The organism is Paracoccus stylophorae (genome assembly GCF_028553765.1).
GTDB lineage: Bacteria > Pseudomonadota > Alphaproteobacteria > Rhodobacterales > Rhodobacteraceae > Paracoccus > Paracoccus stylophorae.
Genome location: NZ_CP067134.1, coordinates 212,942 through 327,199 on the forward strand (window position 1 = coordinate 212,942; position 114,258 = coordinate 327,199).

Consider the following 114,258-nt stretch of genomic DNA (forward strand, 5'->3'; position numbering starts at 1 on the left):
CCACCGGGTCGTCGCCCGCCGAAATCCGCGGGTCGAGCCAGTAGAGCTTGTCCTGCTCGCGCTCGTCCGAGGCGAAATCCGCCAGAGGCCGCCAGAACGGGCCGGCATCGAAGGCGACGACGGAAAACCCCGCCTCGGCCAGTTTCGCCGCCAGCACGCCGCCGCCGCAGCCGGTGCCGACGATGGCGAAATCCACCGCGTCGCGGTCGGAAAACTGGCGCATCGGCACGGTGCCGGCCGTGCTGAAAACATCCGGCGCCCGACCGTCCACGGCGCGGGGGGCAGGATCGGCCCAACCGTTCACGGCGTCTCCTCCCACTGGCCCGGCGGCGCTTCCCAGGCGTCTGCGCGATTGGGTTGCAGGCGGACATAGCCGCGCGGGCTGGCCGGGCCGCCGAAACCGATCTCGCTTTGTCCCGTCGGGTGGGAATAGTAGATCGCCACGATCTCGGCCAGAACCAGATTGCGGAAGAATCGTCGCGCCGGCAGTCGCTGCCAATCGGTGCGCAGCCGTCCTGCGTCCACGTCATGCAGCAGCGCGCCGCGCGCGTCGGGCATAAGCGATGCGAAATCCGCCGCGCCGCGTGCCCGCGCCTCGGCATCAAGTGCGGCCAGCCCCTGCCGCCATGCCCTGGGCGGGGCGGGCATGTCGGCGTGGCGCGTGCCGCTGCCGCGCTCCTCGTGCAGCGCGGCGTCGATCCAGTTGGCAAGCGGAACAGGGTCGGCATTGTGGTTCTGTGGCAGCACCGTGTCGCACAGGGCCTGAAGCGTCGGCCACTCTTTTCGCGTGAAAAAACGCCGCTTTGGCACCTCTTCCAGCCGCTTGCGCAGCACTGCGCGGGTGACGTCGTTGAACGAGGGGCTGTCCCATTTGTCCAGCACGTTCCAGCCGGGGTAGGGGGGATGAAATCTTCCGGTCATGGCGCATCCTCGATCAGGTCCAGCGCCGCGTCCCCCGCCAGCGCCAGCGCGCAGAAGCTTGACGGCGCGGGCACCGGGGGGCCTGCGAACGCCGTCTGTCGCCAATTGCCCCAGCCGCCCATGTTGCGGCTTACGCCGTAGATATGGAAACCGGTGCCGACGACGCCCATCGCCGCCATCAGTCGCAGCGCGCCGCGGGTCAGCCGCCGAACGGCCGGGCGCGGCCACAGCGCCTGGTCCAGCAGCAGCGCGGCGGCGACGGGTGGCAGGGTGACGGGCGTGAACATCGCCGGATTGTGCCATGCGCCGCGATAATGCAGCAGCGCCACTTCGGCGGTTTCCGCCAGCGTGGCCAACGCGACGAACCCCGCCAGCAGGCGTCCGTGCCCGCGCGTGGTCGCGCGCTGGGCCAGCGCCAGCGCCCCGGTCACGGCCAGCCCGCCGGGCGCACCGATGGGGGCCGCATAGAACAGGTTGTTCCAGCTGACGCCCCCCGGACGTTTCACGATGTTGTAGGCGTGAAAGGACAACCCGGCCGCGCCGGTCGCGATGGCCGCGACGTGCAGAGGTCGGCCTGCCTGCGTCCGCGCCAGCGTGCCCGCGGTGGACAGCGTTGCCAAAGCCGGTGCGGCATACATTGCCGGATTATGAAATCCGCCGCGCAGATGCTGCATCGCGCTGTCGGCCACGATGCTTGCCCCCATGGTCTGCGCCGCCAGTTGCACCTTCCTTTGCGGAGCCAGCCTTGCCTTGCGGCGCGCAAGGATTGCCGTACCGCCCAGCAGGGCCAGCGCACCCACACCGATCAGCGCAGCCTGAACGTCGGGACGGCGGGTGTTCCGGGCAAGCTTTTGCATGGATCTGCCTTGCGCAAAAAGTCGAACCTCAAGAAATGCAACGGGCTGTCAGGCTTTATCGTTCCCGATCACACCGGAAGTTGATGCGGATGATCGCGGAACAAAGGCGTGGGCAAGGCGTTTCAAAGGTGAGCCGCGTTCAGTCCGGGGGCTTCCCATGAAGATGCAGAAGCTTGAGAGCGATCGGGAAAAAACCTGGGTCGTGGCGCTGGATGACGGTGATGAAGCTGTGAAATCCCTGCTGACGTTCGCCCGCCAGAATGATGTGACCGCGGCCCGCTTCACGGCCTTGGGCGCATTCTCCAGCGTCACCTTGGGATTTTTCGATTTCGGTCGAAAGGATTACCAGCGCATCCCCATCAACGAGCAGGTCGAGGTCGCGAGTTTGATCGGAGATTTCGCCGTGGCGCATGACGGGGTGAAGCTGCATGCGCATGTCGTGGTCGCCAAGAAGGATGGGACGGCGCATGGCGGCCATCTTCTGGAAGGTCACGTCCATCCCACGCTGGAGGTGTTGCTGACCGAGTCGCCGGACCACCTTCGCCGCCGCACCGATCCCGACACCGGGCTTGCCCTGTTGGCGTTGGCAAAGACATAGGAGAAGAACCGTGCCAGGTCCCATTGGACATCACCGCTGGGCGATCGCAGAGGGTTATATTCCCAAGGCGAGCAACGGCCCCGAACCCGAGATGACCAGCCATGAGACGGTCTGCATCCTGAACGCGGGGGATACGGACGCGCAGGTGACGCTGACGATCTATTTCTCGGACCGCGAGCCGATTGGACCCTATCGGCTGACGGTCGGGGCCCGGCGCACATTGCATCAACGCTTCAACGATCTTGACAAGCCGGCGGCAGTGCCGCGCGGGACCGATTACGCCTGCATCATCGAATCCGATCAGCCTGTCGTCGTGCAGCATACGCGGCTGGATTCTCGACAATCCGAAAATGCGCTGCTGACCACGATGGCATATCCGGGCTGAGCGAAGAAACGAACGGAGCAACGACATGGCTGATACCGTAGGTGATTTCATCCTCAAGCGCCTGCATGAATGGGGTGTGCGGCGCATCTATGGCTATCCGGGCGACGGCATCAACGGGCTGGTCGGCGCGCTGGGGCGCGACGAGACCATCGACTTTATCCAGACCCGGCACGAGGAAGAAGCGGCCTTCATGGCCTGCGCCCACGCCAAGTGGACCGGCGAGGTGGGCGTCTGCATGGCGACGTCGGGTCCCGGCGCAATCCACCTGCTGAACGGGCTTTACGATGGGAAGCTGGATCACCAGCCGGTGCTGGCGATCGTCGGACAGCAGGCGCGTGCGGCTTTGGGAGGCAACTATCAGCAGGAGGTGGACCTTCAGGTGTTGTTCAAGGACGTCGCCAAGGACTATGTCCACACCTGCATGGTGCCCGCGCAGGCGCGTCATCTGATCGACCGGGGCATGCGCATCGCCATGGCCAAACGGCTGCCCACGGCGATCATCTTTCCCAACGACGTGCAAGAGGCCGACGCGGTCGAGACGCCGCCGCGGGCGCATGGCACGGTGCATTCGGGCATCGGCTTTGCTGCGCCGCGGGTGGTGCCGGAACAGGCCGACATCACCCGCGCCGCCGAGGTGCTGAACGCCGGCAAGAAGGTCGCGATCCTGGCCGGGGCCGGCGCGCTGGATGCGGCCGAAGAGCTGGTGCAGGTGGCGGATCTTCTGGGCGCGGGCGTGGCCAAGGCGCTTCTGGGCAAGGCGGTGCTGCCCGACGACCTGCCCTTCGTGACCGGCCAGATGGGCCTTCTGGGCACCCAGCCGTCCGACTGGATGATGCGCCATTGCGACACGCTGCTGATGGTCGGCTCGCGCTTTCCCTATTCCGAGTTCCTGCCGAAAGAGGGCAAGGCGCGCGGGGTGCAGATCGACATCGACCCGGCGATGGAATCGATCCGCTATCCGATGGAGGTGAACCTTGTCGGCGATGCGGCGGCGACGCTGCGCGCGCTGATCCCGCACCTGAAGGCACGCGAAGACGACCGCTGGCGGAACGACATCGAAAAGCGCGTCGCGAAATGGTGGGATGGCGCCGAGGATCGCGCCCATCAGAAGGCCGATCCGATCAACCCCGAACTGCTGTTCTGGGAGGCTTCGCCGCGCCTGCCCGATAACGCGATCATCTCGGCCGATTCCGGGTCGTCCGCCAACTGGTTCGCGCGCGCGATCAGGATTCGGCGCGGCATGAAGGCATCGCTGTCGGGGACGCTGGCGACGATGTGTCCGGGTGTGCCCTATTCCACGGCGGCCAAGTTCTGCCATCCCGACCGGGTCGCGGTCGGCTTCGTCGGCGATGGCGCGATGCAGATGCTGGGGATCAACGGGTTGATCACCATAGCGAAATACTGGCGCGAATGGGCCGATCCGCGCCTGGTGATCGCGGTGCTGAACAACAACGACCTCAATCAGGTGACATGGGAATTGCGCGCGATGGGCGACAGCCCCCGCGTGCCGGAAACCCAGGATGTGCCGCCGTTCAACTATGCGGATTATGCGACGTCGCTGGGTCTGAACGGCATCCGCGTCGAAACCCCCGATCAGGTGGGGCCCGCATGGGACGCGGCCTTTGCCGCCGACCGTCCCACGGTGATCGACGCACTGACCGATCCCGATGTGCCGACCCTGCCGCCGCATATCACGCTGTCCCAGGCGAAAAGCTATGCCAAGGCGTTGGCGCAGGGCGACCCGGATGCGGGCGGCATCCTGTGGCAGACCTTCAAACGCCTGACGGGGTAGGGCGATGCGCGACGTGCCGAAACTGACGGCACCGCGCGTCACGGTGGCGCGAGTCCCGACCGACGCGCCGGAATCCGACGGCACATTGCAATGGGATGCAACGACCCTCGTCCTGGCCGAGATCGAGGCGGGCGGCTGCACCGGACTTGGCTATACCTATAGCGATCCCGCCATTGGCGCCTATATCCGCGATACGCTGGCGCAGGCGATTGCCGGCACCAGCGCCTTCGACATTCCTGCGGCACACCGCGCGATGCAGCAGGCGCTGCGCAACGATGGTCGCGCCGGGATCGCCTCGATGGCGGTTTCGGCGGTGGACAACGCGCTTTGGGATCTGAAGGCGCGACTGCTGGATCTGTCGGTGGCGCAGCTTCTTGGGCAGGCGCAGGACAGCGTGGCGCTGTATGGTTCGGGCGGGTTCACCTCGTATGACGACGACCGGCTTGCGCGGCAACTGGGCGGCTGGGCCGATGACGGGTTCGCCTTCGTCAAGATGAAGGTGGGCCGCGATCCGGCGCGCGACCCGGAACGGCTGCGGGTGGCCCGCGAGGCGATCGGGACGGATTGCCAATTGTTCGTCGATGCCAACGGCGCCTTCACCCGCAAACAGGCGCTGGCGATGGCCGAACACTTTGCTCACCATAACGTGCGCTGGTTTGAGGAGCCGGTCTCGTCCGACGATCTGGCGGGGTTGCGCCTGCTGCGCGACCGCGCGCCGCCCGGTATGGCAATTACGGCGGGTGAATACGGATACGATCCGTGGTATTTCCGCCGGATGCTTCAGGCAGGCGCGGTCGATGTGATTCAGGCTGATGCCACACGCTGCTGCGGCATCACCGGTTTTCTGAAGGCGGCACGTCTGGCCGAGGCGTTTCATGTGCCGATTTCAGCACATTGCGCCCCTGCGCTGCACCTGCATGTCTGCGCGGCCTTGCCGGATGCCCTGCATCTCGAATGGTTTCACGACCATGTGCGCATCGAACACATGCTGTTCGACGGCGCCCCCAAGCCGTCCGGCGGCAGGGCCGTTCCCGATCCCGCGCGACCGGGTTTCGGATTGGAGCCGCGACGCAGCGAGATTGCCCGCCATGCCGTCTGATCCTCATGTCTGAGGGCGCTGGGGACGACGGCCATATGGGTCAGGATTTGCAGCGGGCCTGCTGAAGCGGGCCCTGCCATCAGGGTTTCCGAAAAGCGCGTGTATCACGCTTGATTGACAAGAACGACGGGAACCTCCGTCTCGGGCGCGACGTTTCGCGATGGTTGAAATTCAGCCGGAGGAGGAAACAATCATGGCACCCAAAATCACGATCGCAGCCAGCACCGCCATCTGTGCCCTGTCGGCCAGCATGGCAATCGCGCAATCCGGATCTGCAAGCGACAATGGCACCGCGAACGAGCGCAGCCCCGACACGGTGACCTGCGCGGACATCACCGCGATGGAGACGGCGCTGGTGCCGGGCACCTTGTATTACATCGCCGGATACAAGGAAGGCAGCGGTTCGGGAACGTCGATGGGCGAAAGCAGCGCGCCGACGGAGTCTGCAGAGGCTTCAGAGGCTGCATCCGGGGACGCAGCGGCGACGACTGCGGCAGATGGAAGCACGGTGACAAGCGACGCCAACACCTCTGCCGACAGCGACACCGATGAGACTGCCGCCGACGCGATGACATCCGCAGACGGCAGCCAGATCACCTCGGACGCAAACACATCGGCATCCACGACCGGTGAAGGAGAGTCGGACAGCAGTCAGGCGGCGGATACTGCCGGCGATCAGTCCGGGACCCCGGACGGAGACGTCACGATCGTGCGCGTCAGTGGAATGTTCGAAATCCCCGTCGAAGAGGTGATCACCGTCTGCACCGACAGCCCGGAGATGACGGCGTCCGACGCGATCGAGCAGAAACGCAGCGAGAGCAACGCAGGCTCGACCTCGAACTGACCCTTGCGGGCGTCACAGCCGATGTCGCGCAGAAGGCCGCCGTGCCACGCGAAGAGGATTTGTGATGCCCGCATGCTGCCAGGCTGCGCGGTGGCAGCGTTGGCATACTGAAAAGTAGAGGGGCGGAACCGCCGCCGCCCCGCAATGCGGGACCGCTGCGCTATCCAAGGTAGCCTGGTTCTCAACCTTGTTATTGCTTCCGGCATGGCTATCCGATCCCGCCATATCATTCTCTTTCCGAATTTCTCGCCGACGCGCTATCGCTGACGGCATGGCGAATTTTCGGGTTTTTCTTGCGCCTGCAAATGCCGGCGACCTTCTTCAGAAGCTTCAAGGGGAACCAGACACAATCGTAAGAGGTTGATGTGGACCCACTCGGTATTTTTCTGGAAGTCAGCAGGAGGGTAGCGCCATGACCGATCACTCGCATTCGGATCGCAGCCCTCCTGACGCCATGACCCCGCATCCCCTGGCCCCGCATCCGGGCGCGCTGAGCCGCCGTGGTTTCATCGGCGCGGCGCTTGGGGGCAGTGCCCTGGCCGGTCTGCCGGCGTTTTCCCAGACACAGGACGCGCCATCGCTGAACGAGGTGGAGCGGCAGTTTTTCGGCGCGACCGAATGGCAGCAACTCAACGCGCTTTGCGATGCGCTGATCCCTGCCGGCGGTGACGGACCCGGCGCCTTGGAGACGCGGGTGCCAGTCTTCATCGACCGCCAGCTTGCCGGCGATTTCGGCAAGGCCGCGACATGGTACATGGAGGGCCATTCGAGCCTGACGCCGATCCCAATCTCGGGTTCCAGTCCCCTTTAAGTCCGGCACAGATCTACCGCGAGGGGCTGGCCTGGTTCGACGACTGGTGCAGCAGGACCGAGGGCGGCGCGTTCACGGATCTGAACGCCGAGGCGCGTGACCGCGCGGTCAGCGCTCTGATGGACGACAAGGTCGATTTCCCCCCCAAGCTGCGCGATTTCCCCGATTTCCTGCTGAAGCAGACGAAAGAAGGCTATCTGGCCGATCCGCGCCATGGCGGGAATGCCGGGATGGCTGCCTGGACCTATATCGGGTTTCCGGGCGCGCGGGGCAGCTTTCTGCCCTGGACCGATGAATCGAGAGACGATGCGGAATATCCGCTTGGGCCGGTATCGATCAGCGGGGAGCGCGCGTGATGGCCACGGACATGCCGAAAAAGGATGTCGTCATCGTCGGATTGGGCTGGACCGGGTCGATCCTGGCGATGGAACTGGCGCAGGACGGGCTGGACATCGTGGCGCTTGAACGCGGGCCGATGCGGCGCACGGTGCCGGATTTCAAGTATCCGGATGTTCTGGACGAATTGACATACTCGCACCGCTTCGAATTGATGCAGCGCCCGCGCGAGTCGACGCTGACCTTGCGGCACACGCCGAACGGCACGGCCCGCCCCTATCGTCGGCTGGGATCGTTCCTGCCGGGTCACGGCGTCGGCGGTGCCGGCACCCACTGGAACGGCCAGACCTGGCGCCCCCAGGCCGCCGAGTTGCGCCTGAACAGCTATGTGACCGAAACATTCGGCGCCGATGTGATGCCCGAAGGCATGCAGATCCAGGACTGGGGCGTCACCTATGACGAGCTTGAGCCGCATTTCGACCGGTTCGAGCGGTTGATCGGCTGCACGGGCCTTGCCGGCAACCTGAACGGCGAGATCCGTGAGGGCGGCAACCCGTTCGAGGCCCCGCGCAGCGCCGAATACCCGCTGCCGCCGCTGCCGCAGACCAGTGCGGGACGGCGCTTCAAGGAGACCGCCGAAAGCCTTGGCCTGCACCCGTTCCCAAGGCCGGGCGGCAACGCGTCGCGCGCCTACAAGAACGAATACGGGATGCAGCTTGGGCCGTGCAGCTATTGCGGGTTCTGCGAATGGTATGGCTGCTACAACTATTCCAAGGCCACACCGCATACCTGCGTGCTTGACGCGCTGTATCGGCAGAAGAACGTCGAGATCCGCACCGGCGCGAACGTCATGAAGGTCGAACTTGCCGAAGACGGCAAGACGGCGACCGGCGTCACCTATCTGACCGACGATGGCGAAGAACATTTCCAGCCGGCTGATCTTGTGCTGATCTGCGCCTATTCCCTGCATTCCGTTCATCTGATGCTGCTGTCAGGGATCGGTCAGCCCTACGACCCCACCACGGGCGAAGGGGTCACGGGCCGCAACTATTCCTATCAGATGATGGGCAGCACCAGCGTGTTCTTCGAGGACGCCGATTTCAAGCCCTATGTCGGGGCCGGCATCGATGGCTATTCGATCCTCGATTACGGGATCGAACAGATCGATTTCGCCCGGGAAGGCTTTGTCGGCGGCAGCTATATCACCGTCGGCCACACCAACGGTCAACCGATCAAGTCAATGAGCCTGCCCGAAGGGACACCGAAATGGGGCGCAGGCTGGAAGCAGGCGATCGGCAAATGGTATGGCAAATCGCTGTCAATCGGCAGCCACGGCTCGAACATGAGCTATCGCGACTGCTATCTGGACCTCGATCCGACCTACAGGGACCCGTTTGGACGCCCGCTTCTGCGGATGACCTTCGACTGGAAGCCGAACGACATCGCGATGACGCAATTCATGAAGCGTCAGACCGAAAGGATCGCCCGCGCCATGAACGGATCAAGCTGGAACTCCAGCTACAAGGACGCAGACAGCCATTACGACATCCGCCCCTATCAGACGACGCATAACGTCGGCGGCGCGCCGATGGGCGACGATCCGAAAACCAGCGCCGTCAACCGGTATCTGCAAAGCTGGGACGTGCATAACGTCTTCGTGTCGGGGGCGTCGGCGTTTCCGCAGAACATCCAGTTCAACCCGACCGGAACCGTCGGCGCGCTGACCTATTGGATGGCCGAGGCGATCCGCAAGGATTACCTGCCGAACCCGCGGCCCTTAATGCAGGGAGTCTGAGCCATGAGACTGTTCTTGCGGATTGTCGCGGGTCTGGTCCTTCTGGGTCTTCTGGTCGTGGTGGCGCTGATCCTCTGGCCGCTTCGCCTGACCGCGCCGGAGCGGCTGACCGTCGCAGACGACGCGATGGCCTGGCCTGCGGTCGAAAAGGAAGATTATCCCCGCCTCGCGGTCGTTGCCGCCGACTGCGCGGCCTGCCACACCGCGGATGATGGCGCGCGGTTCGCGGGCGGACGGGCATTTCCCACCCCGATGGGCACGATCTATTCGTCCAATATCACGCCCGACGACGAAACCGGCATCGGCGGGTACACGCTGGACGAATTTCGCGCGGCGTTGGTGGACGGGGTGCGCGGCGACGGTGCCCATCTTTACCCCGCCATGCCCTACACCAATTACCGCAAGCTGGCGGAAAGGGATGTCGCGGCGATCTATGATTACATGATGAACCAGGTCGAGCCGGTGCGGAACACGCCGCCGGAAGACGAGATGACCTTTCCCTTCAACCTGCGCTTTGGCATCAGGGCATGGAAATGGGTGTCGCTGCCCCGGCCCGGCTTTACAGCCGCCAGCGATGATCCGGTGCTGGCCCGGGGTGCCTATCTGGTCGAGGGGCCAGAGCATTGCGGCGCCTGCCACAGCCCGCGCAATGCCCTGTTCGTCCAGTCAGGCTATGATGCCTCGGACCCCGATTTCCTGTCGGGCGGAGAGCTGAACGGATGGCCCGTCCCCTCGCTTCGAGGCGAGGACGGCGCACCGGCAACCTGGTCGGAACAGGCGCTGACCGACTATCTGCGCACCGGGCGCAACGCCGCATCCGGGGTCGGAGGCGAGATGACCCTGGTTGTTGAACACTCGCTGCAGGAACTGCCCGACAGCGACGTCGCGGCCATCGTGGCCTATCTGCGGGCGCTGGCCCCGAACGGCGGCGGCAGCGACGATGGGCTGCTGGTGACTGCGGACGGCACCCGGGCCGGGGCGCTGCGGGATGCGCAGGACAGCACGGGAACCATCGCCATGCTCAGCGCCGCCGATCCCGATGAGATGGAGCTTGGTGCGCGGCTTTACCTGGACAATTGCAGCGGCTGTCACTTCTCGGACGGGGATGGCAGCGACAGCGTTGTACCGCGACTTGACGGGAACCGCATCGTGAACGCCGACTCGCCCGTGGGCCTGATCAAGACCATCCTGGACGGTGCCGAATTGCCCTCGACGCATCTCGCCCCCTACGCGTTGGCGATGCCGGGATTCGCCGACCGGCTGGACGATGCCGAGGTGGCCGAGCTGGCAAGTTTCGTGCGCCGCGCCTGGTCGAACGACGCCCCGCCGGTCGAGGCCGATGCGATCGGTCAGTATCGGGAGTGACGCGCCGGTCAGATTTCCAAGACGCTTGACCGCGTCAATTCCGCCGAGGAAGGATGAGCAGGAGGACACGAGATCCGGTTACCACTTGCGAGGCAGGGTTCAGCGGATATCGCGGTTTGATTGTCGGAGGTTTGGGGACGAGGAACAAGCAGAGGTGATAAAATCCGCGCGCGATTGCCGTTTTGCAACGGCGATCCGGCGGGTTTCCTTGAATGGCGACGGACTGGAATATGGCGCAGATATTCCGCAAATCAGGCGACACGTTTCTTCGGCTTGGGCTGGCTGCTTTGATCGGCATTCCCCTGATCGCCGCGATGCTGGGCATGGTTCTTGTCCGGTCGGAATATGTGACCGGACAGGATCGTACGCCGACCCAGCCTGTGCCCTTCAGCCATGCGCATCACACCGCCGAGATCGGGATCGACTGCCGCTATTGCCATATCGGTGTCGAAACCTCTGCACGCGCAGGCATTCCCCCGACATCGACCTGCATGACCTGCCACAGCCAGTTGTGGACCGAGGCCGACATGCTGGCGCCGGTGCGCGAAACCTATGTCAGCGGCGCGCGGCTGGAATGGGCGCCGGTGAACACGTTGCCGGATTACGTCTATTTCGATCACTCGATCCATGTCGCCAAGGGCGTCGCGTGCACCACCTGTCACGGCCCCGTCGGCGACATGAAGCTGATGCGTCAGCACGCGCCGCTTACAATGGGTTGGTGCCTTGATTGTCATCGCGCGCCGGGGCCGAACCTGTCACCGCGCGCTGCGTTATTCTCGCCGATCCCTGCCGAAACCGCGACAGCCGACATCGCGGCGCTGCTGGCGGAATACCATGTCAGCGACAGCGGGCTGACCGATTGCTCGGTGTGCCACCGATGAAGGGCGCAGGAACCTCACGGCGCGATGCGCTCAAGCTTTTTTCCGGCGGTGCTGCGGCGCTGATCGCGGGGTGCCGCCCCGCCGGCGCGGGAATCGTGCCCTATCGCGACATGCCCGAAGGCATGGTACCGGGCAAGCCGCTGTTCTTCGCCACCTCGCTGCCGCTGGCGGGGGCGGGGCGCGGTGTGCTGATCGAAAGCCACGAGGGCCGCCCGGCCAAGGTGCATGGCAACCCTGCCCACCCCGGCAGTCTGGGCGGCACCGACGTGTTTGCCGAGGCTGCGGTGCTGGATCTGTTCGATCCCTCCCGGTCCACCGCGCCGCTGCGTGAGGGGCGCCCGACCGGCTGGGGCGCGCTGGCGGCGGAACTGGCGCGCCTGTCCGGGACTGATGGCGCGGTGCTGCTGACCGGGCCGGTCGGTTCGCCGACGATGGCGCGCCAGATCGCCCGGCTGCTGACGGCGCGGCCCGGGCTGCGCCACGTGTCCTACAGAACCGCCGCCCCTGCGCTGTGCAGCGATACCCACCAGCTTTGGCCGGATTGGGGCGCGCTCGATGCCGTGGTCAGTGTTGGCGCCGACCCGCTGGGGCCGGGACCGACTCAGATCGCCTTTGCCAAGGGCTGGGCGCAGGCCAGACGCGACCGGCGCGGCGTGTTCCGTTCCCATGTGTTCGAGGCAGGCCCGAGCCTGACCGGCGCGCATGCCGACCGTCGCACTGCTCTGCGCCCCTCGCAGATGTCCGCAGTGGCGCAGGCGCTGCAGGCCGCGCTTGACGGGGGCGCGGTCGAAACCCCGGCGGTCGCCGCCGCGGCGCGGGCGCTGCAACGCGCCGACGGTCGCGCCGCGGTGTTGCCCGGTCCGGATCTGTCCGGCGCTGCAAGGGCGGCGGTGGACCGGATCAATGCCCGCATCGGCGCGCCGCTGCGCCGCCTGCGCCCGTTCGATGTCTGGGACGATCTTGCGCCCGAACCGGTGGAAACGCTGCTGCAGGACATGCAGTCGGGCCAGGTTCCCGCGCTGATCGTTCTGGGGGCGAACCCGGTCTATGATCTGGGTGCGGGGTTCGCCGCCGCAATTTCGCGCGTTCCGCAGCGGCTGCATTTCGGTCGGCACGTGGATGAGACCGCGAATGCCTGCATCTGGCACGGCCCGCTGCATGATCCGCTGGAAGACTGGTCCGATCTGCGCGGCCCCGACGGCACGGTCGGGCTGGTGCAGCCCTTGATCGCGCCGCTGCATGACAGCCGCTCGGCCCACGAGGTTCTGGCGATGATGCAGGGACCTGCTGCGGCGTCCCCCCATGCCATCCTGCGCGAGACATGGGCAGAGGCTTGGGGCATGGACGGGTTCGAGGATCGCTGGATGCGCGCCCTGCATGACGGTGTGGTCGCAGGCACCGGCCCGGAGGAGGTCGCGGCGGCCGCATCTGCCGGCCCGGCCCGGCCCGCCGCCGCCCCCGCAGGCACGCTTGAAACAACGCGCTGCCCGTCGCCTTCGGTGCTGGACGGCAGCTTTGCCGCCAACGCCTGGCTTCAGGAATGTCCCGATCCCTTCACCAAGCAGGTTTGGGGCAACGCGGTCTGGCTTTCCCCCCAGGATGCGGGCGACATCGCCGATGGCGATCTTGTGGAACTGTCGTCGGACGGCGACCGCGTGATCCTGCCCGCGATCGTGGTCAAGGGGCAGGCGCAGGGCTGCGTGACGCTGCATATCGGATATGGCCGCGACGCCGCCGGCCCGATCGGCAGCGGCATCGGGGCGCGGGTGCAGGATCTTGGCCCCTTCGTCACGCTGCGCCCGACGGGCGAACGCGCGGCACTGGCGCGGGTGCAGAGCGATTTCGGCCAGCACGGGCGCGAGATCCTGAAACTGGCACACAGCGTCCCGTCCGAACCGCCTGCGCAAAGGCCGTCGTTCTACGCCCCCCGCGAAAGCGAGGGCCATGCCTGGGGCATGGTGATCGACACCGACGCCTGCATCGGTTGCAACGCCTGCATGATCGCCTGCCAGTCCGAGAACAACATCCCCGTCGTCGGTCCCGACGAGATCGGCCGCGGGCGCAACATGCAGTGGATGCGGGTGGACCGCTATGACCTCGACACCGGCGGCAGCGGGTTTCAGCCCGTGCCGTGCATGCATTGCGAACAGGCCCCGTGCGAGCCTGTCTGCCCGGTCGAGGCGTCGGTGCATGACAGCGAAGGGCTGAACGTGCAGGTCTATAACCGCTGCATCGGCACGCGGTTCTGTCAGGCCAACTGCCCCTACAAGGTGCGGCATTTCAACTTCTACGACTATGCCGACAAGCAGGCATTCGAGAATCAGGGCGCCGACCTGCTGCAAGCGCTGCGCAACCCCGATGTCAGCGTGCGCGCGCGCGGTGTGATGGAGAAATGCACCTATTGCGTGCAGCGCATCTCGGCCGCCCGCCGCGAGGCGAAGAAGGAGAACCGCGACATCGCCGATGGAGAGGTCGTGACCGCCTGCCAGGCCGCCTGTCCGGCGGAGGCGATCCGCTTTGGCGACCTGAACGATCCCGGCGCCGCGGTCACCGCCGCCAAGGCCGATCCGCGCCATTATACGCTGCTGGACGAACTCGGCACGCGGCCGCGCACCACCTATCTGGCCCGCGTGGTGCCGGGGGACGAGGGATGAGCCGCTATCTGCCCGATCTGTCCCGGGCCAAGATCACCGACTCGGTGGCCACACCGCTGCTGGAACAGCATTTCGGGCGCGGCTGGTGGACGGGCTTCCTGGTCTCGCTGGCGCTGACGGTCGTGATGGGGGTCAGCATCGTGTGGCTGCTGTTGCAGGGGGTCGGCATCTGGGGCGTGAACACCGCCAATGTGTGGGGCTTTGCGCTGGCGAACTATGTCTGGTGGATCGGCATCGGCAACGCGGGCACGCTGATTTCCTCGATGCTGCTGCTGACGCGGCAACGCTGGCGCGCAAGCGTCAGCCGCTTTGCCGAAGGCATGACGCTGTTTGCCGCCGCCATCGCCGGGCTTTTCCCGATCTTTCACCTTGGGCGGCCATGGCTGTTCTATTGGCTGGTGCCCTATCCCGACACGATGGGCGTCTATCCGCAGTGGCGCAGCCCGCTGGTCTGGGATTTCTTCGCCATCGCCAGCTATCTGCTGTTCTCGCTGATGTTCTGGTATACCGGCGCGCTGCCCGATTTCGCGACGATGCGCGACCGGGCAAGAACGCGCGGGCGGCAGGTGTTCTTCGGCGTGCTGGCGATGGGCTGGCGCAATTCGGCACGTCACTGGAAGATCTATCAAAGCTATTACACCGCGATGGCCGCGCTTGGCGTGCCGCTGGTCGTGTCGGTGCATTCGGTCGTCGGTCTCGATTTCGCGGCCGGGCTGATGCCCGGCTGGCAAGAGACGATCTTTCCGCCCTATTTCGTCGTCGGCGCGATGTATTCGGGTTTTGCGATGGTGGTGGTGCTTGCCGCCGCGATCCGCCGGGCGCTGGGGCTTCAGGCGCTGATCACAACCGCGCATTTCGATGTCATGGGCAAGGTGCTGCTGTTCGGCGCGCTGGTGTTGTCGCTGTCCTATGCCAGCGAATGGTTCTTTGCCTGGTACGGGCAGGAAAAGGCCGACATCTATGTGGTCTGGTGGCAGTTCTTTGGCACCTACGGCCCGATCTACATCGCCATGCTGGTCTGCAACTGCCTGATCCCGCAGCTGTTCTGGTTCCCGCTGTTCCGCCGCTCGCTGCCCTGGATCGTGGGTATCTCGATCCTGATCAATGTCGGCATGTGGCTGGAGCGAATCCTGATCGTCGCTGTCACGCCTGCGCGCGGTCACCTGCCGGCGCAATGGTCGATCTATTGGCCGACGATCTGGGACTGGCTGCTGCTGGCGGGCTCGCTGGGGTTCTTTTCGCTGATGTTCTTCCTGTTCGTGCGGCTGGTTCCGGTCGCCTCGATGCACGAGGTCAAGGCCCGCATCCATCAGGAGGCCGCGCGATGACCCGTCTGCTGCTGGTCTTCGACGATCCTGCGGCGCTGGTCGCGGCGGCGCGGCAGTTGCGCGGGAATGGCGTCGCCGACATGGACGCGCATGTGCCGTTTCACATGCCGGAACTGGACGCGGTGCTGGACCTGACCGAGCCGCCGGTGCGGGCGATCATGCTGGGCGCCGCGCTGATCGTGGGCGCGCTGACATGGGGGCTGCAATGGTGGACGGCGACCCGGTGGTATTCGATCAATTCCGGCGGGCGGCCCGACAATTCCTGGCAGATCTTCACCTTCGCAGTGTTCGAGATGGGCGTGCTGGCCGCGGCCTTTGCCGGGCTGATCGCCATGTTCGCCTGCTGCGGTCTGCCGCGCCTGCATCACCCGTTCTTTGCTACGGCGACGACCGAGCGGGCCAGCGACGATCTGTTCTATCTCAGCCTGCCGGATGACGACACGGTGCCCGACCGCATCGCGCTGTCGCGCCTTTCCGGCCTGCGCCAGATCGTCGAGGTGGCGTCATGATCCGCCGTGCCGCGATTCTGCTGGCCCTTGCCGCCCTTGCCGCCTGCAGGGAGGACATGGTCGAGCAGCCGAAATTCACCTATCTGGACCCGTCGGAGATCTGGGCCGATGGCGCCTCGGCCCGCCCGCTGGTGGCAGGCACGGTGGCGCGCGGTGCAGTGGCGGCGCAAGACGCGCTGTCAGGCCCGCCCGCGATCACGGCCGATCTCCTGACGCGCGGGCGCGAGCGTTACGATATCTTCTGCGCGCCCTGTCACGGTCTGACCGGGGCGGGCGACGGGCGGGTGGTCCGACGCGGCTTTCCGGCGCCGCCATCCTATATGACCGCGCGGCTGCGGGCGGCGCCGGCGCGGCATTTCGTTCAGGTGATGACGCATGGTTACGGGGTGATGTATCCCTATGCGGATCGTGTGCCGCCGCCGGATCGTTGGGCGATCGCGGCCTATATCCGCGCCCTGCAACACGCCGCCCCCGAGGTGCCGCCCGAGGCACCGGCGCGCGGCGCGGTCCCGATCGGAGGGCAGGATGATCGCTGAGATGCACCATGACCGAAGATCCCCGGTATGGGTCTGGACGCTGGCCGCGTCGGTGGCCGCAATCCTTGCGGGGGTGCTGGTGCTTGATGCCGGCGCGCTGGCGCGCGGGGCGCTGACGGGCTGGCTGTTCTGCCTGTCGGTCTGCACCGGCGCGGCGGTCTGGCTGCTGATCGGGTCGCTGACCGGCGGCCAGTGGCTGGCCCTTGCAGCGCCGGTACTGACCACATTGGCGCGCTGGACATGGGCGGTGGCGCTGTGCGGGGTGGCGTTCGTCGCATTCGGGCCGGTGCTGTTTCCGTGGTGGCAGGGTGGAACCGAACCGGCGCTGTGGTTCGACACAACCTTCTTTGCGCTGCGCGGCGCGGGGGTTTTGATCCTGTGGGCCGTTCTGGGATTCGTTGCCGCTCGCCCGCTGCCCCCGCCCGTCGCGGCGCTGGCGCTGACCCTGCACGGGCTGGCGGTATCGGTGGCGGGCACGGATTGGGTCCTGTCGCTTGATCCCGGCTTTGTCTCGACCGCATTCGGCGCGCATCTGGCGGTGCTGCAACTGGCGCTGGCGCTGGCGGCGGTGGCGGCGCTGTCGGGCGGGAATGGCGATATCGGCGGGCTGCTGCTGGCCTGCGTCCTGGGGGTCTTTTATCTTGGCGCCATGGAATACGTCGTCAGCTGGTCCGGCAATCTGCCGCACAAGGCGGCGTGGTATCTGGCGCGGCAGGATGGCTGGGGGCTGGCCTGGCTGTGGCTGTCCTTTCTTGTCGGTGTCGCCTTGCCGTTCGCGGCGCTGCTGTCCACCCGCATCCGCCACGACCCGGCGGCGCTGCGCATGATCGGCAGTGCCATGATGGTCGGCGGATTGGCTCATCTGATCTGGCTGGTCGGGCCGCAGGGCGGCATGATCGGACTGATGGCGGTCGCGACCACCGGCGCGGCCCTGTCACTGGCCTTTCTGATCGCCGGAGGGCGCCATGCGCGATGAGCCCGGAGTCGAGCCGAACCTGTTTCCCGCGCGCTGGACCGTGGCGGTGATCCTGGGCATCGCGGGGTTCGCGGCGCTTTGCGTGACGCTGATCTGGCTGTTCTATCCGGCTGCCCGCGACATGCAGGCCAAGACGCCGACGGGTTTTGCGCCGCCGGGGCTGGAAACCTATCCGGTCGATGCGTTTCGCGCCTATGAGGCGGCCGAGCAGGCCCGCCTTGCCGGGGCCGAGGGACGGCTTCCCATCGAAGACGCCATGGCCGCGGTCGTGCAACGCGGCACGCTGGATGGCGCGCCATGATCCGCGCGTTCCTGCTGTTGCTGATGCTGGCCGGTCCGGCGATGGCGGGGCTGACGCAGCAGCAGCTTGACCGCGTGCGCGTCGATCTGCCGCAAGATGCGGCGCTGGATCTGGCGCCCGGCCTTCCGGCGGTTCTGATCTTTGCCGATTTCGATTGCATCCATCTCTGCGACGCGGTGCTTGCCCAGACGGCGGGGCTGCTTGCGGAAACCGGGCTTGCACCCGCAGAGGATTACACGCTGATCGTTGTCGGCCTGGACCCGCGCGACGATGCCGCGATGGCGCAGGATTTCGTCGCGCGCCAGACACCCGCCCCCCTGCGGTCTGCCATTCGCGTCATGCAGCCCGACCGGCCCGCGCTGAAGCGGATGACCGCCGCGCTTGGCTATGGCTTTGTGTTCGATGCGGAGACGGGCCAGTTCGCCCATCCCGCCGCGCGCTTCGTCCTGACCAAGGATGGCCGGGTCAGCGCGGTCCTGCCCGCCTTCGATGCCGCGCCCGAGGATTTGCGCGGTGCGATCCTGGGCGCGCGCCACGGCACAGGTGCCATCGCGACCCGGCTGATCCTGCTTTGCTATGGCTTCGATCCGGTCACGGGGCGCTATTCGCTGGTGATATGGCGGCTGCTGACGGTGCTCAGCGCGCTGACGCTGCTGATCCTTGGCGCGTGGCTGGGCATCGCCATCTGGCGCGAAAGGGGGACGGCATGAGCGATGCGATCTGGTCCCGGGCCGGAGCCCATGCCGAAAGCTTCGATCGGCTGTTCACCGTGCTGACCGGATTTTCGGTGCTGATCCTGCTGCTGGTCGCGGGTTTGATCGTCGGCTTCTCGATCCGCTTTCGCAGCGGCAGCAAGGTCACGCGCCACAAGGTGTCGCGTCTGATCCATCGCGAAATCGAGATCGGCTGGATCGCCGCCACCGCCATCGTCGCGCTGTTCTTTTTCTGGTGGACAACCTCGGCCAACCTGCAACAGGCCGCCGCACCTGCCGGCGCGATGGAAATCCACATCGAGGCCAAGCAGTGGATGTGGAAGGCCAGCCACCCTGACGGCACGCGCGAGATATCCACGCTGCACGTGCCGGCGGGGCAGCCGGTGCGGCTGTATCTGAACAGCCAGGACGTGATCCATTCCTTCTTCGTCCCGGCCTTCCGGCTGAAACAGGACGTGGTCCCGGGACGCACGGCGACGATGTGGTTCCGCGCCGACCGCGCCGGCACCTATCCGCTGCTGTGCGCGGAATATTGCGGCACCGGTCATTCGCGCATGCTGGGCGAGATCGTGGTGATGGAACCGGCGGATTTCGCCGCATGGCTGGACAGCCGCCCCCAGGGCGGGGGCATGATCGCGGCGGGACGGATGCTGTTCACCTCGGTCGGCTGTTCGGGGTGCCACGCCCCAGGCTCAACGGTTCACGCGCCGGATCTTGACGGGCTTTACGGGCGGCAGGTGCCGCTGGCGGACGGGCGGGTGGTGACGGCGGATGCGGCCTATATCCAGGACTCCATCCTGCTGCCGCGCCGCGACATCGTTGCGGGCTATGCGCCGATCATGCCCGATTTCGCGGATCTTCTGGACGAGGACGAGGTCGCGGCGCTGGTCGCCTATATCCGCAGCCTGAAAGGGGACGCCTCATGACCGATGCCGCCCGGCCCGGAACCCCCGATCGCGGCTATTCGCTGCCGCCCAGCTATCTGAATGCCGGAACGACGCTGAAATCCTGGCTGCTGACCACGGATCACAAGCGGATCGGGCTGCTGTATCTGGCCTCGATCACGGTCTTTTTCATGATCGGCGGCATCGCCGCTGCGGTGATGCGGACCGAGCTGATGACACCGGCGGGCGATCTGGTGTCGGCCGATACGTATAACCGGCTGTTCACGCTGCACGGCGTCATCATGGTGTGGTTCTTCCTGATCCCGGCGGTGCCGACGACGCTGGGCAATTTCGTGCTGCCGCTGGCCATCGGGGCGCGCGACGTGGCCTTTCCGCGGCTGAACCTGTTCAGCTGGTATCTCAACATCGCCGGCGGCAGCCTGGCGCTGAGCGCGCTTCTGCTGGGCGGCGTCGATACCGGCTGGACCTTCTACACGCCCTATTCGACGCTGTATTCGAACAGCTATGTCACGCTCGCCGCCGCAGGGGTGTTCGTGGCCGGGTTCTCCTCGATCGCGACGGGGCTGAACTTCATCGTCACCGTCCACACGCAGCGCACCGAGGGGATGGGCTGGATGCGGCTGCCGCTGTTCGTATGGTCGATCTATGCCACCTCGATCATCCTGGTGCTGGCCACGCCCGCGCTGGCCATCGTGCTGGCCATGATCGTGGGCGAGCGGGTGTTCGATCTGGGCCTGTTCGACCCGCGCCGGGGCGGCGATCCGATCCTGTTCCAGCACATCTTCTGGTTCTATTCGCACCCGGCGGTCTACATCATGATCCTGCCCGGCATGGGCGTCGTGACCGAGGTGCTGACCTGTTTCTCGCGCCGCAAGGTGTTCGGCTATGAGGCGATGGTGTTCGCGATCCTGGGCATCGCCATCTTCGGCTTCTTCGTCTGGGGCCACCACATGTTCGTGTCGGGGCAATCGACCTTTGCCAGCCTGATCTTCTCGCTTCTCAGCTTCGTCATCGCCGTTCCCTCGGCGATCAAGGTGTTCAACTGGTCGGCCACGCTTTACGGCGGACATATCACCTTCGAGGCGTCGATGCTGTATGCTCTGGGCTTCGTCGGCCTGTTCACCATGGGCGGGCTGACGGGGCTGTTTCTGGCGTCGATCCCCATCGACGTGCATGTGACGGACACCTATTTCATCGTCGCGCATTTCCATTACATCATGGTCGGCGGCATGGTCTCGGCCTTCTTTGCGGGGCTGCATTTCTGGTGGCCCAAGATCACGGGGCGGATGTATTCCGAAGGCTTTGCGCGCGCCGCGGCGCTGCTGATGTTCGTGGGCTTCAACGTCACCTTCTTTCCGCAGTTCATCCTGGGCTTCATGGGGATGCCGCGCCGTTACTGGAGCTATCCGCCCGAATTCCAGATCCTGAACCTGATGTCGTCCTTCGGCGCGATGATCCTGACGCTGGCCTATGCGCTGCCGATGATCTACTTCGCATTGTCGCTGTGGCGCGGGCGGATGGCGGGCGACAACCCCTGGCGCGCGACGGGGCTGGAATGGGCCACGGCCTCGCCGCCCCCGCGCGAGAATTTCGTGCAGCGCCCGGTGGTGGACAGGGCCCCCTATGACTATCACCCCGCCCACGGGGAGCCGACCGAGCGCGAGGATGATCCGGACCGCGAAAAGCGCGACGACAGGCCGGAGGACCCGGCATGAGCAACCTGCACGAACCGTTCCAGACGCTTGCGCGACAACGCAACGCCGCCGAATTCGGCATCTGGATCTTTCTTGCGTCCGAACTGGTGTTCTTCGGCGGGCTGTTCACCTGCTATTCCGTCTACCGGCTTCTTTATCCGCAAGGCTTCCTTGCCGCGGGCGCCGAGACGAACCTGATCATCGGCACCGCGAACACCGCGATCCTGCTGACGTCCAGCGCGACGATGGCCGTCGCCGTCTGGGCCGGGCGCGCAGGGCTGCGCCGGCACGTCCTGTGGGGGCTGTGCCTGACCGCGATGCTGGGCGTCGGGTTCATGGTGCTGAAGGCCGTGGAATATGCCGAGGATATCCGCAAGGGCCTTGTGCCCGGCGCAGGTTTCGCCATGTCCGAACGCGGCGCCGAGATCTTCTTTTCCTTTTACTGGATCATGACCGCGATCCATGCGGTTCACCTGACCATCGGCGTGGGCGCGGTCTCGCTTGCGGCGTGGCGTCTGTGGCGTGGCGCGCTGGACTGGCGCGGCACCGCGTTCCTGCACGTTGTGGGGCTTTACTGGCACCTGATCGACCTGATCTGGATTTTCCTGTTTCCGCTGCTTTACCTTCTGGGGAGGGGCGGATGACCGACAAAACGCATCCTGTGCGGCTGTGGCGCAATGCGGCCCTGGTCTGGGTGGCCCTCAGCCTTGCACTGGCCGCGACGGTCGCGGGAGCCTACCTTGACATCGGGATCTGGAAACTGCCGCTGGCACTGGCGATCGCCGCGATCAAGGCGGCACTGGTGGCCGCGATCTTCATGGAACTGACAGGCGCGGGCGCCGGATCGCGCATCGCAGCCCTGGTCGGCCTGCTGTGGCTTGCCCTGATGATGTCGCTGACATTTGCGGATGAGACAACGCGGACCAGGGCGCCCGACGGGTTCAGCCAGAACACGGAATGATCCTGGCTTTCCGCCCCATTCCACGAACCGCATCGCGAAATCACACGGCGGTCATGTCGCTTCTTCGCGTCAGGGCAGCACGACCCCGGCTGCTTCGGCAAGAAACGGACCGCTCAGCAGACCCGCGGCCACCAGAGCCGTCGCCCCAAGCATCGCAACCGCGCCGCTTGCCCGGCCAAGCGTGGCGGGCGCATCGTCCGGCGGGGCGGCGAAATACATCGGTGCGATGACCCGCGCGTAATAGAACAGCGAGATGACCGTGTTTACCACCGCCGCCAGCGCCAGCCACGCATAGCCGCCATTGATCGTCGCGATGAACAACCCCAGCTTGCCCACGAACCCGATCAGCGGCGGGATGCCGACCAGCGACAGGAACGCCACGATCAGCGCCGCCGCCATTGCAGGCCGGATGCGCGCAAGACCAGTATAATCGCTCAGATCGGTGCGCCCGCGCAGATGGGCGATGATGGCGAACGCGGTCAGGTTGGCCAGTGCATAGGCCGCGAGGAACCAGATCAGCGAGGGCAGAGCGCGCGGGGCGAGATCGGCCACCGCCACCGCCATCAGCGCATAGCCCGATTGCGACACCGACGACCAGCCGATCAGCCGCCGCACATCGGTTTGCCAAAGGGCGGCGAGGTTGCCCAGGGTCATCGTCAGAACCGACAGCACGGCGATCAGCGGGCGCAGCATGTCGGCATCGGGGAACAGATGCACCAGCCGGTAAAGCGCCAGCCCCGCGCCGATCTTGGGCACCACGGTCAGAAACGCCGCCGCCGGCACCGGCGCACCTTCGGCCACGTCGGGCATCCACGCATGGCCCGGCACCGCCCCCAGCTTGAAGGCAAGGCCGCTGACGATCAGCGCAAGTCCCGTCAGCGCCAGCGGCGACGAAAGATCCGCGCCCTTCAGCGTTGCATAATCGCTGGTGCCAGCCATGCCCATCACCAGGATCACCCCGATCACCAGCAAAGCGTTGGCCAGCGCGCCGATCAGGAAATATTTCATCCCCGCCTCGACCGACAGCGCCCAGTCGCGGTGCCAAGCGGCCAGCACATAGCCGGTGACCGAGGACAGCAGCACCGCCATGACAAGCTGCATCAGGTCCGCCGCGCCTGCCATGGCGATGGCGCCGAGCGCGGAAAACAGCGTCATGGTGTAGAACTCGCCATGCCGCCGATCCTGTTCGAACCAGCGCGGCGCGAGGATCAGGCACAGCGCCGTCGCGACCGCGATCATCCCCCGCGCCCAGAGGGTCACGCCATCCAGCGCCCAGGTGCCCGAGAAGGTCAGCCGTGCGGCGTCCGCCTGCGCGAAGGCCCAGAGCGCAGCCACCGCCAGCGCGACAAGGGCAGGGGCCAGGCACCAGCCCAACCGCCGCTGCGGCAGCACCATCGCGCAGAGCAGCGCCGCGATGGCCCCCGCGATCAATGCGATCTCGGGGCCAAGATCGGCGACGGGCATCTCAGCCGCCCCCGAAGGTCAGCGCCGCGTCCGCCCCGATCATGTCCAGCAGCCAGGCCGGCCAGACCCCGATCAGCACGACAAGTGCCAGAAGGGCTGCGAGAATGCAGATTTCCGCGCGCGTCAGGTCGGTAAAGCCGTCGAGCAAAGGCGGCCTGTCGCCGAAGAAGATCCGTTGCAGCATGCCAAGGAACAAGGCCGCCGTGACAATCAGGCCCAGCAGCGCCAGCGCCGCCAGCCACGGCCAGACGGCAAAGGCGCCGATGAAGATCTGCACCTCGGCCACGAAACCGGCCAGCCCCGGCAGGCCGAGCGAGGCGAAGCTCGCCAGCCCCATCGCCGCCATCATGCGCGGTGCATTGCCCGCCAGCCCGCCGTAATGGCCGAGGTCATACTCTTGCGTGCGCGCCCAGAACGCCCCCGCGATCAGGAACAGCGCACCGGTGATCAGGCCGTGTGCCACCATCTCGACCATGGCGCCGGTCAGCGCCAGATCGCGCGCGGCCTCGTGCCCGGTGACGGCCGAGCCTGCGACGGCGATGCCCAGCACCGCATAGCCCATGTGGTTCACGGAGGTATAGGCGATGCGCCGCTTCAGGTTCTCCTGCGCGAAGGCGACGATGCTGCCCCACAGGATCGAGATGAGCGCGACGATGCCGATGGCCAGCGCATACGTCGCAAAGGTCTCGCGCATCATCTGCATGGCGATGCGCACAAGGCCATAGGTGCCCATCTTCAGCAGCACCCCCGCAAGGATCGCCGAGGCCGGTCCCGGCGCGTCCACATGCGCCGGCGGCAGCCAGGTGTGCACCGGAAAGAGTGGCGTCTTGATGGCGAAGCCGATGACGAAGCCCAGAAGGATCAGGCCCGCGCGCAGATCCATCCCCGCCACCGGCTGCAACGCGATCAGATCGCGCATGTCGAAGGTCAGCGGATCGGTCATCAGCACCAGCGCGATGATCGCCAGCAGGATCAGCAGCGATCCGGCCAGCGTGTAGAGAAAGAATTTCAGCGCCGCGCGCTGCGCATCGCCATGCCCCCAGCGGCCGATCAGGAAATACATCCCCACCAGGCTGAGATCGAAGAACACGTAAAAAAGCAGCAGATCGAGCGTCAGGAACAGTCCCAGCGAGGCGCCTTCCAGAAACAGGAACCACGCGTAATATTGCCGTGCGTTCACCTCGCGCTCCATCGGCCAGGCGATGGCGGCGACGAACAAAAGCCCGCTCATCAGCGCCAGCGGCAGCGAGATGCCATCGACGCCGACGCGCCAGGCGACGCCGAGAGCCGGAATCCACGGCGCTTCCTGCACCGCCTGAAACCCGCCGCCCTGAGTGAAGCCTGCCCAGACCACGACCAGCGCCAGCAGCGCCAGCGCCGCCGTGGCGATGGCGATGGCGCGTGACACACGCGCCGAAAGGGGCGCAAACGCCAGCAGAGTGGCGGCGGCGAAAGGCAACACGATGGCGAAAGTCAGCATGTCAGAGCTTTCCCAGAATCAGCATCAGAATGGCCAGCAGCGCACCGATCCCGAATATCGCGTAATAATGATGCGACAGTCCGTTTTGCAGCCGCCGCGCATCCGCGCCGCTGCGCGCGGCGAGGCGCGCGGCGCCTTCTGGCAGACCGTCGCTCAGCCTCTCGCCGGGGCCCCCGCTCAACCGTGCAAGCGCGCGCGTCATGGCGGTAATTTGCCATACGGCCGCATTGATCAGTCTTTGATCGGCCTGCATCGCGCCCCAGGCCCGCTGTCCGCCGCGCGCGACACTTCGCGCGCCCCAGGCCGCGCCGCGCGGGATCGCGTCCAGCACAGTGTCGTCCAGATATGCGGAAAGGGCCGCGAGACGCTCGAATGGCTGCACGATGCGGTGTCCGATCAGCGCAGGCAGGCCCAGCCAATCGGCGGCTTGCGGTTCTGGCGCAGTCTCGCGCCGCGCCAGCGTCAGCCCCGCCAGCAGGCCCACGGCAAGCAGCGCCAGCGAGGCGGCAATCTCCAGCGCTCCCCCCTCGGGCAGGCGCATCGGCAAAGAGGCCTGCACCGGATCAAGCCACAGCAGGCCCAGCGCGGCGCAGGTCAGCGCCAGCGCACCCAGCGCGGCAATCTCGGGCCAGTGCGGTCGTGCCTTGGGCTCCGCGTCTCCCGGTCCATAGGCCAGAAACCAGAACCGCACGGCATAGGCGGCCGACAGCGCGCCCGCGACCATCACCGCAAGCCCCAGCCAGAGGCTGTGATGGCTGGCGGCGGCGGTGATCTGCTCCTTGCTCCACGCCGCACCCAAGGGCGGCACGGCAGCCAGCGCCAAAGCGGCCAGCGCAGTCAGCCCGGCTGTCCAGGGCAGGGCGCGCATATATCCCATCTCGTGCAGCCGATAGGTTCCGGCCGCCTCTCCGGCGATGCCAGCCGACAGGAACAGCGGCGCCTTGAACGCGGCATGGGTCACCAGATGCGCCACCGCAACGCCCGGATAACCCGCGCCGACCGCCACGAATATCAGCCCCAGCTGCGCCGAAGTCGACCCCGCCAGCAGCTTTTTCGCGTGCCCCTGCATCACCGCCACAGCACCACCCGTCAGCGCGGTGAGCAGGCCAAGCGCGATCACCGCGCCGCTCCAACCCGGTGCCGGGGCCAGCCACGGATGCAGCCGCGCCAGCAGGTAGGCCCCTGCCGCAACCATCGTCGCCGCATGCAGCAGCGCCGAGACCGAAGACGGGCCGTCCATCGCGCGGAACAGCCACGGCGCGAACGGCCCTTGCCCCGCCTTCGCCCCGGCGGCGATCAGAATTCCGAACGCGGCCAGTGCCAGCGGGACACCATCCAGCCGGCCGAGCGCGGCATAGTCCAGCGCGCCGGCCCCGCTCCATGTCGCCATCAGCGCCAGGAACAGGCCCAGATCGCCCAGCCGCGTCGTCACAAACGCATAGCGTCCCGAGGCCATGTTCGCGCCATCGCGCCACTGGTGCCCGATCAGCGCCCAGGAACAGAAACCCATGACCTCCCATCCGATCAGCAGGGTCAGCAGGTCGGCGGCGACGACCGCCAGTTCCATCGCGCCGATGAATATCAACATCAGGCCCAGCAGCCGCGCCAGCCCGCGCGCCTCCTCATGCGCGGCGGCGAAAACCAGCACCGCCAGCGCCACCGCCGGGACGGTGATCGCGACCGCCCCCGAAAGCGGCGTCAGCGCAAGGTGCAACTCCAGCCCCGCGCCCCAGGCGAAACCGCCCTGCCAGCCCTGCGCGGCGGCCAGCACCGCCAGCAACAGCGTCGCCGCCGCCGCCCCACCGGCCACCAGGCCGAGGCGCAGGCGGCTGCCATCGCCCAAGGACCAGAGCGCCAGCCCGGCCAGCGCCGGAAAGAGGGGGAGCGCCCACAGCATCAATGCCTCATGGTCCTCAGGCTTTCGGTCATGTCCGCCTGCCGCTTGCGATAGACGGCAACGACCAGCGCAAAGCCCACCGCCATCTCGACCGCCATCACCGCCATGACGATGATCGCCAGCAACTGCCCCTCGGGCGCGCCGCCAAGCGAGAACGACCAGAACCCGATCACCGCCAGGATCGCGCCGTTCAGCATCAGCTCCAGCCCCATCATCAGCATGACAAAGCTTTGCTGCGACAGCGCGCCGTAAAGCCCGATACCGATCAGCGCGGCGGCGACGATCAGGACCGACACCAGCGTCATCTCAATGCCCTCCGTGGTGATGATGGCCGCCGCCGTCATCGGGCTTGCGCCCTGCCGGTTCGCCGCCCGGGGTCAGGCCGGGCGGCACCGATCCGGTATCGGATGCGCCATAGCGTCCCGAATGCGCCGACAGCACCACCGCACCGATCATGGTGGCCAGCAGCGTCACGCCCGCCGTCTCGAAGATCAGCATCGACGGGCCCAGCAATTCGTGGCCCAGATTGCGCACGACATCGACACCTTCGGGCACCCGGTGCGACGGCAGGTCCGACAGCAGCACCGCCGCCGACAGCCCGGCAAAGGCGACGATCCCGGCGGCGATGGAAAATCGGTGCTGATGCACCATCACCATCGGGTTCAGCCCGGCGGGGTTCATCATGAACATGACCATGAACAGCGCCATGACCATCATCTCGACCGCCATCATGAAGATCGTGGCGATGCCGATATAAGGCGCGGCCAGCAGCACCGCGATCAGGCCGACGGCGATGAAGGATACCATCAGCTGGAACGAAGCGCGCACCATTGAATCGACGCGGAACACCCGCCAGCCCGACCAGATCGCCAGTGCCGACAGCGCGAGGAAGAGCGCGTCTGTCATGGCAGCACCTCCACCCCCACCAGCGCCAGATTGGCGAAGGACAGGGGCAGCAGCACGACCCAGAGGAAGGTCAGCATCCGCGCGGGGGGCATCCGCGCGAAGAAGCGGCCGGCGGCCACCGTTGCGGCCATCACCGCCAGCGTCTTCAGAAGCAACCAGAGCGGCCCCGGCAGCACCGGACCCAGATGGCCGCCGAGGAAGGCCGTGGCCGCCATGGCCGAGAACGCCACCAGCATCGCGGCGCGCGCGAAGTGCCACAGCGCCAGCGCCGGTCCGCTTTCCTCGGCCGAGGTGCCGCCGGCCAGTTCCGCGCCGTCCGCGTAATCGAACGGCCCGCGCAGGGTGATCGCCAGCCCCAGCGCCATGAACAGCGGCAGGCCCAGCGGCTGGCGGATGACGTTCCAGATCTCGCGCTGCGCCTCGACCACCTCGACCACCGACAGCGATCGTGCCGGCAGCGCCGCGCCGATCAGCACGAACATTGACAGCAGCATCGCCGGCAGGGCGATGGCGACATAGCGATAGGCGCCGATCAGCGGCAGCGGCGCGTTCGGCGACCAGCCGTGCAGGAAGACGACCACCACCGTCAGCGCCTCGCAGGCCCCCCACAGGACGAGGCCGGTCGACAGATTGCTGCCCACCACGCCCGGCGCCAGCGGCACCACCGACAGGCCAACCAGCGCCAGCGCCAGATACCAGCCCGGCGCCAGCAGACGGTTCAGCCGATCGGGTGCCTCGGTGGGCGTGTTCGGACGCAGCAGCAGCGCCGCGCCGTTTCGCAGCGGGCCGATCAGGATTGCGCCGCGACCGGTGCCGATCCGGTCGAACATCGCGGCCATCCAGACCAGCGGCGGCAGCGCCAGCAGCAAGGCAAGCGTGGCGACAATCATGCGGCATGCCTTTCCACGCAGGCGGCGCGCAGGCGCGAAGGCGGGAAACTGGCCAGCCACAGCACGGCCTCGGCCCATTCCAGACCGGGCAGCGCCTCGGACAACGTCCCGGGCGTTTCGGCAACCGCCTCGCCGCGCAGCCATGCCGCAAGCCGCCGCCGCATCCCCGAACCCTTGGGCAGGGCCAGCAGCGCGCCGCGTGCCCGCGCCGCGCGCGGCCCGATCCCCAACAGCCGCAGCATCCGCGCGGCGCAAAGACCGGGCGCATCGCCCTGCACCCCCTGCTCGAAAGGCGGCGAGACCACAGAGGCCGAAACGATCACGTCGCCCTGCAAGGCAAGATCCAGCACAAGCCCGGGCGGCAGCATCGGCAGGAACGGGCCGAACCGCGCGGTATAGGCATCCAGCGCCAATCCGTCGCGGATGTCGTCGGCCGTCATCGCCATCGGGCGGCCATAGGGATCGCCCCCCACCATGCCGCGCCCGCCTTGGCCGTGCGGCCCCAGCCCCTGCCACGGATGCGGCGGCACGTTGGGGCGCTGGTCGGGATCGCTTGCCTCTGCCGCAGCCCGGATTGCGGGCAGGGGATCGTCGCCCGCCACGGCCTCGCCGCGCGCAAACAGCGGCGCGGCCTGCCACCAGACGGTGCCGCGCGGGCGCGGAAGCTGCGCGTGCAACCGCTCCAGCGCCGTCTTGTGGGCCGCATCGACCGCGCCGGCGACCAGCAGGACGCGGGCGTGGCGGGGGCTGTCCACCAGCCGCAGGCCGGGCCGGCCCCGCAGCCCTTCCACTGGCGCCAGACCATGCGCGCCAACCGCAGCAAATACCGGTATCTCGGCGCCGCGGGCCAGGGCGGAAAGCCAGTTCATTGCCACCTGAACACCCCCTCGCGCCAACCATAGAGGATGCCCACGGACAGAATCCCCAGAAACATGACCATCTCGACCAATGCCGTCAGCCCGGTCTCGACGTAGACCACCGCCCACGGATACATGAACATCATCTCCATCTCGAACGCGATGAAGAGCAGCGTCATGGGGTAATAGCGGACATGAAACCGCTGCCAGGCATGGGTCTCGGGCAGACCGCCCCCAAGGAAGGGCGCACGCTGTGGCCAGGACGCTTCGCTCTGCACGCCGATACGCTGCATCGCGACTGCAAAAGAGACGGCAAGCAGGACAAGGATCAGCGGCACCGCGATGGCGATCATTGCCCGCCTCCGTTCACGTTACGCCTGCGGCGTTCCGGGTGCTTCACCACGCTCCAAATGACGCCGCGCACAAAAGGGTATCACACTCGACTGCATTCTTGTCAAACCCGCCCGCGGCACCGTGGTCCGACTCCACGAAGGCATTGTCGGTCGGGTTGCCCGGCCATGAGAAGCCGAGCGTGACGATGCCTTGCGAACGGAGGCGATGGATGCCCTACCGCTACGACCAGCATGTTGGCGATCGACTTGGCAAAAAAGGCAGACTTAAAGTCTGCGCGATCGCTGCGGATGGGACGGTCCTATACAGATGGGTGATGTCCCGAATCCGTCTTGCGGCGCTCCTGGCGGAGCAACCCGCTTGCGTGGTGGCGACGGAAGCCGGAAAGGCCAAGTTTTCTGGAATGGCGGTGTCGGAGGCCAAACGGCTGAAGGCCCTTTCCGGGCCGTCAGAGCGGCGCGCGTGCCAGATAGCCGGAACTGACCGGAAGACGGTCCTGCTCAATTGCAGCGTGCACCGGATACAGTCCCCGGTTCAGGCCGGCGCTGGCGTCCATCTGGAAGGCCGCATCGCGCCAGTCGCCGGCCAGATTGCGCAGAGCGATCGCGGATGCCTTGCGACAGCAGTAATCGATCCTCGTCCTGAACATCGCCGCGCCGGTCAGCCCGTCACGACGCGTGCGGATCACCTTCGCCAGCATCGGCATCCTCCATCATCTGGCGCAGGAACGCCGCGACCGCGCGCGCCCGATCCCGCGCCCGCGCGGCATCCGCGCCGCGACCTGCCGCCGAAAGCGCCTGTTCCGCCTCGGCGAGCCAGCCGCCCACCATCCCCAGAAACCCCACCGACCGCGCCCGGTTGGGCGGGATCGTATCCTCATCCATCCCCGTCTGGCGCAGGAACGCCGCGGCCGATCCATGGCCCAGCCGCCGTGCAGTTCTCTCGATCCGTGCATGCTCGGCCAAGCAAGACTGAACTGGCCAAGCCCTCTACGCTGATGATGGCGGCGCAGACGAAATGGCGCAACCTCGACGGCCAGATCCGCGTTCTCGACGTCATCGCAGGTGTTGAGTTCCGCGATGGCCTCCGCCAGCTTCGAACCACCGCCTGATCGGGCGTCACCAACGTCCCCGCGCTTATCTCGCCGTCCTGCCGATCGTATCAACAACATGGTTCACCCAGGGCTAAGATCGTCTTTGATTCGATCAGGAGAAGCGCATGACCGGAATTCCCGAACGGATGGCGGGCGTCCTGTTGAAGGGCCATGGCGGCCTCGATCGGCTGGAATACAGGACCGATATTCCCGTGCCGATGCCCGGAGAGGGCGAGGTTCTGGTGCGTGTGACGGCCACCGCCAAGAACAACACCGACCGCAAGGTGCGCGAGGGGCTCTATTCGACCGAACGCGACGACCATGTCACCTCCTTTCAGTTGGGCGAAGAGCCGACACTGCGTTTCCCCCGCATTCAGGGAGCCGACGTGGTGGGCCGCGTTGCGGCGACGGGCGCCGGCGTCGATTCCGCGCGCATGGGTGATCGTGGGCTTCTGGACTTCAACATCTACGCCGATGCGCGCGAGCATCTGAACCTCGTGCCCGATTATGTCGGACACGGGCGGGATGGCGGCTTCGCCGACTATGTCGTCGTGCCATCGGCGCAGTTCCACACCATCGCGCGCCCCGACCTGGCCGATGCGGAGCTGGCGACCCTCGGCATGTGCTCTTACCAGACGGCGTTCCGGATGCTGAACGCGGCCCGTATTGCGGCGGGAGAGCATGTCTTGGTGACCGGCGCAAGCGGCGGTGTCGGAACGGCGCTGATCCAGCTGTGCCGCCTGCTTGGCGCCGTGCCGCATGCGGTGTCGAGTCCGGGCAAGGATGAGGCGCTCGTCGCGCTCGGCGCCGAGACCGTGATCGACAGAAGTCGCGTCACCGACTGGCCGAAAGCTGTCGACAAGGCCACCGGAGGGGTCGTGATCGACGCGGTGATGGACCTGGTGGGCGGAGCGTTGACCAACCCGCTTGTCGACGTGATGACCCGGCGCATGAGTGCAAGGACCAGCTATCCACGGCTGTCGATCGCCGGCGCAAGCGCGGGCAATGTGACCGAGATCCTGTGGACGAAGATCTACCTGAACCAGGTGCAGATCTTCGGCGTCTCGCATGGCACACGCGCCGAGGCCGACCGGCTTGTCGGCTGGATCCGCGCGGGGGCTTTGCAGCCGGTCCTGCACCGGACATTCAGACTGTCCGACATCCACGCGGCCGAGCGCTGTTTCATGGATCGCGACAGCGATTTCATCGGCAAGATCGTCCTCGTGCCCGACGGAGAATGGCAGCAGCATGGCGCGCCGTTCGCGGATACGGGGGGTGGGCGATGAAGGTCAGGCAGCGCGGGGAAGAGCGGCATTCGGCTTCGGAACGGGCCGCGCCGCGGCTGGCGGGGCTGCGGGCGGTCGCCCCCGGCGCCCCTTGTCGATGAATGCGCGGCATTCACGATCTGATGACCGGCCGCGGCCGCAAGGGCCGGATCATGAACCGCGCAAAGCGTCACGTCCTGCGCCGCCGCGCTGCCGCCAACCCGCATCCATCAGGCCAGCTGGTGCGGCTGCGCCTCGGTCGGGCTGGCCGATACTCAGCCAGAGCACAAGATCGCGGCCGACGGGATGAGCCGGTCGTTCCCGTCGCCACGCGCGAGGCGCTGGCTGGGTAGCTCTCCGGTCTGACGCGCAAGGACTGGACGCGCCGCCGAGCCAGCGTAGAGCAATTAATTGATAAGACGCATGGGACATAGTTGCTTGCACCCCGCGAATGGGGATGAACTGGCCCCCCTTTCGACCGGACACTCGGGCATAACCATCGAGGCTTAGGGAATATCCCTAAGCACGTGCTTGTGTCTGACTATGAGATCATCACCGATGGGGGCCGCAGGCGCCGCTGGTCGTCATCCGATAAGCTACGGATTGTCGAGGAGACGCTGGACGAGACCGCCAGCATCTCGGTCGTTGCGCGCCGCAATGGCGTAGCACCAAACCTGCTGTATCGTTGGCGTCGTCTGATGCTGGAGGGAGGGGCCGTGGCCGTATCTGGGGACGATGACGTCACAAGCAATCGGGCCGTGCGACAGATGGAGGACCGCATCCGCGAGCTGGAGCGCCAGCTTGGGCGCAAGACGCTGGAAGTCGAGATCCTGAAGGAAGCCCTCGACAAGTCACGCTCAAAAAAACTGACGTGGCATGTGCAGTCGCAGCCGAAGGACGGTTCCCAATGAGCGTCGTGGCCGAGACCCTGGGCGTCTCCAGATTGAACCTGCACGCCCGAGTGACGGGAAGCGCGAAGCCGCGTCGGCGCTACTATAAAGCGCAAGATGCGGCGGTGGTGCCGCTGATCACCAAGCTCGTGGCAGCGCGACCGACCTATGGCTATCGCCGCATAACGGCCATCCTGAACCGGCAATTACGGGCGTAAGACGCAGCGCCTGTTAACCACAAACGCGTCTACCGGATCATGCAGGCCCAGAATTTGCTCTTGGCGCGGCCATACACCGAGCGAACCGACCGCGCCCACAACGGCAAGGTCGTGACGCTACGCTCGAACCAGCGCTGGTGCAGTGATGGCTTCGAGGTCACTTGCTGGACTCGGACGTGCGCGACATGACGCTGGCGGCGGTCGAGGCGCGGTTCGGCGGCTATCGCGCGCCGCACCAGGTCGAGATGCTCACCGACGACGGCTCGCCCTACATCGCCAAGGGCACCCGCATCTTCGCCCGGCAGCTCGGCTTGAAGCCCTGCTACACGCCGGTAAAGAGCCCGCAGAGCAATGGTCTCTCAAAGGCTTTCGTCAACACGTTGAAGCGGGATTACGTGAACGTCACGCCGCTGCCAGACGCCGCCACCGTCCTTGAATTGATCGCCGGTTGGCTCGAGGACTATAACGACAATCACCCGCACTCAGGGCCGAAGATGCGCTCACCACGCGAGTTCATCGCAGCTCAAACCGCAACCGCCTGAGTGTCCGGTGAAACGGGGGCAAGATCATATCGCGCTGGCCCATCTTCGACGTCCGCCCGAGCCGCTCCTTGCCGCCGCTCGAATATTGTCTCGGCGTGAGGCCGACCCAGGCCGCGAAGTCGCGCCCTTTCGAAAAGGTCTCCATGGGTAGCGCGAAGGTGGTGATTGCCGCGGCGGTGATCGGCCCCACGCCGGGAATCGTCGTAAGCCGGCGCGCGGTTTCGTTGGTGCCTGCGCATCGGCGCAGCTCGATATCCAGGCTCGCAATCTTCCCGCTCAAATCCGCGATCTGGCCGAGCAGTAACCGCGACAGGTCTCGGACCCCCACAGGCAAAGCGCCTACGTCGCCGTCAACGACCGCGGCGAGGCGGCCGACATGGGCAGGACCAACGGGGGCGAGGATGCCTTTCGGCCAAATGGGCCCGAAGGGCGTTGATCTTCTGCGTGCGCTGCCGGACCAGGAGATCGCGGGTGCGGTAGACCATCGCCGCCGATTGCTGCTCTTAGCTCTTCACGGCCATGAACCGCATTGTCGGGCGGGACGCGGCCTCAGCGATCGCCTCCGCATCGGCCATGTCGTTCTTCTGGCGTTTCACGAACGGCTTCACGTAGGCCGGCGGGATCAGCCGGACATCATGACCGAGTTCACCAATCGCCCGACCCCAGTGGTGGGCGCTCGCGCAGGCTTCCGTTGCCACCACGCAAGGCGGGTGCTCACCGAGAAACTTCAGCAACTGCGCTCGTGATAACTTGCGCCGGAACAAGACCGCCCCGTCGGCTGCGGCAGCATGTGCCTGGAACACGTTCTTGGCCAGATCCAGGCCAATGATGCTAACCTCGTTCATGGACGCTCCTCGTAGCGGTGCTTCAACACCCGCTACCTTGGCACATTCGATGCCGCCGGGGCGTCCACCCCATCGCTTACGAGCCAACCGCCAATTCAGCCAAAGCCACCGCGCGCCTGCTAATAAGTGCCGCGTGACACCAAGCTCGCAAAGCGAAGGGGCGGGAGCGGTTCACCAGAACCCCGCTCCCGCCCCACCGTTGTACGCCGGAGCCGCCATGCCGCTTTCGGGCGACACGGCCAGCATGCCATTGCGGATCGCCGGACGCAGCCCTCAATCGGGCAGGATGCGGATGTCCAGAAGGGCGCATCGCCGCTCGGTCCGCACGACCTTCAGGGCTTCGGCAATCGCCTCTTCCAGGTCCGCCGCCAGTTCCACCCGACGGGAAAAGGCACGGCTGGCCTGGGCCGTCAGGCTGAAGTCCGGGCTGGGATGCAAGGCCGTCAACGGCATCCGATTGGCCCGCGACGCCTCGCCCTTTGGATAGAGCCCGGTCACCGATGCCCGGACGGCGCCCCATTCCTCGTTGTTCAGGACCAGCACCAGAACCGGCAACTCCAGCGCCTCTGCGATCTGATGGCAGGCCGTCGGATTGGAGAACATGTAGGACCCGTCCCCCATGGTCGCCACGACCACCCGGTCGGGATCCGCCAGTTGGGCGCCAAGCGCGGCCGGGAAGCCCCATCCAAGCCCACCCGAATGCGGCTCCTGAAACCAAGAATTGCGGTCCTGCCGCTCCAGCGGGCCCAGCGGGCATCCAAGCTCTGAAAACACGCTGCTTTTCAGACCTTTGAGCGCATTGCTGAGGGCGCGGCCCACACGCGCCTTGGTCAGCCCCTCGTGCATCGCGTGTGTCGACAGCGCATCGATCCCGCGCCGCATCGCCGCAGAGGCCTCGGCCAGCGTGGCACGGCGCCGCTCCAGCATCTCGTGATCACGCGGAAGCGCCTCCATGGCGGCGATCAGCGCCGGGACGGTCGTCGCGCTTTCACCGACAATGGATAGGTCCGAGCGGAAATTGCGCACTGGATAGCGCGAGAATAGCGGATCGCGGCCGATGTGGATGATCCGGGCATCGGGGTTGGGCGGATGATTGTCCGGCCACCACGGTGCAAGGCAATCCAGCACGACCACCACATCCGCTTATGATGATCGCGTTTTCCGTTGGGATAATCCGCCGGAAGGTGGTCATCCAGGCGAAGAACACAATTGCCGCTGCCATGCCGAACCCATTCGGCCCGGCGTCCAGAGCAATGTGGTACTTGCTGATTTTGCACCCACTGCAGGTGGTTCCCCTGCTCTTGACCCAGCTGATGCAATACGTGGCTTGCGCGCTCTGACTGGCGTTGGCGCGGCTCTTCTCGCGTCTGATGCGCTGCAAGACTGGACGGACGCCATGCGGTATCGACGCGTGGATGAGGCAGGCGCAAAACTAGGAGTGGATGTCACAACTGTCGAAGGTCGCTTGGCCGCAACAGCCTATGCCTTCGTGCAGGAAGGGATCAGTAGCGGCGGATACCCCGTTCTGCCCAAGAACTCTGAATTTGCGCGCATCGGCGCTGAAGCCGCTGCGCTTTACGAGTTGTTGAACCCCGGCACCATTCTGGAAACAGACGCAGGCGGCGATCCTGTCAAACAGCGCGCCTTGCAGGATTTCATCGAAGCCGCCGGAGAAGCGTTCGCACGCGGGGATTTGCAGCTTCAGGAAGGTGAACTGGCGCGAGGCTGGGTCGAGGTCTTCCCAGAACTGACGGAGGATCAGCGCCGCTTGGGAGAGTTGCCCGGCTTCACCCCGGCACGGATCGAGCAGTGGCTAGAGGCCTATCCTATCGAAGAACTGGGCCTGCCAAACAACACCGGGTCCCCCATTCCCGGCGACCCGACCGACAACATCATTTTGAACCGCTCCGGGTTTGCCGGAGGCTCCAACTCCTGAGTAGGATGGAGCATCATGAGCAAGACGACGAACAAGTTTTCCCCTGAAGTGCGCGAGCGGGCGGTCCGGCTGGTCCTCGATAACGAGGGTCAGCATGGCTCGCGTTGGCAGGCGATCATGTCGATTTCAGCGAAGATCGGCTGTTCTGGGCACACCCTGAACGAGTGGGTCAAGAAGGCCGAGGTCGACAGCGGCAAGCGAGCGGGCGTTTCCAGCGAGATGGCCGAACGGATGAAGGCTTTGGAACGCGAGAACCGCGAACTGCGCCAGGCGAACGAGATCCTTCGCAAGGCCAGCGCGTATTTTGCGATGGCGGAGCTCGACCGCCGGTCGAAGTGATGGTGGATTTCATCGATGCGCATCGGAATGCGCACGGGGTCGAGCCGATCTGCTCAGTGCTGCCGATCGCCCCGTCCACCTATTACGATCATCTGGCCAGGCGGACCGACCCGGCGCGGTTGTCGGATCGGGCGCGCCGGGACGAGGTTCTGCGTCCTGAGATCCGTCGGGTCTTCGAAGAGAACTGGCAGGTCTACGGCGCTCGCAAGATCTGGCGGCAATTGCGCCGGGAAGACTTCGACGTGGCCCGTTGCACGGTGGCCAGGCTGATGAGGGTCATGGGTATTCAAGGTGTTATCCGGGGCAAGCCACACCGGACGACGATCCCTGACAAGAAGCTGCCTTGCCCACTGGACCGCGTGAACCGCCAGTTCCGCGTGCCCGCACCGAACATGCTGTGGGTGTCGGATTTCACCTATGTCGCAACCTGGAAAGGGTTCGCCTATGTGGCTTTCGTTATCGACGCCTACGCCCGCAGGATTGTCGGCTGGCGCGTCAGCACCTCTCCTCATGCCGGGTTCGTTCTGGATGCCCTCGAACAGGCCGTCCACGAACGCCGGCCCACCAAGGGCATGGGTCTGGTCCACCATTCGGACCGTGGATCGCAATACCTGTCCATCAAATACACCGAACGGCTGGCCGAAGCAGGCATCGAACCCTCGGTCGGCAGCGTTGGCGACAGTTATGACAACGCCTTGGCTGAGACGATCAACGGGCTCTTCAAGGCCGAGGTCATCCATCGTCGCGGCCCATGGCGCAGCTTCGAGGCCGTCGAATATGCAACCCTCGAATGGGTCGACTGGTTCAACAACCGACGCCTCCTCGAGCCCATCGGGAACGTCCCACCCGCAGAAGCCGAAGCCAACTTCTACGCGGCTCTGGAAACTGAACCCATGGCCGCCTAACTAAGATCAATCAGCCTCCGGCAAACCCGGAGCGGTTCATTTCGACCCCAATCCCGGAAGAGGCTGGGCCGAACATAGTCGCGGTGGAGAACCCGCATTCCATCGACAGCGTATCTATCCCCGAAGACAGGGCGCGGCATATTTTGGACGGTGAAGGTAGGAGCGGCGGCCATCGCTTCGGCACAGGTACCCCAGGAAAGACAGAGTTTCCGGAAAGCTGGTCGGATGATGATATATTGGATGCCATCAAACAGGTTGCCGGGACTGGACTTGTAGACCGCCCCGCTCACCGTGAAGGTGACTTGGTCATCGTTGGCGAGGTAAATGGAGTTACCATTGAGGTCGTCGTAACGCCCAACGGCGAAGTGCGAACCGGGTATCCGTTGAGCGGCGAAGGCGTACGAAGAAATTAGGAGCGAGAATGGACGACAAAGAGGCTATTGATCTTCTCGAGAAGCAGATCGTGACCCTGGAAAAGGCAGGGATTGATATGTCTGGGGATCGCAAATTCTTCTACGTAGGTGAATGGGATTTGGCACTGGAAGGCGTCTACGTCGCTTACAAAAAGCATCCCGGCATACTCGACGCAGCCGAAGTCATGGCACTTGTCGAAGATTTCAGGATGGACACTTCCGAGTTCGACCGCCGCTACTGACGAGATCATTTCGGCGCGAGTCGCAGCGCGCGGCTATGTATCCGATTTGGCCATAACTCGTACGTTTCTGTCACCGGCAAAAACAACCGTTTAAGTCACTCTAGCCCTGGCCAAATTTCAATCGCCAACTCGGCAAGCGCAGTGCCTCGCTCTTCAATCTCAGCTTCTGTCCACTGATCGCGCTTCTCGAACCATTTGTTCAAAAGCAGTCCTGTGTGTTCCTCGAATTTTTTCTTCTTCTTTTTGAAGCTCTTGTTCCCTGACGAAATATTCAACCCTCCCGAGAGAAGCGTCAGGTTGCCCAAGGTATGAAGCTTGGCGTTTCGCGCGATTGTCTCTTGTTCCAAGGAGGCCGGATCAGCCGTGTCGCCGTCAGCTAAAGGCCATTCCTCACCCCATGACTGCGGAAGCACGTGTTCAACCCACAGCCCTTCTGGCCGTTCACCGTGCTCTGCCAGCTTTGTGCGACTTGCGACTTCAAGCTCCCAGAGGATGTCCACCATCCGCCTTTGCAAGCCACGGACCGGGGTGCGCACCGACATGACAGGGGTGATCGGTCGGGATGGCCAAGTGGGTCGCCCACCAGGAACTGACGGCAATGCCCCAGTCTTCGGCCCAGCGGGAAAAGGCGGCAAAGCTTGCCTCGTCGCCGGCACCGCGCTGCGCGATGACAAGCGGCGCCTTGGCGTCGGCCAGCAGCCGCGCCGCTTCCGACAGCGCCGCGGCATCAGGGGCCGCAATGGCCGGGGCCATCGAACTGGGAGCCTCGAGACCCTCGGCTTTGGTCGTTTCGCACAGCACCTCGCGCGGGATCGACAGGTAGACCGGCCCCCGGGGGGTCGAGTTCGAGATGGCATAAGCACGGTCGAGCAGGCCGCAGATCTGCTCGGGGTATTTCAGCTCGTAGTCCCATTTGCAGGACTCGCGCACCAGCGCGGTCTGGTCCCGCATTTCCTGCCCCCACCCGATCGGGACCGTCCGCGCCCCGAACCGCTCTCCCTCTGTCACCGGGGTGCGGCCCGACATCAGGATCATCGGCACATGTTCGCAGGCCGCGTTGATCGCGCCTGTGGCGCCGTTCGACAGGCCCACATTGGTGTGCAGCATCACGGATTGCGCTTTGCCCGACACCAGCCAATAACCATGCGCCATGCTGACAGCGGCATGTTCGTGGGGAATAACCAGCGCTTTCGGCAGGTCGACCCCGCTGGCCTCGGCCTCTGCCAGCCCCTCGATGATCGGCGGAAAGTCGGTGCCGGAATTGGCAAAGACATAGTCGATGCCAAGCGCCTTCAGCCGGGGAAAGATCGCCCCGCCCGCATTGATGACCGGCACCTTGTCGCGCCGGTCGGTGTCGGGATGCCCGATCCCGGTCTCGTTTTCAGACATCAGAACGGATATCCCTGCTGCGGATCTTCCATCGTGACCCAGCGCAGTTCGGTAAAGGAGGCGATCCCCGCCTTGCCACCGAACCGGCCATAGCCGGAGTCTCCGACACCGCCAAAGGGCATCTGGGCCTCATCCTGAACGGTTGCGCCGTTGATATGGCAGATCCCGGCCCGGATGCGCCGGGCAACCGACATTGCGCGGATCATCTCGGTGCCGAAGACCGAAGAAGACAGGCCATAAGCCGTATCGTTCGCCAGTTCGACCGCATGGTCGGTGTCGCGCGCCCGGACGACGCAGACCACAGGGCCGAAGCTCTCTTCGCGGAACAGGTCCATCTGCGGGGTGACGCCATCCACGACCGTTGCGGGCATGACGGTGCCCTCTGCCGGGGCGCCGCCCGCGCGCACCGTCGCGCCCTTGGCGACGGCGTCGTCGATCAGCGCGGAGACACGGTCGACGGTCGAACGGCCGATCACCGACCCAAGCACCACCTGTCCGCGCGGGTCGCCATGGGACAGAGCGGCGGCCCGTTCGGCGAACCGCGCGGCAAAGGCCTCGGCAATCTTCTCATCGACGATGACGCGTTCGGTCGACATGCAGATCTGGCCCTGGTTCATGAAGGCGCCGAAGATGGCGGCATTGACCGCGCCTTCAATGTCCGCGTCATCCAGCACGACAAAGGGAGCCTTGCCGCCTAGTTCCAGCAGCACCGGTTTGAGATGGCGCGCAGCGGTCTCGGCAATGATCCGGCCAACCCGGGTGGACCCGGTAAAGTTGATGTGCCGGACGCTGGGATGCTCGACCAGCGCTGTGACGACTTCGGGGGCGTCTTCCTTGGCATGAGAGACGATATTCAGGACGCCCGCTGGCAGCCCGGCCTCGCTCAGCACCTCGCCGATGGCGGCATGAAGATGCGGGCACATTTCCGAGGCCTTCAGGACCACCGTGTTGCCGCAGGCAATCGGCATCGCAACCGCACGCACGCCGAGGATCATCGGGGCGTTCCAAGGCGCCATGCCCACCACCACGCCGATCGGCTCGCGCATGCTCATGGCAAGGTTTCCCGGCTTGTCCGAGGGAATGACCTCGCCGGTCAGGAAGGTGGTAGACGAAGCGGCCTCGCGCAGGACCTTGGCAGCGAACATAACGTTGAAGCCAAGCCAGCCCCCGGTCGCGCCGGTTTCCGCGATGCCGATGGCAACCAGCTCTTCGGACCGCGCCTCAAGCAGTTCCGCCGCTTTCCACAGAATGGCGCGCCGGGCCGAGGGGCCGGTTGCCGACCAGCCGGGAAAGGCGGCGGCGGCGGCTTCGACGGCCAGATCGACATCGGCTTTCCGACCGGCTGCCGCAACGGTGGCAACTGCGCCGGTGAAGGGGTCGCAGCGCTCGAAGGACGCGCCGTCAACGGCTGCGCGCCGCTCGCCATTGATGAAGATACCGTAGGGTTCAGACATGATTTTGCCTCCTGTCATATGTGAAGATCCTGCCCCTTAGGGGCCTTGAAAACTGTTTCCGCGGGTCCGGCCAGATCCGGGTCCAGCAGGCGCACCGCGCCCCAGATGCCCGCCTCGGCGCTGCTGACCACCGGCACACCCGTGTGGCGGCGCAGCGGATCGCCGACGCCCGCCATCCGCAGGCCGCCGCAGGAAATCAGGATGCCATCCGCATCCTCCGCGTCCTCCCACAGCGTCCTAGCCTCGCTCAGCAAGCGCTTGGGGCCAAGGTCCTTGACCTCGGCGATCTGGCGGATGCCCAAAGAGCGCAGGCCGACAATCGCGACACCCGCGCTGCTCAGGTAGTCCTCGAGCATCTGGTTGACGTCGTCGCGATAGGCGGTGAGCACCGCAACGCGCGCCATGCCAAGGGCCTGCAGCGCGTCGATCACGGATTGGGTCATGGTCGCGACCGGCACCCCGCTGCACGCGGCAATCGTCTCGATCAGCCGGGCGTTGAACTCCGGGCCGCGAAAGAAGCTGAGCGACGTTCCCATGAGCGAAACCGCCCGGGCCCCGGCTGCGGCAAGCGTCGCCGCGCGCTCCGCGACCGCGTCAATGACGCCGGAATAGCCCGCATCCGACATCTCGCGCAGCCCCAGACCGGCGGCGGTGAACCGGCAATCCGGGTACATCTGCGCGGCCTCCGGCGGCACCGCCCCGTCCGCCGGAGGAACGACGAGTCCAAGATGGCTCATGGCGCCGGGGCCGTGCGGGCCTTTGCCTCGCTTGTCAGCGCCCAGACGATCGAGACCGCCGCGATGGCAAGGAAGACCGCCGGAACCGGCCGGGTGAGCAGGGGTAGGAAGCTGCCGTCGTAGATCACAAGGCCAGACCGCAGGTTTTCTTCTGCCATCGGCGTCAGGATATAGGCGATGATGAAGGGCCCCGTCGGGATCCGTGCCCGGTTCATGAGAAAGCCGATAAGGGCAAAGACCAGCATCACCCCGACATCGAAGTAGCGGCTGGAGACCGAGAAGGCTCCGATAACGCAGAACACCACGATCGGCGGCAGAAGCCAAGCCTTGTTCACATACATGAGCTTGGCCAGCATGGGCGTCGCGACCCGCATGACCACCAGCATCACCAAGTTGGCCACAAGGGTGCCACCGATCACCGTATAGGCGATAAAGGCATTCTGCGAGAACAGCAGGGGTCCGGGGCTGGCCGCGCCCCGGCCGCACGCTGCGCGATCTCAGGAACGGCTTTGCGCTGCCCCTGAAGCTTGGACCCCGCCTTGCCTTCGACCTGCTGCGCCATCCCGGCTGGGCCCTGCGGACCGCCCGCCACGGAGCCCCCCGATTCGCTAACTTCGAACCCTATGCGGAACGGGGCAGCAGCACCCAGTCGCTGGCGCAGCTCATGGCCGGGCAAAGCTCGGGCCGTCTGGATTGGGCGCTTCTGCGCGAGATCCGCGATTGCTGGCCCGGTCAGATCATACTCAAGGGTGTCAGCGCTTCACAGGATGCGGTGAAGGCCGCCGAGACCGGTATCGACGCCGTCTGGGTGTCCAACCATGGCGGGAGGCAGCTCTCCTCGGCACCCGCCCCGCTGGACGCGATCCCCGAGATCAGACGCGCCCTGCCCCCGAGCTTCCCGCTGGCGCTGGACGGGGGCATTCGCAGCGGCGAGGACATGATCAAGGCCCTGGCCGCCGGGGCGGATTTCGTCTTTGCCGGGCGTCCGTTCCTTTATGCCATAGCCGCGCTTGGCCCGAGTGGCGCGTCGCGGCTGATCACGCAATTCGCCTATGAGCTGGAGAACCCAATGGCCCAAATCGGGTGGAGCGATCTCGACCTAAAGGATGGCGCAGGCTAGGACTGGACATGACCTTTGCGAATTCGGAATTTTCGACCATGGTAGTATCAGAGCAGACCGATTCGGCGCCGCGGAAAACCCGGGAGGGCGACCGCACGTTGAATTATGGCTTTCTCCAGAATTTTGTCGGTCATTACCTGCGGCTGGCCTACGAGGCGTCCTATGACGATTTCGCAAAGCGATTGGGCGAGGATCAGCTGAAACCCGGCTACTTCAGCATGCTCGTCATCATCCGCAACAATCGCGGCATCACGCAATGCGAATTGGGCGAGAGCATCGGCAGGGACAAGTCCAGCGTTGCCAAGGCGCTGCGCAACCTGGAGGACCGCGGCCTGATCTACCGCGAGCGGGACGAGAACGACCGGCGGAACTACACCAGCTTCCTGACGGACAAGGGGCTTGAAACCAACGAGCGGATGGAGGTCAAAGCGCTGGAACACACGAAGCATCTGGATGCGGTCATCGAGCCGGAACGCCGCGACGCGGTCTTCGGCGCCCTGAGCGACCTTATCAACCTGCAACACGGCTCAAACGACAGCTAGCCGCATCGACCTGACCCTGGGCCCGGCGCGACCGCGACAAAGCAGTAAGCTCCGCAGGAGCCAGCGCGGTCAGAAAGGCGTCGGCGCGGCATCCACCGCCGTTGCCCGGATGTGCTGGCAAGTGGGCAAACCTGAATGGGTGCGCAAGTGGTTGCAGACATACTCTCCGCCGCCCTTGTATCGGGCATACATCTTACGCCAGGCACCCACATCCGCTGTAGCTGAACAGGTCTGCGTTCCTGCCATCAGGGTATGATAGTGTCCAAAAGGAAGGCTATGATGGCTATCCACATCGCCGCGGGGCGCGCGAAGGCGGCCAGGCAAGTCGGAAACGACCAGAACCTCGACCTGCCGGGTTGGATTTTCGAGCAGCCGATCCCAACGCGCCATGGCGATGATCTCGTCGAGACGGTTCGGATTTGCGTGTCGGCCAGACTGACCGGCAGCCTTGGCCGCGCGCTGCGCTGCGCCGGCGACTTCGCGCGCGGCCTGTTGCACTGAACTTGCCCCATCTAAGCAACTCTTAGACCTGACTGAGAGAAGCACACAAACAACCTGACGAATGAGGATGCTCAGAGGCCGAAACATTGTCCAAATCCTACCCCCGCAACAAAAATCTTCCGCGTTTACAAAAGCCTACGCGCCGCCCGCCGGGGTGGCGTTTGCGTTTGTGACCACCGTGGAAGCACTGTGGAAGCAAGAGGGGCCGATGTCCTTCGTGCTTCCGCATGAGCAGTTGAGCTCAGCGCTCCTCGATGAAGACACTGCACTCCTTCGAGTGTGACATCAGATTGTCGATTCCCGCGGTCACGTCCCATCTCAGGTTTACCCTCGGCCCGTCATCTACGGTCTGAATCGTCACAACGCGGTCGTGGAAATGGCGACTGCGTGCAGAACGGTGATGAAGTTCGGGTGTAACCGTTACGCCGGCAGAACGCAGGTCGGCGCGCAACGCGCTCGATTGCGATTGCGGCGTATCCGGCTCGCCATGATCGGGATTCCACACGACTGCGAGGCGCTCGATGTCGACGCCCGCTGACCTAGCGGCAGCGACAAAGCTCGCTAGGCGGCGACGGTTATGTGGCCGAACGCCGCACCAGGGGTCCTCGATTTCGATCGCGACACGGCGCCCTGCTACGCCTTGAAAGAGCGGTTTGAGCGCTCGGGCGGTGCCCGGTCGGAAGCGGAAGACGCGCAAGCGTTCTGTGAGCCCGGCCAACGGACCCGGCAGCGTTCGGACGCTTTCCTGCACCGACGCAAGCCAGCTGTCGCCTGCTGAGCATGAAAAAAGGTGACTGACCCCCTCTAGTGGCCCGGCAAGAGCCGCCGCCGCGTCCTGCGATGCGTAGAACGCATCCACAGAGGCCTCTGCCCCGAAACCCTTCAAAACAGACAGGCGAGGCGCATTCGCCACGGCCGAACCGTCAAGCGTGCCAAAGCGAAGTTGACCGGATCGCTCGTATGGCGCCAACGCATAGGCGATCTCACGATCGAGGCCGGTCGGTGTACCCGCATCAACCGCACCCGGTGGAAGTAGATACAGGGCACGCCTGTTCGAGGCTTCATCGAGCCAGTTTCGCAATGCCCGCGCACTTGTGAGGGCCTCGGACCGATCTTCGGCTCCCCAGAGATCTGGCGAAGAAAAGGCCACCAGCCCCGCTCCCTCAAGACGCACCCGCAGCGTCGCCGCCGAAGTCTGCGCTACCGGGACCGCAGCGTCGGGGGCATGAGCGGGCCGCGGTGTCGACTCCGCAAGTAGGCTGCGCAACCAGCCAAACGCAGGATGACGATCAAACTGATCCCAATAGACCTGGTTGGAGTAGTCATTCAGGCACCGCGAGCAGCTCGTCTCGCACGCTGCGCCACGAGGGCAATCCAGGACCGCGATCGCTCGACCCAGCAGCACGCGGGCCGAAAAGCGAGAATCGTCGAGCAATCGACGGCAGTAGCCGGCACCGCCTGGGACTGAGTCCGATAGGATGACCAGTGGGGCCGCACCGAGAAGCTCAACGGTCGCGCGAAGGTCTCTTGGGTCGGTTTCAAGAATGTCCGCTGCCGCAAGTCTCAGTGCCTCTGCCAGCGTTCTAAGGAAGCCATCCCGGGCCGCCCGCCGTTCAGTTTCCGTGGGGCGATCAGAAAAGTCTGGGACCGGCTGATCGATGCGGATCCCCCGAAGATCCGTCTCGAAAACATGTGCGAGGTCCACAGGCCAGCGGAGGGTTTCAACCCGGCACCGATCTCCGGTCCGCGGGTTCTCATGCACTGCCCGGATCTCGGCTCCGCCAGGCGCCTCTTGGGGCGCTGGTCTCGCGTACTCGCAGGACGGGCACCAAAGATAGCCCGCCCCCAGCGGCCCGCGGTTCAAGACGAGCATCCGACCAGGCTGACACTCTTCTGGTGCGATAGCCGGCGCAAAGAAATGCGTGACGCGTGCTAGGTCTGAAACCTGGAAGTCTTCAGGGCGGGCTCGCGTTAGGAGGCGCGCTTCGTCGACGGGTCGAACTCTCAAGCGTGTCGCGCCGGGGTCTCTACCCTGCCGGTCGGCATATGATGTCAGGAACCCGACCGGTTCAACGAAGGCGCGGCGAGGGCCACTGGCCCGTGCGCCGCACTGAGGGCAGTTCTCCCCAAAATCATCCCGCTTGTGATGTGTTTCTGCATGCTGGCACGTCGGACAAACGCGATGGAAACCACGTTCCATCCAAGCATCGCCGGTGCCTACCGTGGCTCTCCGTGCGATGCCCGCGGACGTCCAAATTCGGCCACCGGCCACGACTTCGGCCCCCGGCGCATACTCAGCGATAGCCATTGCTGCGTCCCGATAGAGCTGCAACGCTCGATCATCCGAGGCGGTGCGAGCGCCTCGTTCCGTGACAATCTCTAGGTGAATCGAGTGAACCGGGAAGCTGTAAGTCGGTATGACGGCAGCACGCGACAGAGCCTCAACCAGGAATCGATCAAGATACCGACGCATGTCGCCCAAACGGCCATTCATGCGACCGGCAGCGCGGGAGCGGGCTTGCTCGTTCGCTTCCGGATCATCGAGCGCGGCACGTGCCGTTTCGTAGGCGTCATTGAGCTCGCGCCAGCGAGCGCAAGTAGCCCGGATCCAGCGCGTTATCTCTGCGCGCGCGTGCTCAGTCAGTTCGCCCGCGACAAGGCCTACATGATCAAGTCTTGCCGGGAGAGAAGACGCCATGCGCTCAGCAACCGCGCGTGCGGCAACACCAGCCTCCGAAGCGAGCCATGCTGAAAGGTCTGCCAAAAGAGTTGTCTCAGTAGCCTCGTCCAAGCGCTCGCCCAGCACATCACGCAGACGCGGAGCTCCGGTGCGCTCGTGGCCTGCCAAGCGATGATTTAGCCAACCTGCCAACAGGCATGAGACCTGGTGCCGTCGGAAGAAGCTTGGATTGTCCAATGTCAGATATGGCGCGGGGGGGAGCGCCTCGAGATAGCCACGCAGATCGTTGAATTGTGCTTGGTCGTATCGGCCGGACCTCGCCATCATCAATGCAACGGGCGCAGCCTGCGCGCGGCGGCCAGCGCGACCGGCGCGCTGCTGATAGTTCGCAATGCCTGGCGGGACGTTCCGGCAGAAAACTGCTTCCAGCTCGCCCAGATCGACACCCATTTCCATTGTCGTGGTGCAGCTGAGCAAGTTGATCTCACCCTGCCGGAACCGCTCCTCGATCTCGGATCGTTCCGTCGTCGATATGGCGGCGGTGTGCTCCCGAGCAATTCCGCTCAGCGGCTGCCCTTCATAACGAACGAGGTAATGGTTGCGCCTGCGCATCTCGTCACGTTCTTCGGCTGAAACAGGAACTGTGCGTCCAGTACAGCGCCAGGCGGTACACACACCCCCGAGATCGATCTGGCTGGACGCACCGCAACTTTCACAGCGGCGCAGTTCTCCTTCCGGAGTCGCAGCGAAACGCATGGCCGCCAAGTTTAGCACATGACCGTGTCCGCCGGGCAGCAGGAGACGGTGGCGGGGCCGCGTCGCCTCCTCCCAGAAAGCCGAGAGAATGTCTCTCGCTTGGCCGTCTGGGATTCCAAGCCTGTCGATCAGCACCCACAGTGGCCGATTGGGCCGTCCCGGTTCTGAGAGCAACGTTCGCAGTCGGCGGCTCTGGTGCGTCCGCGACAACGACCACGAAATGTCCGCGCTCGCCAACCCCTCTCCCCAAATGGACTCATCTGTTAGGTCAATGTTCTCAAGCGTGTTGATCGCTCGCGATTGCCGAATGAGGTCGAGCAGAAAGCGAACCAGGGCCGGCACCATGCCCCGATACTCAGGCGGAACCCTTTCGGTGAGTCGCTGAGCAATCCTCGCATCTCCCTCATATTGCACGGTAATTAGGCCGAGGGATTCGAGTGATAGCCGCAAAGGCCCGCCACAGAGTTCAGCTGTGATCAGGGCCATCAGGCGGTCTTTCGCGGCGCTGCTGCTCAGAGGTTCTGGATTGCGGCGATCATATAGCTTGAAGCCGGATCGCCTGAGCTGCGTCCAGACACCATCGCGCAGCCCCATAAGATCCAAAGCTTCGTTGGTCTCTCGGCGCAACGCCTGGACCATGGCTGCACGAAGTGCTTGATCGCGAGCCGTACGCTCGAAGAAAGGGGCGAAAAACGCCGCGTCCTGCCGGTTGTCCGCAAAGACGAGAAGGTTCCGCCCTTGCATCGGTGCTTCCGATGACCGCCCCTGCAGCGGAGGCAAGGCCTCAAGCAGCGACTGCGCCGTTACCGACGCGAGCGCATCGTCACCTGGATGGATCGGAGTAACAGGCTCAGCGAAGCGTCCGCCGGTCGCTCCGCAAGAGAGGCATTTCCGGACGTAGCTGCGCCGTTCCTCGGCATCGTCGCGCATCGGTGCTTCGGCAAGGGAAAGGACGCCCTCCTCAGGGCCGTCGGCCAACTCGCCAGTGTCGGCGAAGAATTCGAAAGGAGGCTCCTCCTCGGGTTCCTCGTCCAGTTCGTCAGGGTCTATCTCAGTCGCGGCTTCTCCCGCCCTGATCAACCTCAAGACCCGGCGCCTCGCTCCGGGACTGATCTCGGGACGCGGGTGAAGTATTGTTCCATCGTCCCAGCCCTCGACGTAGGGCTCGCCGCAGTTGCGGCAGACGAGAAGGGGATAGGCCGGGGCACTAGTGATATGCATTCCATTGCGCGAAAGCCGAAAGTCCGACCAATTCTCGGCGTCGCTTGCGGAAAGCTTCAGCGCGACACCCTCCACGCCTGAGGCGGCGAGATGAAAGCGTGCCGGGAGAAGTGGAAACGCGCCTGGGACGGAAGGTCGAGCCAGAACGCCCAGTGAGATCAGAGCCGTAAGAGCTGTCCGCGCCGTCTCTCCAGACTCTGACGCAAAAACCCGCGCCGCGAGATCGGCGAATGGCAAAGCTCGCTCCTTGAGCGCACTGGCTACGTCGCGAACTTGTTTGATTTCGGCTAGCCGCGCAATAAGCGCTTCTCCGAACGGTTGCGCAGGGTCGAGGAGTAGCGCATCGAGGCCAGCTTCCTGCATCGCCTCGTTCCAGTCCTCGGTCAAATAGTCGACATTTTCAGCTGCGAGGCACCCTTGCTCTCGTAGCTCCGAGAGTATTTGCCCCGCCCTAACCCAATCGGCCGCGGAGAGTTCTTGTGGTTCCACGCCGTCGGTGAGGGCTGGATGCAGTCGTCGTTCGGCGGTGATGACCGCGCCGTCTCCGCTTGGGAACGGTTCCCCGAAAAGGCCTTCTGCGAAGCGTGCGAGTTCTTCGCGCTTCGCTGGATCGAGGCTTGCGGATGTCCCGACACAACGGATCTGCCCTTGGGGTATGCCGAGCCGCGCCTTCAGCTTTCGCAGGAGGAAGGCGACTTCAATGGCTTGAGCCCCCGTATAGGTATGGACCTCGTCGAGGACGAGCCAACGGACGTCCGCCCCGGCAAGCAATGCTCGGTTTCGCGGCAAGAGCAGGATGTGCTCGAGCATGGCGTAATTGGTGACGAGGATGTGCGGCGGGGTCTGTAGCATCTCACCCCTGGCGAGAAGCCAGTTGCGTGGAGCGTGGCGCGCATCGGGGAAATCGGCCTGAAAGGTGGGCGTGCTGGTCAGCCGTCCTTCTTCGTCTGATCTTGTGGCATCAGAGCGCACCTGTCCGGTAAAGCGCCCGAGCGTGATTCCGGGGTCTCCAAGATCCCGAAACAGTAGTCGGGCGATACGATGCATCTGGTCGTTTGCGAGGGCGTTGAGAGGATAGACCAGAATTGCGCGGACACCGGGCCGCTCCAGATCTCCCTGACGCAGGAGATCGTCGATCAATGGGAAGAGAAAAGACTCTGTCTTGCCCGAGCCGGTGCCCGTTGCGACCAGGTAATTCTCGTCGCGACCTATTGCTGCGGACTGGTGTAGGTGAAGCCGCCGACGCCAGAGGGATTGCCCCTCTTCGCTTTCGGAGAGTGCCGACCAAGCACCGTGCAGTGCCCCATTGCTCACCAGTTCTTCAATGCTGCCGCCCTTCTCGAAGTCTGGCAGGCTCTCGACGAATGGGCCGCGCACCAATGCCGCGCGTGCGCATGCGTCTGCCACGGCTCGTGACAGACGGGGCGCCCGCGCTGATGACACTGCAGCGGCAGTTGTGATGTACCGCGCCAGCGTCGCACCGAGGTTGTCCTTGAAACGGATTGGGTCGAGTTCGGTCATGGACGTTCCTTGGCAATTTGCCAGAGCAATAAGTGGAAGGCGAAAAGCTCAGGGGTGAGGCGCAACATGAAGGCGATGCTGGTGAGAGCTTGTGCTTGCGGCATGCCAGCCCGAGTGGAGACGGTATCAACATACTGAGCCACCTCATTCAGGCGGCTTGCCCGTGCAAAGCTAGAAAGCAGCGCCGAGCCCCATAGATCGACCTGAGCCGGTTCCTCAGACTCCTGACTGCGGCGCGGCGCAGGTGGACGAAGCTTTTCGGGTGCCAGGCTCCAGGCGGCGTGCATCAACCGTTGCAGGGATCCTTGGCGGCGGCTGTTCGGTCCCTCTTCGGCCGTGTCATCGAGGAAGAGGCCGGCTGCGTCGAGCCGCTCGACCAGCCGGAGATGTGCAGCGCGCCAATGGTCGGGCCCTAGCAAAGGCGTACCACGCCAGAACCATCCCGCCGATGGGTCCCTATCGAAGTTCCTAAGAAACTGGAAATAGCGACTTGGACTGAACCTTTCCAAACGAGCACCCGTTTTGCTAGCCTGCTTCCAATTTTCGAAGCCAGGGAAGACAGCCGCATGGAGGTGAGACAGCTCGCGTAGGCGCGCTGTATTGAGTGTGGCAAGTGCGGCCATCTCGGCGACACCCGGATCAACGGACGCCGCCAGAGCGACGAATGCCTGCGGCGCTGCAGCGTATAGATCCGGAGCGAATTGCAGAGGGTGGAGGATCGGCACCCAGCCGGGTGCCGCATGGTCGGGAGGCGGCAAGCAGGCCGCTCGCATAACGGCTCCATCGCCACCACGAAGTTCTCGCAGCCGACAGCCGAGTTCCTGCCAGCGTGGCACCAACGTGCGCTCCAGCGTTGGCCAGCATTCTGCTGCGTAGCAATCCGACAGCCAGCGGCTGAGAGCCTCGAACCGACGCTGAAGCTCTCCGTCCAGCACGAATCCGTCTGCCGCCGAGTTGGCAATGGCGACGGCGAAACTGTCGCCTCGCGAATTGCGCAGCGGTCGCCATCCATCGCGTCCTTCGGGCCGGATCAGGAGCCGTGCCAGACAGGGACCGTCATCAAGCCAATCGGTATCGAGGGTCAGTTCGAGGCCGTGTGCGTCGTTGTCGCTCACCTCGGCATGGAACCAGTCTGGCCGACGCGTTGCCACCGGCCGATGCCGAAGGGCGGCTTCGGCGAAAACGACTGCGCCCGTTTCGTCCTCGACCTCAACAGCCACTGCATCGACCGGCTCTCCGAATTTCAGCTGCAGTCGGATCGCGTTGCGAGCGGGAAGGAGGTTGATTGCCTGCGGCGCCAGTGCTGCGACCAGTTCGAATAGCAGGACTTCCGAACCGTTTCCGCGCTGAAGAAGCACCCGTTCATCGGAGGCGGGAGCCAGAAGGTCCCGAACAGCAAGGCTGCGTGTCAGCCCCCCATAGAATGGCCGTTCTTCGCGTCTTCCACGAATGATCAGCTGTGCCTTCTGGTCAGGGCATCGGATGCTGATCGTATCGAAGCGGTCGTCTTCACCAACCGAGAGGCGCGTGCCAAGCAGAAGCGGGGCCACACTTCCCTCAGCACGGCGCCTTGATACGGTGACATCGGGCCAAGGCAGATCGAAAGGAACATGTACGCCTTCGATCTCGAATACGACCCGTGCGACGCTGTATCCGCCGCCGGGCTCAAGGCATAGACGCCCTTGGTCGTCACGACCGACGTGGAGGCATTCATCCTGGACGAGGTTGCGGACTTGGCGTTCGCTGTGGAACACGATGCCATCTGAGCCGCAGAAGCCAGGCCACACCCATGCGGCAAGCGCGATCCCGGACCCATGAGCGGCGGCACCATCGGCGCTTGGCGCCATAAGTTCCATTCGGAGGCGCACCGGGTCTGCTGCCTCAGCCTCTGCGAAGCCGGCGAGCACCTCGTCCATCCCGACATCACCAAAACCGTCATCTGAAATCGATACCTCGATGAGGCGCGACTGCACACCGAGTGTGACCCGTACCGCGCGTGTCTCAGAGCGTCCCAAGCCAGTTTCGATCCGAAGGCGTGCAGAACGCCTATGAAGTGCGCCCCTTGGTCCGCTTGCGATTTCGTCTCCTGCCAAGGAAAGGCGTCTTCTCGGACGGGCCTTGAGGCCCGTTTGCAAGCCGTCAAGGTCGAGCACTAAGGGGCGCGGCCCGAGTACTGCGAAACCGACAAAACTATCGGCTTCCGGTTCAAGAGCGGGTTCGACTGCTATTGAGAATGGCGTCCGCGCCAGGAGAGCGATGTCCGTTGAGTCTAGTTCGATATCGACCGAACCCCGTGGGATCTCGCGCAGATAGTGACTGGTGATCCTGTCGAACGCGGCACATCCCCCTTGAGTGAGGAGCTCGAGTTGCCCGGTCTGGCCAGAAATTTCCCAACATATCTCGCGGGGCCAGGGCTGAGGTAGTGTCCAGTCCTCACCTCCGCGCAAACGGAGCGGTCTTTGCGCGCCATCGAGCCAGAGGCGAATTCGCCCCTCGCTTCGAGGCAATCTCAATACAAGCCCACCAGATTGCCAGTGAAGCCGCGGTCTCGGTGCCGGCGCCTTGCTTCCTCCTCGGCTCGATATGGGCCGCGTTTCTTTCAGTCTCTGATCAAAGACGTCCTTGAAAGATCTCTCGAACTCGATTGCAGGGACGAAGGCCTCCGGGTCTTGGCGTATCCGCGCAAACAGGGCGGCATGCCAAGCAGTCTCGTCCCAGAGGATCGCACGGCGAAGCACGTTGACCGCAGGAGGGAGAAAATACAGTGCATCGTCTTCCCAGCGGTTGAGCAGAACGGTCGTTTCGACAGGCGGCGGACCAAATGCTGCTTCCTGTCTCAGAAACGCGTCGATCAAATGGGGAAGCTGCGCCTGGCTTACTCCGGCGTGAAGAAGGTAGACGTCGACATCGCGATCAAACCCTCGAGTAGGTAAGCCGAACCGGTCGCAGACGCCACAGAATGAGCTGAACAGCACCTTGCGATGCTGCTGGTTATCAAGCGGAACGCGAAGAGTATCGGCAATATGCGGGTACACCGCATGGCCGGTGTCTCCATATCCTTCGCTAAGAGAGTGAGTGACGAGCCATGCTGCGAGGCTTGGAAACTGGCGGAACAACACTTTCAGCCTGTCCGGCCGGCCGTCCAGAAACTGTCGCGTGCGCTCAATGGCTCGCACTCGCGCGGCTTCGTCCAGGGGGATAAGGCCAATGAAGGGCGGCGCCCCTGCTTCTTGGCGGCGTCTGTTGATCAAGAAGTCTGCGGTCCTGCAACCCAAAGCACACCCTTTCGTCTACAGTGCCCGCTGGCCGCGAGTCCGCTTCGCTGTTGATACTCTTCGGGATAAGGAGTAACAACTCGCCAATCCGCGAACAAGCGGATTGACAGGGAGAGCAAGCGATGAACCGGCCATGTCCGCCGACGGTGTGACCTTCGGCCAGGCGATTTCGAAAGCCCGCAAGGACCTCGGTCTCAGCCAGAAGGAGCTCGCAGCGCGCGTGATGAAGGAAGAGGGCGGCGGGTCGATATCCCCGCAGTATCTCAACGACATCGAGCACGATCGACGCAGCCCCAGCTCGGGGCACCTGATCCGCCAGTTCTCCGGAATCCTGAACATCCCGGAGGACTACCTATACGCGCTCGCTGGCCGGCTACCGGATGATCTGCGGCCGGACGCGTCCACCCCGGACAAGGTCGTCGAGGCCTTTGCCAATTTCAGGAAGACGTTGAAGGAGTAAGGAGGTTGGCATGGTGAAGATGATCCGTGACAACACGGGCCGCTTTGCCGAGCGACCCTTCTACGAGGCGCGGGATCTCGACAATGAATGCGAGAGACTGATCGGGGACCTTCTGCTGAAGCGCCGCGGGACGGTCGACTACCCCGTGGCGACCGACGACCTGACCGTGCTGATCGAGATGCACGATGCGGACCTCGACCCTTACGCCGACCTGTCCGCATAAGGGCCCGATGTGGAAGGGGTCACCGAGTTCTTCCCCCACCGGGGGCCCAAGGTGTCCATTTCGGAACGCATCGCGGCCGACGAGCGGCGCGAGAATCGCTTCCGCACCACGCTCACCCATGAGTTCGGGCACGTGAAGTTCCACGGGCCGCTCTGGGCGCAGAAGTTCGCCAACGGCGACCTGCTCGAGCGCGGGATGAATGCGAACAAGGTGATCTCCAAGCGCGACAACATCCTGGACGCCCCGCAGTCCGACTGGATGGAATGGCAGGCCGGCTATATCAGCGGCGCGCTGCTGATGCCGGCCACGCCGGTCCGTCGCCTCGTTTCCGACTACTGCGGCCCACGCGAGCTGCATGGCGATGTCCACGTTTCGACGGAGCATGCCGCGCGGCTGATCGAGATGGTCATGGAGCGGTTCGCGGTCTCCGAAGAGGCCGCCCGCATCAGGCTGCTGAAGCTGAACCTGATTACTTCGACACACGGACAGCCCTCGCTCTTCGGCCGCTGATCGCGAATCCGCGGAAGTGCGTATTTTTTCGATTGACTCCGCTCTGGCGCGATATACGCTGATTAGCAGATCAGCCGATACATGGAATCACCAGAAAGGAGATCACGGTGACTGCACTGTCCGCCTTCCTTCGCAAGACGCCCGGCGAGGCGCTGCGCGAATACTTCGACCGGCCGGAAATCGGCTTGCCCACCGAGTTCGACTGGAGCGTGCCGGAGGCCGAGCTGTCGAGGCCGCTTCTCGGCGCCATCGAGAAGATGTCCCGCGTTCAGCGTGACCGCATCTCGAACGACGCCGAGCGTGTCCATGCCCTGTCCGACGAGCCGGGCCAGGCCGCGATCTACAGCGTCGCGGAGGACCCCGCCTTCCTCGACGGGCTCGCGAACCCGCATGCGCGCTCGCTCTGGATGTTCCTGAATGCGCAGGACCGGTTCCGCCATGCCGAGGAAGTTCACTTCACCGAGGACCGCAGGCGCGGCCGGATGTGGGCGGGCTACATGACCGACGCGGGCTGCGGCTTCGGCAAGGGCTACGCCGAGGCGCTGACCATCTGGCGCGAATATCTCGACAGGCTGAACGCGCTCCGCGACCGGAAGGGCATGGCGGTCATCCAGATCGCCCATACCGACATCAAGCGTTTCGACAGCCCCAAGCACGAACCCTATGACCGTTACGTCATCAAGCTGCAGGCCCGCGCCTCGGCGCTGCTGCAGGAGCACTCGGACGTGGTGCTCTTCGCCAACTACCGGATCTCGGTGAGCAAGTCCGACGTCGGCTTAAACAAGAAGGTGACCCGGGCGCTCGGGTCCGGTGCGCGCGTCATGCACACCGAGGAGCGCCCCGCCTTCCTCGCCAAGAACCGCTACGGCCTGCCGGAAACCCTCCCGCTCGAGTGGTCGGAGTTCCTGGCCGCCATGCCCCAATCCGCCTGATTGCGACTGAAAGGAGAGAACGATGGCACGTTTCGACACCGCCTTTGACGCCGCAGGCATCGAGCCCACCACCGCCTACGAGATCCTGCCCGCGGGCAAGTATCGCGCCCAGATCGTCGAGAGCGAGATGCGCGTCACGAAGAACGGGATGGGGAAGTATCTCTGGCTGATGCTCGACATCCTCGAGGGGCCGCAGCAGGGGCGCAAGGTTTTCGACCAGCTGAACCTGGTGAACGCCAACCCGACCACGGTCGAGATCGCACAGCGCACGCTGTCGGCGATCTGCCACGCCACGGGCAAGCTGCAGGTGAACGACAGCGAGGAGCTGCACCTGATCCCGATGACGATCCAGGTCGGCGTGAAGCCCCCGAAGGACGGCTACGGCGAGCGCAACACGATCCGCTACCTGGTGCCGGAGGCCCCGGCGCAGGCGACCCCGCCGAAGCATGCCGCCAAGCACCCGCCTCGAGCGGAACAAGAAAGACCGTGCCGGTAAAAGGGCCCTCTGCCAGCATCGACTGCGCAAGCGCTGCCAATTAATCGTACCCCTTACTGAAGTCCACCGGCTTCGTCGCCATCAGGATCCGCATTCCCTGCGACGGCATCAGCACGGCGCTGCTCCGAGGGTCCGGACGAACTCGGCCAGCCGGACGGCGCGCGTGTCCGCGGCCAGCTCGAGCCTCACTTCGTCAATCAGCATCCGGACCTGCCCTTCAGATGGCGCCCATGGCAGAAGGGGGGGAACGGGCGCCGGGTCTCGAACTACCAGCGGGCAAAAGACAGGCTCGTCGGTCGGTGCGGATCGCAGCACCTACTTGCCTTGCTTCACCAACCGTGGCCACGGGGACATCTGCATCGGTTGCAAATCACATCCACCCGCAACCGCATTCACCGTGCACCCGGCTCGAGCGCATCGGCGATTCGTGTTCACCTGTCCTTGGCATTATCGTATTGCAGGAGCCATCGTCGCAGGCGACGCAGATGTCGCGACACTGCTGATGCGACGCCACATCGCCGACAGTTGGGCGGCGCTTGAGGCACAGTTGCGAGACGAGGTAACGTCATGACACAAGTCAGCTATCCCGCCGCCTTCATCCGGGGCGGCACTTCGAATGCGGTCGTTTTTCGCGCCACTGACCTGCCGCAGGACCGCGCGGCTTGGCCAGCACTGTTTGCGGCAGTCATGGGCAGCCCTGATCCTGCCATGCGGCAGTTGAACGGCATGGGCGGCGGCAATTCGTCGCTCAGCAAGGTCTGTGTCGTCGGACCACCGACGCGGTCCGACGCCGATGTCGATTATACCTTTGCGCAGGTCTCGATCACGCAGGCCACAATCGACTTATCGGGCAACTGCGGTAACATGAGTTCCGCAATCGGTCCTTTTGCATACGACGAAGGCATGGTCACCGCTCCGGACGGAATGGCGACCGTGCGCATCCACAACACCAATTCAGGCAAGATCATCGTGGCACGTTTCGTTGTGAAAGCTGGCCGTGCAGTCGTCACAGGAGATACCGCAATCCCGGGTGTCGCAGGCAGCGGTGCGCCTGTCGAACTGGCCTTCCTCGATCCTGGCGATACATTGGGACGCGGCACCCTACCCGCGGGGGCTGCTGTGGAAACGCTGACACTTCTCGACGGCACCACTCTGCGCGCGACGATGATTGATGCTGCGATGCCATCCGTCTTCGTCGCGGCATCCGACATCGGCGGCAACGCGGCCGCCCATCCCGATGCCATCGACAGGAATGCTGCCCTGATGGCACGCTTGGAAGAAGTGCGCGTCTGGGCATCGCAGGCGATGGGCATCACCTCGGATGCCAAGTCTGCTGCTGCGCGTATTGCCATACCCAAAGTAGCGATGATCGCGCCGCCTGCCCCTTTTCGCGACCTGTCCGGCAGCATGGTCTCCACCGCCGCCCATGACATTGCGATCCGGATGATATCGGTCGGTCAGGCTCATCGGGCGGTTCCGGTCACAGGTGCGCTGGCTCTGGCCTGTGCCGCCGCTGTTGAGGGGTCGATAGTGGCGGAGATGCTAGAATCGGATGCCAGCCAGATACGCATCGGTACGCCGAGCGGTGTCGTCGTTGTTGGCGCGACCCCCGATCCAGGCACCGGAAAGATCGCAAGCGCCCATATCGTCCGCACACAGAGACGGTTGATGGACGGCCACGTCTATGCTCCAGCGCCACCTCTCTGACCGCTCATCTCTCTTGGAACCTCAAGGAAAGCTCGATGCTGAACCATGAAATCAACCGTTCGTTCAAGAATCGTCTGACCGAAGGCGGCGCCCTTCTGATGCCGGGGGCTGCTAATGCTCTGGCTGCCCGAGTGATCGCCGATCTGGGCTTCGAGGCAGTCTATCTGTCGGGTGCAGGCCTTACGAACACATACCTCGGCATGCCCGATATGGGGTTCATCAGCCTGACCGAGATTGCCCAGCACACCGCGACGATCCGCGACACGACCAATCTGCCGATCGTTGTTGATGCCGACAACGGCTTTGGCAATGCCCTGAATGTGCGCCACACCGTCCGAACCCTCGAACGTGCAGGAGCAAGCGCCATCCAGCTGGAAGATCAGGTGACTCCCAAGCGATGTGGGCATTTCGACGGAAAGGATGTGGTGAGCCTGTCCGAGGCGCGCGCCCGTATTCGCGCCGCGGTGGATGCCCGGCAGGACGAAAACACACTTATCGTCGCCCGCACCGACGCTCGCGCCACAGAAGGGTATCAAGCAGCGCTGGACCGTGCAGCGGCGTTTATCGAGGAAGGCGCCGACATCACCTTCGTCGAGGCGCCGAGTTCCGTCGACGAAGTGCGTGGTATCCCTTCTGCGCTCAGGGGAACGCCACAGCTTGTTAATCTGGTGGTTGGCGGGAAGACCCCGATCCTGGACCTGGCGAGCCTGGATGAAATGGGCTTTTCGCTGGTGCTTTATGCCAACGTTGCCTTGCAGGGTGCATTACATGGTATGCAGGCTGCGCTTGGTCATCTGAAAGAATCGACAAGAATGGATGAGACTGGGCCGGTGGCCAGTTTTGTCGAACGCCAGCGCATTGTTGGCAAGGCAATGTTTGACGAGCTGGAAAAACGGTATTCCAGCTAATACGCCAGCATATCTTTGGCGGGCGGCAGGCTGGGCGACGGATCGGGGCGGCTAGTAATCGACGATGGCACGCCGACGGGCTCTCTGCGCGCGGTCTCGGCAGGCGTTCATGCGCCCTTGGCGCGATCGGAGACCGGGACTATGGTGGACGATTTGCCTACACGCGGGAGAATCAGAGGCGCTGTCGACACGTGCTATGCCTCGGCGATCAGCTTGGCTGACATGTCGCCGCAGACCGCTGCGGTCTGCTCGACAGATTTGATTCCGAACCAAATATCCTGACTTCCTGCACCTGCTCTCGTTACCCGCCTCAGCGTCTTGCGCCGCATGCCAAAGCCGCCCATTGGATCGGCGCGCCTTGGCAAACACCTCATGAAGCACCAGCAAAGACTGCCGAAGCTGCGTCTTTAGCCGAGTTGCCCGCGTCCCTGAGCGGAGGCGCATGGTCCCAAGTGACCGTTGCTGACCCGACCACCAGAACAACATCCTATCTTTTCGGGGTATCGCGCAAGATACTGGACATGTGAGAGGAATCACCAGAGGTTCGTGGACGGGCGACGCTTGCAGCAAGCAGGCAAACGCAGGGGGTTGTCATAGCCATCTGATCGCATGACAGTTACGGATATATCTGCCCGCACAGGCACTCAGTAATCGACTTTCAAGGGAGGAAACTCGAATGACCCATGTTCGTTTCTGCGGCGCGTTTATCGTGGCTGCGTGTCTTGCTGTCCCGGCCTTTGCCGCGGTTGACCGTCCAGAATGTGTCGCGCCTGCACAGCCGGGCGGCGGCTTCGATTTGACCTGTCGCGTTGCGCAGTCCGGCCTTGCATCGCAGTTCGACAAGCCCGTTCAGGTGACGTTCATGCCCGGCGGAATCGGTGCGGTGGCCTTCAACCTGTTCAACACCACCCGCACCGATGACGGCAACGCCATCGTCGCCTTCTCAACCGGGTCACTCCTGAACATCGTCACCGGTAAATACGGCTCGTCCACAGAAGACGACATCCGTTTTGTCGCTACTGCCGGAGCCGATTTCGGTGCCGTGGTGGTACGGGCCGACAGCGAATATGAGACGCTCGGACAGTTGATGGAGGATCTGGGCTCCGATCCGGGCAGCGTCGTTGTTGGCGCAGGTGGTTCGGTGGGGTCACAGGACTGGATGAAGGGAGTGCTTTTGATCCGCGAGACCGGCGCTTCGCCTCGCGACATGCGCTATGTCGCCTTCGATGGCGGCGGCGATGCTATCGCGGCGCTGCTGGGGGGCTCGATCGCGGTCTATACCGGCGATGTTGGCGAGATGGTCCCTCATCTCGAGGCAGGTACCATGCGCATTTTGGCGGTGATGTCGCCGGAGCGGCTAGATGAGCCGTTCGCAGACATTCCAACTGCGATCGAGCAGGGCTTTGACGTTGAATGGACGATCCTGCGTGGATTCTACATGGGAGGTGAAGTGTCAGATGCCGATTACAACACGTGGGTCGAGGCCTTCCAGGCAGCGTACGAGACCGAGGAATGGGCCACCGTCCAGCATGAAAAGGGTCTGTTGCCGCTGAACCTGGCCGGTGACGAGCTACAACAATCGATCAAGGCACGCATGGACAGTCTGCGTGAGATCGCGACGGAAGCCGGCCTGATCAATTAGGGTTTGATCTGGAATTCGGGGAGGGCGGCACGGAATGTCGCCCGCTCTGCTTCTCTTACCCCAGGTGGGAGCCAATCCTATGGCTGACCGTATTTTCGCCGGAATCCTGCTGGTCGTGACGCTGGCCTATGGCTTCATCGCCTTTACCGCCATCAGTGCGCCGTTTCAGTATGATCCGCTTGGGCCGGAAAGCTGGCCGCAACTCCTTTCGGTCATAGCGACGCTATGCATCCTGAAAATCCTCTGGAAGCCGGACACCAGAGGGATGGGTGTGGCGCGGAGCACGTGGTTCCGTCTGGTCGGGATGGTCATCCTGCTGATGATCTATGCGGAACTTTACGAATTTCTGGGCTTCATCGTCATGACCATGGTGTTCAGCACGGCAGTGGCGCTGATGCTGGGCGCCCAGACTTGGCGGGCCGTTGCGTTCGGGGTTTCCACGGGTGTTTTCGGTTATCTTCTTTGCGTGACTTTGCTGGACCTCAATCTGCCCTCGGGCGAGATATTTGAGAACATCCTTGTACAGACCGAAGGAACAAATTGATGGGCGACGTTCTCTCTGGTTTGGCGACGGGTTTTTCGGTCGCATTGGTACCCTTTAACCTGATGCTGGTGCTGATGGGTTGTTTTGCAGGCACGCTGATCGGTGCGTTGCCCGGCCTTGGCCCTATCAATGGTGTAGCAATCTTGCTGCCCATTGCCTACGGGCTTGGGTTTCCCCCCGAAAGCGCGCTTATCCTGCTGGCGGGCATCTACTATGGCGCGGAATACGGCGGGCGGATTTCTTCGATCCTGCTTAACGTGCCAGGCGACGCGGGCGCGGTGATGACCACCCTTGATGGCCATCCTATGGCGCGGAACGGCGAAGCCGGGCGGGCTTTGTCGCTGTCGGCTGTAGCGAGCTTCGTCGGGGGCACCATCGCGGTGGTCCTCATGTCGCTGTTTGGCCCGCTGCTGGCAGCCTTCGCTGTTACGTTCTCGCCTGCAAACTATGTGGCGCTCATGGTATTCGCCTTTGCATCGCTTGCTTCATTGGTGGGCAAGAGCGCGGTAAAGACGCTGCTCGGGTCGCTCATCGGGTTGATGCTCGCCACCATCGGGATCGATGCCAATACCGGCGTTCCACGTTTTACCTTCGGGGTGCCGGATATTCTTGCCGGGATCGATTTTCTGATCGTGGTTGTCGGACTGTTTGGGATGGCTGAACTGCTGCACCTCGTGGAACAGCAGGTCGCGGGCAAGATCAAAACGCTGCCGGTGGATAACAGCTTCGTCCGTCTAGCCGACCTTGCAGCCACGAAATGGACCGTCCTTCGCTGTTCACTGATCGGATTTTTCATCGGCGTGTTGCCGGGAACCGGGGCCTCTGTAGCGTCGGCTGTCGCCTACGGCACCGAAAAGCGGATCGCCGGAGAAAGCGGCAAGACATTTGGCACTGGCGACGTACGCGGCCTTGCTGCACCTGAGGCCGCCAACAACGCCGCCGCTGGTGGTGCAATGGTGCCAATGCTGACACTGGGCATTCCCGGGTCCGGGACGACCGCCATTCTGCTGGGCGCACTTCTCATGTTCAACATCCAGCCAGGGCCCCTTATGTTCACGCAACGCCCCGAGATTGCCTGGGGTCTTATTGCCTCGATGTATATCGGTAACGTCGCACTCTTGATCATCAATCTACCGCTTGTCGGCTTGTTCGCCCGGATGCTTACGATCCCGCAGCATTATCTGACACCGTTAATCGCGGTTTTGGCCTTTGTGGGGATTTATTCGATTGTCGGCAATCCATTCGACCTGTTCATGATCACTTGGCTGGGAATTTTTGGCTGGTTCCTGCGCAAGATGGACTTCTCGCTCGCGCCGGTTATCCTGGGCTTTGTGCTGGGCGGACTGTTCGAGAACAATCTGCGGCGGGCACTCTCAATCTCGGACGGCGACTGGCTGATTCTCGTAGAAAACTGGAAGAGCGTGATGCTCTACTTGCTCGCGGTTCTAATCGTGGTGCTGCCAATCTGGGCCGCACGCCGGGCGCGCGGTATGGCCGAGGGGGATGTCTAGCTGTTGATGCGACGCCAGCGACCACTCTGCAAGCCGACCTTGAGGGTTCGGTAAATCGGATGATGCAACTGACTCGGCGCGAACGCGTGGGCTGTTAGGCACCGCTTTTCTTGCCGTCATTCGTCTGGAATACGTATCATTGCCAGCCAAATGGTTGATCGCCGGCCTAGTCCCATAGACCGTCCTTATGTCATGACTTTTCTTTATCCTCTGGTGATCGCAGTTTTCGGTGCGGTTGGCGCGACTTGGCTCGGCCTGCCGGCGGCGGCGCTGTTAGGTAGTACGCTCAGCGTGTCGATTGCGGCGATCTTGCGCATGCCTGGATCGGTGCCTGGGCCGCTGCGCCACCTGGCCTTTACAGCCATCGGTGTGACACTCGGAAGCGGTGTGACGCCCACGATAGTTCAGGAGATGGTGCAATGGACCGGGAGTCTTGCCGCACTGTTTCTGACGGTGATCCTGACCATGGGGGCGTCGAGCCTCATTCTCGTGCGGGCGTTTCGCCAGCGCTGGTCAACCGCTCTCATGTCTACCTCGCCGGGTGCGCTGACCGTTGCTGTCAACCTTGCCGCCGATACCGATGATGACGTGCGCGCCGTCATCACCCTTCAGAGCGTCCGCCTGCTGGCCGTCACGCTGATGCTGCCCCCTGTCATCGGTCTGATCGAGCCGGACATGGTCGGTCGCATGGCAGCAACGACCACAGCCGTGGGATATGGTGCGGGCTTTGCGCTGATGCTGGGGGCCGCCGTGCTGGGCCTGGCTTTGACGCAGCTTCGCATGCCCGCGGCCTTCTTGATCGCAGGCATGATCCTCAGCGGAGCGGCGCATTATGCTGGGTGGGTTGAAGGCCGGCTGCCTACTGCCATGAATCTGGTCGGCTTCGCCGTGGCGGGTGCGGTGATCGGGACACGTTTCCGTAGTATCACATTGGCCGAATTCAGGCGTTCCGGCGCTGCGGCCGCCACCGTCTCGGCCATCGGGATTGGATTTAGCGCTGTGATATCCTGGGGGGTGGCGACAACTCTTGGCATGCCCTTCGGACAGGTCTGGGTCGCCTTCGCGCCTGGCGGAGTCGAGGCGATGGCCTCGATGGCACTCTCTTTCGGATACGATCCAATCTATGTCGCATCGCACCACATCTTCCGTCTGCTCGTCCTGCTTCTCGGCCTGCCTATCGCGATCCGGTTGGTGCTACGGTTGCAGGATCGAGGGTGAAAGTCGCCTCGACTTTCTGCCGGTGTAGGGTCGAGGCTCTTCCTCTCTAGTCCTCAGATCAACCCCCCCGAGTCTGCGAGCGGGCCTTCCGTGAAAACTTGCGCTTGAAGTTGCGCGGGCGCTTGACCGACGTCCCGGAGGGCTCTTGCCGAAATGTAGTGGCGTGACTGAGCGGGACGGCTTCATTGCGCTCTGGCAGGTCTTCGGCGGCAATGAAGTGGGGAATTTCGAAAGCTTCGCCGGAAAGCTTGTCCAGATCCTGAATGTTCATCCTGTCAGGGTGGCGGATCCCGAAGGACAGAACAACGACTACCGGTTCGCGCGTCCCGTCACGTTCACCCGTTCCGGACAAAAGAGGCGCGGCCGCATCCGCCTCTGTCGCCGCGGCTGCTTCGTGCCGGCAGCAAGGGCGCGCCTCCTCCCATGCGCGCCCTGCGTTTCTCTCCGATCAGAAAGGGCTGTCGGGGTAATAGAACTGCTCGGCGTTCTCGGGCGTGATCAACTGGCTGCCGATGATATAGCGACCTGCCATCGGCGCGTTCGAGACGAAGTGCAGCGCCGTCATCTCGATCGCGGATGAGATCAGGGCCGGCGGGTAGGTGACGTTGACGGGCAATTGCGGGTCGTTCTCCATGATCCGCTTGACGATGTCCTTCATGCCGGCACCGCCGACCACGACCATCTCGCCCTCGCGGCCGGCCTGCGCGATCGCTTCCAGAACGCCCACCGCCATATCGTCATCGGCCGCCCATACGGCGTCGATCTGCGGATATTTGGCCAGATAATCCTGCATCACCTTGAAGGCGTCGTCGCGATTCCAGTTGCCGTGCTGCATGTCGAGGATTTCCTTGTCGGACCCCTCCATCGCCGCCTGGAACGCCTCGACCCGCTCATTGTCGAGCGTCGTCGGGATGCCGCGCAGCACCACGATCTTGGCGCCGGGTTCCAGGTTGTCGCGGAAATACTCGCCCGCCACACGGCCGAAGGCGGTATTGTCGCCGGCGACGTAAAGATCCTCGATCCCCTCTTCCGACAGGCCACGGTCGACGACCGTCACGAATTTCCCGGCGGCCTTCACCTGCTTGACCGGATCGGTCAGCGGCTCGGATTCGAAGGGCAGGACCACGAGGGCGTCGATGTTGCGCGTCGCCAGCATGTCCTCGATATCGGACACCTGCTTTGCGGCCTCGCCCGAGGTCGACAGCACGAATTCGAGGTTCGGATAGACCTTGCCCAGCCGATCGATGGTGTCGCGCGCGTGCCAGTTCAGCCCGCCCATGAAGCCATGCGTCGCGGTGGGGATGGCGACGCCGATGATCTTCCTTTCGGCGTCCTGAGCCGTCGCCACGCTTGCGGCCAGCGACAGCGCCACTGCGGCCAGCGGCAGTTTCATCAGGTTTCGACGTTTCATTCCTGTTCCTCCCTTGTCACCGCTCATCGGCGGTGCGTTTCTCTCGCTGCAGAACGACGGCGAGCACGATGATGACGCCCTGGATCGCCCCGTTCAGATAGGGGCTGACCAGATCCGCCAGATTCAGGATGTTGTCGATCAGCGACAGGATCAGCACGCCGACGACCGTGCCCCAGACGCGGCCGGTACCGCCCTTCAGGGCGGTTCCGCCGATGATGACGGCGGCGATGGCCTCAAGCTCCCACAGCACGCCGGTCGAGCCCGAGGCCGATCCCAGACGCGGCACGTAGAGGATGGTCGCCAGCCCGACCAGCGCGCCCAGAAGCACATAGGTTTGCAGCCGGACCCGCGCCACGTCGACGGCCGAATAGCGCGCCACACGGTCGTTTGATCCCGTCGCTTCGACATGGCGGCCAAAGCGGGTGTGGCGCATCGTCCATTCGCCCAGAACGGCGACGATGGCAAAGACGATGATCGGCCAGGTGATCCAGCCGATCCCTCCGAAATAGACCGGGCGATACAGGGTCCGCAGCCCGGAATCGAGGCTGAGTGTCCCGCCGTCGGCAAGCCATGTGACCAGGCTGCGAAAGATCCCCATCGTGCCGAGCGTCACGATGAACGCCTCGATCCGCGCCTTGGTGACCAGTGCACCGTTCACGTAGCCCGCAAGCGCACCCCCCGCCAGCGCCACCCCCATGCCCAGCAGGATCGTCCCCCAGTTCGCCCCGGTGATCGGCGCCAGCGCGTTCATCGCCATGATGGTGATGCCCGCAATGAAGGCGGCCATCGACCCCACCGACAGGTCGATCCCGCCCTGCGTGATCACGAATGTCATGCCGACCGCGATCAACCCGATGAAGGCCGAGCGGGCCAGAACATTCGACAGGTTCGCCGGCGCAAGAAAGGCGGGGTTCAGCAGCGCCCCCAGGATGAACAGACCGATCAGTGCGATCAGCGGTCCCAGCAGGTGCAGGTCGATGCGTTTCATGCAGGCTCCATCCGGGCGTCCAGGCCCATGGCGAGGCGGACAATGGCCTCTTCGGTGATGTCCGCGCCCGAAACCTCGCCCGCGATGCGGCCCTGACGCATGACCAGCATGCGGTCGGCCAGACCCATCACCTCGGGAAGTTCGGACGAAATCACGATGACCCCGCGCCCCTGACGCGCAAGCTGGCGGACGAATTGATAGATCTGCTGCTTGGTGCCGACATCGATGCCACGGGTCGGCTCGTCGATCAGCACGATCCGAGGCTCGGTCAGCATGGTCTTGGCCAGAAGCAGTTTTTGCTGATTGCCGCCCGACAGTGCGCCGGCAGGCATGTCGGGCGAGGCCGCGCGAATGTCAAACTCGCGCGTCGCGTCCTTCATCGCCTGCGCCTCGCGCGCCCGGTCGATGCGAAAGCCGAAGCGGTCAAGCGCGGACAGCGTCAGGTTCTGGGTCAGCGGCTTGGTCAGCAGCAGCCCGGCTTCCTTGCGATCCTCGGTCAGATAGGCAATCCCCGCGGCCGCCGCAGCCCGGGTGCTGCCGATCCGGATCTGCTGCCCGCTGACCGCGATCCGGCCCCTCGCCGGGCGCAGCCCCGCAATCGCCTCGGCCAACTCGGTCCGCCCCGAACCCACCAGCCCGGCGATGCCCAGCACCTCGCCCCCGGCAAGGCGAAGGCTGGCGTCATGGACGGCACCCGGCACCGTCAGTCCCTGCACGGAAAGCAGTTCATCGCTGGTGACGGTATCCTTGGGGGGAAAGATATCGGTCAGCTCACGACCGACCATGGCGGTCGCCATGCTGTCCTCGGTCAGCTCTCCCCGGTCCGCGCGACGAACCACCGCGCCGTCGCGCAGCACCGTGATCCGGTCGGCAAGCCGCACCACCTCGTCCAGCCGGTGCGAACAGAACATCAGCGCGACACCGTCGGCGCGCAGACGATCGACCTGCGCGTAAAGCGCCTCGACCTCGCGATGGGTCAGCGCCGCCGAAGGCTCGTCCATGATCAGCACGCGCGCATCGCGCGACAATGCCTTGGCAATCTCGACCATCTGCCGGTCGGGCACCGACAGGTCGCGTATGCGGGCATCGACGGGAATGGGCGAATCCAGACGCGCCAGCAGCTCTGCCGCCGCGTCACGCATCGCCTGATGGTCAAGCCGCAGATGCCGGGTCCGCTCGCGGCCCAGGAAAATGTTGCCGGTCACGGTCAGGTCGGGGACCAGGTTGAATTCCTGATGGATGACAACCACCCCGGCTGCCTCGGCCTCGGGGCCGTTGCGGAACCGGACCGGGCGTCCGTCCAGCAGGACCTGTCCTGTCGTCGGCGCCAGATAGCCGCCAAGGATCTTCATGATGGTGGATTTGCCGGCCCCGTTCTCGCCGATCAGGGCATGGACCTCGCCCGCGTTCAGCGCCAGATCGACGCCGTGCAGGACCTCGACCGCGCCAAAGCTGCGGGTGACCGACTTAAGGGCGATGACGGGTGTCACAGTCGCACCTCGACCCAGGCCCCGTCGCGCGCGGCAGACGCCTGCGCGGCCGCGATGAAGGCCAGTCCCGACAGCCCGTCCGCCAGCCCGGGCACCCGTTCCAGCCGCGTCCCGTCGCCCCGGATGATTGCGGCAATATCGGCGTAAAGATTGGCGAACCCCTCCAGATAGCCCTCGGGGTGTCCGGGCGGCGTGCGAAACGACGCCGAGCGGTCCTGCGCGCGGGTCAGGATGCGCGACGGACCGTCCCGGGGCGCAAGGATCAGCCGCTCTGCGTCCTGCAGGCGCCAGTAGAGCGCTGCTTTGCTGCCGACGACGCGCAGCGACAGGTCGTTTTCGCATCCGATGGCGACCTGGCTGGCCCACAACCCGCCGCGCGCCCCCGAGCCGTAGCGCAGCGCGATCCGCGCGTCGTCATCGACGGCCCGGCCCGGCACCATGCTGGACAGTTCGGCCGACAGGGCAATGGGTGTGCGGCCGGTGACAAAGGCAGCAAGCTGCCACGCATGGGTGCCAATATCGCCGATCGCGCCCGCACCGGCCCGCGCCGGATCGGTGCGCCACTGCGCCTGCTTGGTCTCGACATTGTCGGCAAGCCAGCCCTGCAGATACTCTGCCTGCACCAGTCGCAGATTGCCAATACCGCCTTCGGCGACAATCGCGCGCGCCTCGCGCACCATCGGCATGGCGCTGTAATTATGGGTCAGGAAAAAGCGGGCGCGGCTGCGTCTTGCGGCCTCGGCAATCTCGCGGCCCTGTTCCTGCGTCGCCGCCAGCGGCTTGTCGCAGATGACGTGGATGCCGGCATCCAGAAACGCCACGGCGACCGGCGCATGCATGTGGTTCGGGGTGACGATGGCCACGGCGCGGATGCCGTCGGCGCGGGCCGCCTCGGCCTCGGCCATCTGTCTGAAATCATCATAAGACCGATCCAGCCCCAACGCGCGCGCCGACGCCGCAGCCCGTGCCGGGTCTGACGACAGCGCGCCCGCAACAAGCTGAAACTGGCCATCCATGCGGGCAGCGATGCGATGAACCGCGCCGATGAAGGCACCTTCGCCACCACCGACCATCCCCAGGGGCAGCGGCGCGTTCATGCCAGCCCCAGGGCGCGGTCTATGGCGTCGGCGTCCGCCTGCTGCGCCGCGAAATCGTCAAAGGCCATCGGCGTCACGGGAATGATATGCCGCCGCACAAAGGCTGCGCCTTCGCGTGCACCCTGCTGTGGATGTTTCAGGGCACATTCCCATTCGACGACAGCCCAGCCGGGAAAATCATGCTGCGCGAGCTTGGCGAAGACCTGCGCGAAATCAACCTGACCGTCGCCCGGACTGCGAAAGCGACCGGCCCTTTCGACCCATGGCTGGTATCCGCCATAGACCCCCTGCCGCCCGGTGGGCCGGAACTCGGCATCCTTGACGTGAAACATGCGGATCCGGTCGTGATAGATGTCGATATTTGCGAGGTAGTCCAGTTGCTGCAGCAGATAATGCGAGGGATCATACAGCATGTTCGCGCGCGGGTGTTTGTCCACCCGATCAAGAAACATCTCGAAGGTGATCCCGTCATGCAGATCCTCGCCCGGGTGGATCTCGTAGCAGATGTCGACGCCGTTCTCCTCGGCCAGATCCAACAGCGGTCGCCAGCGCGTCGCCAGCGTGTCGAAGGCGGTTTCGACCAGGCCCGGTGCCCGCTGCGGCCAAGGGTAAAGGTATGGCCAGGCCAACGCGCCCGAGAATGTTCCCATCGCGCTCAGCCCCAGAAGGCGGCTTGCGCGAACGGTTTGCGCCACCTGTTCCACCGCCCAGGCCTGACGCTTGGCTGGACGGCCGCGCAGGGCAGGCGGAGCAAAGGCATCGAAAGCGGTGTCATAGGCCGGGTGAACAGCGACCAACTGTCCCTGCAGATGCGACGACAACTCGGTGACCACAACGCCATTCTGCGCCGCGATGCCGAGGAACTCGTCGCGGTAGGTCTGCGAGTCCACGGCCCGGTCCAGATCGAACAGCCGCGTCTCTGCTGACGGGACCTGCACGCCTTCGTAGCCCAGCGAGGCCGCCCATGCCGTGATTGTGTCCCAGTCGTTGAAGGGCGCAGCATCCGATACGAACTGCGCCAGAAACAGCGCGGGCCCCTTGATCGTCCTCATCCCCGATCCTCCTCGCCTCCACCACAACCGATCCTGCAATCGATTACAAGAATTGATTTGCAAGCAGCGCAACTGCTTGCGCAGGCCGGGTCGACGGCCTTAGATCGTGCCATGATGGACGATGCGCCCGCTGATACCTCCGGCGATGCCGATCACGTCGCCTCGGGTGCCGGGCCGGCGCGTCTGACTGACGTGGCGCGTCACGCCGGCGTTTCGGTCGCCACGGTCAGCCGTGCGCTGTCGCGACCCGAGATGGTCACCGCAGCCACACGCGATCTGGTGCAATCCGCCGTTCGCGCCACCGGCTATCGCGTCAATCAGGCGGCCCGGAACCTGCGCAAGCAGCGCACGGGCGCGGTGGTCGCCCTGGTGCCGAACCTCGGCAATCCGTTCTTTGCCAGGATCCTCGCCGGGATGGGCGCAGAACTTGCCCGCGCCGGTTACGATCTTCTGGTCGGCGACACCATGGAAGAGGGTGGGCGGCACCGGGCGCTTGCCCGCTTTCTCGACCCGTCGCGCGCGGACGGGATCATCCTGCTGGATGGGCAGGTCACCGCCGATGATCTGGCCGCACTGCCCGACGCGCCCCCGGTCATCATGGCCTGTGAGTGGATCGACGATGCAGGACTGCCGCGGGTGGTTCTGGACAATGCGCTGGGAACCGAACTGGCGGCCCGTCATCTGGTCGATCTCGGGCACCGCCGCATCGGCTGGATCGGCGGACCGCCCGCGAATGTGCTGCATCTCGCGCGCTGCCGGGGCCTTGAGCGGGTGCTGGGGCATCTGCCGTCGGGATATCCCGGCGACTTCTCGGTCGCCTCCGGCGCCCGGGCCGCACGCATCTGGCTGGGCGAACCCGTCGACACCCGCGCCACCGCGATCCTGTCCTTCAGCGACGAAATGGCCGCCGGTTTTGTCGGTGAGGTATCGCGTGCGGGCGTGTCCATCCCCGCTGATGTCTCGGTCGTCGGCTTCGACGGCATCGATTGGGTGGCGCATCTGCCGGTGCCGCTGACGACGGTCCATCAGCCCAAGCGCGAACTTGGCCGCCGCGCGGCCGAGTTCATCATCCGGCGCATCGCCGGGGTCCAGCTTCCCGCCGAAGACGTTCTGCAACCGGACCTGATCATCCGCGCCTCGACCGGCCGCGCGCCTCGTTGATGCTTCGCGTTTTAGCGGGATACTGACGTAGAACTTAGCCGGCCATTGTCAGCTTCGTGGCGTGGGTAAGCCCGCAGATGCTTATATGCTGGGCGTTCGTTGTGCCTTCTCATCGTTCTGGGCCGGTCCGCGGCACAGTCTATTGACTAATTTGGTCGCGGACTGAAAGCTGATGATCGACACTGGGCGAACGGGGCAGGCGCTGGAAGTTCCCGGCCCGGACCGGATGAAATCAGGAGGATCTGTGATGCAGACGGGAAACGTTCTGGCCGCCCTTCTTCTGGGCGCAGCCCTGTCGCCGATGCCGGCTGTGGCCGGCGAGGTCACGATCAAACGCGACCAGTGGGGCATGCCCCATGTATATGGCTACACGGTCCATGATTTGTTCTTCGGTTACGGCTATGCGGTGGCGCAGGATCGGCTCTACTCCATGGACATGGCGCGGCGCAGCGCGACCGGGCATGTGGCGGCAGCATTGGGGTCCGAGTTTGTCGATTACGACAGAAAGATCCGCTCGGAATACTGGCCGGCCTCGATCCAGCAGCAGATCGACGCCGCTGCTCCGCAGGAAAGGGAAATCCTTTCAGGCTATGCCGCCGGCATGAATGCCTGGATCGACAAGGTCCAGGCCGAGCCTGACCGGCTGATGCCACAGGAATACACGGTGAACGGCTTCGAGCCGGAAGAGTGGACCGAGTTCGATGTCGCGATGGTGTTCATCGGCTCGATGCTCAACCGCTTTGGTGACTACAATACCGAGATCGAGAATGCCGCGCTGCTTGACGCGCTGATCGACGCGCATGGCGAAGAGACGGCGCAGGCGATGTTCGACACGCTTCTCAGCGTCGACGCCGAAGGCGCGCCGACGACGATCCCGGCGGGCGACTGGGATCCGTCGCAGCGCGACCGCACCAATCTGGACCTGCGCCCGATCAAGGGGGCCTCGATTTCAGACGAGGTGCTTCGCCAGATCGCGCCGGTGCCGCCGACGCTGGTCGCGGCAGACGGCACGACAATCCCGCGGGCCAGGTGGCGGGACGAATCCCTGCGGCTCATGGCCGCTCACGGACCGGCCGGCCTGCGCCTTGAGGCGGCGTCGAACCTTGCGATCCTCGGTCCCGAAAAGCTGGACGGCGCGCGGGCGGTCCTGCTGAACGGGCCGCAGTTCAACTGGTTCCGCCCGGCCTATACCTACTCCATCGCGCTTCATGGCGCGGGGTTCGACGTGGCGGGCAATACGGCACTGGGCTATCCTGGCATCATGTTTGCCCATAACGGGAAAATCGCCTGGGGCAGCACATGGGCGGCGGGCGATCAGGTCGACATCTTCCGCGAGACGGTAAACCCTGAAAACCCTGAGCAATACCGTCGAGACGGCGAATGGGTCGACATGGAAAGCCGCGAGGAGACGATCGAGGTCGCGGGCGGTGAGCCGGTCACCTTTACCGCCTACCGCACCGTGCATGGGCCGGTGATCGCCCGCGACCAGGACCAGCATACGGCCTTCGCCAAGAAACGAGCCTGGAGCGGGGCCGAACTTGGCACGCTATTTTCCTGGGTCGAGCTGATGAAGGCGCAAGACTATGATGGTTTTCTTGCCGCGCTGGAACGTTCGGCGGTCAACGTCAACAGCTACTTTGCCGATGCCGACGGCAATATCGGCTATCTGTTCGGCGGGTATTATCCGAAGCGGGCCGAGGGCCACGACACACGCCTGCCGGTCTCGGGCGAAGGCGGGATGGACTGGCAGGGCATCATGCCGTTCGAGACGAACCCGCATGTGAAGAACCCGTCCAACCACATGGTGCTGAACTGGAACAACCGCCCTGCCGAGGGCTTTCCAAGCCCGGACGAGCACTGGTACGGCTGGATGCCTGCCGACCGCGTCACCGTGATGTTCGACGCTTTCGATAAGAAGCAGTCCTTCACTGCCCAAGAGGTCTGGGACACGATGGTGGGCGAGGTCGCATTCGAGGATGTGAACGCGGGGCCGTTCATCCCCTTCATCACCGAGGCAGCGGCCGATCTGCCGTCCGGCGATCGGCGCCGTCAGCTTGCCGACCGGCTTGCCGAATGGGACCGGATGCGGCGCGACGATGACGGCGATGGTCGCTATGACGCGCCCGAGGTCGCCATCATGGAAACCTGGCTGGAAACGCTGCTGACGCAGATCTATTCGCGCGAACTGCCCGAGCCGTATGGCGACTGGTTTTCCTCTGCGGGCTATCCCGATCCCGACGCTCCGGGCGGGTCGGGCCAGAATATCGGGGTGGGCGCCAAGGTGCTGCACTATAATCTTCTCGGACAGGGGTACGATTTCCTTGGCGGCAACCCGCACGAGTCCATCCTCGCGGCGCTGGACCAGACAGCCGAGACGCTGACCGGGAAATATGGCGACGACCCCGAGGGCTGGCTCAGCCCGGTGGGCGTGATCCGCTATTCGCACGAGAATTTCCGCGGCATCCCGCAGACATTGTCCGAACGCGAAAGCGATACCGCCATCGCCATGAACCGCGGCACCGAGAACAACATGGTCGTGTTCAGCGAGGACGGTGTCATGAGCTTCGAGGTGGTGCCGCCGGGACAGAGCGGCTTCATCGCACCAGACGGCAGCGTGGGCGAAACCTATGACGATCAGGCGGCGCTCTACGAGGATCTCGACCACAAGCGCGTCTGGTTCACCGCCGCAGAGGTCGAGGAGAACGCGGTCTCGACAGAAGTCGTCGAGACCGAGTAGACCGGCGGAACGGCAAGCTGCCGTTGAGGTTGAACGATGCCTGAACAGGCGCTGCCGGCTGACGCGGAGTGCCGGAGGTCAGCGGCGCGTAAAGCGCAGCGCTCTGATGCCGCGAAGCGCCGTGTTACCGTTTCAAGGTCCAGCCATGACGGTCGGTCTCGCGCGTCATGGCTGCAGATCTCTCTTCGAGGCCCCAGAGGAGAGTATCTCAACTCTCTGCGCTGAGATCGGGAACGATCCGGTCCTGAGAGGATGATCGGCAGGTTCATCGAACGGTCCCGAGTATACGGCCGTTGCGTAAGATGGGTGACCCTTGAGAGAGGAAATTGGCATGCCTTGGTAGCTCACAGCGCCGGAACCGTTCACTGACTGGTGCAGAGCGTTTGCACTGGATTACCGTGCGGAACAGTGTCCAAATCCTTCGCTCGCAACCAGATTTACACGAGTTATCAATCGCTTAGTCGCCGCCCTCCGGGGCGGCGTTTGCGTTTCCACCGCCCGTGGAAGCACTGTGGAAGCAAGAGGGGCCGAAGTCATTCATGTTGCTTCGAAAAATCGAACTGCCCTTCACCGGCCGGCCTCGTCACAGTTCTAGACGCGCCGCGGCGTCGGTGCTTTCTGACCGTCAGCGAGTTTCTGCCTGGATCTGCAACTCCAACTCGTGGGCTTCTGACACGCCGAGGCTGACGAGGCGGCCAAGGATCGTTTCAATCCGACTGCGCGAAGGGTGAACCTGACGATACAGTGAAGGATCCTTGGCCGCCGCCGCTTCGAACCATTCAGTGATCTTTCGACCAATTTCGAGCTCATTCCACATTACACGGTCGCCATTCGTAACTTCGAGTCACGTCTCGACTGCGAACAGGAGGAGATCGAGATGCCGCGCGGTCGGCGCCATGTTCAAGGTGTTCACCGTACAGAGCGCGATGAAGACTGTAAGCGTCTGTGAGCCCAAGAGCTGAAGCCCATGCTGCCCTCGCCGCAGGCGATCAGCCGGATCGAGAAGACGGCCAAAGAACCGTTGGCGTGCCGCGACAGCCACGACTTCGCACTGCACCGCTTTTTCTGTCTCTACTGCAACGGAGCGGTTCGGTGTCTTGTCCGAGGGGCTTGCGACCACCGGGCAGATCGATATCGTCGCACGCGAGGTCTTTGACCTTGCGTTGGGGCTTTCGCCGTCATGAAGATCACCCACCCCCGGATCATGCTCAAGGCCGATGAAAGCCTGGCCGCCTTCGGGTCCTGCTACACATCCTCGCCACGGCTTTCGGCGATGAGCACGAGCTTTGCCTTGTGGCCGGTCGAAGAGGACCCGGCCCCGCTTGCGGTCGATCTCGCCAAGACGGTGGCCGACCGTCTCGAAGGCGCTGTTCTGCTGGCCGGAAACGATGTGGTCGCCGAGGGCGTCGTCGCCGCTGATGATCTTGACGGTGGCGCCGAACGCGGTCTGCGCCCTGCAAAGCCGCCGGGCGCCTTGGCGCGCGAACTGGGGCCTGCAAGGACGGCGCGGCTGATCGACGCCATCCGGCAGCGCCAGACCCACGGCGTCGAAGAGAAAAAGACGGCATGAACGGAAAGACGATCCTCGTCACCGGCGCCTCCAGCGGCTTGGGCCGGCACTTCGCGAAGATGCTGGCGGAATGCGGCGCAGAGGTGCTGTTGGCGGCCCGCAGCGACGCGGCCCTTGCCCGGGCTGTGGACGAAATACGCGCCGCGGGGGGGCGGGCGGAACGTTATACAATGGACGTGGCCGATGCGGCGTCGGTCGCGGCGGTGTTCGACGGCGCCGCACGACCGATAGACGTGGTCGTGAACAATGCCGGCATCACGTCGGGCAAGGCCGCGCTGAGCATCGACGCGGAAGAGTTCGGGCAGGTGATCGACGTCAACCTCAAGGGCGTCTTTCACGTGGCGCAGGCGGCTGCCCGCCACATGCAGGGGCGGGGCGGGGCGATCGTCAACGTCGCGTCGATCCTGGGTCTGCGCGTGGCGGGGGGGCGTCGCGGCATACGCCGCATCGAAAGCGGGCGTGGTGCAGCTGACCAGGGCGCTGGCGCTGGAATGGGCGCGCTACGACATCCGGGTGAATGCGCTGTGTCCCGGCTATATCGAGACCCCGCTCAACCGCGACTTCTTTGCGACCGAAGCGGGACAGAACCTGATCCGCCGCATCCCGCAGCGGCGCCTGGGGCAGATGTCGGATCTGGACGCGCCATTGCGGCTGCTGTGCTCCGATGATGCGGCCTACATGACCGGCGCGATCCTTGCGGTTGACGGCGGTCATCTTTGTTCCAGCCTGTAAGGATGACCATGGATTTCACCATCTCCCCCCGCATCGAGGATTTCCGGCGCCGCATCGCCGATTTCGTGGACGACCGCATCCTGCCGCTCGAATCCGATCCGCAAGCTTATGACGCGCACGAGAACATCGACCTTGCGCACCTGACGGTCCTGCGGGATCAGGCCAGGGCACAGGGATTGTGGTGCCTTCAGCTGTCGCCCGAATATGGCGGGCAGGGTCTTGGCCGGGTGGGAATGGCCGTCTGCTACGAAGAGATGAACAGATCCGTTTTCGGCCCCGCGGTGTTCAACGCGGCGGCGCCAGACGATGGCAACATGATGGTCATCGAAGCCCTTGGCACGGACGAGCAGAAAGACTGGTTCCTGCGCCCCGTGGCCGAGGGGCGGGTGAGATCGGCGTTCGTCATGACCGAACCGGACCCGGGCGCGGGGTCGGACCCCGGCATGACGCAGACCACCGCCACGCGGGAGGGGGGCGATTACGTGATCCACGGCCGCAAGTGGTTCATCACCGGGGCCGAGGGCGCGGCGCATTTCATCCTGCTTGCGCGAACGTCCGACGACCCCGGGCGCGGCCTGACCTGCTTTCTGTTTCACCGCGATCAGCCCGGATGGTCGATCCTGCGCCGCATCCCGATCATGGGTCCGGAAGAACACGGCGGCCACTGCGAACTGGCGTTCGACGGGCTGCGCATTTCCGCCAGAAACGTGGTGCTGGCCGAAGGACGTGGCATGAAGGTCGTCCAGACCCGCCTGGGCACGGCGCGGCTGACGCACTGCATGCGCTGGCTCGGTCTGGCAAAGCGCTGCATGGAGATCGCGGCCGAATATGCTGCGCGCCGTGAAGGCTTTGGCATCCGTCTTGCCGACCGTGAAAGCGTGCAGATCGTGATGGGAGGGCTTGCCGCCGACATCGAGATCGGCCGCCTTCTGGTCATGAAAGCGGCGTGGGAACTGGATCAGGGATCATTTGCCCAAAAAGAGGTGTCCATGGCCAAGATCCATGTGGCCAATCTGCTGCACCGGGCGGCGGACGCAGCCATCCAGATCAACGGCGCGAGGGGCTATTCCAAGGATACGGTGGCCGAATGGATCTATCGCTATGCCCGTCAGGCCCGCCTGGTCGATGGCGCCGATGAGGTGCACAAGATGATCCTCAGCCGCAGCCTCGCCGCCGAGGGCCGCGACTTCTGGCGTTGGGATGTCGCGCCGGAGCGTGCGTCGTGACGTCGGCCGCAGAACCGTCCGCAGATTTCGCGCCCGAACGATTGGAAGCATGCCTGCGAGAACGCTTCGGCTCGGGATCGCTGGAGTTGCAGCGCATCAGTGGCGGGCAGTCCAATCCCACCTATTTCGTGACCTTCGCCGGACGCCGGATGGTGCTGCGCAAGCAGCCCGCGGGCGAGATCCTGCGCGGCGCGCATGCGATCGACCGCGAGTTCCGCGTGATGCGGGCATTTGGCGCGACCGATGTGCCGGTGCCCCAGACGATCCTGTATCACCAGGATGCGGAGTTGCTGGGAACGCCGTTCTACCTGATGGAGCGGGTCGAGGGCCGTGTCTTTTCGGACGCACGCCTCCCCGGCATGGCACCGGCGGAACGGCGCGCGATCTATCTGTCGATGGCGGAAACGCTGGCACGCCTGCATGGTAAAAGTCCCGACGAGATCGGTCTGGCCGGTTTCGGCCGCCCCGGTGATTATTTCGCGCGTCAGCTTCACCGCTGGACCAGCCAACTCGCCGCATCCAGCTTCGCCGGCAATGCAGTGCTGAACGACCTTGCCCGCCAGGTCGCCGAGTTGCTGCCCGAGGATGACGGCCTGATCTCGATTGCGCATGGCGACTTTCGCCTTGGTAACCTGCTTTACCACCCGGACGAGCCCAGGGTCGTCGCGGTCCTCGACTGGGAGCTTTCCACCATCGGTCATCCCTTGGCCGACCTGGGCTTTGCGGCGATACCATGGCATTCGCAGCCCGACGAATTCGGCGGCCTCCTTGGGCATGTCAGCGAAGGCATTCCGACCGAGGCCGAGTTTTTCGCGGCCTACCGGACCGTCCTGCCGGCGGTGCCGCCGCCGTCCGTCTTCCACATCGCCTTTGCCCTGTTTCGCTTCGCCGTGGTCTTCGTGGGCATCGCTGACCGAGCCGCGGCGGGCAATGCTGCCGACCCCGAGGCGGCCCGGTATGCGCCCTTGGCCGAACGGTTCGCGGTCCGCGCTCAGGAACTGCTTGCCGGGCGAGCACATGCGCCACATGGCTGAAACCATGCACATGGCATTTCCTGGTGTCCAGCAAGCGGCTTGACCCTATCGACATGAGGAACGAGTCGGCACCGCTATCACCCAAGACACAGGCTTGTCCTGCCGTCAGAATACCGAAAGCTGGCACAAAATCGCCAATGCCGTCCTCGATGACGCAAAGATTATCGCCGGCTTCACGGCAGGATCACCGCGGTACCAATCGGCCGGTTACAACAGGGCCTTCTGGGTCCACTCTATCGCGTGTGCCCGCGCGAGACGCGCGAGGCAGGTCTGCGGGCCTGACGCTCTAATCGAAGCGCTCTGCATCCTGGGCGGCATACATCGCAACCGCTCTTTCCGTCACCGCATTCTCACGCAGTTTTTCCACAATCTCGGGAAGTCGGTTTGCGGGAATGGCGGCCGTCATCTCGTTGTTGTTCATCCCGGTTCGCACCCGGCTCAACATGCAGCCCACGCTCACCGCGACGTCGTTCGCTTCCTTGGCGATCGCCACGATGTGGCACTGCGGCTTTCCTTCAAAGCGCACACCGTCGATGGCGTCGTCGATAATCATGGCCTGTTTGGCGTTCAGGCGCAGGAAGATGATTTCGGGGTCGCCCGCGAAATCGGCGACCGGGCCGTAAGTGACAGACTGAGGGCGCTCCTTGACGGTGGCGATTCCTGGAACATCGGCCTCGCTCACCCAACCGGAGGAGAAGAGCGCGGCGACGTCATCATTGCCCGCCACCTCATCGAGACGCTTGAAGCCGTGCGTGTAGCTTCCGACGCTGCAATTGGCATGGTCGGCTGCGACGGTCGAAAAGACGCGGGTCGCGGCCTTGTTCCAGAAGACGCATCCGGCCGATACCGCTCCGGTTCTTCCATCCGCGGCGGGAGGAGGGTAGACAGCCTGATAGCCGGGAACTCCGATTTCGGCCCTGAACGATATGCCCAGCGGCGGAGATGCGAGGCGCAACAGATCGGACAGTTCCGCGGCAAGGGCTTGCAGGGACGTCATGTAAGCTCCTGGATTGACGATCAGACGTGGCGCCACCGCAGCAGCCAGTGCTCCAGCCGGTCCGCCATGACGAAGAGAACGAGAACGAAGACCATGATCAGGAAGATCAGCGCCATGGTCAGCGCCGCATTATAACTGCTTTGAGCAAAGGAAAGCAGATAGCCCAGACCCCTGCTGGATGCCACGAATTCACCGACGACCGCACCGGTGAAGGCAAAGCCCACCGCGACTTTCAGGTTTCCCATGATCCAGGCAATGACCGACGGGATATAGACCTCACGCAAGAGGGTCCCGCGTCCCCCGCCAAGCGTGCGAACTCTTTCGACGAGTCGCACATCCACCTCACGAACCCCGCTGTAGACGGCGAAAAAGATCAGCACGGCGACAAGAACAATGCTGATGGCGATCTTCGAGCCGAGACCGATGCCGAACCAGATGATGAAGAGCGGCGCGAGGATCACCCGGGGAATGGCGTTCAAGAGGATCATGATCGGCTCGAGGATGTCCGCCACCGGGCGAATCAACGCACCCCCGAAACCAAGCAGGGCCCCCAGGATGAGGCCGAGAACCAGGCCGGCAAGTGCTGCGGTTGCCGTGGCGGCAAGATGGTTCCAGATCGAGCCTTCCGCAAAGAGCTGAAAGAGTGCCGCTCCGATCTGGCTTGGCGGCGGCAGATAGAACGGGTCGATGTATCCCTGCCGGCTGAGCAGTTCCCAGAGAAGAAGCATGACCACGAGTGACGTCCCCTGCCGCAGCCATTTTTGCGATTTCCAGAGGTTCAAGCGCCGCCCCCATCAACGTCGACTTCGTCCCACAGATCGTCCCAGATGCGCTGAAGGAGCGGAGCGAAGGAGGGGTGGCCCCGGACGTGTATCAGATCACGAGGCCGCGCGATCCTTACCTCGTATCGGCTGCGGATCAGAGCGCGCGGCCCCCGAGACAGGAGGTAGATCGTGTCCGAAAGCGCTTGCGCCTCTTCGAGATCGTGAGTGACCAAAAGCACGGTGATCTTTTCCCGCTCCACCCATTCCAGAAGTTCCTGTGTCACCCTGTGCCGCACGATCGCGTCGAGCGAAGCGAAGGGTTCGTCCATCAGGAGCAGCTTGGGCCGGAGCGCAAGGACCTGCGCTAAAGCGACGCGCTTCCTTTGGCCGCCGGAAAGCTGGCGCGGGTAGCGCAAGCCAAAATGCGCCAGCCCGAGTTGCGAGAGCCACTGGTCAGCTTCCGCGCGGGCCTCTGCCCGGCTCTTCCCCCGCAGCCTGAGACCCAGCGCCACGTTGTCTTGCGCCGTTCGCCACGGCAGCAGGGCGTCGTCCTGGAACAGGAAGCCCATGTCTTCGAGCGATACGAACCGCTCGACCGTTCCGCCGGCTGGCGCGTGCAGCCCGGCAATTGCCCGAAGCACCGTGCTCTTGCCCGAACCGGATGGGCCGACGAGGCTGACGAATTCGCCTTCCCTCACCTTCAGGGATGCGCCCGCCAGCACCGGCTCGGCGCCGCCATAACTCATGACGAGGTCGGTGATCCGGATCACGACCCTCTCGCTCCGGCTCCCGACCGGAGCAGCCGCCGTGTCGGAACGCGGAAAGGCCTTGCGCGGGTCTTCCGGATCGGTCTGAGCCGCCTCAACCCGCTGCATTTCAGTCATGCAGGCACGACCTCGGTGTCCAGAAGGACGCCGAGATCCACGCTGGCAGTCAGTGACCCGCTGGAGCGCAGCGCATCCACGACGCGCTGGCACGCCTCGACGTCGATGGCCACGGATTCGGGGTAAAGCGATGCCCGATACTGCGCAATGATCTTCTCGAACTGCGCTCCTTCCCCTCCCACGAGCAGTTCCGGGGGAATCGCCTGCCGCAGCCGCGACACCGGCGCTTCACGCTGAAATTGCAGACCCGTCTCGAGGGCTCGCGCAACGGCCTGCATCTCCTCAAGGCGCTCATCGCGCTCTTCGGCACGATAGGCGACGCCCATGAACTCGTAGGGCCCGCCCAGATACCGATCGGCATCTTCTATCTCCATCGCGTTGAAGAGGATGCGTCCGCCAGCGGCGGCGATCAGCGTCAAGGCCGGCTCCTGAACCATTCCGGCGGCAACCTGCCCCCGGCGCAGCGCCTCGAACATGTTCGGCCCAAGGGCTGCGAACTGGATGGTCGACGGATCGGCGCCGGCCTGCGTCAGGAGGAAGAGCATCAGCGTGTGGTCGGCGTTGCCGAGGCCGGAGATCCCGACCGTCTCGCCCTCGAGATCCTTGAACGAAAGGATGGTTTCCACCTGGTCGGGCGCCACCGCAAGGGCGAAAAGAGGCAGACGGCCGGTGGTCGCAAAGCGGCGTATACCCGCCCCGTTGGCAAAGGCCTGAACGGCGACGTCGAACGAGGTGGCCGCGTAATCGACGGCGCCGCCGACCAGGGCCTGCATGGCGGCATTTCCGCCCCGGGTGTAAACCAGTTCGACCTCAAGACCCTCGCGCGCGAAGAACTCCTCGGCCCGGGTGACCTCGTAAGGAACGACGCAGAGAAGCTGGCTGCAGAAGGCAAGCCTGATGGGGGTTCCCTGCGCACGGCTGCTTGTCGCTCCGGCGGCCATAGACAGGCCGGCCACACCGGCCGCTCCCTTGATCAAGGATCTGCGCGAGATCCCGTCGGGATCGGGGCCGCCCAGATAAAGGTCGAGCTTGCTCTCCTGGCAGCACCGCATGGTCGTGATCCCCTGATAAGCGTGATCGAGTATGGCTGTTACCCACGCGGCTGTCAAACAACCGGGTTCCCTCGCTGACGATCTGGTCCGCTTCCGCGATAACTTGGGATACCGCGCGGCAAGCCGCAGCAAGCTGCCTTCATCGCCTCGTTCACGGGGCGCCTGCGCGACGCGATAACCGTTCGGCAGAGGCCGCGGACGCTGGCGGCCCTTGGGTCGTGGCTTTGGGATGGCTGAGCCGCCGGGCCGATTTTCCGCAAGCTGGTCAAGGCGCTCGTCGATCCTGTCGGTCCGTGCATCCTCGGGATCGAATGTTCCACCCACCAGCGGACCATAACCTCGTGTTCTTCGTGATCACATTTGACAATCTGGCGATGGGCCGAACACCGCGCTACGACCTGTCCGCGTTTCGGTTCGACCGGTTCCGCCCGGCCCTCTGGTGATTACCCGCCCCCTCGCCACCAGCAAGCTAAGGCCCCGGCGGCGATGGACCAACCGCAGCCGGCGACCCGTGCGACGTTCCCGTTCGCCGGGCGTGATGCGGCCTCCGGGGGTCGACTTGCCCGCCGCTGCTGTTGCAACGCCAACCAGAAGTTATCCGTCAGCCAAATCGCCGAGCTGTGTCCGAAGCCAACCTCACCGACCACGACAAGCCGCACGGCCGGCGTTTTTTCCGTTCTCACAACTCCCCGCACGACAATCCGCGCGCGCGGCTTTCGATCAGCCCGACCGCCGTGGCGATCCGGCTTTTGCAGATCGAGCCATAGCCCAGTCGGAAGAACGGGCAGGGTGCGGGCGGGTTTTCGAAGAAGACCGCGCCGGGTTCGATCAGCACACTGTCATGCTCAAGCCGTGCCGCCAGCACCTCGCTGTCGCTGCCCTCGGGGCCGCAGACCCACACGCTTGAGCCGCCCGAGGTGGGAACGCCCGCGATCCGCAGCGACGTCCGGTTCAGCGCCTGTTCCAGGATTTCCCGCCGGGCTTGCAGGGTTTCGCGCAGCCGCACGATATGGGCGTCGTAATGGCCAAGCGCCAAGAAATACGCGGTGATGCGCTGCAGATGGCTGGGCGGGTGACGCAGCATGATCGACCGCAGCGCGCGCGCCCGTTCGATCAGCGCCGCAGGCGCGACCATGTAACCGATGCGCAGTCCCGGAAACAGCGACTTGGAGAAGCTGCCCAGATAGATGACGCGGCCCGAACGATCCAGCGATTTCAGCGCCGGTTCCGGCGGCGACAGATACGACATCTCGAAATCGTAATCATCCTCGACGATCAGGAAATCCTGCGTCCCGGCCATGGCGATCAATTCGCGCCGGCGCGACAGCGGCATGGTGGTGCCGGTGGGGATGTGGTGGCTGGGCGTGATCGCCACCAATCGCGTGTTTTGCGGCAGATCGGCGGGGTTCAGCCCCATCTCGTCGACCGGCAGGAACGTCGTCGGGCTTTGCGCGCGGCGCAGCGTTTCGGCGAAATCGGGATAGCCCGGCTCTTCCATGACCGCCAGACGGTCGGCGCGGGCCAGCAGTTCGACGGTCAGATACAGCCCGTTCTGCGCCCCCATCGTCACCAGAACCTCATCGGGCCGCGCCATGATCCCGCGCCGCTGCAAGGTGTTGGAACAGATGTAATCGACCAGCAACGGATCGTCCGCGCGATAGCGGTCGGCCGCCAGATCGGGAAAATCGCGGCTGCCCAGGGCGCGGCGCGCGCAATCGCGCCAGGCGCCGTGATCGAACAGCGTCTCATCCGCCTGTCCGAAAATGAACGGATAGCGATAGTCGCGCCAGTTCGCAGGCTTCTGGATCACCCGTTTCGGAAGATCGTGGTCCGACAGCCAGTCGCCCCAATCCATCGGCTTTTCGTCGCCGGAGGGCTGGATCGGCTGCAATCGGCGATGCGGCACGGTCGCGGCCACGGCGACGCCCGATCGCGGGATCGTCTCAAGATATCCCTGGCTGACCAGATCCTGATAGACCAGCGTGACCGTCATCCGGGACATGCCCAAAGCCTCGGCCATCCTGCGGCTGGAGGGCAGGCGCGATCCCGGTCCGGCCCGGCTTTCCAGAATCGCCCGCACGATGGCTGCGGCCAGACGCCCCTGCAGGCTCGGCGCGTCGTCCTCGCGCAGATAGATCGTCTCGACTGGGATCCGGCGCCGCATCTGGACCTAACTTTGCCTCTAACTGGACATATCCTTTGACGTCGCGTCAGGCAATGGTGCGCGGCGAGGCGACCGCCGGGAATCGCGGCGCCGACTGACTATCAGGGAGGATAGACATGAATTTCACGACCCGTTTGCTGACCGGTACCGCCGTCACGCTGGCGCTGGCGCTGCCGGCCGCCGCTGTCGAGTACAAGATCGCCGTGGGCGATGGCGCCGGCGGCACGCAAGAGGCGCTTGGCAAGGCGTTCGTCGCCGCGCTGGAAGAACAATCCGGCGGCGAAATGACCGCCAAGCTTTTCGTGAACGGCCAGCTGGGCGACGAACAGGACACCGTCAGCGCCGCCGCCACCGGCACGCTGGATTTCTCGATCCTGGCGATCAACAACATCACGCCCTTCTCGCCGTCGGTGGGGACGCTGACGCTGCCCTATGTCATCCTCAGCCAGGATGACGCCGAAAAGATCACGCAGGGCGAGGTCGGCCAGCAGATGATCGACCAGACCATCGAGGATGCCGGTGTGCGCATCATCGGCTGGGGCTATTCGGGTTTCCGCGTGCTGACCAACTCGAAAAAGCCGGTCTCGACGGTCGAGGATCTTCAGGGACTGGTCATCCGCGTCCCGAAGAACGAGATCATGATCGAAACCTATAAAAGCTGGGGCATCAACCCGACGCCGATGGCCTGGGGCGAAACCTTCGCCGCGCTTCAGCAGAAGGTCGTGGACGGGCAGGACAACCCCTACATGACCGTCTATGCGATGAAGTTCGACGAGGTTCAGAAATACATCACCGATCTGCACTATCTGTTCTCGATCGAGCCGCTGATCATCAGCGAGGCGCTTTTCCAGGACCTCAGCGAAGAGGAACAGGCCCAGGTGCTGGCCGCGGGCGAAGCCGCCACCAAGGCATCGGCGGAATTCCTGCGCACGGAAGAAGCCAAGATCCGCGATGAGCTGGTCAGCCGCGGCATGGAAATCACCGAGCCCGCGAGCGACGAGCAAGAGTTCATGGATCTGGCCACCGCGGCCGTCTGGCCGCAATTCTACGACCAGATCGGCGGGAAAGAGGTGCTGGACAACGTCCTGACCTCGCTGGGCCGCGAACCCGCGGCAGAGTGATCGCGACTGCGCGCGGCCCCGCGCCGCGCGCAGTCTTCCCCGACCGTCCGTCCCGCCACGTTTCACCGGAGGCCGTCGATGCCCGCGCTCTGGTCCTTTCTGGACAAGTTCGAAAGCCATGTCTGCCGCATCCTGCTGGCCGTCTTCGTGACGCTGCTGTTCGTGCAGATCGTGGCCCGCCAGATCTTCGGTTTCTCGATCACCTGGATCGAGGAGCTTTCGGTCATCCTGTTCGTGTGGTTCGCCTATTTCGGTGCGTCCTATGCGGCGCGCATGGCCGCGCATAACCGGGTGACGTTCCAGTTCAACACCCTGCCGCGCGGCACCGCCCGCATCATCGAGGCGATCGGCGATCTGTTCTGGATCGGCTTCAACCTGGTCTTCATCTGGTATTCGATCGAATTCATCAGCCGCCTGAAGCCCTTCGTGAAGGCCCAGACCCTGGGTTGGGAAATGCGCTGGGTCTATCTGGTGCTGCCCATCGCCTTCATCCTGATGACCCTGCGCATCCTGCAGGTCAACTACATGAAGCTGGTCATGGGCATCGACCCGCGCGACCCCGACAAGGTCGAGGTCGAGGACATGCTGGAGCTTGCCGAAGACGAAAAGCGCGCCTTCGAGCAACAGGAGCACAAGAAATGAACGATCTTCTGATCGAAATCCTGTTCGGCTCGTTCTTTGCGCTGATGCTGCTGGGGGCGCCGATCACGGTGGCGCTGGGCGTGTCGTCGCTGTTCGCGATGTTGTATCTGGGCGACAACCCGATCAAGATGGTGCAGATGGCGTGGTCCTCGGTGGGTTCGTTCCCGCTGATGGCGCTGCCCGCCTTCATCCTGGCCGGCGCGCTGATGGAGGCCGCAGGCCTGTCCCGCCGGCTGATCAACGTGGCCGAAAGCCTGGCCGGGCCGTTCACCGGCGGGCTGTCGGCGGCCACCGTCATGGCTTGCCTGTTCTTCGGCGCGATTTCCGGGTCCGGTCCCGCCACGACCGCCGCTGTCGGCATGCTGATGATCCCGGCGATGGTGCGGCAGGGATACGGGCCGGGCTATGCGGCATCCGTCACCGCAGCCGCGGGCGGGCTGGGCATCATCATCCCGCCCTCGATCCCGATGGTCATCTACGGCATCTCGGCCATGGGCCTGCAAGCCCCGCCCGAGGCGGTCGAGGCGCATGGCGTGTTCCAGTCCGTCTCGATCTCGAAGCTGTTCATCGCCGGCTTCTTCCCCGGCGTGGTGATGGCGGGCGGTCTGCTGGTCATGAACTATGTCCGCTGCCGGATGCGCGGCTTTCACGGCTCGTCCGAGCCGCTGTCGCTGCACAAGGTGGCCTGCGCCTGCTATCAGGGCTTCTGGGCGCTGCTGGCCCCGGTGGTGATCCTGGGCGGCATCTATTCCGGCTTTTTCACGCCGACCGAGGCCGCCATCGTCGCGATCTTCTACACGCTGTTCGTCGGCGGGGTGATCTATCGCGAACTGGATCTGGGCGAGATGATCAAGTCGCTGGACACGACCACCTGGCTGGCCGGCCGCGTCCTGCTGGTGCTGTTCACCGCGACGATCTTCGGCCGCATCCTGGTCGAGAACAACGTCCCCGGCGTCATCGCGGGCGGCATCCTGTCGCTGACCGACAACCTCTACATCATCTGGGCCATGGTGATCGGCCTGTTGCTGATCGTCGGCATGTTCATGGAAACGCTGGCGGCGATCATGATCCTGGTCCCGGTGATGCTGCCCGTGGCCTACATGATGGGCATCGACCCGATCCATTTCGGGATCGTGATGATCTGCACCCTGTCCGTCGGCTTCCAGACGCCGCCGCTGGGCGAGAACCTGTTCATCGCCTCGGGCATCTCGGGCGTGTCGATCGAACGGATCAGCCTGCGGGCCATCCCGTTCGCCATCGCCTCTGTCACCGCCATCTTCATCATCGCCTCATTCCCGGAAATCGCCCTGTGGCTGCCCCGGATGATGGGCTACTAAGCAAGGAGAATACGCATGTCCCGCAAGCTGACCGCCGACGATCTCAAGTCGACATTCGATGCCTTCAACCGCCACGACATTGACGGCGTGATGACCCATTTCGCCGATGACTGCGTGTTCTACACCGTCGCGGGCGAAAACGAATACGGCAACAAGATCGAAGGCAAGGACGCCATCGCCAAGGCTTTCGAAGGCGTGTGGACGGCGATGCCCGACGTCCAGTGGGCCGATCACAGCCATTTCCTGTCCGAAGACGGCAGCCGGGGCGTGTCGCAATGGACCTTCCGGGCGACCAATCCCGACGGCACCCGGACCGAGGTTCAGGGCGTCGACCTGTTCCGCATCAAGGACGGAAAACTGGTCGAGAAACAGGCGATCCGCAAGCAGCGGCCTCCGGTTCCGGCAAAGTAAGGCAGGGCCATGAAGACCATTGAAAAGCGCCCCGGATCGGTGCCCTTCGATCCGCATTACGATCCGATGACGGCCCGCGACCTGGGACCGAAAAGCGACTATGCGCCGACCTACTGGATCGGCACCGCCGGCCCCGCACCCCAGGATGACGGCCCCGTCACCGGTGACATGGATGTCGACGTCGTGGTCATCGGGTCCGGCTATACCGGCCTTTCGACCGCCATCCACCTGGCCAAGATGCACGGCATCAAGGCCACCGTGCTCGAGGCGAACGGCGTCGCCTATGGCTGCTCCACCCGCAACGGCGGACAGGCGCAGATCAGTTCCGGCCGGCTGAAGCGCAGCCAGTGGATCAAGCGCTGGGGCCTTGACGTGGCCAAACGGATGCACGCCGAGGTGGTCGAGGGCTTCGACCTGTTCCGCGGCCTGATCCGCGATCACGACATCGCCTGCGAACCGCAGGATGGCGGCCATTACTATATCGCGCACAAGGCGTCGATGATGCCGACGCTGGAATCGGAATCGGCGCTGCTGAACGACACGTTCGGCTATGGCTCGAAGATCCTCAGCCGCGACGAGGTGCACGAGACCGTCGCCCGCGACATGGAGGCGCACGGTGCCATGTGGGAACCCGACGGTGTCGGCATCCACGCGGCCAAGCTGGCCTTCGGCTATCTGCGGGTGGCGCGCGAATTGGGCGCGACCGTTTACGTGGACAGCCCGGTGCGGGGATGGACGCTGAAGGACGGCGTGCATCATCTGCGCACGCCGGGGGGCACCGTGCGCGCCCGCCGCGTCGCGGTGGCGACCGCGGCCTATGCGCCGCGCACGCTGCATCCGCGGCTGAAGGACCGGCTGATGCCGATCATGTCCAACAGCCTCGTCACCCGCGTCCTGACCGACGACGAACTGGCCGCCATCGGCATCCGCAAGCTGTCGCCGCTGACCGACACCCGCACGCTGCGCCACTATTACCGGCTGCTGCCCGACAACCGGATGCAGATCGGCTCGCGCGCGGCGATCACCGGGCGCGACGCGGCCAATCCCGCGCATCTCAAGGCGCTGCGCGACGGCCTGACCCGGAAATTCCCGGCGCTGCGCGATGTCGAACTGGACTACAGCTGGTGGGGCTGGGTCGATGTCAGCCACGACATGATGCCCCGCATCACCGGCCTGCCCGACCTGCCCGGCGCCTTCTATGCGCTTGGCTATGGCGGCAACGGCGTCATGTATTCCGCCATGGCCGGCCGCCGGATGGCGCAGATGATCGCGGGCGAGGCTGCGCCCGACCTGCCGATCTTCAACTGCGAACTGCCCCACGAAGGCTGGAAGACGCCGTTCCGGCGGCTGGGCCAACGCGGCCTCTATCACCTCTACCACTTTCGCGACGAACGCAAATAAGGAGCGACGCAATGAAAATGACGACCGAAGAAGCCTTTGTCAAAGTGCTTCAGATGCACGGCATCGAACATGCATTCGGTATCATCGGATCCGCCATGATGCCCGTGTCCGACCTGTTCCCCAAGGCGGGCATCACCTTCTGGGACTGCGCGCATGAAACCAATGCCGGTCTGATGGCCGACGGCTTCACCCGCTCCTCGGGCAAGATGTCGATGGCGATCGCGCAGAACGGTCCCGGCGTCACCGGCTTCGTCACGCCGATCAAGACCGCCTACTGGAACCACACGCCGCTGCTGCTGGTGACGCCGCAGGCCGCCAACCGCACCATCGGTCAGGGCGGCTTCCAGGAGATGGAGCAGATGCGCCTGTTCGCCGACGCCGTCGCCTATCAGGAGGAAGTCCGCGACCCGGCCCGCATCCCCGAGGTGCTGAACCGCGTCATCATGCAGGCGTGGCGCAACAGCGCCCCGGCGCAGATGAACATCCCGCGCGATTACTGGACCCAGGTGATCGACGTCGATCTGCCGCAGATCGTCGCCTTCGAACGCCCGGCAGGCGGCGAAGAGGCGGTGGCCGAGGCCGCGAAACTGCTGTCCACGGCCAAGTTCCCGGTGATCCTGTCGGGGGCCGGTGTGGTCCTGGCCGACGCGATCCCCGATCTGGTCAAGCTGGCCGAGCGTCTGGACGCCCCCGTCGCCTCGAACTATCAGCACAATGACAGCTTCCCCGGCTCGCACCCGCTGGCCGTCGGCCCGCTGGGCTATAACGGCAGCAAGGCGGCGATGGAACTGATCGCAAAGGCCGATGTCGTGCTGGCGCTGGGCACCCGCCTGAACCCGTTCTCGACCCTGCCGGGATATGGCATCGACTATTGGCCGAAGGACGCCAAGATCATCCAGGTCGATATCAACGCGGACCGGATCGGGCTGACCAAGAAGGTCACGGTGGGCATCCAGGGCGATGCGGGCAAGGTCGCGCGCGGGATTCTGGCCAAGCTGGATGACAGCGCGGGCGATGACGGCCGCAAGGACCGCAAGGAACTGATCGCACAGACCAAGTCGCGCTGGGCGCAGGAACTGTCCAGCCTCGATCACGAACAGGACGATCCCGGCACCGAATGGAACGCCGAGGCGCGCGAGCGCGATTCCGACCTGATGTCGCCGCGTCAGGCATGGCGCGCGATCATGCAGGCGGTTCCGGAAGACGCCATCGTGTCGTCCGACATCGGCAACAACTGCGCCATCGGCAACGCCTATCCCACGTTCGAGCAGGGCCGGAAATATCTTGCCCCCGGTCTGTTCGGTCCGTGCGGTTACGGCTTCCCGGCCATCCTGGGCGCCAAGATCGCCAACCCCGACACCCCGGTGGTGGGCTTTGCGGGCGACGGCGCCTTCGGCATCTCGATGAACGAGATGACGGCCTGCGGTCGCGACGACTGGCCGGCGATCACCATGGTGATCTTCCGCAACTATCAGTGGGGCGCGGAAAAGCGCAACACGACGCTGTGGTATGACAACAACTTCGTCGGCACCGAACTGGATCGCGATACCAACTATGCCGAGATCGCCAAGGCGTGTGGCGTCCACGGCGTGCAGGTGCGCGGCACCGAGGAACTCACCGAGGAGCTGCACAACGCCATCGAACGGCAGATGAAGAATGGCGAGACCACCTTCATCGAGGTGCTGCTGAACCAGGAGCTGGGAGAGCCGTTCCGCCGCGACGCGATGAAGAAGCCGGTGCCGGTCGCCGGTATCGACGCGGGCGACATGCGCCCGCAGCAGGGCGCGGCCTGACCCGGCCCGGCCCGGCGGCCTGACCGCCGGGCCACACCACCCGCAGGAGAGTTCCATGTCCAGCATCGCCACCCGCTTCGGCGGGGCCGAATGGCTGCGCCCGATGTTTCCGGGCTTTGCCGTCTCGGCTCTCGTTGCCGCCACCGCGCAGTTCCTGTCGGAACATTACGGCGCGCCCGCCATGCTGCTGGCCCTGCTGCTGGGGCTTGCGCTGAACTTTCTGTCCGAGGCGGGCACCCGCACCGCCCCGGGCATCGACTTCACCGCCCGCACGGTGCTGCGGCTGGGCGTCGCGCTGCTGGGCGCGCGGATCAGCGTGGACATGCTGGCGCAGCTGGGCGGGCCGGCGATCGCACTGGTCATCGGCGGCGTGATCCTGACCATCGCCTTCTCGCTGCTGGCCAGCCGCTTCGTCGGACGCAAATGGCGTTTCGCGCTGCTGACCGGCGGGTCGGTTGCGATCTGCGGCGCCTCGGCCGCGATGGCCATCGCCGCCGTCCTGCCCCGGCACGAGAAATCCGAACGCGATCTGGTCTTTACCGTGCTGTGCGTCACGGTGCTGTCCACGGTGGCGATGGTCCTTTATCCGATGCTGGCGCAGGTCTTCGACTTCAACGCCCGCGATTCGGGCGTGTTCCTGGGCGGCACCATCCACGACGTGGCCCAGGTCGTCGGCGCGGGCTTTTCCATCAGCCCCGAAACCGGCGAAACCGCCACGCTGGTCAAGCTGATCCGCGTGTCGATGCTGGCCCCGGTCGTGCTGTGCTTCTCGCTGGTGATCCGGCAGATGGGCTTGGCGGATGAGCGTGTGGGCGGCAAGAACCCGCCCTTGATGCCGGGCTTCGTCATCGGCTTCCTGATCCTCGCGGCGGTAAACTCGTTCGGCCTGATCCCGGCCATCGTGTCTGATTGGGCCGGGTCGCTGTCGCGCTGGGCGCTGCTGATCGCCATCGCCGCGGTGGGCATCAAGACGTCGCTGGGCCGCATGCTCGAAGTCGGGGCCGGGGCCATCGTGCTGATCGTGGCGGAAACCGTCTTTCTCGGCGTCTTCATCATCGCCGGGCTGCATTTTCTGGACTGAGCGGTGGGGTCCGCCGCGCAACGTTCGCAAGCGGTGTACGCGCTGTGCACGCGCGGTGCCCGTGCGGTGGACGCATCGTGCAGCCCGAAACCCGGCATTTGCAGGGGTTTCGCCCACCCGCCCCGCCACGCCGTGCACAGGCAACGCGCGCAGCCGTTGCGCAACCCCGAAAGGTTCGTCACATGAAGCCGCTCGATCGCATCTTCGACACCGCCCGCGCCAATCCGCGCCGCATCATCCTGCCCGAGGGCGACGATCTCCGCGTCGCCGAAGCCGCCGCCCGGCTGACCGACGAAAATCTGGCGCGCGTGGTGCTGATGAACGGTCCCGACATTCCCGGCGTCACTGCGCTGAATCCTGCCGAAGCGCCTGATCTGGTTGAACTTTCGACCCATTGGCACCAGATGCGGGCGGCCCGCGGCATGACCGCCGAACGCGCCCTGATCGAGATGCGCGACCCGATCCGCCAGGCCGCGATGCGGGTGCGTCTGGACCAGGCGGACGGCACCGTGGGCGGCGCGGTGGCGACCACCGCCGACACCGTCCGCGCGGCCCTGCAGATCATCGGCAAGGCCCCCGATGCGGGCATCGTCTCCAGCTTCTTCCTGATGCTGTCCCGCGGCCCCGAGGCCCCGTTCCAGGGCGGCATGATCTTCGCCGATTGCGGTCTGGTCATCGAACCAGCCGCCATCGATCTGGCCGCCATCGCCCGCTCGGCCGCCGCCTCCTGCCAGCAATTGCTGAACGAAAAGCCACGGGTCGCGCTGCTGTCATTCTCGACCGCGGGCTCGGCCGAGCACCCCAGCCTCATGCGCATCCGCGAGGCGCTGGCCCTGATCCGCGCCGCCGATCCCGATCTGGAAGTCGACGGAGAGTTGCAGTTCGATGCGGCGCTGGACGAGGCGATCCGCGCCAGGAAGGCCCCCGACAGCCGCCTCTCGGGCCGCGCGAACGTCTTCGTCTTTCCCGATCTCGCGTCGGGCAATATTGGCTACAAGATCGCGCAACGCCTCGGCGGCCTCACCGCCATCGGCCCGATCCTGCAAGGCCTGGCGAAACCCGCCAACGATCTCTCACGCGGCTGCACCCCCGACGACATCATCGCGGCCACCGCCGTGACAGCGGTTCAGGCGGGCAGCAACGACGCGCGGTCTTCGTGACCGGCGATGAGCGTGCGCGTCGTCTTACGCTCAAGTGGGCATCCACCTCATGCGATGCAGTATGGCGACGATGCGGCGCGCCAAGGCGACCATGACCCGCCTGTGGCCTGGCGTTTCGCGAGTGCAGACCAACCAAAGGGCCAACACTCTTTGACGAGATGAAGCGGGCCGGATCATCAATCGCCGACCTGTAAGTCAGCGCGACGAGGTTCACAATTCCGGCCGTGTCATCAGCCTGCAGATTGCACCGTCTTGTGCCAGATGCCGCACCGTCCGTGCACGGGGCGTACACAGGTGGCGCGCGGTTGTTCAACGGATCGTCCACGGACCCGGTCGGGCGGCGGCAGCGGTGTTAGCCTTTGTTGCCGTCGCCAGCCGTGCCGTCGCCCTCCGCGTCGTCATCCATGTTCGAGACGCGCTGATCGGGGTCGGGGCGCTCGTCGGCCAGTTTCTCGCGGGCCGAGGCTTCGCCTGCCTCGCCGTCGCCGGGGTCGTGGTTGGCGACGTGTTCGTGGCGCTGTTCGTTCTGAACGTGGCGGCTGTCCAGCCCGCGTTCGCGCGAATGGCGCGAGGTGTCGCGGTTCGACAGGATCTCGTTGTCGGGCAGCTGGTCGGTGGTGGGGGCCATGCCTCCGCTGCCGTCGCCCTTGCCCTGATCCTGCTGACCGGGGCCGAATTTCTTGCTGCTTGCGTTGGCCATGATCGCTCCTTTCCATGGGGTTCGCGAGTCAACCTGCGGCGGGCGCTGGCGTTCCATCGGCGGGCGCGAGAAGCGGGATTTGCGCAGGTTTTTGTGGCGGGCGGATCGGCGGGGTTCGTCCGACGCGCGGCCATGGGGGCGGCGGGAAACCGCCGGTCGGCGCGCCGTCGCGGGCGGCAGGGGATCGCGGGTCGGCATAGCAGCCTATCGCCGCGTTAACTTTTCGCCTATAGCGTCGGCATTGCGGCCCGATCCGGGCGGGTCGGGGGGTCCTGCCCCTTTGCGCGGCAGACGGTCCCCGGCCAGAGCGGTGATGATGAAGCACGACCAGAAGTTCGGTGGATCGCGGCTTTACCGGAAGTTCCTTGATCTTCCGGGCCGTTCCCCGCGTCGCGATATCGAGGATTTTCGCGCGGATCTGCTGGCCCGGCGGCTGCTGCCGCACCGGGTCGGGTTCGCGCGCCGCAATCTGCAGACCTCGTTTTCGGCCAACCTGCCGCGCCTGTTTCCCCACCTGATCGCCGTGGATGAGGACGGGATCGACGGCGATGCGCCGGTGCTGCTGTATGGCGCGGTCATGGACGATCTGTCGAAATCGCATGTCAGCACCCGGGCGCTGTTGCCGCATGTGCGGCCCGATGACGATGTGCTGTTTTTCGAGATGGGGTTTCTGGCCTCGGCCACGAGCTGGTCCGAGGGGCAGGCGTCGCGCGATCCGAACCAGGCCTGTCTGGGCTATGTCTTTGACGATCGGGCGCAGTATTACATGTCCGATCACGAAACCCGTCTGGATGAGCGGCTGAACGGCGAGACCGTGCTGAGCCCGGCCGAGCGGGCGCGGGCCGACCGGGCGATGCGGCGGATCGTCGAGGCGCGAATCTCGAAATACAATTCGCAGCCGTTCTTCCGGCCTGACGTGTCGCCCGACCATGCGCGCCGGGTTCTGGTGGTGGATCAGAACTTTTCCGACGCCTCGAACTTTTACGGCCGGGCGGGGGCGGCGGATTTCAAGGCCATGCTGGACGCGGCCATCGCGGAAAATCCGGATGCCGAGATCCTGGTCAAGACGCATCCCGACCTGAACTGGGTCAAGGGGGGGGCTCGGCGCGGCTATTTCGATCACATGACGTCGCAGGGGCGGGTGCGGATCGTGCGCGATGCGGTCAATCCGTTCGAGATGTTCGATCTGGTGGACACGGTCTATGTCGGCACCAGCGGCATGGGGCTGGAGGCGCTGCTGGCCGGCAAGCGGGTCGTGTGTTTCGGGGCGCCCTGCTATGCCGGGTGGGGGCTGACGGATGACCGGGCGCATGTGCCGCATCGCCGGCGCCGCCGCGACCTGACCGAGTTCTTTCACGCCTTCTATATCTGGTACACGATCTATCATCTGCCGCAGGGCGAGGTGCCCGCGCAGATCGAGGATGTGCTGGATTTCATCGAAACCCATCGCCCGGTGCGGCCGATCCCGGCCGAGGCGGCGCCGGTGCCCGAGGTGTCGATCATCGTGCCGGTGCACGGGGTGGAACGCTTCGTCTCGGAATGTCTGGGGTCGATCCAGCGGCAGACGCTGAGCGATTTCGAGGTCATTGTCATCGACGATGTCAGCCCCGACCGTTCGGCCCGGATCGTTCAGGGGTTCTGCGACCGCGATCCGCGCTTTCGCCTGATCCGGCGCGACGAGAATGCGGGTCCGGGTTTCGTGCGCAACCAGGGGATCGAGATGGCGCGCGGGCGTTACGTGCTGTTCATCGACCCCGACGATTACATGCCCGATCCGGCGCATCTGGAACGGGTGGTCGGCATGGCCGATGCCGATGGCGCGGACATGGTCCGCTTTCGCAAGCGCCACGAGCAGGTCGAGGATCGGGACGGCCGCGTGTTGCAGATGCGCCGCGACGCCACCGAAGCCTATTTCCCGGCCGAGATCCGCGCCACCTCGCTGGAACGCCATCATGCCATCGCCCATTCGCGGCATTTCTGGAACTGGCTGTATCGCCGCGATTTCCTGAACCGCCGGCAGATCCGGTTTCTGACCGCCTATCGCGAAGAGCGGGCGTTCCTGGTGCAGGCCTATCTGGCCGATCCGGTGATCTCGATCTGCGACAGCGACGGGGTGGTGTATCGCATCCGGCCCGAATCGGCGGTGCGCCGCGCCCAGACCATGAGCGATGTGCGCGACCAGCTGCAGAATTTCGATCTGGTGGTCGGGCGGCTGGCCGAGGCCGGGGCGTTCGATCCCGCCTCGCCGCATTGGTGGCTGGCGCGGTTTCAGGTGTCGCAATTCCTGCATTACCTGTATTTCGGCTTTGCCTGGAAGACGGCGCGGGCCGAGGGTGCGGCGGATGAGTTCCTGGACCGGCTGGCCGCGACGCTGCGCCGCGCCGGGGTCGGGTCGCGCGATGTGATCCGCGATCCGTCGCAACTGTCGCAGCAGCATCTGCATGCCAGCGCCTATGGGCTGCTGCTGGCGGCGACGCGGGCGGGGCGCGCGGATCTGGTCGAGACCGCGCTGGGGCTGATCCCGGTGCCGGCGGACCGGCTGTATGCCGAGTTGCTGGAAGAGCCGCAGACCGGCGAGGCGCGCGATCTGCAACGCGCGCTGAACCTGTATGCGCGCAACGACCGTGTCGGGCCGCCGGAGGTGGCGGTCGCGCCCGCGTCGCAGCGGCCGCGGCTGATCCTGCATCTGGGATCGACCAAGACCGGCAGCACCTATCTGCAACATCTGCTGGAGGAGAACCGCCCGCAGCTGCTGCGCGAGGGGATCTGGTATCCCGAGACCGGGCTGTTCTGGCAGGCGGCCCGGCCGCACAAGCAGGCCGGGCACGCCCGCTTCATGGAGGCGGCGGCGTCGGGCGAGGATCGCCTGCGCCAGCATATCCTGACCGGGCTGGCGCTGATGCCGGGGCGCATCCACACCATCGTGCTGTCGTCCGAGGCGTTCTTTCTGAACGACAAGGCGCTGGCGCTGCCGGAGTATTTCCACGATTTCCCGACCGAGATGGTGGTCTATCTGCGCCGGCAGGACGAATGGGCCAACTCGCAATATGCCGAGTTCGTGGCGGGCGGGGCGATCAATGCCACGTCCTCCAGCTTCAACGCCTGGCTGGCCGAGCGCGGGACGCGGAAATGGCTGGATTACGACCGTCTGATCCGCGCATGGGAAAGCCGGCTGCCGCGCGACGCGATCCATGTGCGCCGCTATCTGCGCCGGCGCGGCGAGGGCTGGAACATCGTCGAGGATTTCGCGCAGACCGTGGGGCTGCCGCAGATCGCGGCGCTGCCCGCGCCCTCGCAACAGCAAGGCAACGACGCGCAGCTGTCGGCGGCGCATGTCGAGTTGATCCGGCAGTTCAACAAGCGGCCATTTGCGGGCAAGCAGGCCTATCTGTCCTTCATCGACGAGGCCGTCAGCCGGCTGGCGCAATGGCGGCGCGAACGCGATCTGCCGATGCCGGGACCGTGGTTTCTGGACCAGGCGCGCGCCGACCGGCTGATGGCGGACGCGGCCACCGGCAATGCCCGGATCGCGCGCGATTATTTCGCGCAGGCGGGGGAAGACCTGTTCCCCGACCGCGCCCCCGCCCCGCCCGACTGCCCGGTCCATCTGGCCGAGTTCGAGATCGTCGAAAGCGCCTATGCCAACCGCCGCCGGGCCGGACGCGCCGGGACCAGAGGCGGGATCGTCAATTTCGGGCCGTTCGGCTGGCGGCTGTGGTCGTCGATCCCGCTGCTGGCGATGGCCTATCGCAGGCGGGGCCGGGCCGATCTGGCGCAGGAGCTGACCGACGATCCGATGGGCTTTGCCCGCGCGCACTGGCTGGGGCGGCATCCCCGGCTGCGCTGGCTGGCCTATTCCGACGGCGACATGCTGGGGCCGGGGCGCGTCCTGCGGCTTTGGGTGCCGGTGCTGCGGCCGGTCGTGCGGCTGAAGGGCGGCGCGCCGGCGGCCGAGAGGCTGAACGCCGAGCCGGTGGGCTTTGTCCGCAGCCTGAGAAACCCGGTCGCGCGCGCGGTGGGGCGGCTGCTGTTTCCGATGGGAGAACGAAGCTGACGCGCAAGCACTCGCACCCGGCGCAGCCGGGGTTGTCCGGCGGACATAAACGCCGGATCGTCGCGCTTGAGGTGCCCGAAGCCTGGTTCCGCAACCCCGATGACGGGCCGCGGCACCGGCAGTTCTATGCCAGCCTGCTGGCCGCGCTGGCCGAGATGCGGGTTCTGGTCGATCCGATCTGGCTGCCGCGCGGGGCCGACCGGGCGCCGCGCCGCGCCCCCTGCGGCAGTCTTGTCATCAGCTTTCATTCGCATGGCGAGGCGGGCAATGTCCTGCGCTGCAAGGAAGCCTATGTCCCGCCCTATTACACGATGGACCGGATGGGCTATGCCTGCTTTTCCGAACTGGGCCGGTTTCCCGACCGCTTCCGCGACGAGATCGCCCGGCAGGACGACGCGGCGGCGCAGGCATTCCTGGACGCGCTGGCCGCCGATCTGCGCCGCACGAACCAGTCGAAATACCCGCAGCCGCCGTCGCAGCCCTGCGGGCTGGGCGAACGCCATGTCTTCGTGCCGTTGCAGATGCAGAACGATTCGGTCGCGCAGGCCCAGTGGCTGGACGTGCCGCAGGCGCTGGAGACGATCATCGCGGGGGCGCGCCAGCGCGGGCTGAAAACCGTGATCAAGCGGCATCCGCGCTGCCACAGCCCCCGGATCGCGGAACTGGTGGAAAGGCTGCGCGGCGATCCCGATGTGATCGTCTCGACCGCGTCAATCCACGATCTGATCCGGGATGCGGAACTGGTCGTGGGCGCAAATTCGGGCGCCATGTTCGAGGCGCTGCTGTTCGGCCGGCCGGTCATCGCCTTTGCCGGTTCGGATTTCGGGCTGGCGGTGCAGCAGGTGCGCAGCGCGCGCGATCTTGCCGCAGCCGTCGCCGCACCGGCCCCGCCCGACCCGGCATGGCGGCGGAAATTCCTGTATTGGTATCTGACATCCTATTGCGTGCGCGCCGACGACACGCTGGCGATCCGGCGCCGGATCCAGGCGTTCGAGATCGAGCGGCGGACCGGCCCCGTCTCGCGCCGCGCCGCGCGGCTGAGCCTTTACGGCTATTCGATCTGGGACCGGGTCAAGAAACGGCTGTTCTGAGGGCGCGCGCGGCCCGGGCGGGCGTCAGCTGTTCAGCAGATCGCGGTGATAGCGCGTCAGAAACGCCAGACCGATGCCCAGCAGCACGAATCCCACCCCGAACACATAGGCCGGGCTGACATAATCGCCGGCATAGGACGGATAGAAGGATTTGCGCATCTGCCCGATCACATGGACCAGCGGGTTGAACCACAAATAATACTGGAACGGCTGCGGCACGTCGTCATAGATGAAGAAGATGCACGAGACCAGAAACAGCGGCCGGTTCAGGATCGCCCACGCGAATTGCCACCACGGGAAGGCGGTGAACAGAAAGCAGTTCATCGCCCCCACCCCCAGCGCAAAGACCAACGCCATCGCCAGCGACAGCACGATGCCCAGGATCTGCGGATCGGTGCGCGTTTCCTGCGTGAAATAGATGACGGTGAAGATCAGATAGGCGACCATCACCTGCGTCACCAGATTGAAGAACGCGCGCGCCAGGAACGCATCCATGAAGGTGACGGCCGGATAGGCCAGAAGCGGCTTGGAATACTGGATCGCGGCGGCCGTCTTGCCCGAAATGCTGAGATAGAACAGGAACGGCACCAGCCCGGTGGCATAGAAGATCGCGAAATTGGTGCCGACCGAGGGCGACCGGAACCCCAGCGAGAAGATCGCGGTCAGAAGGATGATGCCGCCCACGGGTTCGGCGATGGCCCACAGAAATCCGTTGGCCGAGCGGCCGTTGGTCGTCGCCATCTCGCGCAGCACCAGCGCCGAGATGGCGCGCAGGCTGGCAAAGCTGCGCTGCTTGTGCACCGGGCGCAGCGCGGGGTTCATCGGGGGATGGGGAGAATCGGTCATGTCGTCTGTCCGGCGTGGATGCGGGGAACCACGATCTTGTCAGGGATCGGTGCTGGCACCATCCGCCGCGCTTATGTATGACAAGCGCCAGAAGATCAACTCTCACCTCGGGTATCCGCGCGCATGACCGCCCAGAAGAACGTCTCGAAACCCCTGGCCCCGGATCAGGACGAACCGGCCGCCGTGCAGGGACCGCGCCGCCCGGCGCTGATCCAGCCGGAGGCGGCGGAGGCGGCGGCGCAGCCTGCGGGCGGCGAGGGTCGGGCGGCGTCCGCAGATCGCAAGGACGCCGGGACCGGCGAGGCCGGCCAGGCGGCGCGCGCGCAACCGGCCGAGGCGACGCCCGAAGGCGACGCGGCCCTTCCTGCGGGCGGTGCCGGGCCGGGCAAGGGTGCGGCCAAGGGACCGGGCAAAGGTCCGGGCAAGGGCAAGGGCGGCCGGCCCAAGCCGCGCCGCAACGCGCCCCAGCCGCCGGTGCGCCCGACCGCCGGCAAGGCCAGGCTGCGCCGCCGGCATGTCGCCCTGATGCTCAGCTTTCTGCTGGTCGTCGTGGCGCCGGTCGCGGCGTCGGGATGGTATCTGTGGGCGCGCGCCGTCGATCAATACGCATCCTATCTGGGATTCTCGGTGCGCAGCGAGACCGGGGCCGGCACCAGCGAATTGCTGGGCGGCCTGACCTCGCTGGTGGGCATGACCAGCAATTCCAGCACCGATACCGACATTCTTTACAAGTTCATCCAGAGCCACGACCTGGTCGAGCGTGTGGACGAGCGGCTTGACCTGCGCCGGATCTGGTCGAAGGCGCCGGGCGATCCGATCTTCGGCTATACCGGCAACGAATCGCTGGAAGACCTGCTGAGCGAGTGGGAACGCAAGGTCCGCATCTATTACGACGACGGCATGATCGATCTGCGCGTTCTGGCCTTCGATCCGCAGGACGCGCGCGCCATCACCCAGGCGATCTTCGACGAAAGCACGCGGATGATCAACGAGCTGAACGATATCGCGCGCGAGGATGCGCTGCGATATGCGCGCGACGATCTGGCCGAGGCGCTGGCCCGGCTGAAGGCGGCGCGGCAGGACATGATGGCGTTCCGCAACCGGCATCAGCTGGTCGATCCGTCCGCCGACGTGCAGGGGCAGGTGGGCGTGGTCACGTCGCTGCAACAGCAGCTGGCCGAGGCGCTGGTCCAGCTTGGGCTGCTGCGCGCCAACGCCCAGCCCGGCGATCCGCGGATCGAGCAGGCCGAGCTGCGCATCGGCATCATCCGCGACCAGATCGACGAGGAGCGGCAGAAATTCGGGTCGGAAACCGCCACCGGCGAGGCGCTGTCAGAGGTGGTGGGGCAGTTCGAATCGCTGACGGTCGATCGTGAATTCGCCGAACGCAGCTATACCGCGGCGCTGGCGACCTATGACACCGCGCGGGCCGAGGCGTCGCGGCAGTCGCGCTATCTTGCGGCCTATGTCAAGCCGACGCTGGCGCAGGAATCGAAATATCCCGAACGCGGCAAGCTGTTGCTGATCATGTCGGGCTTCCTGCTGATTCTGTGGATCATCGGCGTTCTGATCTTCTACAGCCTCAGGGACCGGCGTTGATCAGGCTGCAGAATCTGACCAAGACCTATGTGCTGGAGGGGCGACGCAAGACCGTTGCCCGCGACATCACGGCGGTCTTTCCGACCGGGGTGTCGGTCGCGTTGCTGGGGCGCAACGGGGCGGGGAAATCGTCGCTGCTGAAGATGATCTCGGGCGAGATGCTGCCGACCTCGGGCGAGATTTTGTCGGACGGCACGATCAGCTGGCCGGTCGGATTCGCCGGGTCGTTCCACCGCGAATTGTCGGGCGAACAGAATTGCCGCTTTCTGGCGCGGGTCTATGGCATCGACACCGACGAGATGGTGGCCTTCGTCAAGGATTTCGCCGAACTGGGCGATCATTTCCAGCTGCCGATCCGCACCTATTCGTCGGGGATGAAGGCGCGGCTGGCGTTTGGCGTGTCGATGGCGGTGCCGTTCGACACCTATCTGGTGGACGAGGTGTCGGCGGTGGGCGATGCGGCGTTCAAGTCCAAGTCGAACCGGGTCTTCAACGAACGGATGGCGAAATCGGGCGCCATCGTCGTGTCGCATTCGATGGGAATGCTGCGCAAGACATGTCAGGCGGGCGCGGTGCTGGAGGATGGCCGGCTAAGCTATTACCACGATATCGAGGATGCGATCGAACAGCATCTTGAGAACATGCGCCGCCGTGCGAGATAACGCGCGGCTTGCCGCAGATGCGGCGGAATGCTGTTCATGTATGCCGCCAGGGCGCTGGCCGCGTGGGACCTGCCGGCGGGGGCGCGATCAGCCCAGATAGGCGCGCAGCCCCGGCGGCGGATCGTCCAGCAGCGGGCCGGTGGGCACCGGCGGATGGGCGCGCCCGTCCTCGATCAGGATCGTCTTGGGCGCGAAGGCGCGCGCGTCGTGGGGGTCGTGGGTGACCATCAGCACGGTCGCGTCGGTGTCGGCGACGATGCGCGCCAGCAGATCCAGCATCTCGGATTTCAGGGCCGGGCCAAGTGCGGCGAAAGGTTCGTCCAGCAGCAGCAGCGGACGCGCGCGCAGCAGCACCCGCGCCAGCGCCACCCGGCTTTGCTGACCGCCCGACAGGGTGGCGGGGCGGCGCGTGTCCATGCCGGTCAGGCCCACATCCTCAAGCGCCTGTGCGACGCGGGACCGCTGCGCATCGCTGAGCCGCAGATCGGGGCGCAGCCCCAGCCCGACATTCTGGCCCACCGTCAGATGCGGAAACAGGTTCTGGTCCTGAAACAGCACCGAGACCGGCCGCCGGCCCGGCGGCAGGTCGGTGATGTCCTGCCCGTCCCACAGCACCCGGCCGGTATCGGGCCGAAGAAAGCCGCCGACCAGCGCCAGCAGCGTCGATTTGCCCGACCCCGAGGCGCCGATGACGGCGACGCGCCGGCCGCGCCCGACCCGCAGATCGGCGCGCAGGGTGAAATCGCCGCGGGTGACGGCGGTGTCGCGGAACTCAAGCAAGGCGGCCTCCTCGGTCGAACAGCCAGAACAGCGCGAAGCTGATCGCCATCAGCAGCACCGCGCAGGCCGAGGCGTCGGCCATGCGATAGGATTCCATCAGCTGATACAGTTTCAGCGGCAGGGTCGGGCTGTTGGTGGCAAACAGCGTGATCACGCCCAGATCGCCCATCGCCAGCGCCGCCGCCAGCCCGCCGGCAAAGCCCAGGGGTCGCGCCAGCCGGGGCAGGATCAGCAGCCGCAGCCGCGCCAGTCCGCGCAGATCCAGCGAATCGGCCAGCCGCCCGTAATCGTCGCCCAGGCTTTGCGCCGCCGGGATCAGCGCGCGCAGCCCGAAGGGCAGGGCCATGATGGCGTTGATCGCCACCGTCACCGGCAGCGCCAGCGCATCGGGCGAAAACCAGCCGCGCAGCAGGATGAACAGCCCCGTTCCCAGAACCAGCGGCGAGGCGACGATGGGCAGCATCCCTGCCGCCTCGATCCAGCCCGCGCGCCCGCGCGCGATGGACAGCGCCAGCGTCAGGCACATCGCCAGCGCCAGCCCCGCCGAGATCAGCGCCATGATCACCGACCGCAGCGTCGCGCGCCAGACATCGGGCGGCAGCGACGGCAGGCGCGGCAGACCCTGCGCGGTCACGGCGAGGATGGGCCACAGCAGGAACAGCGCCGCCAGCCCGATGGCCAGAATGTCGGTGCCGATGCGCCAGCCGCCCGGCGCGCGCGGGCGGTGGTCGGCATCAAGCCCGGCCCCGAAGGCGGCGGGAATGCTGATCCAGCGCGCCAGCACCATTGCGGCCACACACAGCCCGATCTGCACCAGCCCCAGCGTCGCGGCGCGGCCTAGGTCGAAATCGAACCGGAACGCCTGATAGATCGCCAGTTCCACCGTCGTGGCCGACGGCCCCCCGCCCAGCGTCAGCGCCACAGCGAACGAGGTCAGGCAGACCAGAAACACCGCCAGCCAGACGCCCGGCAGCACCGCGCGCAGCATCGGGCGTTCCAGATGCCGCGCCACGTCGCGCGGCCCAAAGCCCAGGCTTTCGGCCAGACGGAACCGTTCCGCCGGGATCGCCTGCCAGCCTTGCAGGATCAGCCGGACCGACAGCGGCAGGTTGAAGAACACATGCGCCAGGATCACCCCCTGCCAGCCATAGATGATGAATTCCGGCAGGCCGGCGGCGCGCAGCGCATCGTTGATGGCGCCGTTGCGGCCGAACACCGCGATCAGCCCCATCACCGCCACGATCACCGGCAGGATGAAGGGCGCGCCCAGCAGCGTCACCAGCGCCGCGCGCCCGACAAAGCGCCGCCGCGCCAGCGCCCGCGCCACCGGGATCGCCAGCACCGCCGACAGCAGCCCCGACAGCGCCGCCTGCCAGATGGTGAATCGCACCGCGCGCCAGTCCCACGGTCCCAGCCCCGACAGGCCCTGCGCCTGCCATGCGACGGCGGCCAGCGTGCTAAGGATCAGCGCGGCCAGACCGGCGGCGACCGCCGGCCCGGCCAACCCCGATCTCAGCGCGTGAAGGCGTGCAGCCATTCGTCCAGCGCGGGTTGACGCAGCGCCTCGGCCTCGGTCTCGTCATAGAACAGGGTCTTGTCGGGGCGCGGCAGATCGCGCATCACCTGCGGCCAGTCGTCGCGCGGCAGTTTGGCCGGCATCGACCAGTTGGCCAGAGGGATGGTCTTCTGGAAATCGGGCGTCAGGATCCAGTCCATGAATTGCTGCGCCAGTTCGGGCTGGTCGCTGCCCTTCACCTGCGCGGCCAGTTCGGCCATGAAGTAATGGCCTTCGGGAAAGATCGCGGCCTTCTTCGTCAGGTCGTCTTCGGCGGCGATGTGATAGGCGGGCGAGGTGGTGTAGGACAGCACCATGTCCGCCTCGCCATCGGTGAACATGCCATAGGATTCCGACCAGCCCTTGGTGACGGTCAGCACCTTCGGCGCCAGCTTTTCCCACGCCTGCGGGGCCTGATCGCCATAGACCGCCTTGACCCACAGCAGCAGCGCCAGCCCCGAGATCGAGGCGCGCGGGTCCTGGATCACGAGCTTCAGATCGTCGGGGGCATCCAGCAACTCGTCGAAGCTGGCGGGCGGGTTTTCCAGCCGCGTCTCGTCATAGACGAACGCCGTCTCGCCCCAGTTATAGGGCAGGAAGATGTCGTCGGTCCAGTCGATCGGCAGCGACAGATCGGACGTGTCCTGGCCGTGCGGGGCGAACAGGCCCGAGTCGCGGGCGCGCGCGGTCACGTCGGTGTTCAGGCCGAAGACGATGTCGGCGCGGGTCCGCTCGCCCTCCATCAGGATGCGGGGCAGGATGTCGCCGGTGACGAATTGCAGGTCGCAGTCGCAGAACGCCTCGAACCCCTCTTCGATCCTGGGGCCGGGGCCCCATTCGCTGGCGATATAGTCGCCGGCATAGACGGTCAGGACGGGCCTGTCCTGCGCGGCGGCGGGGGCCGCGGCCAGCAGGGCGAATGACAGAACGGCAAGTCTCATCGCTGTGCCTCCTTTTGCCAGGGTTGCGAAAGAAAGGACAGCGTCACCTTCCCTCCGCCGGGTTCAACCGGATCAGGTTCAACGGGTCCGCACGATGCGTCTCAGCCATGAAGGCCCCCCGAGGTGGGTTCGAATGTAGAGGTTCCACCGCCGGGCGCAAGCGGATAGAACCGCTGGCAGAGACAGGCAGGCAGGCGGATGAGCGATCAGCCCACACCGATGATGGCGCAGTATCTGGCGATCCGGGAGGCCAATCCCGGCGCGCTGCTGTTCTATCGCATGGGCGATTTCTACGAGATGTTCTTTGACGACGCCGTGGCCGCGGCAAGCGCGCTGGACATCGCGCTGACCCGGCGCGGCACGCATGAGGGGCAGCCGATCCCGATGTGCGGGGTGCCGGTCCATGCCGCCGAATCCTATCTGCTGACGCTGATCCGCAAGGGGTTTCGCGTGGCCATCGCCGAACAGATGGAGGACCCGGCCGAGGCGAAGAAACGTGGCAGCAAATCGGTTGTGGCGCGCGATGTGGTGCGGCTGGTGACGCCCGGCACGCTGACCGAGGAATCGCTGCTGGAGGCGCGGCGGCACAATTTTTTGGCCGCTTTCGCGACCGTGCGCGAGGAATCGGCGCTGGCCTGGGTCGACATCTCGACCGGCGCGTTTCAGGTGATGGACTGCCCGCTGCCGCGTCTGGCGCCGGAACTGGCCCGGCTGGCCCCGCGCGAGTTGCTGGCAGCCCAGGGCGCGGGGCTGGACGATCTGGCCGCCGACGCGGGTGCCGCGCTGACCGATCTGGTGGCCGGTGCGTTCGACAGCGCCGGCGGGGCGCGGCGGCTTTGCGCGCTTTACGGGGTCGAGACGCTGGACGGGTTCGGCAGTTTCAGCCGGGCCGAGTTGTCCGCGATGGGCGCCATCGTCGATTATCTGGACATGACGCAGAAGGGCAGGTTGCCGCTGCTGCGCCCGCCGGTGCGCGAACGCAGCGGTGCGGCGATGCAGATCGACGCCGCCACGCGCCGCAACCTGGAACTGACGCAATCGCTGTCGGGCGGGCGCGACGGGTCGCTGCTGTCGGCCATCGACCGGACGGTGACGGCGGCGGGCGCGCGGCTGCTGGAACGCCGCATCAGCGCGCCGGGCCGCGATCTGTCGCTGATCCGCGCGCGGCAGGACGCGGTCGCGATGCTGGTGGACGATCCGCGCCTTGCCGCCGATCAGCGCGAGGCCCTGGGCCGGGTGCCCGACATAGATCGTGCGCTGTCGCGGCTGGCGCTGGATCGGGGCGGGCCGCGCGATCTGGCCGCGATCCGGGCCGGGCTGACGCAGGGGGCGGCCATCGCGGACCGCCTGCCCGAAGATGCGGCGCAGGTGCTGGCCGATGCGGCGCGCGATCTGACCGGCCATGACGGCTTGATCCGGCTGCTGGACGACGCGCTGGTGGCCGAGCCGCCCCTGCTGGCCCGCGACGGCGGTTTCGTCGCGCCCGAGTACGACGACGATCTGGACCGCACCCGCCGCCTGCGCGACGAGGGGCGGGGCGTGATCGCCGGGATGCAGGCCGAATATGCCGCCAAGGCGGGCGTGCAAAGCCTGAAGATCCGGCACAACAACGTGCTGGGCTATTTCATCGAGACGACGGCGATTCATGCCGACCGGATGCGGGCGATGTCGGATATCTTCATCCACCGCCAGACCACCGCCAATCAGATCCGCTTTACCACGGTCGAACTGTCCGAACTGGAAACCCGCATCCTGAACGCCCGCGACCGCGCGCTGGAGATCGAGCGCGACATCTTTGCCCGGCTGCGCGCCGCGGTGCTGGACCGGGCCGCCGCCATCGGGCAGGCGGCGCGCGCGCTGGCAGAGATCGACCTGGCTGCGGCCTTTGCCGACATCGCCACGGGCGAGGGCTGGACCCGGCCGCGCGTCGATGACAGCCGCGCCTTTCAGGTCGAGGGCGGGCGGCACCCGGCGGTGGAACGCGCGCTGAAGCGCAAGGCTGAAAGCTTCGTCGCCAATGATTGCGACCTGACCGCGGGCGACACGCCGGCGATCTGGTTGCTGACCGGGCCGAACATGGCCGGCAAATCGACCTTTCTGCGCCAGAACGCGCTGATCGCCGTGCTGGCGCAGGCCGGCGCCTTCGTGCCCGCGCGGCGCGCCCATATCGGCATGGTCAGCCAGTTGTTCAGCCGGGTGGGTGCCGCCGACGATCTGGCGCGGGGGCGGTCGACCTTCATGGTCGAGATGGTCGAGACCGCCGCGATCCTCAATCAGGCCGACGATCATGCGCTGGTCATCCTGGACGAGATCGGACGCGGCACGGCGACCTGGGACGGGCTGTCCATCGCCTGGGCGGTGATGGAACATCTGCACGCGGTCAACCGCTGCCGGGCGCTGTTTGCGACCCATTACCACGAGATGACGGCGCTGACCGCGCGGCTGGACGGGGTGGAAAACGCCACCGTCGCGGTGCGCGAATGGGAAGGCGACGTGATCTTCCTGCACGAGGTGCGCAAGGGCGCGGCCGACCGGTCCTATGGCGTGCAGGTGGCGCGGCTGGCAGGCTTGCCCGCATCGGTCGTGGACCGCGCGCGCGAGGTGCTGGACGCGCTGGAATCGGGCGAACGCGAGGGGGCGGCGCGTCCCGCCGCGCTGATCGACGATCTGCCGCTGTTCCGTGCCGCGCCGCCCGCGCCCGCCCGGTCCGCAGCGTCGGGCAGGCTGGACGCGCGGATGAAGGACGTGCATCCCGACACGCTGTCCCCGCGGCAGGCGCTGGACCTGATCTATGAACTGAAAGCCCTCAGCGGAGAACAGCCATGAGCGTCAACACATTCGGTCGCGAATTCCGCTTCACCACCTGGGGCGAAAGCCACGGCCCCGCGCTTGGCGCGACCGTCGACGGCGTGCCGCCGGGGGTCGCACTGGAGGAAGGGTTCATCCAGACCTTTCTGGACCGGCGCCGCCCCGGCACCAGCAAGCACACCACGCAGCGCCGCGAACCCGACCGCGTCCGCATCCTGTCGGGCGTGTTCGAGGGGCGCACGACCGGCACGCCGATCCAGCTGATGATCGAGAACACCGACCAGCGCAGCAAGGATTACGGAGAGATCGCGCAGGCGTTCCGCCCCGGCCATGCCGACATCACCTATCACCTGAAATACGGGCTGCGCGACCCGCGCGGCGGCGGGCGATCCTCGGCCCGCGAAACCGCCGCGCGGGTCGCGGCGGGCGGCGTGGCGCAGGCGGTGCTGGCGCATCTGGTGCCGGGTCTGCGCATCACCGGCTATATGGTGCAGATGGGCGGGATGCATCTGGACCGGACGGCCTTCGATGCGGCCGCGATTCCCGACAATCCGTTCTTTCTGCCCGACGCGACGGCGGTCGGGGCATGGGCCGATTATCTGGACGGCATCCGCAAGGCGCAGGACAGCGTCGGCGCCGCGATCGAGGTGCTGATCGAGGGGTGTCCGCCCGGCCTTGGCGCGCCGGTCTATGCCAAGCTGGACACCGATCTGGCCGCCGCGATGATGTCGATCAACGCCGTGAAGGGGGTCGAGATCGGCGAGGGGATGGGGGCCGCCGCGCTGACCGGCACCGACAACGCCGACGAGATCCGCATGGGTCCGGACGGGCCGCGATTCCTGTCCAACCATGCGGGGGGCATCCTGGGCGGAATCAGCACCGGCCAGCCCATCCTGGTCCGCTTTGCGGTCAAGCCGACCAGTTCGATCACCACGCCGCGCCGCACCATCGACCGGCAGGGCAGGGAGATCGAATTGATCACCAAGGGCCGCCACGATCCCTGCGTGGGCATCCGCGCCGTCCCGGTGGCCGAGGCGATGGCCGCCTGCGTGGTGCTGGATCACCTGCTGATGGATCGCGCCCAGACCGGCGGGACGCGCGGCACCATCGGGTAACGGTGCGGCGAAGGGCGCGTTGCCGTCCCCTGTCACGAAAACGTCACGCAAGTGTCGCATCGCCGTCATGTGTCCTGTCTAGGTCACGGTCAGCCCCCGTTGCGGGGACCGACCTACCAAGAGGAATTCCATGACCCGCGTCACCCTTGCCGCCCCGGCTGTTGCCATCATTGCCCTGTCGGCCAGCGCCGCCGCCGCGCGCGACCAGATCCAGATCGCCGGATCGTCCACCGTGCTGCCCTATGCCACCATCGTCGCCGAGGCGTTCGGCGAGAACACCGATTTTCCCACGCCGGTGGTGGAATCGGGCGGCTCGTCCGCCGGGCTGAAACGGTTCTGCGACGGAGTGGGCGAAAACAGCATCGACATCGCCAATGCCAGCCGCCCGATCAAGGACAGCGAGAAACAGGCCTGCAAGGCGCAGGGCGTGACCCGCATCGTCGAGGTGCGCATCGGCTTTGACGGGATCGTCTTTGCCAACGCCGTCTCTGGCCCGGATTTCGCCTATACCCCGGCCGACTGGTTCAACGCGCTGGCGGCCAGGGTGGTGAAGGATGGCCGGATCGTGGAGAACACCGCCACAGACTGGGCGCAGGTGAACCCCGATCTGCCCGACCAGCCGATCCTGGCCTTCGTTCCGGGCACCAAGCACGGCACCCGCGAGGTGTTCGAGGAAAAGGTGATGCTGGCGGGCTGCGAGGACTCGGGCGCGATGCAGGTCTTCGCGGCCGATCTGGGCGACGCGGACCAGGCCCGGCAAGCCTGCATGCGCCTGCGCAGCGACGGGGTGGCGGTGGATATCGACGGCGACTACACCGAGACGCTGGCCCGGATCGACAGCGCGCCGCACGGGATCGGCGTGTTCGGCCTGTCCTTTCTGGAAAACAACCGCGACAAGCTGAAGGTGGGCACGATGTCGGGGGTCACCCCCTCGACCCAGACCATCGCCTCGGGCGAATATCCGGTGTCGCGGCCGCTGTATTTCTATCTCAAGGCGCAGCATATCGGCATGGTTCCGGGGCTGGCGGAATACGCGCAATTCTTCGTCTCGGACCAGCTTGCGGGGCCGGACGGGCCGCTGGCGGCCTATGGGCTGGTGTCGGACCCGGATCTGGCCGCGACCCAAAGCGCCGTGGCCGACGGCACCGTGATCGAGATGCCCTGAGCGGACGGTTCCGTTCCGATCCCCTGTCGCAAAGGAGATCCTCATGCCGATAAGCTGGGCGTTTGCTGTCTGTCTGGCGCTGGCCGTGGCCGGGTATCGGCTGGGGCGCGTCCGCGCGGCGGCGGGCCGGGCGGACCGGCGCTGGCACAGCCGGCCGGTGCATCACGGCATCCGCGTGGCGCTGCTGACGCTGCTGCCCGCGCTGGCGGTGCTGGCGCTGGCGGCGGCTTTGCGGGCGGGCGCGGCCGTCGCCGGTTCGGTCGCAATCGTCGCGGCGCTGGCGGGGCTGGGCTGCGCCCTGCGCCGCATCGGCCCCGACCTGCGGGCGCGCCATATGGTCGAACGGATGGCGATGGGCGTTCTGATCCTGTGTTCGACCGTTGCGATCCTGACCACAATCGGGATCGTCCTGTCGATGCTGTTCGAAACCGGCCAGTTCTTTCGGCAATATCCGTGGCCGCGGTTCTTCTTCGGCACGGAATGGAGCCCGCGTTTTCAGGGCGACAGCCGGTTGGGCATCCTGCCGCTGCTGTGGGGGACGCTGTATATCAGCCTGATCGCGCTGCTGGTCGCGGTCCCCACCGGCCTGCTGGCGGCGATTTACATGGCCGAATACGCTTCGTCGCGGCTGCGGGCCGTCGCCAAGCCCGCCATCGAGATGCTGGCCGGCATCCCGACCATCGTCTATGGGCTGTTCGCGCTGATGGTGGTCGGGCCGCTTTTGCGCGATTATCTTGCGCAGCCGATGGGGCTGGGCAATTCCGGGTCGTCGGTGCTGACCGCCGGGCTGGTCATGGGGATCATGCTGATTCCGTTCGTCAGCTCGCTGTCCGACGACATCATCAACGCTGTGCCGCAGTCCCTGCGCGACGGCGCGCTGGCGCTTGGATCGACCCGGTCCGAGACGATCCGGCAGGTCGTGCTGCCCGCCGCGCTGCCCGGCATCGTCGGCGCCGTGCTGCTGGCCGCCAGCCGCGCCATCGGCGAGACGATGATCGTCGTTTTGGGCGCGGGGGCCGCAGCAAGGCTGAGCCTGAACCCGTTCGAGGCGATGACCACCATCACCGTCAAGATCGTCAGCCAACTGACCGGCGACGGCGATTTCGCCGCGCCCGAGACGCTGGTGGCCTTCGGCCTTGGCCTGACGCTGTTCGCGATCACGCTGGCGCTGAACGTCGTGGCGCTGTGGATCGTGCGCACCTATCGCGAGCAATATGAATGACCGACCTGCCGACGCCCGTCCCCCTGCACGATGCTGCGACACCCGACCGCCCCGCCTCGCTGATGGGGACGGATGCGCGCACCCGCCGCCGCCACGCCGCCGAGACAAGGTTCCGCCGCTGCGGTGCCGCGGCAATCGGCGTGGCGATGGCGGCGCTGCTGCTGCTGATGTTCATCATCGTGCGCGACGGGGCGGGCGCGTTCCGCCAGACCTATCTGTCGATCCCGGTCGCGCTGCCGGCCGAGCGGCTGGACCCGCAGGGCAACCGCGATCCCGCGCAGATGGCGCAGGTGCTGACCCTGGCCTATGGGCCGGTTCTGGACCGGGCGCTGAAACAGGCCATCGCCGATGGCGGCATCCGCGTGCCCGGCCTGTCCGACGGCGATATCGGCGGGCTGATGTCGGATCGGGCGGCGGCGCAGCTGCGCGACCGCGTTCTGGCCGACCCCGACCTGATCGGGGGAACGGTCGCGATGAACGTGCTGGTGAATGGCCGCGTGGACGGGTTCTTCAAGGGCCGCGTCACGATGGACAGCGCCACGGCCGAGGCCAACACCTCGGCCCCGCAACTGCAGCTGGCGCAGGCGCTGAAGGACAATGGCTTGCTGGTCACGCGGTTCAACCCCGGCTTTCTGACAAACCCCGACGCATCCGACCGGCGACCCGAGGCGGCGGGGCTGGGCGTGGCGATCCTGGGCTCGCTTTACATGATGCTGGTGGTGCTGATCCTGGCGGTGCCCATCGGCGTCGCGGCCAGCATCTATCTTGAGGAATTCGCCCCCCGGAACCGCTGGACCGACGTGATCGAGGTGAACATCGCCAATCTTGCCGCCGTGCCCTCCATCGTGTTCGGAATCCTGGGGTTGGCGGCGTTCATCAACCTAGTCGGCCTGCCGCAATCGGCGCCCATCGTCGGCGGGCTGGTCCTGACGCTGATGACGCTGCCCACGATCATCATCGCCACGCGGGCGGCGCTGAAGGCGGTGCCGCAATCCATCCGCGATGCGGCGCTGGCGGTCGGGGCGTCGCGGATGCAGGCGGTGTTTCACCATGTCGTGCCGCTGGCCCTGCCGGGCATCCTGACCGGCACCATCATCGGCCTGGCGCAGGCACTGGGCGAGACGGCGCCGCTGCTGCTGATCGGCATGGTCGCCTTTGTCCGCGACTTTCCCGCCGCCCCGCCCGAGGGGCTGTTCGAGCCAGCCTCGGCGCTGCCGGTGCAGATCTACAACTGGACGCAGCGCGCCGACCCGGCCTTCGCCGAACGCGCCTGGGGCGCGATCATCGTGCTGCTGGCGATGCTTCTGGCCATGAACCTGCTGGCCGTTCTTCTGCGCCGCCGGTTCGAGCGGCGCTGGTAATGCGATCCGCCTTACAGAAAGGAAACCCGGATGTATGACATGAGACAGGCGGAAGGCGTCACCCGGCAGGAGGCCATCAAGATCTCGGCCCGGTCGGTGCAGGTCTGGTATGGCGACAAGCAGGCCATTCGCGATGTCGATGTGGATATTCCCGACAACACCGTGACCGCCTTCATCGGGCCGTCCGGCTGCGGCAAATCGACCTTTCTGCGCTGCATCAACCGGATGAACGACACCATCCCCGGCGCGCGCGTGGCCGGCCGGATCAGCCTGGACGGCGAGGATATCCACGACCGCCGCGTCGATCCGGTGCGGCTGCGGGCGCGGGTGGGCATGGTGTTCCAGAAGCCGAACCCGTTTCCCAAGTCGATCCATGACAACGTGGCCTATGGTCCGCGCATCCACGGCCTGGCCCGCGACCGCGCCGATCTGGACGCGATCGTGGAACGCAGCCTGCGCGACGCGGCGCTGTGGGACGAGGTCAAGGACCGGCTGGCCGAGCCGGGCACCGGCCTGTCGGGTGGCCAGCAACAGCGCCTGTGCATCGCCCGCGCCATCGCCACCGCGCCCGAAATTCTGCTGATGGACGAACCCTGTTCGGCGCTGGACCCCATCGCCACCGGGCAGATCGAGGAGCTGATCGACCGGCTGCGCCAGTCCCTGGCCGTCGTCATCGTGACCCATTCGATGCAGCAGGCCGCCCGCGTCAGCCGCAAGACCGCGTTCTTCCATCTGGGCCGTCTTGTGGAATATGGCGATACCGGCGACATCTTCACCAGCCCCGGGGATTCGCGCACCGAAGCCTATATCTCGGGCCGCATCGGCTGACCCTCAGGAAGGCAGGCACATGAACCGCAACAGACATATCGCGACCGCCTTCGACCGCGATCTGGAAACGATACAGGCGCAGGTC

103 protein-coding genes, 3 pseudogenes, 1 riboswitch and 1 other annotated feature (2 of these 108 only partly in view) are annotated in these 114,258 nt (G+C 65.3%); of the genes and pseudogenes, 67 read left to right on the forward strand and 39 right to left on the reverse strand.

Annotation, left to right across the window (positions count from 1 at the left end):
• The 3 genes in view from JHW45_RS01050 to JHW45_RS01060 are tightly spaced (each overlapping or abutting the next) and all read right to left on the reverse strand, a layout consistent with a single transcriptional unit that may run on beyond the window.
• On the reverse strand, positions 1-304 hold the start of the coding sequence (locus JHW45_RS01050) for a GMC family oxidoreductase (protein WP_272859121.1). It extends 1,346 nt beyond the left edge of the window; the window shows 304 of its 1,650 coding nt (coding positions 1-304); its start codon is at positions 302-304; the stop codon falls past the left edge of the window.
• Positions 301-921 (reverse strand): gluconate 2-dehydrogenase subunit 3 family protein, encoded by a 621-nt coding sequence (locus JHW45_RS01055; RefSeq protein ID WP_272859122.1) that lies wholly within the window; start codon positions 919-921, stop codon positions 301-303. The genes JHW45_RS01050 and JHW45_RS01055 overlap by 4 nt, the downstream gene beginning before the upstream one ends.
• The gene (locus tag JHW45_RS01060; protein WP_272859123.1) at positions 918-1,778 is read right to left on the reverse strand and encodes a hypothetical protein; all 861 of its coding nucleotides are present in this window, start codon (positions 1,776-1,778) and stop codon (positions 918-920) included. The genes JHW45_RS01055 and JHW45_RS01060 overlap by 4 nt, the downstream gene beginning before the upstream one ends.
• A 157-nt stretch (positions 1,779-1,935) precedes the next feature.
• Between JHW45_RS01060 and JHW45_RS01065 the strand changes: the two genes are divergently transcribed.
• The 21 genes from JHW45_RS01065 (at position 1,936) to JHW45_RS01165 (ending at position 22,261) form a co-directional block, all read left to right on the forward strand.
• Positions 1,936-2,376, forward strand: a complete 441-nt coding sequence (locus JHW45_RS01065; protein ID WP_272859124.1) for a PPC domain-containing DNA-binding protein — start codon at positions 1,936-1,938, stop codon at positions 2,374-2,376.
• Positions 2,377-2,386: 10 nt separating this feature from the next.
• Positions 2,387-2,761, forward strand: a complete 375-nt coding sequence (locus JHW45_RS01070) for a sensory rhodopsin transducer (RefSeq protein ID WP_272859125.1) — start codon at positions 2,387-2,389, stop codon at positions 2,759-2,761.
• Between the two features lie 25 nt (positions 2,762-2,786).
• Positions 2,787-4,553: a thiamine pyrophosphate-requiring protein gene (locus JHW45_RS01075; RefSeq protein ID WP_272859126.1), complete on the forward strand. Its 1,767-nt coding sequence runs from the start codon at positions 2,787-2,789 to the stop codon at positions 4,551-4,553.
• Positions 4,554-4,557: 4 nt separating this feature from the next.
• Positions 4,558-5,652 (forward strand): enolase C-terminal domain-like protein, encoded by a 1,095-nt coding sequence (locus JHW45_RS01080; protein ID WP_272859127.1) that lies wholly within the window; start codon positions 4,558-4,560, stop codon positions 5,650-5,652.
• 160 nt (positions 5,653-5,812) lie between these two features.
• Positions 5,813-6,496: a hypothetical protein gene (locus JHW45_RS01085; protein WP_272859128.1), complete on the forward strand. Its 684-nt coding sequence runs from the start codon at positions 5,813-5,815 to the stop codon at positions 6,494-6,496.
• 412 nt (positions 6,497-6,908) lie between these two features.
• Positions 6,909-7,307, forward strand: a complete 399-nt coding sequence (locus tag JHW45_RS01090; protein ID WP_272859129.1) for a gluconate 2-dehydrogenase subunit 3 family protein — start codon at positions 6,909-6,911, stop codon at positions 7,305-7,307.
• Positions 7,244-7,663, forward strand: a complete 420-nt coding sequence (locus JHW45_RS01095; RefSeq protein WP_272859130.1) for a gluconate 2-dehydrogenase subunit 3 family protein — start codon at positions 7,244-7,246, stop codon at positions 7,661-7,663. Before JHW45_RS01090 ends, JHW45_RS01095 begins: the two co-directional genes overlap by 64 nt.
• Positions 7,663-9,438 (forward strand): GMC family oxidoreductase, encoded by a 1,776-nt coding sequence (locus tag JHW45_RS01100; RefSeq protein WP_272859131.1) that lies wholly within the window; start codon positions 7,663-7,665, stop codon positions 9,436-9,438. The genes JHW45_RS01095 and JHW45_RS01100 overlap by 1 nt, the downstream gene beginning before the upstream one ends.
• A 3-nt stretch (positions 9,439-9,441) precedes the next feature.
• Positions 9,442-10,803 (forward strand): c-type cytochrome, encoded by a 1,362-nt coding sequence (locus JHW45_RS01105; protein ID WP_272859132.1) that lies wholly within the window; start codon positions 9,442-9,444, stop codon positions 10,801-10,803.
• A 230-nt stretch (positions 10,804-11,033) separates the two neighbouring features.
• Positions 11,034-11,684 carry a cytochrome c3 family protein gene (locus JHW45_RS01110; protein ID WP_272859133.1) on the forward strand — a complete coding sequence of 217 codons (651 nt, stop codon included), beginning with the start codon at positions 11,034-11,036 and terminating at the stop codon, positions 11,682-11,684.
• Positions 11,681-14,338 (forward strand): 4Fe-4S dicluster domain-containing protein, encoded by a 2,658-nt coding sequence (locus tag JHW45_RS01115; RefSeq protein ID WP_272859134.1) that lies wholly within the window; start codon positions 11,681-11,683, stop codon positions 14,336-14,338. The genes JHW45_RS01110 and JHW45_RS01115 overlap by 4 nt, the downstream gene beginning before the upstream one ends.
• A complete protein-coding gene (nrfD, locus tag JHW45_RS01120) occupies positions 14,335-15,666 on the forward strand; it encodes an NrfD/PsrC family molybdoenzyme membrane anchor subunit (RefSeq protein ID WP_272859135.1) in 1,332 nt (443 codons plus the stop codon). Before JHW45_RS01115 ends, nrfD begins: the two co-directional genes overlap by 4 nt.
• Positions 15,663-16,175 (forward strand): DUF3341 domain-containing protein, encoded by a 513-nt coding sequence (locus JHW45_RS01125; protein WP_272859136.1) that lies wholly within the window; start codon positions 15,663-15,665, stop codon positions 16,173-16,175. The genes nrfD and JHW45_RS01125 overlap by 4 nt, the downstream gene beginning before the upstream one ends.
• Positions 16,172-16,711, forward strand: a complete 540-nt coding sequence (locus tag JHW45_RS01130) for a c-type cytochrome (protein WP_272859137.1) — start codon at positions 16,172-16,174, stop codon at positions 16,709-16,711. The genes JHW45_RS01125 and JHW45_RS01130 overlap by 4 nt, the downstream gene beginning before the upstream one ends.
• On the forward strand, positions 16,701-17,687 hold the full coding sequence (locus tag JHW45_RS01135; RefSeq protein WP_272859138.1) for a hypothetical protein: 987 nt from the start codon (positions 16,701-16,703) through the stop codon (positions 17,685-17,687). The genes JHW45_RS01130 and JHW45_RS01135 overlap by 11 nt, the downstream gene beginning before the upstream one ends.
• On the forward strand, positions 17,677-17,988 hold the full coding sequence (locus tag JHW45_RS01140; protein WP_272859139.1) for a hypothetical protein: 312 nt from the start codon (positions 17,677-17,679) through the stop codon (positions 17,986-17,988). The genes JHW45_RS01135 and JHW45_RS01140 overlap by 11 nt, the downstream gene beginning before the upstream one ends.
• Positions 17,985-18,698 carry a thioredoxin domain-containing protein gene (locus JHW45_RS01145; RefSeq protein ID WP_272859140.1) on the forward strand — a complete coding sequence of 238 codons (714 nt, stop codon included), beginning with the start codon at positions 17,985-17,987 and terminating at the stop codon, positions 18,696-18,698. The genes JHW45_RS01140 and JHW45_RS01145 overlap by 4 nt, the downstream gene beginning before the upstream one ends.
• Positions 18,695-19,627 (forward strand): cytochrome c oxidase subunit II, encoded by a 933-nt coding sequence (gene coxB / locus JHW45_RS01150; protein WP_272859141.1) that lies wholly within the window; start codon positions 18,695-18,697, stop codon positions 19,625-19,627. The genes JHW45_RS01145 and coxB overlap by 4 nt, the downstream gene beginning before the upstream one ends.
• The gene (locus tag JHW45_RS01155) at positions 19,624-21,321 is read left to right on the forward strand and encodes a cytochrome c oxidase subunit I (RefSeq protein WP_272859142.1); all 1,698 of its coding nucleotides are present in this window, start codon (positions 19,624-19,626) and stop codon (positions 21,319-21,321) included. The genes coxB and JHW45_RS01155 overlap by 4 nt, the downstream gene beginning before the upstream one ends.
• On the forward strand, positions 21,318-21,944 hold the full coding sequence (locus JHW45_RS01160) for a cytochrome c oxidase subunit 3 (RefSeq protein WP_272859143.1): 627 nt from the start codon (positions 21,318-21,320) through the stop codon (positions 21,942-21,944). The genes JHW45_RS01155 and JHW45_RS01160 overlap by 4 nt, the downstream gene beginning before the upstream one ends.
• Entirely contained in the window at positions 21,941-22,261 is a 321-nt protein-coding gene (locus JHW45_RS01165) for a cytochrome C oxidase subunit IV family protein (RefSeq protein WP_272859144.1), read from the forward strand. The genes JHW45_RS01160 and JHW45_RS01165 overlap by 4 nt, the downstream gene beginning before the upstream one ends.
• A 69-nt stretch (positions 22,262-22,330) precedes the next feature.
• Here JHW45_RS01165 and JHW45_RS01170 read toward each other — a convergent pair whose 3' ends face one another.
• The 10 genes from JHW45_RS01170 to JHW45_RS01215 form a co-directional block, all read right to left on the reverse strand.
• On the reverse strand, positions 22,331-23,725 hold the full coding sequence (locus JHW45_RS01170; RefSeq protein ID WP_272859145.1) for an NADH-quinone oxidoreductase subunit N: 1,395 nt from the start codon (positions 23,723-23,725) through the stop codon (positions 22,331-22,333).
• Between the two features lies 1 nt (position 23,726).
• Positions 23,727-25,205 (reverse strand): complex I subunit 4 family protein, encoded by a 1,479-nt coding sequence (locus JHW45_RS01175; protein WP_272859146.1) that lies wholly within the window; start codon positions 25,203-25,205, stop codon positions 23,727-23,729.
• A 1-nt stretch (position 25,206) separates the two neighbouring features.
• Complete coding sequence (locus tag JHW45_RS01180; RefSeq protein WP_272859147.1) at positions 25,207-27,102, reverse strand: NADH-quinone oxidoreductase subunit 5 family protein; 1,896 nt, start codon at positions 27,100-27,102, stop codon at positions 25,207-25,209.
• A complete protein-coding gene (gene nuoK, locus JHW45_RS01185) occupies positions 27,102-27,446 on the reverse strand; it encodes an NADH-quinone oxidoreductase subunit NuoK (protein WP_272859148.1) in 345 nt (114 codons plus the stop codon). The genes JHW45_RS01180 and nuoK overlap by 1 nt, the downstream gene beginning before the upstream one ends.
• Entirely contained in the window at positions 27,409-28,008 is a 600-nt protein-coding gene (locus JHW45_RS01190; RefSeq protein WP_272859149.1) for an NADH-quinone oxidoreductase subunit J family protein, read from the reverse strand. Before JHW45_RS01190 ends, nuoK begins: the two co-directional genes overlap by 38 nt.
• Positions 28,005-28,898, reverse strand: coding sequence for a complex I subunit 1 family protein (locus JHW45_RS01195; protein ID WP_272859150.1), 894 nt, complete (start codon positions 28,896-28,898; stop codon positions 28,005-28,007). Before JHW45_RS01195 ends, JHW45_RS01190 begins: the two co-directional genes overlap by 4 nt.
• A complete protein-coding gene (locus JHW45_RS01200; RefSeq protein ID WP_272859151.1) occupies positions 28,895-29,767 on the reverse strand; it encodes a hypothetical protein in 873 nt (290 codons plus the stop codon). The genes JHW45_RS01195 and JHW45_RS01200 overlap by 4 nt, the downstream gene beginning before the upstream one ends.
• On the reverse strand, positions 29,764-30,108 hold the full coding sequence (locus JHW45_RS01205; protein WP_272859152.1) for an NADH-quinone oxidoreductase subunit A: 345 nt from the start codon (positions 30,106-30,108) through the stop codon (positions 29,764-29,766). Before JHW45_RS01205 ends, JHW45_RS01200 begins: the two co-directional genes overlap by 4 nt.
• 446 nt (positions 30,109-30,554) lie before the next feature.
• A complete protein-coding gene (locus JHW45_RS01210) occupies positions 30,555-30,806 on the reverse strand; it encodes a hypothetical protein (RefSeq protein WP_272859153.1) in 252 nt (83 codons plus the stop codon).
• Complete coding sequence (locus tag JHW45_RS01215) at positions 30,775-31,071, reverse strand: hypothetical protein (protein ID WP_272860658.1); 297 nt, start codon at positions 31,069-31,071, stop codon at positions 30,775-30,777. Before JHW45_RS01215 ends, JHW45_RS01210 begins: the two co-directional genes overlap by 32 nt.
• Before the next feature lie 274 nt (positions 31,072-31,345).
• Between JHW45_RS01215 and JHW45_RS01220 the strand changes: the two genes are divergently transcribed.
• A complete protein-coding gene (locus JHW45_RS01220) occupies positions 31,346-32,485 on the forward strand; it encodes an alcohol dehydrogenase catalytic domain-containing protein (protein ID WP_272859154.1) in 1,140 nt (379 codons plus the stop codon).
• Between the two features lie 494 nt (positions 32,486-32,979).
• A pseudogene (locus tag JHW45_RS01225) lies at positions 32,980-34,114 on the forward strand (IS3 family transposase).
• A gap of 25 nt (positions 34,115-34,139) precedes the next feature.
• On the opposite strand, the pseudogene JHW45_RS01230 reads toward JHW45_RS01225, so the two are convergent.
• Together JHW45_RS01230 and JHW45_RS01235 are read right to left on the reverse strand one after the other, a co-directional pair.
• Positions 34,140-34,959 (reverse strand): annotated as a pseudogene (locus JHW45_RS01230) (IS110 family RNA-guided transposase); the annotation flags it as partial.
• Between the two features lie 273 nt (positions 34,960-35,232).
• Complete coding sequence (locus JHW45_RS01235; protein WP_272859155.1) at positions 35,233-36,093, reverse strand: thiamine pyrophosphate-dependent enzyme; 861 nt, start codon at positions 36,091-36,093, stop codon at positions 35,233-35,235.
• A 262-nt stretch (positions 36,094-36,355) separates the two neighbouring features.
• Here JHW45_RS01235 and JHW45_RS01240 point away from each other — a divergent pair, with 262 nt between their 5' ends.
• The 4 genes from JHW45_RS01240 (at position 36,356) to JHW45_RS01250 (ending at position 38,794) form a co-directional block, all read left to right on the forward strand.
• Complete coding sequence (locus JHW45_RS01240; protein ID WP_272859156.1) at positions 36,356-36,895, forward strand: hypothetical protein; 540 nt, start codon at positions 36,356-36,358, stop codon at positions 36,893-36,895.
• A gap of 15 nt (positions 36,896-36,910) precedes the next feature.
• Positions 36,911-38,139 (forward strand): IS3 family transposase gene (locus JHW45_RS01245; RefSeq protein ID WP_272857835.1). Its coding sequence is split into 2 segments (ribosomal slippage): positions 36,911-37,199 and positions 37,199-38,139, totalling 1,230 coding nucleotides; the frame shifts between segments, so codons are not numbered across the junction.
• Positions 37,192-37,308, forward strand: a sequence feature (AL1L pseudoknot). Its footprint overlaps the gene before it by 117 nt.
• 83 nt (positions 38,140-38,222) lie before the next feature.
• On the forward strand, positions 38,223-38,552 hold the full coding sequence (locus JHW45_RS17930; protein ID WP_419181820.1) for an EndoU domain-containing protein: 330 nt from the start codon (positions 38,223-38,225) through the stop codon (positions 38,550-38,552).
• 8 nt (positions 38,553-38,560) lie between these two features.
• A complete protein-coding gene (locus tag JHW45_RS01250; protein ID WP_272859157.1) occupies positions 38,561-38,794 on the forward strand; it encodes a hypothetical protein in 234 nt (77 codons plus the stop codon).
• A gap of 95 nt (positions 38,795-38,889) precedes the next feature.
• On the opposite strand, the gene JHW45_RS01255 is transcribed toward JHW45_RS01250, so the two are convergent.
• The 5 genes from JHW45_RS01255 to JHW45_RS01275 are packed head-to-tail and all read right to left on the reverse strand — an operon-like array spanning position 38,890 to position 42,793.
• Positions 38,890-39,297, reverse strand: a complete 408-nt coding sequence (locus JHW45_RS01255) for an HNH endonuclease family protein (protein ID WP_272859158.1) — start codon at positions 39,295-39,297, stop codon at positions 38,890-38,892.
• Positions 39,272-40,183 (reverse strand): thiamine pyrophosphate-binding protein, encoded by a 912-nt coding sequence (locus JHW45_RS01260; protein WP_272859159.1) that lies wholly within the window; start codon positions 40,181-40,183, stop codon positions 39,272-39,274. The genes JHW45_RS01255 and JHW45_RS01260 overlap by 26 nt, the downstream gene beginning before the upstream one ends.
• Positions 40,183-41,637: an aldehyde dehydrogenase gene (locus JHW45_RS01265; RefSeq protein ID WP_272859160.1), complete on the reverse strand. Its 1,455-nt coding sequence runs from the start codon at positions 41,635-41,637 to the stop codon at positions 40,183-40,185. The genes JHW45_RS01260 and JHW45_RS01265 overlap by 1 nt, the downstream gene beginning before the upstream one ends.
• A gap of 14 nt (positions 41,638-41,651) precedes the next feature.
• Positions 41,652-42,332, reverse strand: coding sequence for an arylmalonate decarboxylase (locus JHW45_RS01270; RefSeq protein ID WP_272859161.1), 681 nt, complete (start codon positions 42,330-42,332; stop codon positions 41,652-41,654).
• 38 nt (positions 42,333-42,370) lie between these two features.
• On the reverse strand, positions 42,371-42,793 hold the full coding sequence (locus tag JHW45_RS01275) for a tripartite tricarboxylate transporter permease (protein WP_272859162.1): 423 nt from the start codon (positions 42,791-42,793) through the stop codon (positions 42,371-42,373).
• 101 nt (positions 42,794-42,894) lie between these two features.
• On the opposite strand from JHW45_RS01275, the gene JHW45_RS01280 reads away from it, so the two are divergent.
• The 3 genes from JHW45_RS01280 (at position 42,895) to JHW45_RS01290 (ending at position 44,537) form a co-directional block, all read left to right on the forward strand.
• Positions 42,895-43,494, forward strand: coding sequence for an alpha-hydroxy acid oxidase (locus tag JHW45_RS01280; RefSeq protein WP_272860503.1), 600 nt, complete (start codon positions 42,895-42,897; stop codon positions 43,492-43,494).
• 8 nt (positions 43,495-43,502) lie between these two features.
• On the forward strand, positions 43,503-44,036 hold the full coding sequence (locus JHW45_RS01285; protein WP_272859163.1) for a MarR family winged helix-turn-helix transcriptional regulator: 534 nt from the start codon (positions 43,503-43,505) through the stop codon (positions 44,034-44,036).
• Positions 44,037-44,315: 279 nt separating this feature from the next.
• Positions 44,316-44,537 carry a hypothetical protein gene (locus JHW45_RS01290; RefSeq protein ID WP_272859164.1) on the forward strand — a complete coding sequence of 74 codons (222 nt, stop codon included), beginning with the start codon at positions 44,316-44,318 and terminating at the stop codon, positions 44,535-44,537.
• A gap of 241 nt (positions 44,538-44,778) precedes the next feature.
• Here the strand turns inward: JHW45_RS01290 and JHW45_RS01295 are convergent, their stop codons facing one another.
• Together JHW45_RS01295 and JHW45_RS01300 are read right to left on the reverse strand one after the other, a co-directional pair.
• Complete coding sequence (locus JHW45_RS01295) at positions 44,779-50,715, reverse strand: DEAD/DEAH box helicase (protein WP_272859165.1); 5,937 nt, start codon at positions 50,713-50,715, stop codon at positions 44,779-44,781.
• A complete protein-coding gene (locus JHW45_RS01300; protein WP_272859166.1) occupies positions 50,712-53,966 on the reverse strand; it encodes a hypothetical protein in 3,255 nt (1,084 codons plus the stop codon). Before JHW45_RS01300 ends, JHW45_RS01295 begins: the two co-directional genes overlap by 4 nt.
• 157 nt (positions 53,967-54,123) lie before the next feature.
• Here JHW45_RS01300 and JHW45_RS01305 point away from each other — a divergent pair, with 157 nt between their 5' ends.
• From JHW45_RS01305 to JHW45_RS01355, 11 genes are all read left to right on the forward strand, one after another.
• The gene (locus tag JHW45_RS01305) at positions 54,124-54,450 is read left to right on the forward strand and encodes a helix-turn-helix domain-containing protein (RefSeq protein WP_272859167.1); all 327 of its coding nucleotides are present in this window, start codon (positions 54,124-54,126) and stop codon (positions 54,448-54,450) included.
• A 10-nt stretch (positions 54,451-54,460) separates the two neighbouring features.
• Positions 54,461-54,673, forward strand: coding sequence for a hypothetical protein (locus tag JHW45_RS01310; RefSeq protein ID WP_272859168.1), 213 nt, complete (start codon positions 54,461-54,463; stop codon positions 54,671-54,673).
• A 9-nt stretch (positions 54,674-54,682) separates the two neighbouring features.
• Positions 54,683-55,183 carry an ImmA/IrrE family metallo-endopeptidase gene (locus JHW45_RS01315; protein ID WP_272859169.1) on the forward strand — a complete coding sequence of 167 codons (501 nt, stop codon included), beginning with the start codon at positions 54,683-54,685 and terminating at the stop codon, positions 55,181-55,183.
• Positions 55,184-55,290: 107 nt separating this feature from the next.
• On the forward strand, positions 55,291-56,115 hold the full coding sequence (locus JHW45_RS01320) for an AAA family ATPase (RefSeq protein WP_272859170.1): 825 nt from the start codon (positions 55,291-55,293) through the stop codon (positions 56,113-56,115).
• A gap of 22 nt (positions 56,116-56,137) precedes the next feature.
• Positions 56,138-56,611 carry a DUF669 domain-containing protein gene (locus tag JHW45_RS01325; RefSeq protein ID WP_272859171.1) on the forward strand — a complete coding sequence of 158 codons (474 nt, stop codon included), beginning with the start codon at positions 56,138-56,140 and terminating at the stop codon, positions 56,609-56,611.
• Positions 56,612-57,178: 567 nt separating this feature from the next.
• On the forward strand, positions 57,179-58,318 hold the full coding sequence (locus JHW45_RS01330) for a PrpF domain-containing protein (RefSeq protein ID WP_272859172.1): 1,140 nt from the start codon (positions 57,179-57,181) through the stop codon (positions 58,316-58,318).
• A 35-nt stretch (positions 58,319-58,353) separates the two neighbouring features.
• Positions 58,354-59,226 carry an isocitrate lyase/PEP mutase family protein gene (locus JHW45_RS01335; RefSeq protein ID WP_272859173.1) on the forward strand — a complete coding sequence of 291 codons (873 nt, stop codon included), beginning with the start codon at positions 58,354-58,356 and terminating at the stop codon, positions 59,224-59,226.
• A gap of 676 nt (positions 59,227-59,902) precedes the next feature.
• Positions 59,903-60,868, forward strand: a complete 966-nt coding sequence (locus JHW45_RS01340) for a Bug family tripartite tricarboxylate transporter substrate binding protein (protein ID WP_272859174.1) — start codon at positions 59,903-59,905, stop codon at positions 60,866-60,868.
• Between the two features lie 79 nt (positions 60,869-60,947).
• On the forward strand, positions 60,948-61,412 hold the full coding sequence (locus JHW45_RS01345; RefSeq protein WP_272859175.1) for a tripartite tricarboxylate transporter TctB family protein: 465 nt from the start codon (positions 60,948-60,950) through the stop codon (positions 61,410-61,412).
• The gene (locus tag JHW45_RS01350; RefSeq protein ID WP_272859176.1) at positions 61,412-62,923 is read left to right on the forward strand and encodes a tripartite tricarboxylate transporter permease; all 1,512 of its coding nucleotides are present in this window, start codon (positions 61,412-61,414) and stop codon (positions 62,921-62,923) included. The genes JHW45_RS01345 and JHW45_RS01350 overlap by 1 nt, the downstream gene beginning before the upstream one ends.
• A gap of 192 nt (positions 62,924-63,115) precedes the next feature.
• Positions 63,116-64,141, forward strand: coding sequence for an AbrB family transcriptional regulator (locus JHW45_RS01355; RefSeq protein ID WP_272859177.1), 1,026 nt, complete (start codon positions 63,116-63,118; stop codon positions 64,139-64,141).
• Between the two features lie 448 nt (positions 64,142-64,589).
• Here JHW45_RS01355 and JHW45_RS01360 read toward each other — a convergent pair whose 3' ends face one another.
• From JHW45_RS01360 to JHW45_RS01380, 5 genes are read right to left on the reverse strand one after another with little or no spacing between them, the layout of a single operon-like run.
• On the reverse strand, positions 64,590-65,552 hold the full coding sequence (locus JHW45_RS01360) for an ABC transporter substrate-binding protein (RefSeq protein WP_272859178.1): 963 nt from the start codon (positions 65,550-65,552) through the stop codon (positions 64,590-64,592).
• Positions 65,553-65,568: 16 nt separating this feature from the next.
• On the reverse strand, positions 65,569-66,540 hold the full coding sequence (locus JHW45_RS01365; RefSeq protein WP_272859179.1) for an ABC transporter permease: 972 nt from the start codon (positions 66,538-66,540) through the stop codon (positions 65,569-65,571).
• The gene (locus JHW45_RS01370; RefSeq protein ID WP_272859180.1) at positions 66,537-68,030 is read right to left on the reverse strand and encodes a sugar ABC transporter ATP-binding protein; all 1,494 of its coding nucleotides are present in this window, start codon (positions 68,028-68,030) and stop codon (positions 66,537-66,539) included. The genes JHW45_RS01365 and JHW45_RS01370 overlap by 4 nt, the downstream gene beginning before the upstream one ends.
• Positions 68,027-69,127, reverse strand: coding sequence for a Gfo/Idh/MocA family protein (locus JHW45_RS01375; RefSeq protein ID WP_272859181.1), 1,101 nt, complete (start codon positions 69,125-69,127; stop codon positions 68,027-68,029). Before JHW45_RS01375 ends, JHW45_RS01370 begins: the two co-directional genes overlap by 4 nt.
• A complete protein-coding gene (locus tag JHW45_RS01380; protein WP_272859182.1) occupies positions 69,124-70,179 on the reverse strand; it encodes a sugar phosphate isomerase/epimerase family protein in 1,056 nt (351 codons plus the stop codon). Before JHW45_RS01380 ends, JHW45_RS01375 begins: the two co-directional genes overlap by 4 nt.
• A gap of 111 nt (positions 70,180-70,290) precedes the next feature.
• Between JHW45_RS01380 and JHW45_RS01385 the strand changes: the two genes are divergently transcribed.
• Complete coding sequence (locus JHW45_RS01385) at positions 70,291-71,340, forward strand: LacI family DNA-binding transcriptional regulator (protein WP_272859183.1); 1,050 nt, start codon at positions 70,291-70,293, stop codon at positions 71,338-71,340.
• A 247-nt stretch (positions 71,341-71,587) separates the two neighbouring features.
• A complete protein-coding gene (locus tag JHW45_RS01390; RefSeq protein ID WP_272859184.1) occupies positions 71,588-74,077 on the forward strand; it encodes a penicillin acylase family protein in 2,490 nt (829 codons plus the stop codon).
• Between the two features lie 625 nt (positions 74,078-74,702).
• Here JHW45_RS01390 and JHW45_RS01395 read toward each other — a convergent pair.
• Both JHW45_RS01395 and JHW45_RS01400 read right to left on the reverse strand, forming a co-directional pair.
• Positions 74,703-74,894 (reverse strand): hypothetical protein, encoded by a 192-nt coding sequence (locus JHW45_RS01395; protein WP_272859185.1) that lies wholly within the window; start codon positions 74,892-74,894, stop codon positions 74,703-74,705.
• A 27-nt stretch (positions 74,895-74,921) separates the two neighbouring features.
• On the reverse strand, positions 74,922-75,272 hold the full coding sequence (locus JHW45_RS01400; protein WP_272859186.1) for a hypothetical protein: 351 nt from the start codon (positions 75,270-75,272) through the stop codon (positions 74,922-74,924).
• Between JHW45_RS01400 and JHW45_RS01405 the strand changes: the two genes are divergently transcribed.
• The 5 genes and pseudogenes from JHW45_RS01405 to JHW45_RS01425 all read left to right on the forward strand — a co-directional run bounded on the left by JHW45_RS01405 (position 75,258) and on the right by JHW45_RS01425 (position 78,639).
• On the forward strand, positions 75,258-75,647 hold the full coding sequence (locus JHW45_RS01405; protein ID WP_272859187.1) for a hypothetical protein: 390 nt from the start codon (positions 75,258-75,260) through the stop codon (positions 75,645-75,647). The two genes, JHW45_RS01400 and JHW45_RS01405, sit on opposite strands and share 15 nt — an antisense overlap.
• A 59-nt stretch (positions 75,648-75,706) precedes the next feature.
• A pseudogene (locus JHW45_RS01410) lies at positions 75,707-76,012 on the forward strand (SDR family NAD(P)-dependent oxidoreductase); the annotation flags it as partial.
• Between the two features lie 94 nt (positions 76,013-76,106).
• Positions 76,107-76,379, forward strand: coding sequence for an SDR family oxidoreductase (locus tag JHW45_RS01415; RefSeq protein ID WP_272859188.1), 273 nt, complete (start codon positions 76,107-76,109; stop codon positions 76,377-76,379).
• An 8-nt stretch (positions 76,380-76,387) separates the two neighbouring features.
• Positions 76,388-77,605, forward strand: a complete 1,218-nt coding sequence (locus tag JHW45_RS01420) for an acyl-CoA dehydrogenase family protein (protein WP_272859189.1) — start codon at positions 76,388-76,390, stop codon at positions 77,603-77,605.
• The gene (locus JHW45_RS01425) at positions 77,602-78,639 is read left to right on the forward strand and encodes a phosphotransferase family protein (RefSeq protein WP_272859190.1); all 1,038 of its coding nucleotides are present in this window, start codon (positions 77,602-77,604) and stop codon (positions 78,637-78,639) included. Before JHW45_RS01420 ends, JHW45_RS01425 begins: the two co-directional genes overlap by 4 nt.
• A gap of 286 nt (positions 78,640-78,925) precedes the next feature.
• On the opposite strand, the gene JHW45_RS01430 is transcribed toward JHW45_RS01425, so the two are convergent.
• The 5 genes from JHW45_RS01430 to pdxR all read right to left on the reverse strand — a co-directional run bounded on the left by JHW45_RS01430 (position 78,926) and on the right by pdxR (position 84,500).
• Positions 78,926-79,636 (reverse strand): DUF169 domain-containing protein, encoded by a 711-nt coding sequence (locus JHW45_RS01430; RefSeq protein ID WP_272859191.1) that lies wholly within the window; start codon positions 79,634-79,636, stop codon positions 78,926-78,928.
• Positions 79,637-79,656: 20 nt separating this feature from the next.
• Positions 79,657-80,418: an ABC transporter permease gene (locus JHW45_RS01435; protein WP_272859192.1), complete on the reverse strand. Its 762-nt coding sequence runs from the start codon at positions 80,416-80,418 to the stop codon at positions 79,657-79,659.
• Positions 80,415-81,284, reverse strand: coding sequence for an ABC transporter ATP-binding protein (locus JHW45_RS01440; protein WP_272859193.1), 870 nt, complete (start codon positions 81,282-81,284; stop codon positions 80,415-80,417). The genes JHW45_RS01435 and JHW45_RS01440 overlap by 4 nt, the downstream gene beginning before the upstream one ends.
• Positions 81,281-82,336 (reverse strand): ABC transporter substrate-binding protein, encoded by a 1,056-nt coding sequence (locus tag JHW45_RS01445; RefSeq protein ID WP_272859194.1) that lies wholly within the window; start codon positions 82,334-82,336, stop codon positions 81,281-81,283. Before JHW45_RS01445 ends, JHW45_RS01440 begins: the two co-directional genes overlap by 4 nt.
• A 679-nt stretch (positions 82,337-83,015) precedes the next feature.
• The gene (gene pdxR / locus JHW45_RS01450; protein WP_272859195.1) at positions 83,016-84,500 is read right to left on the reverse strand and encodes a MocR-like pyridoxine biosynthesis transcription factor PdxR; all 1,485 of its coding nucleotides are present in this window, start codon (positions 84,498-84,500) and stop codon (positions 83,016-83,018) included.
• 116 nt (positions 84,501-84,616) lie between these two features.
• Between pdxR and JHW45_RS01455 the strand changes: the two genes are divergently transcribed.
• From JHW45_RS01455 to JHW45_RS01490, 8 genes are all read left to right on the forward strand, one after another.
• The gene (locus JHW45_RS01455; protein ID WP_272859196.1) at positions 84,617-85,621 is read left to right on the forward strand and encodes a TRAP transporter substrate-binding protein; all 1,005 of its coding nucleotides are present in this window, start codon (positions 84,617-84,619) and stop codon (positions 85,619-85,621) included.
• 78 nt (positions 85,622-85,699) lie between these two features.
• Positions 85,700-86,263 (forward strand): TRAP transporter small permease, encoded by a 564-nt coding sequence (locus tag JHW45_RS01460; RefSeq protein WP_272859197.1) that lies wholly within the window; start codon positions 85,700-85,702, stop codon positions 86,261-86,263.
• Positions 86,260-87,600: a TRAP transporter large permease gene (locus JHW45_RS01465; protein ID WP_272859198.1), complete on the forward strand. Its 1,341-nt coding sequence runs from the start codon at positions 86,260-86,262 to the stop codon at positions 87,598-87,600. Before JHW45_RS01460 ends, JHW45_RS01465 begins: the two co-directional genes overlap by 4 nt.
• A gap of 15 nt (positions 87,601-87,615) precedes the next feature.
• A complete protein-coding gene (locus JHW45_RS01470; protein WP_272859199.1) occupies positions 87,616-88,011 on the forward strand; it encodes a nuclear transport factor 2 family protein in 396 nt (131 codons plus the stop codon).
• A 9-nt stretch (positions 88,012-88,020) separates the two neighbouring features.
• Positions 88,021-89,412 carry an NAD(P)/FAD-dependent oxidoreductase gene (locus tag JHW45_RS01475; protein WP_272859200.1) on the forward strand — a complete coding sequence of 464 codons (1,392 nt, stop codon included), beginning with the start codon at positions 88,021-88,023 and terminating at the stop codon, positions 89,410-89,412.
• An 11-nt stretch (positions 89,413-89,423) separates the two neighbouring features.
• Positions 89,424-91,205, forward strand: a complete 1,782-nt coding sequence (gene xsc, locus JHW45_RS01480) for a sulfoacetaldehyde acetyltransferase (RefSeq protein ID WP_272859201.1) — start codon at positions 89,424-89,426, stop codon at positions 91,203-91,205.
• Between the two features lie 55 nt (positions 91,206-91,260).
• Positions 91,261-92,286 (forward strand): YeiH family protein, encoded by a 1,026-nt coding sequence (locus JHW45_RS01485; RefSeq protein WP_272859202.1) that lies wholly within the window; start codon positions 91,261-91,263, stop codon positions 92,284-92,286.
• Positions 92,287-92,468: 182 nt separating this feature from the next.
• On the forward strand, positions 92,469-93,446 hold the full coding sequence (locus tag JHW45_RS01490; RefSeq protein ID WP_272859203.1) for a phosphate acetyltransferase: 978 nt from the start codon (positions 92,469-92,471) through the stop codon (positions 93,444-93,446).
• Positions 93,447-93,798: 352 nt separating this feature from the next.
• Here JHW45_RS01490 and JHW45_RS01500 read toward each other — a convergent pair whose 3' ends face one another.
• Complete coding sequence (locus JHW45_RS01500; RefSeq protein WP_272859204.1) at positions 93,799-94,146, reverse strand: hypothetical protein; 348 nt, start codon at positions 94,144-94,146, stop codon at positions 93,799-93,801.
• 313 nt (positions 94,147-94,459) lie between these two features.
• Between JHW45_RS01500 and JHW45_RS01505 the strand changes: the two genes are divergently transcribed.
• Positions 94,460-98,200: a glycosyltransferase gene (locus JHW45_RS01505; protein WP_272859205.1), complete on the forward strand. Its 3,741-nt coding sequence runs from the start codon at positions 94,460-94,462 to the stop codon at positions 98,198-98,200.
• Positions 98,201-98,232: 32 nt separating this feature from the next.
• Entirely contained in the window at positions 98,233-99,291 is a 1,059-nt protein-coding gene (locus JHW45_RS01510) for a capsular polysaccharide export protein, LipB/KpsS family (RefSeq protein ID WP_272859206.1), read from the forward strand.
• Between the two features lie 24 nt (positions 99,292-99,315).
• On the opposite strand, the gene JHW45_RS01515 is transcribed toward JHW45_RS01510, so the two are convergent.
• Positions 99,316-100,137 carry an ABC transporter permease gene (locus JHW45_RS01515; RefSeq protein WP_272859207.1) on the reverse strand — a complete coding sequence of 274 codons (822 nt, stop codon included), beginning with the start codon at positions 100,135-100,137 and terminating at the stop codon, positions 99,316-99,318.
• Positions 100,138-100,260: 123 nt separating this feature from the next.
• Between JHW45_RS01515 and JHW45_RS01520 the strand changes: the two genes are divergently transcribed.
• Positions 100,261-101,736 carry a KpsE/RkpR family capsule polysaccharide export protein gene (locus JHW45_RS01520; protein ID WP_272859208.1) on the forward strand — a complete coding sequence of 492 codons (1,476 nt, stop codon included), beginning with the start codon at positions 100,261-100,263 and terminating at the stop codon, positions 101,734-101,736.
• Entirely contained in the window at positions 101,733-102,398 is a 666-nt protein-coding gene (locus JHW45_RS01525) for an ABC transporter ATP-binding protein (protein WP_272859209.1), read from the forward strand. The genes JHW45_RS01520 and JHW45_RS01525 overlap by 4 nt, the downstream gene beginning before the upstream one ends.
• Before the next feature lie 87 nt (positions 102,399-102,485).
• Here the strand turns inward: JHW45_RS01525 and JHW45_RS01530 are convergent, their stop codons facing one another.
• From JHW45_RS01530 to JHW45_RS01540, 3 genes are read right to left on the reverse strand one after another with little or no spacing between them, the layout of a single operon-like run.
• A complete protein-coding gene (locus JHW45_RS01530; RefSeq protein WP_272859210.1) occupies positions 102,486-103,178 on the reverse strand; it encodes a thiamine ABC transporter ATP-binding protein in 693 nt (230 codons plus the stop codon).
• Positions 103,171-104,715, reverse strand: coding sequence for a thiamine/thiamine pyrophosphate ABC transporter permease ThiP (locus JHW45_RS01535; RefSeq protein ID WP_272859211.1), 1,545 nt, complete (start codon positions 104,713-104,715; stop codon positions 103,171-103,173). The genes JHW45_RS01530 and JHW45_RS01535 overlap by 8 nt, the downstream gene beginning before the upstream one ends.
• Positions 104,691-105,674 (reverse strand): thiamine ABC transporter substrate-binding protein, encoded by a 984-nt coding sequence (locus JHW45_RS01540; protein ID WP_272859212.1) that lies wholly within the window; start codon positions 105,672-105,674, stop codon positions 104,691-104,693. Before JHW45_RS01540 ends, JHW45_RS01535 begins: the two co-directional genes overlap by 25 nt.
• A gap of 32 nt (positions 105,675-105,706) precedes the next feature.
• A riboswitch (TPP riboswitch) is annotated at positions 105,707-105,805 on the reverse strand.
• A 67-nt stretch (positions 105,806-105,872) separates the two neighbouring features.
• On the opposite strand from JHW45_RS01540, the gene mutS reads away from it, so the two are divergent.
• The 7 genes from mutS to phoU all read left to right on the forward strand — a co-directional run.
• Positions 105,873-108,500 (forward strand): DNA mismatch repair protein MutS, encoded by a 2,628-nt coding sequence (gene mutS, locus JHW45_RS01545; protein ID WP_272859213.1) that lies wholly within the window; start codon positions 105,873-105,875, stop codon positions 108,498-108,500.
• Complete coding sequence (aroC, locus tag JHW45_RS01550) at positions 108,497-109,597, forward strand: chorismate synthase (RefSeq protein ID WP_272859214.1); 1,101 nt, start codon at positions 108,497-108,499, stop codon at positions 109,595-109,597. The genes mutS and aroC overlap by 4 nt, the downstream gene beginning before the upstream one ends.
• A 130-nt stretch (positions 109,598-109,727) precedes the next feature.
• Positions 109,728-110,762 (forward strand): substrate-binding domain-containing protein, encoded by a 1,035-nt coding sequence (locus tag JHW45_RS01555; RefSeq protein WP_272859215.1) that lies wholly within the window; start codon positions 109,728-109,730, stop codon positions 110,760-110,762.
• A 43-nt stretch (positions 110,763-110,805) separates the two neighbouring features.
• Positions 110,806-111,984 (forward strand): phosphate ABC transporter permease subunit PstC, encoded by a 1,179-nt coding sequence (gene pstC / locus JHW45_RS01560; protein ID WP_272859216.1) that lies wholly within the window; start codon positions 110,806-110,808, stop codon positions 111,982-111,984.
• A gap of 23 nt (positions 111,985-112,007) precedes the next feature.
• Positions 112,008-113,345, forward strand: coding sequence for a phosphate ABC transporter permease PstA (pstA, locus tag JHW45_RS01565; RefSeq protein WP_419181849.1), 1,338 nt, complete (start codon positions 112,008-112,010; stop codon positions 113,343-113,345).
• Between the two features lie 30 nt (positions 113,346-113,375).
• Positions 113,376-114,173 (forward strand): phosphate ABC transporter ATP-binding protein PstB, encoded by a 798-nt coding sequence (pstB, locus tag JHW45_RS01570; protein ID WP_272859217.1) that lies wholly within the window; start codon positions 113,376-113,378, stop codon positions 114,171-114,173.
• Positions 114,174-114,192: 19 nt separating this feature from the next.
• Positions 114,193-114,258 carry the beginning of a phosphate signaling complex protein PhoU gene (gene phoU / locus JHW45_RS01575; protein WP_272859218.1) on the forward strand. Its footprint extends 657 nt past the window's final position, so 66 of the gene's 723 nt are visible here — the first part of the coding sequence; it begins with the start codon at positions 114,193-114,195; its stop codon lies beyond the right edge, outside the window.

What these genes read in the sequence shown, in the direction of transcription:
- JHW45_RS01290 (WP_272859164.1), top strand. Translation starts at nt 44,316, where the DNA reads ATGGCTATCCACATCGCCGCGGGGCGCGCGAAGGCGGCCAGGCAAGTC.
- JHW45_RS01200 (WP_272859151.1), bottom strand. Translation starts at nt 29,767, where the DNA reads ATGAACTGGCTTTCCGCCCTGGCCCGCGGCGCCGAGATACCGGTATTT.
- JHW45_RS01195 (WP_272859150.1), bottom strand. Translation starts at nt 28,898, where the DNA reads ATGATTGTCGCCACGCTTGCCTTGCTGCTGGCGCTGCCGCCGCTGGTC.
- JHW45_RS01175 (WP_272859146.1), bottom strand. Translation starts at nt 25,205, where the DNA reads ATGCTGACTTTCGCCATCGTGTTGCCTTTCGCCGCCGCCACTCTGCTG.
- JHW45_RS01205 (WP_272859152.1), bottom strand. Translation starts at nt 30,108, where the DNA reads ATGATCGCCATCGCGGTGCCGCTGATCCTTGTCCTGCTTGCCGTCTCT.
- JHW45_RS01335 (WP_272859173.1), top strand. Translation starts at nt 58,354, where the DNA reads ATGCTGAACCATGAAATCAACCGTTCGTTCAAGAATCGTCTGACCGAA.
- JHW45_RS01500 (WP_272859204.1), bottom strand. Translation starts at nt 94,146, where the DNA reads ATGGCCAACGCAAGCAGCAAGAAATTCGGCCCCGGTCAGCAGGATCAG.
- JHW45_RS01180 (WP_272859147.1), bottom strand. Translation starts at nt 27,102, where the DNA reads ATGCTGTGGGCGCTCCCCCTCTTTCCGGCGCTGGCCGGGCTGGCGCTC.
- JHW45_RS01390 (WP_272859184.1), top strand. Translation starts at nt 71,588, where the DNA reads ATGCAGACGGGAAACGTTCTGGCCGCCCTTCTTCTGGGCGCAGCCCTG.
- JHW45_RS01360 (WP_272859178.1), bottom strand. Translation starts at nt 65,552, where the DNA reads ATGAAACGTCGAAACCTGATGAAACTGCCGCTGGCCGCAGTGGCGCTG.
- JHW45_RS01190 (WP_272859149.1), bottom strand. Translation starts at nt 28,008, where the DNA reads ATGACAGACGCGCTCTTCCTCGCGCTGTCGGCACTGGCGATCTGGTCG.
- JHW45_RS01395 (WP_272859185.1), bottom strand. Translation starts at nt 74,894, where the DNA reads ATGTGGAATGAGCTCGAAATTGGTCGAAAGATCACTGAATGGTTCGAA.
- JHW45_RS01535 (WP_272859211.1), bottom strand. Translation starts at nt 104,715, where the DNA reads ATGGCTGCACGCCTTCACGCGCTGAGATCGGGGTTGGCCGGGCCGGCG.
- JHW45_RS01460 (WP_272859197.1), top strand. Translation starts at nt 85,700, where the DNA reads ATGCCCGCGCTCTGGTCCTTTCTGGACAAGTTCGAAAGCCATGTCTGC.
- JHW45_RS01250 (WP_272859157.1), top strand. Translation starts at nt 38,561, where the DNA reads ATGGACGACAAAGAGGCTATTGATCTTCTCGAGAAGCAGATCGTGACC.
- coxB (WP_272859141.1), top strand. Translation starts at nt 18,695, where the DNA reads ATGAGCGATGCGATCTGGTCCCGGGCCGGAGCCCATGCCGAAAGCTTC.
- JHW45_RS01310 (WP_272859168.1), top strand. Translation starts at nt 54,461, where the DNA reads ATGGTGAAGATGATCCGTGACAACACGGGCCGCTTTGCCGAGCGACCC.
- JHW45_RS01080 (WP_272859127.1), top strand. Translation starts at nt 4,558, where the DNA reads ATGCGCGACGTGCCGAAACTGACGGCACCGCGCGTCACGGTGGCGCGA.
- JHW45_RS01145 (WP_272859140.1), top strand. Translation starts at nt 17,985, where the DNA reads ATGATCCGCGCGTTCCTGCTGTTGCTGATGCTGGCCGGTCCGGCGATG.
- JHW45_RS01155 (WP_272859142.1), top strand. Translation starts at nt 19,624, where the DNA reads ATGACCGATGCCGCCCGGCCCGGAACCCCCGATCGCGGCTATTCGCTG.
- JHW45_RS01350 (WP_272859176.1), top strand. Translation starts at nt 61,412, where the DNA reads ATGGGCGACGTTCTCTCTGGTTTGGCGACGGGTTTTTCGGTCGCATTG.
- JHW45_RS01130 (WP_272859137.1), top strand. Translation starts at nt 16,172, where the DNA reads ATGATCCGCCGTGCCGCGATTCTGCTGGCCCTTGCCGCCCTTGCCGCC.
- mutS (WP_272859213.1), top strand. Translation starts at nt 105,873, where the DNA reads ATGAGCGATCAGCCCACACCGATGATGGCGCAGTATCTGGCGATCCGG.
- JHW45_RS01260 (WP_272859159.1), bottom strand. Translation starts at nt 40,183, where the DNA reads ATGTCTGAAAACGAGACCGGGATCGGGCATCCCGACACCGACCGGCGC.
- JHW45_RS01055 (WP_272859122.1), bottom strand. Translation starts at nt 921, where the DNA reads ATGACCGGAAGATTTCATCCCCCCTACCCCGGCTGGAACGTGCTGGAC.
- JHW45_RS01540 (WP_272859212.1), bottom strand. Translation starts at nt 105,674, where the DNA reads ATGAGACTTGCCGTTCTGTCATTCGCCCTGCTGGCCGCGGCCCCCGCC.
- JHW45_RS01305 (WP_272859167.1), top strand. Translation starts at nt 54,124, where the DNA reads ATGTCCGCCGACGGTGTGACCTTCGGCCAGGCGATTTCGAAAGCCCGC.
- JHW45_RS01445 (WP_272859194.1), bottom strand. Translation starts at nt 82,336, where the DNA reads ATGCGGTGCTGCCAGGAGAGCAAGCTCGACCTTTATCTGGGCGGCCCC.
- JHW45_RS01365 (WP_272859179.1), bottom strand. Translation starts at nt 66,540, where the DNA reads ATGAAACGCATCGACCTGCACCTGCTGGGACCGCTGATCGCACTGATC.
- JHW45_RS01115 (WP_272859134.1), top strand. Translation starts at nt 11,681, where the DNA reads ATGAAGGGCGCAGGAACCTCACGGCGCGATGCGCTCAAGCTTTTTTCC.
- JHW45_RS01285 (WP_272859163.1), top strand. Translation starts at nt 43,503, where the DNA reads ATGACCTTTGCGAATTCGGAATTTTCGACCATGGTAGTATCAGAGCAG.
- nrfD (WP_272859135.1), top strand. Translation starts at nt 14,335, where the DNA reads ATGAGCCGCTATCTGCCCGATCTGTCCCGGGCCAAGATCACCGACTCG.
- JHW45_RS01555 (WP_272859215.1), top strand. Translation starts at nt 109,728, where the DNA reads ATGACCCGCGTCACCCTTGCCGCCCCGGCTGTTGCCATCATTGCCCTG.
- JHW45_RS01100 (WP_272859131.1), top strand. Translation starts at nt 7,663, where the DNA reads ATGGCCACGGACATGCCGAAAAAGGATGTCGTCATCGTCGGATTGGGC.
- JHW45_RS01420 (WP_272859189.1), top strand. Translation starts at nt 76,388, where the DNA reads ATGGATTTCACCATCTCCCCCCGCATCGAGGATTTCCGGCGCCGCATC.
- JHW45_RS01405 (WP_272859187.1), top strand. Translation starts at nt 75,258, where the DNA reads ATGAAGATCACCCACCCCCGGATCATGCTCAAGGCCGATGAAAGCCTG.
- JHW45_RS01440 (WP_272859193.1), bottom strand. Translation starts at nt 81,284, where the DNA reads ATGACTGAAATGCAGCGGGTTGAGGCGGCTCAGACCGATCCGGAAGAC.
- JHW45_RS01455 (WP_272859196.1), top strand. Translation starts at nt 84,617, where the DNA reads ATGAATTTCACGACCCGTTTGCTGACCGGTACCGCCGTCACGCTGGCG.
- JHW45_RS01475 (WP_272859200.1), top strand. Translation starts at nt 88,021, where the DNA reads ATGAAGACCATTGAAAAGCGCCCCGGATCGGTGCCCTTCGATCCGCAT.
- pstB (WP_272859217.1), top strand. Translation starts at nt 113,376, where the DNA reads ATGTATGACATGAGACAGGCGGAAGGCGTCACCCGGCAGGAGGCCATC.
- JHW45_RS01140 (WP_272859139.1), top strand. Translation starts at nt 17,677, where the DNA reads ATGCGCGATGAGCCCGGAGTCGAGCCGAACCTGTTTCCCGCGCGCTGG.
- JHW45_RS01160 (WP_272859143.1), top strand. Translation starts at nt 21,318, where the DNA reads ATGAGCAACCTGCACGAACCGTTCCAGACGCTTGCGCGACAACGCAAC.
- JHW45_RS01490 (WP_272859203.1), top strand. Translation starts at nt 92,469, where the DNA reads ATGAAGCCGCTCGATCGCATCTTCGACACCGCCCGCGCCAATCCGCGC.
- JHW45_RS01295 (WP_272859165.1), bottom strand. Translation starts at nt 50,715, where the DNA reads ATGACCGAACTCGACCCAATCCGTTTCAAGGACAACCTCGGTGCGACG.
- JHW45_RS01340 (WP_272859174.1), top strand. Translation starts at nt 59,903, where the DNA reads ATGACCCATGTTCGTTTCTGCGGCGCGTTTATCGTGGCTGCGTGTCTT.
- JHW45_RS01375 (WP_272859181.1), bottom strand. Translation starts at nt 69,127, where the DNA reads ATGAACGCGCCGCTGCCCCTGGGGATGGTCGGTGGTGGCGAAGGTGCC.
- JHW45_RS01135 (WP_272859138.1), top strand. Translation starts at nt 16,701, where the DNA reads ATGATCGCTGAGATGCACCATGACCGAAGATCCCCGGTATGGGTCTGG.
- JHW45_RS01110 (WP_272859133.1), top strand. Translation starts at nt 11,034, where the DNA reads ATGGCGCAGATATTCCGCAAATCAGGCGACACGTTTCTTCGGCTTGGG.
- JHW45_RS01345 (WP_272859175.1), top strand. Translation starts at nt 60,948, where the DNA reads ATGGCTGACCGTATTTTCGCCGGAATCCTGCTGGTCGTGACGCTGGCC.
- JHW45_RS01515 (WP_272859207.1), bottom strand. Translation starts at nt 100,137, where the DNA reads ATGACCGATTCTCCCCATCCCCCGATGAACCCCGCGCTGCGCCCGGTG.
- JHW45_RS01210 (WP_272859153.1), bottom strand. Translation starts at nt 30,806, where the DNA reads ATGCTGGCGAAGGTGATCCGCACGCGTCGTGACGGGCTGACCGGCGCG.
- JHW45_RS01125 (WP_272859136.1), top strand. Translation starts at nt 15,663, where the DNA reads ATGACCCGTCTGCTGCTGGTCTTCGACGATCCTGCGGCGCTGGTCGCG.
- JHW45_RS01170 (WP_272859145.1), bottom strand. Translation starts at nt 23,725, where the DNA reads ATGCCCGTCGCCGATCTTGGCCCCGAGATCGCATTGATCGCGGGGGCC.
- JHW45_RS01060 (WP_272859123.1), bottom strand. Translation starts at nt 1,778, where the DNA reads ATGCAAAAGCTTGCCCGGAACACCCGCCGTCCCGACGTTCAGGCTGCG.
- JHW45_RS01220 (WP_272859154.1), top strand. Translation starts at nt 31,346, where the DNA reads ATGGCGGGCGTCCTGTTGAAGGGCCATGGCGGCCTCGATCGGCTGGAA.
- JHW45_RS01325 (WP_272859171.1), top strand. Translation starts at nt 56,138, where the DNA reads ATGGCACGTTTCGACACCGCCTTTGACGCCGCAGGCATCGAGCCCACC.
- JHW45_RS01255 (WP_272859158.1), bottom strand. Translation starts at nt 39,297, where the DNA reads ATGGTGGACATCCTCTGGGAGCTTGAAGTCGCAAGTCGCACAAAGCTG.
- JHW45_RS01385 (WP_272859183.1), top strand. Translation starts at nt 70,291, where the DNA reads ATGATGGACGATGCGCCCGCTGATACCTCCGGCGATGCCGATCACGTC.
- aroC (WP_272859214.1), top strand. Translation starts at nt 108,497, where the DNA reads ATGAGCGTCAACACATTCGGTCGCGAATTCCGCTTCACCACCTGGGGC.
- JHW45_RS01470 (WP_272859199.1), top strand. Translation starts at nt 87,616, where the DNA reads ATGTCCCGCAAGCTGACCGCCGACGATCTCAAGTCGACATTCGATGCC.
- JHW45_RS01165 (WP_272859144.1), top strand. Translation starts at nt 21,941, where the DNA reads ATGACCGACAAAACGCATCCTGTGCGGCTGTGGCGCAATGCGGCCCTG.
- JHW45_RS01075 (WP_272859126.1), top strand. Translation starts at nt 2,787, where the DNA reads ATGGCTGATACCGTAGGTGATTTCATCCTCAAGCGCCTGCATGAATGG.
- JHW45_RS01265 (WP_272859160.1), bottom strand. Translation starts at nt 41,637, where the DNA reads ATGTCTGAACCCTACGGTATCTTCATCAATGGCGAGCGGCGCGCAGCC.
- JHW45_RS01085 (WP_272859128.1), top strand. Translation starts at nt 5,813, where the DNA reads ATGGTTGAAATTCAGCCGGAGGAGGAAACAATCATGGCACCCAAAATC.
- JHW45_RS01380 (WP_272859182.1), bottom strand. Translation starts at nt 70,179, where the DNA reads ATGAGGACGATCAAGGGGCCCGCGCTGTTTCTGGCGCAGTTCGTATCG.
- JHW45_RS01355 (WP_272859177.1), top strand. Translation starts at nt 63,116, where the DNA reads ATGACTTTTCTTTATCCTCTGGTGATCGCAGTTTTCGGTGCGGTTGGC.
- JHW45_RS01330 (WP_272859172.1), top strand. Translation starts at nt 57,179, where the DNA reads ATGACACAAGTCAGCTATCCCGCCGCCTTCATCCGGGGCGGCACTTCG.
- xsc (WP_272859201.1), top strand. Translation starts at nt 89,424, where the DNA reads ATGAAAATGACGACCGAAGAAGCCTTTGTCAAAGTGCTTCAGATGCAC.
- JHW45_RS01090 (WP_272859129.1), top strand. Translation starts at nt 6,909, where the DNA reads ATGACCGATCACTCGCATTCGGATCGCAGCCCTCCTGACGCCATGACC.
- JHW45_RS01095 (WP_272859130.1), top strand. Translation starts at nt 7,244, where the DNA reads ATGGTACATGGAGGGCCATTCGAGCCTGACGCCGATCCCAATCTCGGG.
- JHW45_RS01520 (WP_272859208.1), top strand. Translation starts at nt 100,261, where the DNA reads ATGACCGCCCAGAAGAACGTCTCGAAACCCCTGGCCCCGGATCAGGAC.
- JHW45_RS01430 (WP_272859191.1), bottom strand. Translation starts at nt 79,636, where the DNA reads ATGACGTCCCTGCAAGCCCTTGCCGCGGAACTGTCCGATCTGTTGCGC.
- JHW45_RS01240 (WP_272859156.1), top strand. Translation starts at nt 36,356, where the DNA reads ATGCGGTATCGACGCGTGGATGAGGCAGGCGCAAAACTAGGAGTGGAT.
- nuoK (WP_272859148.1), bottom strand. Translation starts at nt 27,446, where the DNA reads ATGACGGCGGCGGCCATCATCACCACGGAGGGCATTGAGATGACGCTG.
- JHW45_RS01105 (WP_272859132.1), top strand. Translation starts at nt 9,442, where the DNA reads ATGAGACTGTTCTTGCGGATTGTCGCGGGTCTGGTCCTTCTGGGTCTT.
- JHW45_RS01505 (WP_272859205.1), top strand. Translation starts at nt 94,460, where the DNA reads ATGATGAAGCACGACCAGAAGTTCGGTGGATCGCGGCTTTACCGGAAG.
- JHW45_RS01065 (WP_272859124.1), top strand. Translation starts at nt 1,936, where the DNA reads ATGAAGATGCAGAAGCTTGAGAGCGATCGGGAAAAAACCTGGGTCGTG.
- JHW45_RS01485 (WP_272859202.1), top strand. Translation starts at nt 91,261, where the DNA reads ATGTCCAGCATCGCCACCCGCTTCGGCGGGGCCGAATGGCTGCGCCCG.
- JHW45_RS01465 (WP_272859198.1), top strand. Translation starts at nt 86,260, where the DNA reads ATGAACGATCTTCTGATCGAAATCCTGTTCGGCTCGTTCTTTGCGCTG.
- pstC (WP_272859216.1), top strand. Translation starts at nt 110,806, where the DNA reads ATGCCGATAAGCTGGGCGTTTGCTGTCTGTCTGGCGCTGGCCGTGGCC.
- pdxR (WP_272859195.1), bottom strand. Translation starts at nt 84,500, where the DNA reads ATGCGGCGCCGGATCCCAGTCGAGACGATCTATCTGCGCGAGGACGAC.